Genomic DNA, 115,343 nt, shown 5'->3' on the forward strand with positions numbered 1-115,343 from the left:
CGAGTTGGTGATCGGCGGCGCCGAGGATGGGCTGGTCGGCCGCACGCCCGGCGCGTTTCATGTGTGGTCGGCGGGGCCGCAGACGTTCGGGCCGATGAGCGTGCCGCAGGCATTTCCGCAGATGCCGCAGGCGGTGTGCAAGGAGTGTCAGAAAGCCGCGAGAGCAGCGCGGGCGGCGACTGGCTCGCCCGCTCTTCGATAACTTCACTTAATGGAAAATCTCATGTCCATGTATTACGGCGTTGATCCACATCATCCTGATTTAATCGGCCTGATTGAAACCGCTGCCGGCAAGTTGAGCGATGAGCGAGTCAGACCGGATGTGATCGCCATGATCGATGGCTGCTTCGACGATGATCTGGCGCTCAGATTTTGGAAGCACAGCAGGCAATATGAACAGGTGATCGTCCCGCTGTATGCGCACAGCTGCTTGAGCGGACTGGAAGAATGCGCTCCGTTCCTGCTGTATCTGACACGCAGCAATTTGTTGGGGTTTCTCAAGCAAAGTGCAGGCAAGCCGATGCTCAGCATCCTACAAAGCCCACTGTCGCTGGCTGGCTTGCAACGGCACTTCGCGGCATTTTTACAGATCCGCACACCATCCGACGGCCTCTGCATGCCGCTGCGTTTTGCCGACACGATGTGCAGCGAGAAGGTGTTGGCCATGTTCGACGACGGCCAGCGCGCGGCGTTCTGTTCCGGCTTCTCGGCCTGGCATCTGATCAACCGTGAAGGGACGCTGACCACGATCGCCGGGACTTGCGTGGACCTTGCTTCTTATACGCCGCCGGTGGTTGCTGAGGCGAACGCGATCGACATCACGGATAAGCAATATGCACGGCTGATCGATAGCGGCGAAGCGGAGTACATCCTGTGCAATCTCGATGAAATGGCGCCGCATATCACTACCGTCCACAAGGCATCCATCTTGTACCGAGTGATTGTTGAATTGCTGGCGGGAATGGATAGGCGCGGCATCAAGAACGATTTGGAGCGACGAAATTTAATACGAGGCGCATTGCAGATGCCAGATAAGTTTGAGGTATTGGCGCTATTGGACGCGGCACAAAAACACGGTGTCGAAGCTGCACTACAACGTTTCGCATGATGACTACATTCACCATGGAGGACTCAATGATGAAAACGCATCACATCTTATTACTTGCCGCAACAGTTGCGCTCAGTGCTTGTGCCGGCAAGCCACCGACCACGACACCAGTACCGTCAACGCTGGTCAGACTTCCGATGACACCGGTGGCAATTGGGTGTGCCTACCATGAAGGCACGTCTTATATCTATTCCTTTTATGTGCAAGAGCCATACAGCCAGCTGATGCTGGGAGGTACCTCTTGCGGCGGCATTAATGCGGCTGGTTACATACTCCCAATCCAATGGCAACCCGGCATGAAGGTCAAGGTGCGCTGGAAACCAAATGCACGCGACTGGATAGAAAAAACGACGACGATCAGGCGGTACGACGAGGCTGGAGATCTATTTGTTCATTTCTTTGCAAATGATGAAGTGCGAGTGGTTTCGTCTGCTCGATATTCCCCCCAAAGCCCGATGCATCCGATTCCCAAAAGCGTCACGATAGCCCCGCCGGAGGAAGAATAAATGAGCCTACCTATCCAATCCGCACCACTGATTGTTCGTGGCCGCGCTGAAGATGTGATGGCATTAAATTTTGCAGAGACATGTGCTATCGACGGCATGAATGGTGAATCGTTCAGGACTGCGCATCTGTTGTGCCAGTGCTTTGTCAAGATAGGTTTGTTTTTCGACGGCACCAACAACAATCGCATCCGTGATGAACCATTGAAGTGCCATACGAATATCGTCAAATTATTCAACGCGCATAAGGATGTTGAAGAAAAGGGTCAGTTGCAGCGGCCACACCATTACAAAATCTACATTCCTGGCCTGGGCACGCGCTTCCCGGAAAACCGGGAATGGCGCGAAAGCCAGGAAGGCAAAGCATTTGGTAAAGGCGGGCAAGCGCGCATTTTATTTGCGCTACTTCAGGTCTATAACGCGGTGTATCAATCGTTTAATGATGGTAAGTCTATGTTCAGCCGTCAGGAAATCACCGCCAAACTTCAACAATACGCGCAAGACGTCGACACTGGCGACCCGCTGCGTGATGCGCACGATCCGCGGCCCGACCGCCGCAGCTGGTTCAAGCCGCTCAGCGACAAACTCGACGAACGCTTGCGTAAGGTACGCGGAGAGCGGCAACGGCCACACATTCCAAAAATTACGCTGAATGTGTTCGGCTTTTCGCGCGGCGCGGTCGAAGCACGCGCATTCTGCTACTGGTTTGCCGACCTCCTCAAAAAAGACGGCACCTTTGCCAGCATGCCGGCCGAGATCAGCTTCCTCGGCCTGTTCGACAGCGTGGCGACGGTCGGTCCATCCAACTCGGTGGCAGAAAGCACGCCGATCTTTTGGGCCGACGGCCACTTTGCCTGGGCCAAGGAAATCCTTCAACCGTTGCCCGATTGCGTCAAGCACACCGTGCATTACATCGCCGCCCACGAACAGCGCCGCAACTTTCCAGTCACCCGAGTCAAGCAAGGTGCTGGCGGCAAAGTGCTGGAGTATCTGTACCCCGGCGTGCATTCCGATGTCGGCGGCGGCTATGCGCCTGGCGAACAGGGAAAATCGCCAAGTATGGACACGCTGCTGTCGCAAATCCCGCTTCTGCACATGCACCATGCGGCCACTGTCGCCGGTGTACCGTTGGCCGCGTATTGCGTGATGCCGTCCGATTTGAAAGAGGATTACGAGATTTCGCCCGAACTGAGCGCGGCCTGGAACGCTTACATGAAAGCGGGGGAGTTCAAGGGCGATGATTTCCGTTCTTTGATGAAGCAACACATGCGGCTGTTTTACAGCTACCGGCACGCCTTCCTGAATGGTTTCCATTATTTGCATTTCTACGCTGAGGGCTGCAACGCCCAGGAAAAAGAAGACCTGGGCAGCTACAACGAAGCCCTGAAAAGCGACCTGGCCATCCTGCGCAGACGCGCAACCCTGATGCAGTCTCGGTCCCCTACCGTGAGCCGTATCGAGTATCCGTTGGAGCGGAAAATAGTCGAGCGCGCAAATCATTGGCAACTCCAGGGCTATCTAGGCGATGTGCGGCCCAGCACGGAAGAGCTGTGGGCGCTGGAACAGTTCAAGGAGCCGCCCGACCCGCAGAATGCGCCGTACATGGCGTTGCTGGCGGACCAGGTGCACGACTCGCTGGCGGGGTTTTACCTGGCTGGTTATAGCTCGGCCGAAGAAAAGGCCGAGGCGCTGCTGGCGATGGCGCGAGAGCATGACAAAACCCGCAAAGAACCGAGCGCACGGTACGACAAACAGGTGTGGGACAACTATCAAGAAGCGCTCAAAAACGACTCCGCACTGGCGGCGATGATGCAGAGCCGGATCGCCAAATACAAGGAGGCGGAAAACGCCCCCGGCTATCGCTTGGAGCAAATCAATGCGCTGGAAAACGCGCACCAGCAGACCCCGTTCAGCCAGCAGGAACAAGACAAGTTGACGCCGCTGTTCCCGACCCAAACCGATGCCGACGCGGCCGACCTCGGCCATTGGGCGGTCCGGACACAGAGCGACAAGCGGCGCGAGGGCAGCGGTTATTTGCGGCAGCGGGTGGTGTTTTAAACCCGGCATCAACCCCGCTGCGACAGCGCCTCGAAACCCGGCAACTGTGGAATCCGCTCCGTCATGAATTGCATGAAAAGCGTCGCCCGCAGCGATTGATAACGGCGCGACGGATACAGCAGCGATGCTTCCTGGCCGGGGCCGCTCCAGTCGGGCAGGATCCGTCGCAATTGTCCTGTTTCAATCAAGTCATGCACCAGCCAGGATGGGCATAATCCCAGGCCGGCTCCCAGTACGAAACTCTCGCGCATCGCCAGCGAACTATTCACCTGATAGCGGTGCTGGGGAGCGATACGGATGATGCCGCCGGGGCCGCTCAGTTCGGTCACTTCGCCATTGGCCGGACGCGCAAAGCCGATATAGCGATGGGCTGCCAGATTCGCCGGATGCCGAATCTCGGGGTGGCGTTGCAGGTAGCTCGGGGCGGCCACCAGGTAGCGTTGCGAACTCGCGATCTTGCGGGCGATGACGTTGGGCGGCAGCGCGCCGGCCAGGCGCAGCGCGACATCGACGCCATCCTCGACCAGATCGACAAAGCGGTCGTTCAATATCAGTTCCACTTCGATCTCCGGATACAGTTCCAGGAACTCCAGCACCAGCGCGTTCAGCCGCAACTGGCCGAGACCGAGCGGGGCATTGACGCGCAACAAGCCGGCCGGTTTTTCGGTCAGGCCGCGGGCATCGCTGACGGCTTGCTGGAACTCCTCCAGCACGCGGATGGCGCGCTCGTAGAAACGCCTGCCTTGCTCGGTGGGCGTCAGGCTGGTGGTGCTGCGCTCCAGCAAGCGCACCCCGAGTTCCTTTTCCAACGCGGCGATGGTTTTGCTGACTGTAGGCTGTGTGCTCTGCTGCTCGCGCGCCACCGCCGACAGGCTGCCAAGTTCGACCGCCCGCACGAAGCTGCTGATTGCTTTGATTTGATCCATATCATTCCTATTTGGAATAAGTTATATGCAATTATCGTCTCTACCATGCGTGTTGGGAATGGATTATCTTTCACATATCGGGCACCTCGAAAAACCTACTGCGCGGCCCAATCTCGGGGCTGTGATGCTCGCCGTACCTCCGTACGACTGCGCTTCTCGCCCCGACCTTGGGTCGCTCGCTACGGTTTTTCGAGGTGCCCTGTCAAATCCTCGATCAATTAACGGAGCTTCCTATGAAATTTCAAAAAACCGCAGCCACGCTGACTCTGCTGGCTATGTTGACGGCGCCGGCCATGGCATCGCAGGTCGCCGACGCCGCCAGCGCGCCGCATCAATGGGTAGGCAGCTGGAGCGCCAGCCCGCAGCCGGTCTGGGGTCCGGACTTTGTGCTGCCGACCAATATCCCGGCCACGCTGTCGAACCAGACCGTGCGTCAGATCGCCAAAGTCAGCCTGGGCGGCAAGCGCGCCAGGGTGGTGCTGTCCAATGAATACGGCGCAACGCCGCTGGTGATCGGCGCGGCGCATATTGCGCTGGCCGGCAGCGGTTCTGACATCGCGGCCGGCTCGGATCGGGTGCTCACCTTCAACGGCCGCAGCGCGGTAACGATTGCGCCCGGTGCGCCGGTGGTCAGCGATCCGGTCGATCTTGAGATTGCACCGCTCGCTACGGTCGCGGTCAGCATGTTTTTGCCGCAGACCACTGCATTGAGCACCTTCCACTGGGACGGCAAGCAGACCGCTTACATCACGCCGGGCAATCGGGTGGATGCGACGTCGATCAAGACCGAGCAGACGCTGGAGGCACGCCTGTTCCTGAGCACGATCCTGGTTGAGGCGGCGCCCACGTCGCGGGTGGTGGCGACCTTCGGCGATTCGATTACCGACGGCGCGGCTTCCACCTCGAACCGCAATCAGCGCTGGCCCGACCTGCTGGCGCAGCGGCTGGCCAAGCAACAGGTCGCGGTGCTCAATGCCGGCATCTCGGGCGCCAAAGTCCTGAGCGACAAGATGGGCGTCAACGCCCTGGCGCGGTTCGATCGCGACGTGCTGAATCAGCCCAATCTCGACACCGTGATCCTGATGATGGGCATCAATGACATCAGCTGGCCCGGCAGCAGCCTGGCGCCGCACGATCCGGCCTTGTCGGCGGAGCAATTGATCGCCGGTTATCGGCAGTTGATAGCGCGCGCGCATCTGCGCAAAGTGCGCATCGTCGGCGCCACGCTGACCCCGTTTGAAGGCGCGCTGCAGGGCAGCGAGATCAACGGTTACTACAGCGCCGGCAAAGAGCAGCTGCGGCAAGCGGTCAATCATTGGATACGCAGCAGCGGCGAGTTCGATGCGGTGGCCGACTTCGACGCCGCGCTGAGGGATCCCAAGCACCCGACGCGGTTCTTGCCGGCATTCGATTCAGGCGATCATCTGCATCCGGGCGATAGCGGGTACCAGGCGATGGCGGATGCGATTGATTTGAAAGTGTTAATAGGTCATGCCGATTGAAGTAGGGATTCGCCTCTAATCAGTGGTGAAACCGCCCGATTTCAGCAATCGGGCGGCGTTTTTCAGGTAAATTCGCGGCCTATAACTGACTTTCAATAACGCAACGGCCTCCGATAAAAATCCCATGTCCCATCCTGTCTACCCGCACCTGCTCGCACCGCTCGACCTCGGTTTCACCACTTTGAAAAATCGGGTGGTGATGGGTTCGATGCACACCGGTCTGGAAGACCGCTTCTACAACTATGCCAAGCTGGCCGAGTATTTCCGGGCTCGCGCCAAGGGCGGGGTGGGGCTGATAGTGACCGGCGGCATTTCGCCCAACCGCCAGGGCTGGCTGTTGCCGTTCGGCGGCACCATGAACAGCGTCGGCGACATCCGCAATCACCGGCGGCTGACCGACGCCGTGCACGAAGAAGACGGCAAGATCGTGATGCAGATCCTGCATTCGGGGCGCTACGGTTATCACCCGTTCGTGGTGTCGGCCTCGGCCATCAAATCGCCGATCTCTTTATTCAAACCGCGCGCGTTGACCGAACGTGGCATCCAGTCCAGCATCGCCGCCTATGTGCGCAGCGCCACGCTGGCCCAGCGTGCCGGTTACGACGGCGTCGAAATCATGGGCAGCGAAGGTTATCTGCTGAACCAGTTCCTGTCGCCGCGCACCAACCGCCGCCAGGACCGCTGGGGCGGCAGCCTCGAGAACCGGATGCGGCTGGCGCTGGAAGTGGTGCGGCGCACCCGGCAGGCGGTCGGCGAGCGTTTCATCATCATGTATCGGCTGTCGGTGCTGGACCTGGTGGAAGGCGGCAATACCGGCGCCGAAGTGGTGGCGGTGGCGCAGGCGCTGCAACAGGCCGGCGTGACACTGATCAATACCGGCATCGGCTGGCACGAGGCGCGGGTGCCGACCATCGTCACCTCGGTGCCGCGCGGCGCGTTCCGCGAAGCGACGGCCCGTCTCAAGGCGGCCGTCAGCGTGCCGGTGATCGCCTCCAACCGCATCAATATGCCGGACGTGGCTGAACAGATCCTGGCTGCCGGCGACGCCGACATGGTGTCGATGGCGCGGCCGTTCCTGGCCGATCCCGACTTCGTGTTGAAGGCGCAGCAGAATCGCGCCGATGAAATCAATACCTGCATCGGTTGCAACCAGGCCTGTCTCGACCACACTTTCCAGAACAAGCGCGCCAGTTGCCTGGTCAATCCGCAAGCCTGCCATGAAACCGAACTGGTCTATCGCCGCACGCCTAAGGTGCGCCGGGTGGCGGTGATCGGCGCCGGACCGGCCGGGCTGTCGGCCGCCAGCGTCGCCGCCGAGCGCGGCCATCAGGTCACGCTGTTCGAAGCGGCGGCGCAGATCGGCGGCCAGTTCAACGTCGCCAAACGGATTCCGGGCAAGGAAGAATTCAACGAAACCATTCGCTATTTCCACCACCGTCTGCAGCGCAACGGCGTCGAGCTCAAGCTCAATCAGCGCGTCACGCAAGGGCAGCTGGAAGCGCTCGGCTTCGACGATGTGATCGTGGCGACCGGGGTGCTGCCGCGCAATCCGCGCATCCCCGGCATCGAGCATCCGATGGTGCTGTCCTACCTGGATGTGTTGCAAGGCAAGGTCGCGGTCGGCAAGCGGGTGGCGGTGATCGGTGCCGGCGGCATCGGTTTCGACCTGTGCGAATTCCTGCTGCACGATCCGCAAGTGCCGTTGCCGCTGCCGATCGCGCACTGGATGGATGAGTGGGGCGTCGATCCGCTGGCGGCAGAAGCCGGCGGCTTGCGTCCTGCGGCAGCGGTCGCGCCGCTGCGCGAAATCCATCTGTTGCAGCGCAAGCAGAGCAAAGTCGGCGCCGGTCTCGGTAAAACTTCGGGCTGGGTGCATCGCAGCGTGATGCAGCGCAACGGCGTGCAGATGCTGGCCGGAGTCGACTATCAACGGATCGACGACCAAGGCTTGCACATCACCGTAGGCGGAGAAGCGCGCTTGCTGGCGGTGGATAACGTGGTGATCTGCGCCGGTCAGGAATCGCTGCATGAACTGGTCCCGGCCGCCGCCATCGCGCCCGCCAAACCCGGCCAGCCGCTCAAAACGCAAAACAACGGCGCCGGCGTTCGCTATCACCTGATAGGTGGGGCTTCGCTGGCCAGCGAACTGGACGCCAAGCGGGCGATACGCGAAGGGGCGGAGCTGGCCGCAGCCTTATAGTCGATAGTCGGCCTCAAGCGTAACGGGTCGCCAGCAGCTTTGCGACCCAATCGACAAACGCGCGCACCCGCGGCGACAAGTGCCTGTTATGGGCGTACACGATGGAAACCGGCAGCGGCGCCGGTTTGAAGTTCGGCAATACCTCCTCCAGCACGCCGCTTGCCAGCAGCGCTTCCAGCCCAAGGCGCGGCGCCTGGATCAGTCCCAGTCCGGCCTGGCAGCAGGCCAGATACGCATCCGAACTGTTGACTGAGACGATGCCGGACATCTTCAGGAAGCGCGGCTCGCCGCTGTCGACATATTCCCAGCCCAGCTCGCGTCCGGTGCGGCTGGAAAAATAATTCACCACCACGTGATTTTGCAAATCGGCCAGGCTTTGCGGGCGTCCGCAGCGATCGAGGTAGGACTTCGCCGCGCAATTGATTTGCTCCATGCTGCCGATGCGGCGGGCGATCAGGCTGGAGTCGCTGAGCGGCCCGACCCGCACCACGCAATCGACCGCCTCGCCGACCAGATCGACAAAGCGATCGGTCGCGCTCAGCTTGAGCTGGATGTTGGGATACAGCGCAAAAAAATCCGGCAAGGCTGGAATCACCACCATATGCGCCAGCCGCTCTGGCAGGTCGACCCGGATCACGCCGCGCGGGTTCAGGTGGTCGCGCTGGAACAGCGCATCGAGGTCTTCGAACTCCGCCAGCAGCCGGGTACAGCGATCGAGATAGGTGATACCCTCATCGGTCAGGGTCACCTTGCGGGTGGTCCGATGCAGCAGCCGCACCCCCATGTGTTTTTCCAGCGCCTGCACCGCGTTGGTCACGGTGGCCGGCGGCAGGCTGAGCTGCTCGGCCGCTCTGCTGAAGCTGCCCAACTCGGCCACGCGCGAAAAGATTTCCATTGTTTGAATGCGATCCATGGCCTGCTCGATTGTTAGTTGATTTCGAATAAAGAAATCATTTTAAGGCCATTTATTAAGCAGTGGCGGCGGACAATAATGCTTCCGAAGCGATTGGTTTTAATGCTGCTTTCCGCAGCTATCGAATCCCTTTCTCATAAGGATAGTCATGATGAAAACGCGAAAACTAGGCATCAACGGCCCCGACACTTTCCCGATCGGCCTCGGTTGCATGGGCATGTCCGACCTGTACGGGCCGGCCGATGAAAATGAAAGCATCGCCACCGTGCATGCGGCGTTGGACGCCGGCATCACCTTGCTCGATACCGGCGATTTCTACGGCATGGGGCACAACGAAATGCTGATTCGGAACGCATTGCACGGTCGCCATCGCGACCAGGTTTTGCTGAGCGTGAAATTCGGCGCGATGCGCGATCCGGCCGGCGGCTGGATCGGCACCGACGGCCGGCCTGAGGCGGTCAAGAATTTTCTGGCCTATACCTTGCGCCGTCTGGGTACCGATCACGTCGACATTTACCGTCCGGCGCGGGTCGACCCGGCGGTACCGATCGAAGAAACGGTGGGCGCCATCGCCGACCTGGTGAAAGCCGGTTACGTGCGTCATATCGGGCTGTCCGAAGCGGGCGCAAAAACCATACGCCGGGCCCAGGCCGTGCATCCGATTGCCGATTTGCAAATTGAATACTCGCTGATTTCGCGCGGCGTGGAAGCGGAGATCCTGCCGACCTGCCGCGAGCTGGGGATAGGCATCACGGCCTACGGCGTGTTGTCGCGCGGCCTGATCAGCGGTCACTGGGGCAAGGACCGGACGCTGTCGACCGGCGACTTCCGCAGCCTCAGCCCGCGCTTCAGCGGCGACAACCTGGAACACAATCTTTCTTTGCTGGATGCCTTGCGTCGCATCGCCGACGAGAAGCGCGCAACGGTGGCGCAGATTGCGATTGCCTGGGTGCTGTCGCGCGGCGACGACATCGTGCCGCTGGTGGGAGCGCGCCGCCGCGACCGCTTGTTCGAGTCGCTAGGCGCGACGCGGATTCATCTGACGGCTGACGAGCTGGTGCGGATTGAGCAGGCGGTGCCGATCGATGCGGTTGCGGGGGAGCGGTATGCGCCGATGATGATGGAGCATTTGGATAGCGAGCGGGCTGGTGATCATTAAGAGCATGTTGGGCACCTCGAGAAGCCTACTGCGCGGCCCAAAATCTCGTGGCTGCGATGTTCACCCGCTCCGTACGGCTGCAGGTGTTGCAACATCGTCGCCCCGACCTTGAACCGCTCGCTACGGTTTTTCGAGGTGTCCTGTTGTCTTAAGCGTGTGCCGCTTGTTTCAATACTTCAGCAGCCCATTGATTAAGGCTCTTGCCCGATGCTTGTGCTGCGATGGCGGAGGCGGCATGTACTTCCGGCGGTATGCGGAGCATGAGTTTGCCTGATGCTGGTTTTTCCGGCTGGCGGCCGGTTGCCTTGCAATCGGCCAAATAGTGATCGACGGCTTGATGAAAGTCTGTCGTTAATTCAGTTACGGTTTCTCCGTGAAAACTGATGCTGTCGGCGATACCGAGAACACGGCCTACAAAAATATTGTCACGCGGGTCGTATTCGATGCGTGCGGTATAAGCGCCATAAATCATGGTGTTGTTCATGGTGTGATTCCTTGTGATGTCAGCAACTCCCGGAGTTCCTCAACTTGGTAGCGTTTGGCCTCTTTACCGGGATGCGGATAGAGGCGCTTGCCGTTTAGCTCAAACACGATGCGCGATCCTTCTCCCTCGCGTACGTCGCCGCCTACCGAAATAACCAGCGCTTCGAGATCGGCAAAGACAATGCCAGGCAGAGTGGGCTTGGTAAATACGGCTTGCAGTGTTTTTTTGTGTTTGGCTTTCATGCTCTAAATGATAGCACATTGTGATATCTCTACGAGTTACGGGTCAAGCAAGCAGAGGCTTGTGCTGCTCCTGGCGATCAGTTGTTCGTCTTGACGGCTGCTCCTTTCTTTTGCTTCCAAACGAAGCGATAACTAAGCCATGAAGGAGAGCCGTCATGGTTAGCTGCAAACTTTTCGCTTCGATTTCCTACGTCCGACAGACTCCTAAACAAACGCCTCCACCACAATCCGCGCCGCCGACGCCAGCACTTCGCTGCGCGACTTGGCATCTTGCTGATGCTGGGTAAAGTAAATTGCGAGCACCATCGGCGCTTTCCCCGGCGGCCACAGCACGGCGATGTCGTTGGTCGTGCCGTAATCGCCGGTTCCCGTTTTGTCGCCTACCTGCCAGCTGGCGGGAACGCCCGCCCGTATCCTTGCGGCACCGGTCGTATTGCCGCGCATCCATCGTTGCAACTGCTCCCGTTGCGGCGCAGGCAGCGCGTCGCCGAGAGCGAGTCGTTGCAGGCTGCGCGCCATCGCGAGCGGCGTCGAGGTATCGCGTGGATCGCCGGGAATGGCTGTGTTGAGTTCGGTTTCCCAGCGGTCGAGACGGAACTCATTGTCGCCAATCGAGCGCGCAAACGCCGTCACGCCGGCTGGGCCGCCCAGCATCTTGATCAATAGGTTGCCGGCTGTGTTGTCGCTGTATTGAAGTGCCGCGGCGCACAGTTCGCTGACCGTCATGCCGTCCGCGACGTGCTTCTCGGTGATCGGCGAGTAAGCGACCAGGTCGCTTTGCGGGTATTTGATGCGTCGTTCTAAAAGTGTGCTGTCACGGCTGCTGCGTTCAAGAATTGCGGACGCGACGAGTGCTTTGAACGTGCTGCAGAACGGGAAGCGTTCGTCGGCGCGATAGTTCAATTGCGCGCCGTCGGCCAGGTTCAGCGCGGCGACCCCGAGCCGGCCGGCCGATGCAGTTTCGAGCGCTTTCAGGCGCGCTTGTGCCGAGGCCGAAGCGCGTGCGCCGTCCGGCGGCGATGCGCAAGCGCCTATCAGCGGGGCAGAGGCGGCGGCGAGAAGTAATTTGCGGCGAATGGGAGAGTGAGTCATATATTTGTGTGTTGTGAGTGAGGGCATAGGACAGGTGTAAGCGGCGGCAAGTTTCACTAATGATGAGATTGCGGACGGCAGGGCATTTGTTCGATAAGGTTCAGCGACCGTCACAGTTTCTGCTGCAAAAAATCCAGAAAGCAGCTGATGCGCCGCGACAGCTGGGTATTCCGGTAATACACAGCGTGGATTTGCTGCTGGTAGCCATTGTTGCAGTCGTCCAGAATCCTGACCAGCCGTCCCGCGGCGACGTCCGCCTGCGTCATGAAATCGGCCAGGCAGACGATGCCTTGTCCGTGCAGCGCCAGCTGGCGCAAGGTTTCGCCGCTGTTGGCCAATAACGTCGGCGTCACCGGCAGGCTGTCGCCGTGCTGGTGGCGCAGCGGCCAGGTGTTCAGCAATTCCGTCTGGGTGAAGCCCAGCAGTTGATGCCGCAGCAAATCCTCGGGATTGGCCGGGCTGCCGTGTAATTGCAGATAAGCGGGACTGGCCAGCAGGCGCAGCGGGCTGGCGCTCAATCTCCTGGCATGCAGGTTCGAGTCTTGCAAAGTGCCGTGGCGGATCGCGATGTCGGTGCGCCGCTCCAGCAAGTCGATGTTCTGGTCGTTGCTGGTCAGCTCCAGCGCAATGTCGGGATAGCTGCGGCGAAATTCATCGATGTTCGGCACGATGCAGTGCAGCATGAACGGCGGCGAGGCATCCACTCGCAGTCGTCCTGACGGTTTTTGATGGCGGATCCGGATGCATTCTTCCGCTTCTTCCATCGCAGAGACAATCGCCCGCGCTTTTTCTAAAAACAAACGGCCTTCTTCGGTCAGCTCCATCCGGCGCGTGGTGCGCAGCAGCAGCGAGCTGGCCAGCTTCTGTTCCAGCCGGGACAAGGCGCGGCTGACGCCGGACGTGGTTTGCTCCAGCTGTTCGGCGGCCGCGCTCAACGAACCGCAATCGACTACGGCAATGAAGATCCTGAGATCGTCGGAATGAATAGGCATGCATCATCCATTGTTGATGTGGGATCAAATATTATTTGATTCTATCGCTATTTATGTCAACAAAATATCCATGCATAGTGCGAACTGTCATTTTGATCGGGAGTCCATTATGCCGTTTGCCCTCTGGGCGCTGACCATCAGCGCCTTCGCCATTGGTACCACTGAATTTGTCATCGTCGGCTTGCTGCCCATTATCGCCGCCGACCTCAACGTCAGCCTGCCGTCCGCCGGCTTGCTGGTCAGCCTGTACGCGATCGGGGTCGCGGTCGGCGCGCCGCTGCTGACCGCGCTGACCGGACGAGTGCCGCGCAAGACCTTGCTGGTCGCGCTGATGTTGCTGTTCACCATCGGCAACCTGCTGGCCTGGCATGCGCCCGGCTACGCATCGCTGATCGTGGCCCGGGTCCTGACCGGCCTGGCGCACGGCGTGTTTTTCTCGATCGGATCGGCGATTGCGGTCAGCCTGGTCAGCAAGGAAAAAGCCGCCAGCGCCATCGCTCTGATGTTCACCGGCCTTACCGTGGCGTTGGTGACCGGCGTGCCGCTGGGGACTTTCATTGCGCAGTATTTCGGCTGGCGCGCCAGCTTCCTGGCGGTATCCGGTCTGGGCCTGATCGCCGTCGTCGGCAGCCTGCTGCTGATCCCGGCCAACATCCCGTACAGCGCCCCGGCATCGCTGCGTAAACAGCTGGAAGTGCTGACCCATCCGCGGCTGCTGATGGTGTACGCCACCACCGCGCTGGGCTACGGCGGATCGTTTATTGCCTTCACTTATCTGGCGTCCATCCTGCAACAGGTGTCCGGTTTTAGCGCCGGCAGCGTCAGCCTGGTGCTGCTGGTGTATGGGGTGTCGGTTTCGATCGGCAATATCTGGGGCGGCAAACTGGCTGACCGGCAAGGACCGATCCGCGCCTTGCAATGGATTTTCGGTTTGCTGGCTCTGGTGTTGTTGGTCTTGACCTTCACCGCCTACAACCGCTGGCTGGCGCTGGCCACCGTATTGGCCTGGGGCGCGGTTGCTTTCGGCAACGTGCCGGGCTTGCAGGTGTATGTGATGCAGCAGGCGGAGCGTTATGCGCCGCACGCCAAGGACGTCGCCTCCGGCTTGAATATCGCCGCCTTCAATATCGGCATTGCCGGCGGCGCATGGGCCGGCGGGCTGGTGGTGCAGCATGCCGGATTGATGCATACGCCGTGGATAGGCGCGCTGGTGGTGATCGGGGCGCTGGGGATGGCCACCTGGAGCGGCCGCCTGGATCGGCGCGGGGCAGTGCTTGCCGCCTATCCCGCTTGATAAAGGAGTAGGGCGGATGAGCGCAGCGTTATCCGCCGATGGATGTACCGCAAGTGTTCGACGCATCTAAAGCGGCGGAAGGCGCTGCGCTTTTCCGCCCTACCCGGCACCACCTGGTGCAAGCTGCTTTGACTTTTTATAGAGGAAGAAACAAATGAACCGCACAAAAAAATTAGGCAATACCGACACAAACATTCCGGCGCTCGGCTTGGGCACCTTTCTGATGCCTGGCGACGACGTCTTGCGCATGGTGCCGCACGCTTTGGAGATCGGTTACCGGCATATCGACACTGCGCAGATTTACGGCAATGAAGCGGAAGTCGGCGCGGCCATCGACGCATCCGGCGTCGCCCGCCCCGACATCTTCCTGACCACCAAGGTCTGGGTCGACCGCTATCGCAGCGAAGACTTGCTGCGCTCGGTGGAAGAAAGCCTGCGCAAGCTGCGCACCGATTACGTCGACCTGCTGCTGTTGCACTGGCCGAACCCGGCAGTGCCGCTTGCGGAAACCGTCGCCGCGCTCAACCAGGTGCAAAGCGCAGGCATGGCGCGCCACATTGGAGTCAGCAACTTCACCACGGCGTTGATGGCCGAGGCCGTATCGCTGAGCGAGCAGCCGCTGGTTACCAACCAGGTTGAATATCATCCGTATCTCGATCAGCGCAAGATCATCGACGCCGGCCGTCAAGCCAACATGACGCTGACCGCTTATTTCTCGCTGGCTAAAGGCAGCGTGATCGGCGACCCGGTACTGCGCCAGATCGGCCAGCGGCACGGCAAGGACGAAGCGCAGGTGGCGCTGCGCTGGCTGATCCAGCAACCGGACGTGGTGGCGTTGACCAAAACGGTGCGGGAGGCGCGCGCGCTATCCAATTTCAACATCTTCGATTTTGAACTGAGCCCGGCCGAAATGACGGCGATTCACCAGTTGGCGCGCCGCGACGGCCGTCTTGTCAGTCCGGAGGGGCTGGCGCCTGAGTGGGATGACTGATGCGTTGGGCGGCCCGCACAATCTCGCGCTGCTTCAGAAAATAAGGGCCGGTAAAACGACATTTCCAAGATTGATGAATTTTCCGTATGGAAATGATAGGCTTTGATGCCGGCAACAGCTTGAGTAAAGCCGGGGTAAGTTTTCAATAAGCTTCTACGTAAAGGAAGGGAAAGCTATGGGCGCATCGGAGAAACGGATAAACAAGGAGCTGCAGGATTTTAAAAGAGATCCTCCCGCTGGTTGCGATGCGGGGCCGATTGGAGAGGATCTGTTCGACTGGCAAGCAACAATGATGGGACCTCCGGAGAGCCCTTATCAGGGAGGCACTTTTTTTCTAAAGATCGATTTTCCAAAAGATTATCCGTCTCAACCACCGAAGATTAATTTCACCACCAAGCTCTACCATCCCGCCATAGATAGCAATGGCGTTGTGGGTTTGGACCTGCTTCAGAAGCGCTGGTCGCCTGACCTGACAATCTCCAAAATACTCACTGCATTGTGTAATCTGCTGATTAACCCTGACTTGGGCCAAGTCCTGAATACGGAAGCGGCGGCGCAATACAAAAAGGATCGCGCGAACTACGAAAAGATAGCCCGCGAGTGGACTAAAAAATATGCAATGTGAAATGCTGTTGAAATAGTATGCCGGTTGCTGCCTGCCTCTTCACCCTCGAGAGGTGCGCAGCGTTCTCCGACTATGGATGTCACAGTGGGGCGTCAAAAATCAACGCCGGATTGAGGGCGCGAATCCTGCGGTCGACAAAGTAGCCGCCGCATTCGGTGTAACGCAGGAAACAGCGTCCGCATATGCCGCATTCCCAGACATTGCAACGGTTGTAGGGAAAATAGCGAGGCGCAATCGGCGCTTCGGGAGACCAATAGCGAGTGCCGTCGGGATGGTGTTCGCTAAACGTCAATTCCTCTTCATCGGCATGGATGAGGGTGCCGATTTCGCGCAACTGTTCTTCGGGCAGCGAGAGCGGCATGCTTTCCCAGCCGGCTAAGGAATTTATTGCACATGAACAGGCTTGCTTGACAGCGTCTGAACGCTGCGCAAGTTCGGTCAGTTCCGGTAGGTCAAGGCGTCGAGGCATGCTCATGTGCTTCCTTCGTTGGTACGGTGTGCCGCGGTGGACTGGCATTTCGCGGCAACATGGTTTATCTGATTTCGGCCGCCGCAAGTTGCGCACAAAGCGCTGTCCCGTGCGACGCCTTCGCTAGCGTATCCAGATCGACGTAGCTCGGCGAGATGCGAATGTTGGCGTCGTGCGGGTCGCGGCCGCCGGGATGCGTGGCACCGGCAGGCGTGAGCGCGATGCCGGCTTGTTTCGCTAGTTCGACCGTCCGTTTGGCGCAACCGGGCGTGATGTCCAGACTGATAAAGTAACCGCCCGCGGGCCGTGTCCAACGGGCTGATCCGGTGTCGCCGAACGCCTGCGCAAAGGCGCGATCGACGCACGCGAATTTCGGCGCGAGCAGGGTGCTATGGGCGCGCATATGTTGGGTCAGGCCGTCGGCATCGCCGAAGAATAGCAAATGACGCAGTTGATTGACCTTGTCCGGGCCGATGGTGCGGTGCTTGCGTCGTTCGAGCCACCACGCGAGATTTTCTGGCGATGAGCCGAAGAATGCCAGGCCGGCGCCGGGCAGCACGATTTTAGAGGTCGATGCGAAGACAAAGGCGCGGTTGGGATGCCCGGCAGCCGCGCAACGCCCGGTGATATCCTGGTTAGGCGTGGCCTCGTCGCTCAGGTGATGCACCGCGTACGCGTTGTCCCAGAACAGCCTGAAATCGGGGGCCGCGGCCGCCATCGCGGCCAGCCGTTCGACGGTCACGTCGGTGTAAGTGGTTCCGCACGGGTTGCTGTATTTCGGCACGCACCACATGCCCTTGATGCTGGGGTCGCCGGCAACCAGTGCCTCTACGATATCCATGTCGGGGCCGCTGTCCAGCATCGGAACCGGCAGCATTTCGATCCTGAATTCGTCGCAGATCGAGAAATGCCGGTCATATCCAGGCACCGGGCAAATGAACTTGACGACAGCTTCTTCCGACCAAGGCTGGTCGCTGCCCGGAACGCCGCGTCTGAATGCGTGACTGAGCGCTTCGTACATCAACGCCAGACTTGAATTTTCACCGACCGCCACGTAGTCGGCGGGGAGGCCCAGCAGCGCTTCGGAAAACAGTTCGCGAACCTCGGGCATTCCTTGCAGGCCGCCGTAATTGCGCCAGTCGACACCATCACGCGATACGAAATCGGACTCCCCGGGAAGCGACAGAAAGCGCTTTGCCAAGGCCAATTGCTCGGGCGATGGCACGCCACGCGTCATATTGATCTTCAGGCCTTGAGAGCACAAATCGGCATAGCGGGATTCAAGTTCGGCGCGAGAAGCTGCGTCAAGCGGGCTGTCAATTTGAACGGGAGTATGCATACTCGGGCCTTCATGAAAGGTGGATACGGTAGGGTAGCTTGCTCGGGCTGAAATTACATCATCGGGCACCTCTAAAAACCTACTGCGCGACCCAATCTCGGGGCTGCGATGCTCGTCGTACAAGTCGTACGACTGCGCTTCTCGCCCCGACCTTGGGCCGCTCGCTACGGTTTTTAGAGGTACCCCATCGCCAGCACTATAGCGTAGCCGCCGACGCAGATCGCCAGTGTCTTGAAAATTCCCCGGGTTCTAGCAGCCAGTACGAAGGCGATCGGCACCAGCGCCAATTTCAGAAGCTGCGGTGTTTCGAAGTGGCCGGCCCATTGATGGTAGAAGCGGTCGCCATACAGGGCCGAATAGATAATCCCGCCCATGATGCTGAGCGCTGCATAGTTGAGAAACTTATAGGTATCGCCGTTTTCCGGTATCCGCAATTGGCGGAACACTATGGCGGGCAAGGATCGCAGGACAAACGAAATTGCCGAAGCGATCAGGATCAATTCCCATTTATTCATGATTTTTTGGCCTCAGAAAACTTATCCAGGGCGAGGAAGAACCCGCCGAAAACAAATGGCATGACAAAGACTTGATAGTCGCCCAACCACGCACCGACGATGGGGGTGGCGATAAAGCCGGCGCCGGTGACGATTGCAGGCCGGATTTTTGGCCAGGAGAGTCCTGTCAATGCCGCGAAGTGAACCGGCAGGATGATTGCTACCAGTGCATTCACAAACGGCCCTTGATGCGCGCTGACGGTGAAGCCGAGTAGCGTAGCGAGCGTGGCGACGCTCAGCGTGCTGACCCCGCAGCCGAGAAAATATTCGAACAGATTGGGGATTTTTCCCTTCTTGGCGTTGGATAAAGTAAATGTCGAGATGGATAGCAACTGCGCCGACAAAATCACTTTTCCCAATGGCACGCTACGGAATTGTTCTGTGAGAACAGAAGCCATGATCAGGAAGCGGAAGTTGACCAAGATTGTCGACATGACGAGCGGCAGTAGCGTGAGCGTGTCAGCATGCTGCGCTATCAGAGCTTGCAACGGGGAGGCATGGACTGCTGCCGTCATCACCATCGCTTGCAGCGGCGAAAAACCGGCAGTGCGGGAAATTGCCCCGATCGAGAAAAACAAAAACAGGAATGTAAGGCACACCGGAATGGAATCGACGCAGCCGTCGACGAAGGGCGTGCGTGGCGCGGGACTCGCTGAGGAGGTGGCGGGAACGGGTCCGAACAAGGTTCGAAGTATTTTCATGCTAAGGCAATCAGGTTTCAACTACGCAGGGTTGGAAAGCCTCGCACGCGAATGTGCGAGGCCTGGATGTGCCTTAAGCCGCCTGGAGCGTCTCGCTATTTTGCGCCTGGGCGTCGTCCATCGTCTTCAGGTATTGAGCGCTGTGCGAAAGCGTACTGCCTCGGGTTTCGAAGCCGATAATGCCTTGCCAACTCACCTTGCGGATTGCCTGCAGCAGTTGCGGATAGTCGAGATTGCCGCGACCGAGCGGCATGTGTGAATCGCGATCGCCAGCGTTATCGCTGAAAGACATGCCGGCGATTCGATGGTGGAAGCGCTCGAACACTTGGATCGGCGCGCCGTCATTGACGTGAGCGTGCGAAACGTCGAGGAAAAAATAAATTCCGGGAACTTGCTCCAACACTTTCGCGTATTCATCCTCGGTCGTGTAGATGTAGTAGAACGGGTGGAATTTGTTGTAGTTGCAAAGATTTTCTAGCCAGATATCGACGTTGCGCTCGCGTCCGTAAGCAACCAGTTCGTTCAAGTTGCGGATCAAATTTTCGAGGCCGATGCTGCGCGCTTCCTTGACCAGTCGCGGCTCGACAATGCCGCCCCCATGGACGATCAGCGGAATGCCGCCAAGCTGCGCGCACAGATCGATTTCGCGTTTGACATAGTTGACTGCCGCCAGCGCCATTTCGGGAACGTCGCTGCCCAGCGGCGCCTTGAAGTTGCCGTGGTAAATCGGCTTGATTCCTGCATCCTCAATCGACTTGCACATCGCCGAAATTCGCGCCTCGGTCCAGTCTGCCGGCCGTTCTCCAACGAGGCTGCCGTCAATATACCAATGGCTGTAGCCGTGTATCGCGGCTTCGGCGAGGCCCTCTTCTGCGCGCATATAGTTCTGCTGTGCCGCGCCGATCATGAATGAAGGCCAAGCTTGAGAAGCTGGCGATTGGGTGGAGGACAGCGTAGATGTAGCAGAAATTTGATTCATAGTATTTGCTCAAAAAATGGCGGTACATCAAATTAATCGGAAAAGTACTTTAATTAACGCGAGTTGCAATATCACTTCATACGACGAAAAAACGCGGCTCCTTCAAGTGCCTAATGCACCTTAAAAAAACGTCGCCACAAATAACCCAGGCGGCGGGAATGACCAAAATATTGCGAGCAAGCTGCTTGTGTGCGAAAGCGTTTGTCGTCCGAATTTCTTGAAGGAAAGCGATACTAATCTTCATAAAGTAGGCCTGTAACCTAACAATATTGACAGCTGTGTATGAAATGAAAATTCAGATATATGAGTCTTTTTGCATCGCTGAATCAAGCAGCCGTAGCGCATATCGACAGGTATGCGTCGCATGCCAAAGATGTCGTCCGGACTTCAATGTCAGCATCGCCGGTGGCGGATGATTGCTCGCGTTCCACTGGCGACTTGAATCAAGTTAGTTCTCACACCCCGGCGTCGACTTTTCGGCAATAGACCAAATTAAAACTATAATCGGTCCTATTCGTTCAGCAGGAGTGCCGCCATGAAGTTCTCAACCCAAGTCAAGCCCATCAGCTATTTGAAGAGCCATGCTGCCGAGATCGTCAAAGACATCACAGAGAGTCGAGAGCCGATGCTGATCACTCAAAACGGCGAAGCCAAGCTGGTGGTCATGGATGTGAAGAGTTATGAAGAGCAGGAGCAAACGCTGGCCCTGTTGAAAATCCTGGCGCTCGGGAACCGCGAGATTGAGCAAGGCAAGTTCCGCGATGTGGACGATGTATTTGCAGAACTGGACCAGGCCGATCAGCAATGAGCCTCCAAGTTGTCATCCTGGAGTCGGCTGAGCATGACCTGAAAGAACTCAGGGAATATATCGTCAAGAACTTTTCTGTTGAGTCCTGGCAGGACACTTACGCCAAGTTGAAACAGGCTATCCGCAATTTGCAGACCTTTCCTCAGGCAGGTTTCCTCCCTGAAGAAATCGAAAAACTCAACCTCAGCCAATACCGGCAGATTCTGTCAGGGATGAATCGCATCATCTATGAAGTGCGACAGGAGATTATCTATATCCACATCATTGTCGATGCACGACGAGACATGCCGTCTTTATTGACGAGACGGCTGCTACGAACCACCTAGCCATAAGGAGTAATGCATGAGCACATCGCTAAGATTGTCCGAAAAATGGTTCCGCCGCGCGCTGTGGCTGGTGGCGTTTGTGTTCGCCGGGTTCCTGATCGGCTTGGGCAGCACGGTCGAGCAGGATCTGCCGAAGATCGAGCACCGCTATACGATGGAAGACTTTATCGATAAACCGGCCGCGACCCAGGCCCGCAATACGCTGAAAGACGCGGAACTTGTCCGGCAAAATGCGCAGGATGCGCTGGATCAGGCGGAACTGAAGGTCAGGACAGCGCAGACCGATTCCACCTCGGCGCGCGAGACGTTCAATAATTGGCTGGCCACGCGCCATGCAACCGGGCAGAGCGATCAGGACGCCGAACTCGTCAGGCGCACCAAGGCGCTGGATGGATTGAAGGCGGCCGAACGGCGGGCCGCGTCGCAGGCCGAGGCGCAGCAGCAGATCGCACTCGATGCCCGACAAGCAGAGGCGCAAGCGCAGGCCAGATTACAGGTGCTTGAGCGGGCGGCCAATGAAGGTTTGCAAAAGGCGGAGCGCAAGCAGGAATTGCGGGTGTTTTTATACCGTCTGGCGCTGACCTTGCCGCTGCTGGTGATCGCCGGCTGGTTGTTCAAGACCAAGCGCAAAGGGACTTATTGGCCGTTCGTGTGGGGCTTTATCCTGTTTGCGTTGTTTGCCTTTTTCGTGGAACTGGTGCCGTACCTGCCGAGCTACGGCGGCTATGTGCGCTATCTGGTCGGGATTGTCATCACGGTGCTGGTCGGACGGCAAGCGATTGTGTCGCTGAACCGCTACCTGGAGCGGCAAAAGCTGGCGGAGCAGTTGCCCGATGCGCAGCGCCGCCAGGATCTCAGCTACGACCTGGCGCTGGCGCGACTGGCCAAAAGCGTCTGCCCGGGATGCGAGCGTTCGGTGGATCTCAAGAACGTCGCCAACGATTTCTGTCCGCATTGCGGCATCGGTTTGCACAATCATTGCGTCAAATGCAATTCCCGCAAGAGTTCGTTCGCCCAGTTTTGTCATGCGTGCGGGACCGCGGCCGGTGCCGGGACTGGCGCGGCCGCTTAAATTATTTCCAAATCAGTGGCAGCCGCCGCCGTGGCTGCCCAAGTTGGCCGGCGCTTCATCTTCCATATTGGCCAACCCTTGCAAGATGCCGCAATCCTTGGCGGCTTGCGCTGTCCGGCATTGCTTGCGCAGTTGCTTCAGCTGCAATTGCAATGCCTTCAATTCGGCGATGCGGTCGGCGACGTGCTCGATATGCCGATCCAGCAGGGTGTTGACCTCGGCGCAATTTTCTTCCGGCAAGTCGCGAAATTGCAGCAGGCTGCGCACCTCGTCGAGGGTCATGTCGAGCGAACGGCAGTGGCGGATGAATTGCAGTCGTTCGACGTGCTCATGTCCATACAGCCGATAGTTGCCTTGCGAGCGCGCCGCCGGCGGCAGCAGGCCTTCGCGTTCGTAATAGCGGATGGTTTCAACCGGACAGGCGGCGTGGCTGGCCAATTCCCCGATTTTCAGTGTGTTTGTGGTCATGTGCGGCTCCCGGCTTTTATTTCAATCAATGCTTGACCTTATAGTAGCTACAGGGTTTTAAATGTGCAAGGAGCGATAAAACAAGCCGAAAAACCGGATTCAAGGAGCAAACCATGGCCAATTGCAATCATGACCACCACGACCATCAGCACGACCATCAGCATCCGGCAGCCGATGTTGGTGCGCATGAAAAAGAACATGCCAAGCATCGGGCAGCCGATGCATTCAGGCATCAAGCCGGCGACCGTCCACGCTTGCTGGATACCAGCGCCGAGGCCGTATTCCTGATCCAGAAGATGGATTGCCCGACCGAAGAGAAACTGATCCGGGATCGCTTCAAGGGCATGGCGGGGATCGAGTCCATGCAGTTCAACCTGATCCAGCGCGAGCTGACGGTCCAGCATCGCCTGCCGTCGGTGGCGCCTATCGTCAGCATATTGACGGCGCTGGACCTGGAGCCTGCGCTGAAGTCGGACTCGCTGACCGGTGCGGTCGGACTGAGCGACGAGCTGGGTGACAGCGCTTTCAAAATCCCGCGCAGAAAATGGCTGCTGATGGCGCTCTCCGGCAGCGCCGCAGTCGGCGCCGAGCTGGTGGCTTGGAGCAGTGGTCAGGACACTTCGTGGCTGGTGATCGGGCTGGCGCTGCTGGCGATTTTTACCGGCGGTCTGGATACGCTGAAAAAGGGTTGGATTGCGTTACGCAATTTCTCGCTCAATATGAATTTCCTGATGTCGCTGGCGGTGATCGGCGCTGCCGTGATCGGGCAGTGGCCGGAAGCGGCGGTGGTGATTTTCTTGTTTGCGTTGGCGGAAATGATCGAGGCCTTGTCGCTGGATCGGGCGCGCAATGCGATCAAAGGTTTGATGGCGATGGCGCCGGATCTGGCGACAGTGCAGGGCGCCGATGGCGAGTGGCGTGCGGTTTCGACCCAGCAGGTGGCGCTGGCGGCGCTGGTGCGGGTCAAGCCGGGCGAGCGGGTGCCGCTGGACGGGGTGGTGGTGGATGGCCAGACCAGCATCAACCAGGCGCCGATTACCGGCGAGAGCATGCCGGTGCTGAAGCAGGCGGGCGACCCGGTGTTTGCCGGCACTATCAATGAGCGCGGGGTCATTTCTTACAAGGTCACCGCGCTGCAAGCCAATTCGACTCTGGCGCGGATCATCAAGAGCGTGCAGCAGGCACAAGGGCAACGCGCGCCGACCCAGCGTTTTGTCGATCAATTCGCGCGCTATTACATCCCGCTGGTGGTGCTGGCGGCGGTGCTGGTGGCGACCCTGCCGCCATTGCTGCTGGGAGCGGCGTTTTATCCGTGGCTGTACAAGGCGCTGGTGCTGCTGGTGATTGCCTGCCCTTGCGCGCTGGTGATTTCGACCCCGGTGACTGTGGTCAGCGGCTTGGCTGCGGCGGCCACGCATGGGGTGTTGATCAAGGGCGGGGTGCATCTCGAAATGGGGCGCAAGATCAAGGCCCTGGCGCTGGATAAGACCGGCACCCTGACGCTGGGCAAGCCGGGTGTCACGGATGTCAGTCTGGTGCAGGCAGCGGACGATGCCGGATTGCTGCTGCAATGGCAACGACTGGCGGCCAGTTTAGCTAGCCATTCGGATCATCCGGTATCGACCGCAGTGGCGGCGCACTGGCAAGCGCAGGGCAGTGCGCAAGGGTTATTGGAGGTGGTTGATTTCGAGGCGCTGACCGGGCGCGGCGTGCAGGGCAAAATCGACGGCCAGCAGTTCTATCTGGGCAATCACCGTCTGGTGCACGAGATGGATATTTGCAGTCCCGAGCTGGAGGCGCGGCTGGATGCATTGGAGCTGCAGGGGAAAACCACGGTGGTGCTGTGCTCGGCGAGCACGCCGTTGTTGATTCTGGCGGTGGCCGATACCGTGCGTCCCAGCGCGGTGGCAGCGATTGCGCGCCTGTATGCGATGGGGGTGGAAGCGGTGATGCTGACCGGCGACAATCCGCATACCGCGCAAGCGATCGCGTCCCAGGTCGGGATCGTCGATGCCCGCGGCAATCTGCTGCCGCAGGATAAATTGAGCGCGGTTAATGAACTGATTGCACGTTACGGCTATGTCGGCATGGTGGGCGACGGCATCAATGATGCGCCGGCGCTGGCGCAGGCCAATATCGGTTTTGCGATGGGGGCGGCGGGCAGCGACACGGCGCTCGAAACCGCGGATGTGGCGCTGATGGATGACGACTTGGGAAAGCTGCCGGACTTCATCCGGCTGAGTAAGAAAACGCACAGCGTGCTGTTGCAAAACATCACGCTGGCGCTGGGGATCAAGGCGATTTTCCTGGTGCTGGCGGTGACCGGCGAGGCGACGCTGTGGATGGCGGTGTTTGCCGATATGGGCGCCAGTTTGTTAGTCGTATTTAATGGGCTGCGCTTGCTGCGGGCGGTACGCTAACTACAGCATGCCGTTGAAGTAAGTTTTACCGATCAGGATCAGCGCCACGACCGTGGCGATACTGGCAAAACCGATCTGCAAAATGCGCGCCGGCAGGGTCGGCGCTGCCAGCCGGCCCAATAGCATGCCGATCAGCGCGGCGCCGATGAAGGTCCAGCCGATAAGCGGAATGCGGACCCCGTGCAGCAAGGCGCCGGCGACGGCACTCCCCGAAATCAGCGCAATCACCATCAGCGAAGTGGCGACGATGCCGTGCATGCTGACGTTGCTGAACTGGCGGCAGGCCGGCACGATCAGGAAACCGCCGCCCACCCCCAGCATGCCGGTGAACATGCCGGAGACGGTGCCGATGGTGGCCAGGGTGGTGCAGCATTTAAGGTTCCAGCGGAGTTTGCCGGTGGCCGGGTTGAGCATGCAGTTTTTTTCGAGATATTCCGGGCTGGCGTTTGGTTGCTGGTGGCTGTTGGCTTGATTGGCCATGCGCCAGGCGACGATCAGCATGACCGCGCTGAACAGGGTCATCAGCCATCGCTCCGATACCTGATGGGCGATGCGCACCCCGAGCGGCGAGAACAGCGCGCCGAGCGCCGCCATCAGCAGTGCGGCCTTGTAACGGACCAATCCTTTGCGCAAACCGTCGATGGCGCCGAGCATGGCGGCGCAACCGACCGCCATCAGTGCCACCGGGGTCGCTTCGGTCATGCTGAAACCGAGTCCCAGCACCAGCGCCGGCACCGCGAGGATGCCGCCGCCGGCGCCGGTCAGGCCCAGCACGACGCCAATCGCGGTGCCGAAGAAGATGCCTACAATCATTTGAACCGCCTCAGTTTTTGGTTGGCCGAGCCAGCCACTCGCGGCCTTTCAGCATGGCGTTCCAGTAGACCCAGGGCAGCACGCTGACTTTCAGGAACCAGTTGCTGCCGCGGGCGACGGTCGGATCGAGCGGGAAAGTGGGCAGCAGTTTGCCGCCGTAGCCGAATTCGGCCAGCAGCACTTTGCCTTTTTCGACCGTCAGCGGGCAGGCGCCGTAGCCGTCGTAGACCGTGGCCAGCGGCCGGTTTTCCCGGGCGGCGATCAGGTTCTCGGCGACCACCACGATTTGCTTGCGGGCGGCGGCGACGGTCTTGGCGTTCGGTGCCGAGCAGGCGTCGCCCAACGCGAATACGTTGGCGTAACGCGGATGTCGGAGCGTCGCCTGATCGACTTCGCACCAGCCGCCGGCATCGGCCAGCGGGCTGTTGCGGACCACCTCAGGCGCGACTTGCGGCGGCACCACGTGCAACATGTCGAACGATTTTTCCTGGCGCGTGATGTGGCCGTCCTGGTCCTTGACGTCAAACCAGGCCAGTTTGCGCTCGCCATCGACTTTGACCAGGTTCGAATTGAAGCTCAGTTTGGCATTGTATTTTTCGACGTATTTCATCAGCGGCGGAACGAACGCCGCGACCCCGAACAGCACGGCAGAAGCATTGTTGAACTCGATCTGCAGATTGTTCAGTACGCCGCTGCGCAGCCAGTGGTCGCATGACAGATACAGAGCTTTTTGCGGCGCGCCGGCGCATTTGATCGGCATGCCCGGCTGCGAGAACAGCGCGGTCCCTTGCTTCAGCGAAGACACCAGTTGCCAGGTATACGGCGCCAGGTCGTAGCGATAATTGGAGGTGACGCCGTTCTTGCCCAGCGTTTGTTCCAGTCCTTCGATTTTTTCCCAGGCCAGCCGCAGGCCCGGGCACACAATCAGTTGCTTGTAGTGGACGGTGCTGCCGTCGGCAAGCTTGATCCGGTTGTGATCCGGTTCGAACGCGGAAGCGGCGGCCTGGATCCAGTGCGCCTGTTCCGGGATCACAGAGCGCATTGGCCGCACGGTCTTCTGAATGTCGAACGCACCGCCGCCAACCAGGGTCCAGGCCGGCTGGTAATAATGGTGGTCGCTCGGTTCGATGATCGCAACCTGCAGATCGGGACGCCGTCGCAACAGACTGGCGGCAATGCCGATGCCGGCCGAACCGCCGCCGACAATCACCACCTCGAATGCGCTGGAGCGGTTGCCGATTTGCGCAGTGGCAGTTTCTGCAGCGCTGGCTTGCGCCAGCCGGTATAGATTGGTGGAGCGGTTGCCGCTGCGGCAGAAGGCCAGCACCGGCGCCGGCAGTTGATCCAGCAACTGCTGCATGGCGGCGCCATCTTGTGCCGTGATTTGATTGGCGACTACCGGCAGGTAGGCGAACTTCAGGCCGAGCGCGCCGGCGGCAGTTGCAAGCGCAGCGCTGCCGGCATGGCTGGCGCCGTCTTCAGCATCCGGGCGATTGCAGATGACCGACTGGTAGCCGGCGGCGGCAATCTCGGTTAAATCTTCAACTTTGATCTGTCCGGCAGTTGAAAATTGGTCGCTGTGTTTGCTGATCGTGATGTGCATATTGACTGTCTCCGTTGTTGTTGGTACTGGTCAAAGATACGTCTTATTACTTTTGGATATCCTTCATTACCTTACCGCAATACAAGCTGGATAGGGTTTGCATTACCTGAATCACTTCAAAACTGGCGAGACTGTAGTAAATGTATTTACCTTCACGGCGCGTATTGACCAAGCCTTCTTCGCGCAGCACGCCTAGCTGTTGCGACAGGGTCGGCTGGTGAATGCCGAGCAGTTGCTCAATATCGCCGACATTCTGTTCGCCATGCGTCAACTGGCACAGAATCAGCAAGCGATCTTCGTTTGCCAAGGTTTTCAGCAAGGCGCATGCTTTGGATGCGGAATCGCGCAACATGGAGATGCCGATCGGTGAAAGTGCTTGTTTCATAATGGCAATTATTACTTGGGTTGGCGATCATCATATTGACAGATAATTTGCCTGTCAATATTATATGTTTCGGTATATTGATAGCGGGAAGAGTGAGCCAGAATGAGCCAAATCGCGACACCTGACGTACAGGCATTTTTCGACCAGGCGACGTCGACGGTGACTTACGTCGTCTATGAAGGTATCGGCAGCGAATGCGCGATCATCGATTCGGTGCTGGATTACGATCCAAAGTCGGGCCGCACCTCGACCGCCTCGGCCGATAAGGTGGTTGCATTCGTCCGCGCCAACAATTTGACCGTGCAGTGGCTGCTGGAAACGCATGCCCATGCCGATCATCTGTCAGCCGCGCCTTATCTGCGCGCGCAGTTGGGCGGTACCATCGCGATCGGCGAGCATATCCGCAGCGTGCAGGGCGTGTTCAAGGAAGTGTTCAATCTGCAGCATGAGTTCCGCCTGGACGGCTCGCAGTTCGGTCATCTGTTCGTCGCCGATGAGATCTTTTACATCGGCCGCTTGCGGGCTCAGGCATTGCACGTGCCGGGCCATACGCCGGCCGACATGGCGTATCTGGTCGAGGACCAAATAGTATTTGTCGGCGATACGCTGTTCATGCCGGATGTCGGCACGGCCCGTTGCGATTTCCCTGGCGGCAGCGCTGCCGCCCTTTACCACTCGATGCGTCGCTTGTTGAGCCTGCCGGCTGCAACCCGGCTGTTCATGTGCCATGACTATCCACCGGCCGGGCGTGCCGCCTCTTGGGAAACCACGGTCGCCGAACAGCGTGCACACAATATCCATATCCGCGACGGCATCAGCGCCGAGGCGTTCATTGCGATGCGCAGCGAACGCGACGCCACGCTGGGCATGCCGACGCTGATTCTGCCGTCGATCCAGGTCAATATCTGTGCCGGGGAATTGCCGGAGGCGGAAGATAATGGCGTGCGCTACTTGAAGATTCCGCTGAATAAGCTCTAAAACGATGAGCCAGGCTGCTGTAAGAAAGCGAGTTCTTCAGCGCTGGAAGGACGACCCAGAATCAGGTTTCGATGCGGATAGCGGCCGAAGCGCGCAATGATGTCGTGATGCTGGATCGCAAAGTCCAGGAAGCCGGTAAAGCAGTTTTGCTGGCCAGGCGTGGTCAGTGCGCGTGCCAGTTGGACCGCCTGCTGTTGATCCGCCAGCGATTCCGAATGGACCAAGGGCATGTGCATGAACACGCGTTCGATCGGGCGCATCGCCAGGTCGAATTCGCGTTCAATGGCCAGTCGGCAGAAAGCGAGGGCCAGCGCATCGAATGCAAATGCGCGTGCGGTACCGCGATACATATTGCGCGAGAACTGATCGGTCAGCAAAATCAGCGCTGATAGTCCCTCCGGGGATTCGTCCCAGTGACTCAAGTCGCCGCGTTCGACGGCGAGTAATGTGTTTTCAAACTGTTGCCGGATCTGGCGGTCGACGCCGGCATCCTTGCTCCACCACAGGCCCGCTTGCCGTTTGTCGGTGCGCTCGTCGTCCGGGTCGTCGCCGAACCAGAACTGCCTGATCCCCAGAATTTCTTCCATCGTGGACTCCTGAGCCGGGATTGTATTTTCAGGCATCGGCATCCGCGGCCAGCACGCGGATCTGTACGCCCGCCACCGTGACCCGCTGACCAGCGCGAATTTTGCACGTCTTGCGCAACTCCACCTTGCCGTCCACCTTGACCACGCCGCTGGCGACCAAGGCCTTGCCGGCGCCGCCGCTGTCGCAGATGCCGGTCAGTTTCAGCAGTTGATTGAGTTCGACATACTCGCCGTTCAGGCGTAGTTCAAGTTGTTGCATAGTGTTCCGATGGTGTTGAATAAAAAATTAAGTTGCGCGTTCCAGCATCTGCCGCGCCTGATCGATCCAGACGCTCAGGTTGTCCAGCAAATCCTGCTGGCTGAAGGAGCAGCTTTCTTCGGTGAACAGGCTGCTGGCTTCCAGCCGGCCGAGCAAATCTTCGGCCACCGTCGCATAGCGCGCCGGCAATGCTGCCAGTAGCGCGGTTTGCGCGCGCCAGATGCGGCAGAAAGTCGTGATGTGCGAGAAGCTCCTGTCGTGACTTTTATGCAGCGAATTGAGCGCATCGCGCAGCAGCTGGAGCGTGGCCTGATGCGACATGTTTGGCGTCGGATTGAGTGACATGGCTGCGCTCCCTTAAGCGGCAGAGCCGTGGCTGATGGCTGCCAGGACGAACAGGCCAACTACGCACAGATAAGCAATGGTCCACACCGCCGAGCGCCATGTTGGCCGATTTGTCAGGTAAAGCACGGTATAGATCACGCGCGCCGCGATAAATCCCAGCGCCAGTATGTTCAGCGTGCTTTGGGTGGCATGGACCTGCTGCGCAATGATCACGCTGGCGGCAAAAAATGGGAAGGCCTCGAAGTGGTTGCGATGCGCGTAATCGGCACGGCGCCGCATCCCGGATTGTTTTTCAAGCCAAGCGCGCGGTTCGGCGTTGTCGAAATCGCGTTTTCCCCACTTGGCGAAGACCACCGTCAACACCGGCATCAGTCCTGCAATCAATACACACCAATAGGCAATGGTCATCAAGTTCTCCGGAAAATGAATCGGTTATTGTGCAGGTAAATATCGTTGCTTCATTTACTGAGCGCCTCTAAAAACCGTAGCGAGCGGCCCAAGGTCGGGTCGAGAAGCGCAGCCGTACGGAGGTACGGTGAGCATCGCAGCCCCGAGATTGGGACGCGCAGTAGGCTTTTCGAGGTGCCTATAGCGTTTTGCTTTCAAAGGTATTGCAGGTGTTGACTTTGCCGGTGCTGATGCCTTGCTTGAACCAGTGCACGCGCTGGGCCGAGGTGCCGTGGGTGAACGAGTCCGGCACCACATAACCCTGCGCCTGCTTTTGCAGCGCATCGTCGCCGATCGCGGTAGCGGCGTTCAACGCGCCTTCGACATCGCCTTGCTCCAGGATGCTGCGCGCCTGATTGGCGTGAAAGGCCCAGACGCCGGCCAGGCAATCGGCTTGCAATTCCATCTTGACCGACAGGGCATTGGCTTGCGCTTCGGACATCCGGCGTCGGGCTTGATCGACTTTGTCCGAGATACCCATCAGGTTTTGCACGTGATGGCCGACTTCATGCGCGATCACATAGGCTTGGGCAAATTCACCGGATACGTGGAAGCGCTGTTGCATCAGTTGGTAGAAGCTGAGGTCGATATAGACATTCCGATCGCCGGGGCAATAGAACGGGCCCGAAGCCGATTGGCCGGTGCCGCAGGCGGTTTGCGTCCTGCCGGAAAATATATGCAGCTTGGGCGGCACATAGGTGGCGCCGCTGGCGCGGAACACTTCAGTCCAGACATCTTCGGTATCCGCCAGCACGGTGCGGACGAATTTGGTCTTCGGATCGTTGGCACGTGCCGCATGGGTTGGCGCCGTTTGTGTCTGTGTGTGGCTGGCGGGGCCGCCGCCCAGCAAGCTCAGTACGGTGCTGGGGCTGATGCCAAAGAAATAGGATGCGGCCAACGCAATGACGATGCTGCCCAGGCCAAGCGAGCGGCCGCCGCCAAATCCGCCGCCGGAGCCGCCGTTGTCATTGCGTTCATCTACGACGTTGTCGCTCTCCCGATTGCCTTCCCATTTCATGACTGCTCCCCTGTAGATTGTGTAATCCGAACCGAATTAGAGGGCAATTCTAACGGAATACAGTGCAAATAAGGGAGCGTCAAATTGAAGGAGTGAGGGCCCCCCTAAAAACCTACTGCGCGTCCCAATCTCGGGTCTGCGATGCTCGCCGTACCACCGTACGGCTGTGCTTCTCGCCCCGACCTTGGACCGCTCGCTACGGTTTCTAGAGGTGCCCTGAAAGTACCGGAAAGCTTATTTGAAATCCCACTTCATCTGTTCCGCAATCGGGATGTGGCGAGCGGATTCCACGCACAGAGGGATGTAGTCGGTAAAGCGCGGCGGCGGCTGGATGCCTTCGGCCAGCAGGTTATCGTTGCTAAATACGTAATTCAAGCCGGCGAACGCGCCATATAACTTGAGCGCGCGCAGCAACAGGCGGTCATTGCACTCCGGTACGCACTCGCGCATGCGCGGCAGCAAGGTGGCGATCGCATCCGGGGTGATTTGGCGGTAGGTGGCGCCGATCGGCTCGATGTCGCGCGCCGCCGCCAACGCCAGGTCGATCTCGCGGAACGGTACGCTGGCGCCGACGCCGGCCGAGATATGGAAAACCTCGTGTGACAGCGTTTCTTTTTGCGCCAGCTCGATGATCGCTTGGGCGCACCAGTCGACCGGGACCACGTCGACTTTTTCATCCAGCGAGGTGGTGAGCGCGCCCAGCAATTGCCAGACCATGAAGACCCAGAAAATACTTTGCGAAGGCGCGCAGCCAAGGGTGGTGTGGCCGACAATGATGGATGGTCGAACCATGATCAGCGGCAGCTCCGGATAGACTTCGCGTAATCTTTTTTCGCCAAGTGCCTTGGAGCGGGTGTAAGGGACCAGGTGCTCGTCCCCGAGTGGCAATTCAAGGCGTTCTGCGACCACGGCGTTGACGCCGGCGCCTTCGCCGCAAGCCATCGCGGTACCGATATACATGAAGCGCTTTAGCGCAGGCCGGCGATGCATCAGCTTGCCGAGCGCCAGCGTGCCATCGACATTGATTTTTTCGAGCGAAGGATGATTCGAGAAGGTTGCCAATGCGGCCGAATGGATCACTACCGATACCTGATCCAGGCGCGGGTCGCCGGCGATGTTGTCGAGTTCGGACAGGTCGGCGCAAAGTATTTGATCGACGCTGATTTGCGCAATATCTGCCGGGCTCGCCCCCAGTAATTGCAGATTTTTGATGACCCGGGCATGGGCTGCAACCGAGCTTTCCGCGCGAGCCAGCAACAGCAGCTCTTTACCCAGTCCCCGATGAATTGCTTCCACCGCATTGGCGCCACCAAGAAAGCCGGTCGCGCCGGTCATCAAAATTAAATTATTCATGAAAGGCTAATAGCTCTTATAACTTGTTGACTAGTGGTTGACGGGCGCCTGCCAGCGCCCTCGCATGCAGGCTACAGGTCGCTCATTGACGCGTGGTTGCCGAGGATGGGATCGCGCGCTTTTGTGTGCTCTTTGGTATTTTGGGTAGAACAAACCCATGTAGTGTATCGCATGAATCTATAGTGGTGTTGACAATTAGATACATGGAGTTACAAAAGATTACTTGTTGCCGTTGTTATAGAAGGAATGCTGTTCAAGCGACAAGGTCCCGGCAAGGATTCATTAATTCATGGCAAATACACAAGTCATTAGAACAAACAAACTATGATGAATAATTTAATTTTATAATGACCGATGCCGTCGGAATTCCAGGCACGAAGAAGCGCGACGGCAGCAAATTGTCATGGTGTGCCTGAAAAGCTGTACTTTCAGTTTTTATTAAATTAAAAAAATTCGAGAAAAGATTCTTTGATTTAATAAAAACAATATCTTGCCTGTGAATGTCGCATGGTAAATTTAATATTCTTAACAGCTTCATAGAAATAGTTTCGTATGGAACAAAAAGCGCAGCACGAGCAGCCTAAAGATCATGCGGTAATTATATTGCATGGCTTATGTGGTTCAGCATTGGAAATGGGATCAATACCTAAATCCTTAAGGAAGAGCGGCTATAATGTCGTCGATTTGGTAATTCAGAATTATTCTGCGAGCGCAGTTGATCTAACCGAGTCGCCAAATTGGTTGGATTGGTGCGCCATCGTCGAGAATGAAATTCTGCATCTTAAAGAAAAATTCAAGACGGTATCAATTTGCGGCTTAAGCATGGGGGCAACATTGGCGTTGGCCGTCGCATCGCGAGGAAATGATATTGTCGGTATCGTGGCGCTTTCGCCAATATTGAGATATGACGGATGGTCGATCCCGTGGTATCAGCAGTTAATAAGAATTCCTTATTTCCTGGGTTATAGAAGCTGGTCTTATAAGGAAAGCGATCCATTTGGAATAAAGAACTTTGAAATGCGCCGACGAGTCGCCAATTCTCTTAAAAAAGAAGGCGTTGCGGAAGTCGGGGCAGCGGCAATCCCGGCAAGGCATCTTGATGCTGCTCAAAAAATGATGGCGCATGTTCGACAATCGTTGGCAGAGGTGAAGACCAATCTTTTAGTCATTCATTCCATCGATGATGAAACCGCATCTCCCAAGAATCCGGAATTAATCATCAAGGAAGTCAATTCCGAGATCCGGAAAATTATTTGGCTAGGTGATTGCTATCACATCATTACCGTAGACAATGAACGCGAAATCGTTACCAATGAAACGGTACGATTCATCAAGAAAAATATCGAATTTCATTGCGAAGACTTGTCATACAAAGACCTTGTCAATAAATCGCCTTTAAGAGATCGACGGCAATAAAGTCATACGAAGAGAATTTTCGTTCTATTAATAGATTTTTATATGTATTCATTGAATTTCCAGTCAGTAAAGTCATCATGAAATTGAGAAATGCTAGAAATTGGAAGCAAAGCGGCATACGCCCTTTTGTGATTTGCCTCTTTAATTTTGCAATCGCATTTGGATTGGGGTTTATTTTGATTCCAATGCTGGACGAGTATTTGTTCATGCTATTTTTCACAATTAATTGTATTGCCATAGCTTATTTATTTGGCTTTCAATACTCGATTGGCGTTTTTTTGCTAAGCATGCCGACAGCGTTTTATTTCTTCCGCAGACCGTTTTATTCTTTTGAATCATTGGATCATCAGGACATTTATATTATCGTTGCTTATACGACTATTATTGTGTTGGCATCATGGATAGTCGAATGGCTTCAGCGTGAACGATATACTGCGGTTTTACTGCAAAGAGTTTCTGAAAGTCGCTATCAGTTATTGATCGAGTCAGATCAGGCGAGAAGAATTGAATATGCAAAGCATGTTCAAAAGGAAACAAAAGCCGCTGATTAAACTGCTTTCGGTTTTGCTGGAAGAGGGAGTAAGCCTGTTCCAAGTAGGTCTATGTAACATTAAGTTTGCATAGACTGAAACTTTTCCTATGCGGAAAATGACCAATCACCAGGAAAGGCCGCTGTATGCGATGTGCGGTCTTCAATCACACTGGGAGATAGCATGCTCTATTGGATTACAGCGCTCGTCGTCGGCACTCTTGCCTTGATGCAGTTGCGGGTTGCTGCCTGGCTCTGGCTGTCGGCCATCCTGATCTGGATCGGCGTCGGCTTCCGATTTGCCGGGATTGGCGCGCTGGCCGCGATATTGCTGCTTCTGTTGCTGGCGATTCCGTGCCTGGCAGTAGCCATCAAGCCCTTGCGTCATGCCTTGCTGACGCGTCCGATACTGAAGATATTTCAACGCATCTTGCCGCGTATGTCGCAGACCGAGCGGGATGCGATCGAGGCCGGCACTACCTGGTGGGATGGCGAGCTGTTCTCCGGCAAACCCGATTGGGACCGCCTGCTGAAAGCGCCCGCGCCGCAATTGACCGAGGAAGAGCAAGCCTTTTTCGATAACGAAGTGGAGCATTTGTGCCAGCTGATCAGCGATTGGGACAGTACCCAAATCTGGCAGGACCTGTCGCCGCAAGCCTGGCAATTTATCAAGGAAAAAGGCTTTCTCGGCATGATCATTCCGAAGCAGTATGGCGGCAAGCAATTCTCCGCTTACATGCATTCGCAGGTGATCATGAAGCTGTCGTCGCATTGTTCGGCGGCCACGATTGCAGTGATGGTGCCTAACTCGCTGGGTCCGGCCGAACTGCTGCTGGAATACGGCACCGAAGCGCAAAAAGACTATTTCTTGCCGCGTCTTGCCGCCGGCCAGGAAATTCCTTGCTTTGCCTTGACCAGTCCCTACGCCGGCTCCGATGCGGCGGCGATCCCGGATGTCGGCGTGGTGTGCGTCGGCACCCACGACGGCGAGCAAATGCTCGGTTTGCGGCTCACTTGGGATAAGCGCTACATCACGCTGGGGCCGATTGCGACAGTGCTGGGGCTGGCGTTCCGAGTGCACGATCCCGACCATTTGCTGGGTGCCGACGGTAGCTCGGAAGTGGATCTCGGCATCACTTGCGCGCTGATTCCAACCGATCATCCGGGGGTGGTGAGCGGCCGCCGTCATTGGCCGCTGAACGCGGTGTTCCAGAACGGTCCGACCTCCGGCCAGGATGTGTTCATCCCGCTCGACTGGGTAATCGGCGGTCGGGCTCAGATCGGCAAGGGCTGGCGCATGCTGATGGAATGCCTGGCGGCCGGCCGGGCGATTTCACTACCGTCTTCCTCGGTCGGTTTTTGCAAGCTGGCGGTGCGCGGCAGCAGTGCTTACGCGGCGATGCGGACGCAGTTCAGGGTACCGATCGGCAAATTCGAAGGCATACACGAAATGCTGGCGCGCATGGGCGGCAACCTGTATCTGATGGATGCCGCGCGCCGGCTGTCGGCGTTGGCGGTCGACGCCGGCGAAAAGCCCTCGGTGATTTCGGCAATTTCCAAATACCACGTGACCGAGCGCGGCCGGGTGGTGGTCAATGCCGCGATGGATGTGCTGGGCGGTAAAGGCATTTGCATGGGTCCGAATAATTTTGTGGCGCGCACTTATCAGCAGCTGCCGATTGCGATTACGGTCGAGGGCGCCAATATCCTGACCCGCTGCCTGATCATTTTCGGCCAGGGCGCGATGCGTTGCCATCCGTATGTGCTGAAAGAGATGGCGGCGGCCGGCGAGGCCGATCAAAACAAGGCGCTGGACGATTTCGACCGCGCATTTTTCGGCCATGTCAGTTTTGTATTCGCCAATTTTTCACGGACTTTATTAAGCGCCTGGTCGGGCGGCACACTGCCGTCGGCGCCGAAAGCGGCGGCGGTCGAATTGCGCCATTTCTACCGTGCGGTAAATCGGTTGTCGGCGGCCTTTGCGTTGCTCAGCGATGTGTCGATGTTCGTGCTGGGCGGCTCGCTAAAATTCCGCGAGCGGATTTCCGGGCGCTTGGGCGATATTTTGTCGCAGCTATACCTGGTGTCCAGCGTGCTGAAGCGTTACCAGGACGAGGGCTGTCAACAGCAGGATTTGCCGTATGTGCATTGGGCGATACAGGATGCATTGCATCAGGCGCAAGAGGCTTATCTTGGCGTGCTTGCCAATTATCCGAATCGCTGGCTGGCGTTCTTGCTGCGCATCGCGATCTTTCCTTTTGGCCTGCCTTATGCCAAGCCATCGGATGCGCTCGACAGTACGGTGGCGCGCGCCATGCAAACCAACGGCGCCAGCCGTGAGCGCCTGCTGGCGGACATGTATCTGCCGACCATCGAGCATGCGCCGTATGCTTGCGGCGAACTGGCTTTCCAATTGATTCCGCAAGTTAATGCGATAGCGGCGCGCCTGAAACCGGCGATCCAGGCCGGCACGCTGGCGCCTATGCCGCAAAGCCTGATCGAGATGCAGGACTGGGTGCTGGAAGCAGCCGCCAGCGGCCTCATCACAGAGGCGGAGCAGCAATTGCTGAGCGATTTTGCGCACTACGGCGACATGAGCGTGCAGGTGGATGATTTTCCGCAGGACTTCAATCGGCTGCAGTCGTTACAGGCCGCTAGCAATGCCAGCACAGAAATTTCGTCACCAAGTTAGAGATCAATCCCATGACTACCATGACCCAACGCGGCCTCAAATTGCGTCCCCTGGAGCGCAACGATTTGCACTTTGTGCACAAGCTCGACAACAACGTCCACATCATGCGCTACTGGTTCGAGGAGCCGTATGAGGCATATGTCGAACTGGTGCAACTGTATGACCGGCACGTGCATGACCAATCGGAACGGCGTTTTATTCTGGAGACCGACCAGGAAGAGATGGTCGGTCTGGTCGAGCTGGTGGAAATCACGCACCTCCACCGCCGCGCGGAATTCCAGATCATCGTGGCGCCGATTGCGCAGGGCAAGGGCTATGCCGAAGGCGCTACGCGGCTGGCGATCGAGTACGCGTTCTGCGTGCTCAATTTGCACAAGTTGTACCTGTACGTGGACAAGGAAAACCACAAGGCGATTCACATTTACGAAAAATGCGGCTTTACGCTGGAAAGCGAACTGAAAAGCGAATTTTTCATCAACGGCGTGTATCGCGATGCGGTCCGCATGTGCATGTTCCAGCCGGAGTACTTGGCCAAGCGCCCTTGATTTTCTAGGGCACCTCGAAAAACCGTAGCGAGCGGCCCAAGGTCGGGGGGAGAAGCGGAGCCGTACGGAGGTACGGTGACGATTTTGTCACCCCTGCAGTCCCGAGATTGGCGGGTTTGCCAAACCCTGCAGTAGGTTTTTAGAGGTGCCCTCTACTCGCGCACCGGCGCCACCATTTCCGCATAGTCGTACAACGCACCCAGAATCTCTTCGCCGCGTTCGTCGACGCTTTCCGACAGCGTATCGATTTCTTCAAACAGCAAATCGACGGTGCGGGTATTGCCTTCGCCGTCGAACAAGCGGGCTGCGCGATGTTCTTCCCAGCGCTGGCTTTCATCTTCGTTCAGCGTTTCCGGGAAGTTGCGGGCGCGATAGCGGAACAGCAGTTCTTCCATCCGTTGATCGTCAAAGCTGGGGTGTGCTCCAGCCAGTTTTTGCGGCGACAACATGCGTAATTCATTCAGCTTGCGGCGGTCATTGTTGCCGACAAAACCGCCGTACAAATCTTCATCGACATCCGGCGTTGCTTCGCTCGGACGCTGGAATACCTGCCGCCAAAGCGCGCTCAGGTCGGGCGCCTGCGCGGCGATCTCCGCGTGCCGCAAGGCTTGCGGCACATCGATGCCCCAGCGTGCGGCCATATCGGCCGACAGGGTTTGCAGCTTGTTGATCACCATCGGCGATTTGTTGAGATGGACCGACTTCAGCGGCAGCCGCGTCACGCCTTCCGGCAGCGCGTCGCTCTTGCTGAACAGGCGGGTGCGGACGGTGTCGGCATCCAGCGCGAACAATTCGCTGGGATCGAAAGCCAGATCCCAGGCCAGAATTTCATTCTTGTTGGTCGGGTGAACGCCCAGCGGCCACATCACGGCGAGACAGCCGCGCTCGGCCGGGAACATGCCGGAAATATGCAGGAACGGGCGCGGCGTCGGCAGGCCGATCTCGGCGGCGACGCGGTCTTTTTTATGCAGCGCGAGGCAGAAGTCGAACAGCTTTGGCTGATGTTGCCGGATCAGTCGCGCCAGGGCGATGGTGGCGCGGACGTCGGACAGCGCATCATGCGCCGCCTCGTGGCTGAGGCCGTTGGCGGCGGTCAAATGTTCGAGCCGGAAGCTGGGCCGGCCATCCTCATTGGTCGGCCATTGCATGCCGTCCGGCCGCAGTGCATAGGCGGTGCGCACCACATCCAGCAGGTCCCAGCGGCCGCAATTGTTTTGCCATTCGCGCGCATACGGATCGATCAGATTGCGCCAGAACAGGAAGCGCGTGACCTCGTCATCGAAGCGGATCGTGTTGTAACCGACGCCGATGGTGCCCGGTTGCGAGAATGCGCGCTCGATGTCGGCGGCGAATTGGTATTCGGGGATGCCGCGCTCCAGGCAGAGCTGCGGTGTGATGCCGGTAATCAGACAGGATTGTGGATCGGGCAGGAAATCCGGCGCCGGCTGGCAGTACAGCATGATCGGTTCGCCGATTTCATTGAGTTCGGCATCGGTGCGGATCGCCGCAAATTGTGCCGGGCGGTCGCGCCGCGGTTGAACGCCAAAGGTTTCGTAGTCGTGCCAGAGGAAGGTGTGATTGGACATCAGCTCGGGGATTTGCGTATTTAGAGGGGAGTGGCAGTTTACAGCCAACTTTCGACGCTTGTATAGCGGTTTTACAACACATTCGACAGCGTTGAGTGAGGGCTGAAAAATGTCCGTGCGCCCGTTAAATTCACAAATGTGATAACTGCTATTGGCAATCGAAATTGGATAAACAACGACAGAAACCCTATTCTGCTTGTGCGGCGCAGCAATTGCTTGCGATCAACGCAAAATATCAGAGGAATTTATCGTGTCGACATTAGCCATTAGCAATAACATTTCCCGTCAAGCTGCTCAAACAGCACCAGCATCCGGCGCTTTCAGCGCTATCGCAGCTTTTTTCAAACGTGTAGGCAATGCTTACGAACGTTCCGAAGCAGAGCGTAAAGAAGCCTATCTGGCAGGTGCGGTCGATCTGTACGATCTGGAATACCGCATGCAACGCCTGGACCGCGAAAGCGCCCAGACTGCAGCATGGATCAAGGGTTTCTGAGTACCGGGTTGCACAGAATCTGCAATGAATAGTAGTAGTAAGACAGTCAAGTAAATCAAGTAATACGCTTCAACAAGCTGTAACTCCTGTATCGCTGCGTAGCAGTTGAGCATCCCAACGGCAAATGCCGTCAGAGGGGATGCTCCGCTGCTGACCACGCCTGATACAGCCAAATTCGGCCTAATGCGATTGCGCCAGCAACGAGAAATGCTCGACCGTTGGCGCCGCCGCGAAAAACGGCCCGACAATCGCACGCCACTCCGCAAATGCCGGCGACTCGCGGAAATCCACAGTATGGTTTTCCAGCGTCTGCCAGACGATCGTCAATACATATCGCTCCGGCGATTCAATCCCCTTGTGAATCTTGAAACCAACAAAGCCCTTGGCTTTGCTGATGATCTGCTCCACGCCGCGCTGAATGGCGGCATCGAATGCCAGTTGTTGTCCAGGATGAATACGTATATCGGCAAGTTCGAGAATCATGGGTTTGGATGCTTTCTAAAAGTTGGTTTCAGTTCGCACTAAAAATTAAAACGGGCTTCGGCCGGACCGCCTGCCGTCTTCGGATTATCATCGATATTCGCCAGCCGGTTTTTAGAGACAGTCATAAAAAGCGCTTGAAACGCGCTTGAAACCAAACCAGCCGGTCCTATATTTTTTTCAGATGCGTCAAATTTCTTCATCAGCACAGGAGAATTTGCTATGCAGAATCGGGAAAAGCGGCACCATCACCACCATCCCGCCGAAAAGGCCGCGCCTTCGCCAAGTGCAGCGACTGCTCCCCCGGAAGCGACACCACAGCCGGTTGAATCCAGTCTTGACGCTCGGCTGGCCGATGCGGAGAAGCGCGTAGAGGAATTGCAAGATGCATTTCTGCGTGCCAAGGCAGAAACGGAAAATATCCGTCGGCGCGCGCAAGATGACATCACGCGCGCGCATAAATTCGCCATCGCGAATTTCGCCGAAGTGCTGCTGCCGGTGAAAGACAGTCTGGAATCGGCGCTCAAGGTCGAGGCGCCATCGATCGAATCCTTGAAGGAAGGCGCCGAGATGACGCTGAAGCAGCTGGATGCGGCCTTCCAGAAAAACAAGTTAACAGAAATAAATCCCGCGCCGGGCGACAAACTCGATCCGGACCGGCATCAGGCTATTTCAATGGTGCCGGCCGAATTGAACGCCAATTCCATCGTCAGCGTGCTGCAAAAGGGGTACATGATCGCCGACCGCTTGCTGCGTCCCGCATTGGTGACCGTAGCGCAGGGGAAAACAGGCGGCACTTGAAGGAGACAATGATGAGCAAGATGATTGGTATCGATCTGGGTACCACCAATTCCTGTGTCGCCATCATGGAAGGCGGCCATCCCAAGGTCATCGAAAACTCGGAAGGGGCGCGCACCACGCCATCGGTCGTGGCTTATCAGGAGGATGGCGAAATCCTGGTCGGCGCGCCGGCCAAGCGGCAAGCGGTGACCAATCCGCAAAACACGCTGTATGCGGTCAAACGCCTGATAGGCCGCAAGTTCGAAGAAAAGGAAGTGCAAAAAGACATCCACTTGATGCCATACAAGATCATCAAGGCCGATAACGGCGATGCCTGGGTCGAAGTCCGCGGCAAAAAACTGGCGCCGCCGCAAATCTCGGCTGAGGTTCTGCGCAAGATGAAAAGAACCGCCGAAGATTACCTGGGTGCGGAAGTGACCGAGGCGGTCATCACCGTGCCGGCCTACTTCAACGATGCGCAGCGACAGGCCACCAAGGACGCCGGCCGGGTCGCCGGACTGGACGTCAAGCGCATCATCAACGAGCCGACCGCGGCGGCGCTGGCGTTCGGTCTGGACAAGGGCGGCAAGGGCGACCGCAAGATCGCGGTGTACGATCTGGGCGGCGGCACCTTCGATATCTCGATCATCGAGATTGCCGATGTCGACGGTGAAATGCAGTTTGAAGTGCATTCAACCAACGGCGACACTTTCCTCGGCGGCGAAGATTTCGATCAACGCATCATCGACTACATCATCAGTGAGTTCAAAAAGATCAACGGCGTCGATCTGAGTAAGGATGTGATCGCGCTGCAGCGGATCAAGAGCGCGGCGGAGCGCGCCAAGATCGAGCTGTCGTCGACCCAGCAAACCGAAATCAACGAGCCGTACATCGCCATGCTCGACGGCGCACCGCTGCACATGAACCTGAAAGTCACGCGCGCCAAACTGGAATCGCTGGTTGAAGACCTGATCGAAAAAACGATCGAACCTTGCCGCATCGCGTTGAAGGACGCCGGTCTGGACGTCGACAAGATCGGCGACGTGATCCTGGTCGGCGGCATGACGCGGATGCCCAAAGTGCAGGAAAAGGTGAAGGCATTCTTCGGCAAGGAGCCGCGCAAGGATGTCAATCCGGATGAGGCGGTGGCGGTCGGCGCTGCGATTCAGGGCTCGGTGTTGTCGGGCGAACGCAAGGACCTGCTGCTGATGGATGTGACGCCGCTGTCGCTCGGCATCGAAACGCTGGGCGGCGTGATGACCAAGATGATCCACAAGAACACGACGATCCCGACCAAGTTCAGCCAGGTGTTCTCGACCGCGGACGACAACCAATCCGCCGTGACCATCAAGGTCTATCAAGGCGAGCGCGAAATTGTCAGCGGCAACAAGCTGCTGGGCGAATTCAACCTGGAAGGCATTCCGCCGGCAGCGCGCGGCACGCCGCAGATCGACGTCACGTTCGACATCGACGCCAACGGCATTCTCCACGTCGGCGCCAAAGACAAGGCCACCGGCAAGGAAAACAAGATCACGATCAAGGCCAACTCCGGCCTGACCGAGGAAGAAATCCAGAAGATGGTGCGTGACGCCGAAGCCAACGCCGAAGAAGACAAGCGGATGAAAGAACTGGCGGAAAGCCGCAACCACGGCGATGCGCTGGTGCATTCGACCCGCAAATCCCTGGCCGAATACGGCGACAAGCTGGATGCCGGCGAAAAGGAAAAGATCGAAGCGGCGATCGCGAATCTCGACAGTGCGCTGAAAGCCAACGACAAGGCCGACATCGACGGCAAGATCGCGGCGCTGTCGACCGCGGCCCAGAAACTGGGCGAAAAAATGTACGCCGACATGCAAGGGCAGCAGGCCGCGGGCGCTGCGGAAGGCGCGGGCGCGTCGGAAGCCAAGCCGAAGGAGGATGATGTGGTGGATGCGGATTTCAAGGAAGTCAAAAATAAGTAGTTCAACTGTTTTTGAAAGGTAGCCGGCGTGGAATTCAAGGACTACTACCAGACTCTCGGCGTCGACAAAAGCGCGTCGCCGGATGAAGTCAAGAAGGCCTACCGCAAGCTGGCCCGCAAATACCATCCGGATGTCAGCAAGGAGGCTAATGCCGACACCCGCATGAAAGAGGTCAACGAAGCCTACGCCGTGCTGTCGGATCCGGAAAAGCGGGTTGCGTATGACCAGCTCGGCAGTGGTTATCGCGCCGGACAAGAGTTCCAGCCGCCGCCCGATTGGGATGCCGGGTTCGAATTCTCCGGCGCCGATGCCGGCGATGCCAGCGACTTCTTCGCCAACCTGTTCGGTCACGTGGGCCGCGGCAAACATGCGCGCAGCTATCAAATGCGAGGCGAAGATCATCACGCGAAAATTTTGATCGACCTGGCCGACGCCTATCACGGCATGGTGCGGCCGCTTACCCTGCAGGCGGCGCAGATCGACGCGCGCGGACAAGTCGTGACCAAGGAGCGCACGCTGAACGTGAAAATCCCCAAAGGAGTGAAGGAAGGCCAGCACATCCGCCTGTCCGGTCAAGGCGGCCCGGGCGTTGGCGGTGCCGCGCCCGGCGACTTGTACCTGGAAGTGCATTTCAAACCTAACCCGCGCTATCGGGTGGAAGGCCGGGATGTCTACGAAAAAACGCCGGTCGCTCCTTGGGAAGCCGCGATAGGCGCGACCATCGAGGTGCCGACCCCCGGCGGAAAAGTGCAAGTGACGGTGCCCGCCGGTTCCCAATCCGGCCGCAAATTGCGGCTTAAAGGACGCGGCATCCCGGGCGATCCGCCGGGCGATTTCTATCTGGTGCTGGATGTCGTGCTGCCGCCGGCGACCAGCGAACGCGGGCGGCAGATTTACGAAACCATGGCGCGCGAGATGGCCTTTGATCCGCGTAGGGAAATGGGGAGCTGAGAGGGGAGGCTGAGCCATGACACGCAGCAATATTGTGACCGGCGTTTTGCTCGACGAGGTTGCGCTGACGCTGGAGGAATTCGCCAGGGCTTGCGAAATGGCGCCGCAATGGGTGGTGGCGCACGTCGAGGCAGAACTGATAGGCGTCAATCCGCACGATTCCGCGACCTGGCGTTTCAGCAGCGCCGATTTGATCCGCGCGCGGCGCCTGGCCGCAGCGGAGCGCATGTTCGATGCCAATCAGGACGCTGCGGCCTTGATGGTCGACCTGATCGAAGAAGTCGAGCGGCTAAGGAAGTTGCTACAGCGAGCCGGCTTCACTTGATGTCTAGAAGGTAAGTCAGGCTTGCCGCATTTTTAATCTTTGTAGATTGTCCCACCGTTGACTATGCTGAATCAGTGAATTGCCCTAAAGGAGACCACCATGATAGGCAAAAAAAGACTTTATTTCATGTTGCCGGACGTCCCCAGCTCACGCAGCATGCTGGACGAATTGCTGCTGGCCCGGCTCGGGATTGGCAGCATGCACTTCTGGGCCGAAGAAGGCAAACTGCCGGCCGACATGCCGGAAGCCACCGCATTGCATAAAACCGATCTGGCCAATGGCGCCGAAGTCGGCATGCTGGCGGGCGGGATACTCGGCTTGGCGGGCGGTATCTGGCTGGTTTATTTCCCTCCCGATTGGGTGCATCTGAACGCGGTGGCGCTGGTCATCACTACGCTGGTCGGGGCTTTCCTCGGCAGCTGGATGTCAGGCATGGCCGCGGCGGCGATTCCCAATTCACGCCTGAAGGCATTTCATGCCGGCATCGCCGAGGGTAAAGTGCTGCTGATTCTGGATGTCCCGTTCAAGCGGGTCGACGAGATCGAAGCAATGATGGCGAAACGCCATCCCGAAGCCAAATTCGGCGGCGTGGAGAAACATATTCCGATCTTTCCGTGATCGGTATTTAGCAAGATTGAAATAAAAACAAGGCGCATCGGATGGAATATCCGGTGCGCTTTTTTATGCGCATCGAGGTCGCTTGCGGTCACTCCGGTCGCCTGTTTCGCTCGCATATTTCTTCTGTTTCCTGCCGGATGACGATTGTTATTTTGTTGCCGGCTTCGTACACTAGCCCCCGGTCAAAAATTAACAGATAAAACATCAGGGAGAAATTGCATGGCGGGTTCTTATTTTCCCAAGTGGCGTGTACGCGCCAGCCTGACGGACGGGCAGGCGCAGGTGATCGCAACCGACGAGCGCTTGCCGTGGCCGCAAACCTTCGCGATGGGCGTGCAGCACGTGGTTGCGATGTTCGGCTCGACGGTGCTGGCGCCGTTGTTGATGGGTTTCGATCCGAATCTGGCGATTTTCATGTCGGGTATCGGCACGTTGCTGTTCTTTGTGCTGGTGGGCGGCCGAGTGCCGAGCTATCTCGGCTCCAGTTTTTCCTTCATCGGACTGGTCATCGCGGTCAGCGGCTACGGCGGTCACGGCCTGAACGGCAACCTCGGGGTGGCGCTTGGCGGCATCATCGCCTGCGGTGCGCTGTACACGCTGATCGGCCTGGTCGTGATGGCGATCGGCACGCGCTGGATCGAGAAATTGATGCCGCCGGTGGTGACCGGTGCAGTGGTCGCGGTGATCGGTCTCAACCTGGCGCCGATTGCGGTCAAGGGTGTCACCGGCAACACTTTCGATGCCTGGATGGCCTTGGGCACGGTGTTGTGCGTCGGCTTGGTCGCGGTGTTCACGCGCGGCATGTTGCAGCGTCTGCTGATTCTGGTTGGACTATTGCTGGCTTACGTGGCGTATGCGCTGCTGACCAATGGCGCCGGTCTCGGCAAGCCGATTGATTTTGGCATCGTCGCCCACGCGGCATGGTTCGGCATTCCGCATTTCGCGACGCCGGTCTTCAAGGCCGATGCGATGGCATTGCTGGCGCCGATCGCGATCATCCTGGTGGCGGAAAACCTCGGCCACATCAAGGCCGTGAGCGCCATGACCGGTCAAAATCTCGATCAATACATGGGCCGCGCCTTCGTCGGCGACGGGCTGGCGACGATAGTCTCCGGCAGCGTCGGCGGTACCGGCGTCACCACCTATGCCGAAAACATCGGCGTGATGGCGGTCACCAAAATCTATTCGACGCTGGTGTTTGTGGTGGCTGCCTGCCTCGCCATCGTGCTCGGCTTTTCGCCGAAATTCGGCGCAGTGATCCAGACCATTCCAGGCGCGGTGCTGGGCGGCGTGTCGATCGTCGTATTTGGCCTGATCGCCGTTGCGGGGGCGCGTATCTGGGTCCAGAACAAAGTCGATTTTTCCGATAACCGCAACCTGATCGTCGCTGCGGTGACGCTGGTATTGGGTGCCGGCGACTTCACCCTGAAACTGGGAGAATTTGCGCTGGGCGGGATCGGGACCGCGACGTTTGGCGCGATCATCTTGCATGCGTTGTTGCGGCGGACCAAAGACATTGATTCAACGCGGTAGACGGAAACAAAAACAGGTGCTTATAAGGCACCTGTTTTGTCTGATGCCGTAATCAGCACCGCTGCATTTGGTCGGCATCATTGACGCTTCTTTTCCTCCTTCTTCACTTTCTTGACTTCCCTTTTTTCCTTCATTGTTTTAGCCGGTTCTTTTTTAACGGCTTTCTTCGCATCCTGGCTCTTGCCCATGGCGTACTCCATTGTTGATAAACAGGGTTTCTGCATCGCTGATCAGATAACGAGCAGCGGCTAGTATGTTCTCACTGGAGACAAAGTTCGAGCTTTAACTTTGTCAGCGGCTTGCTTCATGACCGGAACGCGGTGATCGCATGCGCTGCCAGCGCCACCGCCGCCAAGCCGATCGCAAACAGACATACCGCCGACCAGCCGCCAGCCACCCAGGCCAGCGCCGCGCCGGCCGCACCGCACGCGCCGCCAATGAAGAAAATACCGACAAACAGCCCGTTCAGGCGGCCCCGCAGTTCCGGCGGCAGCATGTTGATCGCGCGCCGCCCCAGGGTCTGATCACCGGTGATGCCGGCATCCAGCCCAACCGCGGCCAGCACCAACAAGCCTAGTGCCAGCGACGGATGTGCAGCCGCCGCAAAGCCGCCCCAGCCCGCACCAGCCACGCCTGCCAGCAGCAGCGCAACTATCATGCACAGATGCGACAGTACGGTAGCCGGCCGAGTCCAGCCGCGATCGCCGGCACGACCAGCCAATGGTGCAATCACGGCGCCGGCCGCACCAGCCAGCGCAAATACGGCGATCTGCCTTTGGCTCATGTGGAACGGCTGTTGCGCCAGACGCAAGGCAATCGCAGTCCAGAACGCGCTGAAGGTCGCCATGCACAAGGCCGCGGTGCTTGCGCGCTGGCGCAACACCGGCTGGCTGCGCACCAGGCACCACAGCGATCCGATCAAGGCTGGGTAAGACAAGCCGGCCGCCGGCCGCCGCAACGGCAGTGTGCGGTTCAGCGTCACGGCCACCAATGCCACCGATGCCGCCAGCACGCCGTACAGCACGCGCCAGCCGCCGCTATCGAGCAGCAGGTTGGACAATGGCCGCGACAGCAAAATGCCCAGCATCAGTCCGCTCATCACATTGCCGACCACTCTGCCGCGATGCGCTTCACTGGCCATCAGCGCGGCCAACGGCACCATCATCTGGATTGCGCTCGAAGCAGCGCCGGCCAGGAAGATCGCCAGCAGGAACACCCAGCCCGACGGCGCCAGCATGGCCGTCGCCAGCGCCACAGCGCAGCCTGTCAGCAAGCGCACGATCAGCAGCCGGTTTTCGATCAGGTCAGCCAGGGGCACCAGCAGGATCAGGCCGGCGGCGTAGCCGAGTTGCGGCAGCATGGCGATCAGACCAATCTGCCGCTGACTCAAGCCCAGCGCCGCGCTGATCGGACCAATCAAGGTTTGCGTGGCGAACAGGTTGATCACGATGATGCCGACCGCAGCAGCGAACAATAGTTGGCGCGGGCCGGAAATGCCGGCAGCGGGCGGCTGGGAAGCCAGCGGAGTGACGCCGCGCGGCACTGTTTGGCTTACTTCTAAGTTATGCATGGATTCTCCACATTAGGTGGGGGCATTGTGAATCCAGGATGTTTATGCTACAAGTGAATAATTATCATAGTTATTATGCGAGTTAATAATGAATACGCATGACATCGAAGCCTTCGTGGCGGTGGTCGAAACCGGTTCCATCGTGGCTGCCTCGGCGCGCCTGCATCTGACCCAGCCCGGCATCAGCCGCCGGGTCCAGAGCCTGGAAGACCGGCTCGGCGTGACCCTGCTCGAGCGCCAGTCGAAACCGTTGAAGCCGACCGCCGCCGGCAAGGAAGTTTATGAGCACGGCCGCCGCGTGCTGGGTTCGGTCGCCGACCTGCTGGCCGGCGTTGCGCCCGGCGCCGAACCCAGCGGCGAGTTCCGGCTTGGCGTGCCGCCGTTTCTGGCTGAACAGGCATTGCTTGAGCCGATCGATCAATTGCGCCGGGAGTTTCCCAAACTGACATTGCGCATCACAGCCGGCTGGTCGCCGGCGCTGGTGGCGATGGTCGAAAGCAATGCCATTGATGCCGCCGCCGTGTTGCTCGCCGACGACGTCATGCCACCCACCACGCTTGCGATGGAACTGCTCGGCCACCAAAAGCCATTGATCGTGGCGCCGCCGCAATTGCTTCTGTCCGAGGGGGAGTTGTCGCTGCGCGAGTTGGCGTCGCACCCATGGGTGTTGAATCAGGACGGTTGCGGCATGCGCCGCGCAATTCATCGCGCGCTGGATGCTGCGCGCTTGCCATTCGATGTGGCGGTGGAAGCGTTTGGCACGGAGTTGCAATTGTCGCTGGTGGCGCGCGGCATGGGGATAGGGGTGGTCACGCCCGCGGCGCTAGCGCGCAGTCCCTTGCGCAATCAGGTGCGGGTATTGACTGTGCCGGAATGTCAGGCCGGCGTGAACGCCTGGCTGATCCACGCCAGATCGCCGGGGCGGCTGGCCGAACCGATTGCGCGTTTTCGGCAGGGCTTGAGTGAGGTGCTGGAGGAGGAGGGGCGCTTGGGATTGTGATGCATGACGGGCATTTGTGGACGCCCGCCATGCGGTTGTTTATCCTCTTATTGGAATGCCATATTCAACTTTTGCCGAATGATTGCATACGTGGCCGGAGTGTAGTAACGCGTGTCGTCGGAATTCTCGGGTGCGGTATAACCTTGTGGAGTCAGACTTCCCTCATACACTTGGCCGTTATAGACACTGAAAATCAGTTTTTGCCCATACTGCGCGAAGGCATCTAGCAACATTTCCAGGCCCGGAATGCTTGGATTTGTCACTACCATGATGGTGGTGCCATTGATTGTTTTTTCTTGCCAGGCGGCGCTGCTGACCGGGGTGGCGGCCGGATCGACGGTGCACAGATTAGTCCACGCACTGGGTGAAGTAACGTAAGTCTTGGCTGGGTAAATGTCCATCGTTCCGCTGGCGCCATTGGCTTCGGCGGCACGGAAAACGAGAGCGTAATTGATAAATCCGCTGGCAGGATAGGCAGTCATGCAGCCCGCATGATTGAAATCTGTACCGGCGCGCATTGCCGGGAGGGATGCGTAAGCAATGCCATTTCCCATGCCTGGGTAAAACGTGTGCAGCCGATATTCGTCGTCCAGCACCGTATATTGCTCAAGTGTGACGCGCACTGTACCGGGGGGGAAGGTCGCGGTCCCAACCTGGGGTGCTACATCATTGCCTTTTTCGTCTTTTACCGGCAATTCCGAGGCCAGGGTCTGTCCCGACAAATCTTTGCGGACGATTACTGTTTTACTCCGTGCCTTCGAGATCGGATTGCGAAATATCAGTGTATTCGCATCGGGCTGCTGCACGTCATAGGCAAATGAGGTGTCGCTTACCGGTGTCCATCCTTGCTGCGACAGCACCAGCGTAGGTTTGCTGGAATCGCTCGATACGGACTCGTCGCGTTCTATCGTAGAAAAGAAACCGTCACCGAGTGCGACGTTTGTTTTCATATACGTCATGCTGGTCATTGCCTGCGGGCCAGACGTTGTTGCTGGGGCGGTCGGTGGTTCTGTTTCTCGCATCGAGCCATACAGCCCGCCATCCAGCACCGGCACGGACGCCGGTGGTGCTGATGTTGTGATGCTGGAGCTTGCTCCTGAATTGTCATTTCCGCCGCCACCGCCGCAAGCGCTAAGAGACGCCGCCAGAATGAAAGGTAAAGCGGAATAAATAGGTTTCATTGTAAAAAAATTAAAATATTGGAGAGGGGCAAAATTCTAATCTGCTTAAATGAAATTTCCTATAGGGAATGAATACTAACTATGCACAAAGCGCTGCTTCAAATAAAAAACGCGACCCGAAAGTCGCGTTTTCTTAATACAAGAAGCTAGTCTTAAAACGCGCCCATGAAATCGCGCTTGCCGATTTCCACGCCGTTGTGGCGCAAGATCGCATACGTGGTGGTGACATGGAAAAAGAATTGCGGCAAACCGTAGCTCAGCAGATAAGCTTGGCCGCTGAGTTTTTTCTCTTTCGGCGTGCCGGGACGCAGCACGATTTCCAGCCCTTCGCTGCCGTCGATTTGCGCGGCGCTCAGGCCGTCGATAAACGCCAGGGTTTTGGCGATGCGTGCATGCAGCTCGGCAAAAGTCTGCTCGTTATCTTCATAGGAAGGCACTTCGATGCCAGCCAGGCGCGCCGGTACGCTCTTGGCAAAATCGGCTGCGATTTGCACCTGACGGACCAGCGGCAGCATGTCAGGGAACAAGCGCGCTTGCAGCAAGGCATTCGGCTCGATCTTTTTCTCTGTGGCATGCGCTTCAGCTTTCACCAGGACGTCGTTCATGGCGTTCAGCATTTGCTTGAAAACGGGAATCGAGGCGCTGTACATGGATATGGTCATAGGAGTCTCCTTGGTTGAGTGGCGTGATTATAAGGCGTGGGAGCAGACAGCAGAGTTGTCAGCCGAATGTTGGCTGTGGCAAATAAAAAAAGGTGGAAAGCGTCGCGCTGTTCCACCCTCTGTACCGTCTGGGCGCTTATTTGGCCCAGCTATCTTTCAAGGTCACGGTCCGGTTAAACACCGGCTTGCCGACCACCGAATCGACCCGGTCGGCGACAAAATAACCATGCCGTTCAAACTGATAGCTTTCGCCCGGCTTGGCATCCTTCAAGCCCGGTTCCAGATAGGCGGTCAGCACTTCTTTCGAGTGCGGATTCAACGCCAGCTTGAAGTCCTTGCCGCCGGCATCCGGATGCGGGTCGGTGAACAGGCGGTCGTACAGGCGCACTTCGGCTTCCAGCGCGTGGGCGACGCTGATCCAGTGGATGTTGCCTTTGACTTTGTAGTTGGCGCTGCCTTCGGTGCCGCTTTTGCTGTCGGCGAAGTAGTTGCAGTGCACCGCCGTGATGTTGCCGTCGGCGTCTTTGTCGAAGCCGGTGCATTCGACCACGTAGCCGTGGCGCAGGCGGACCCGGCTGCCGGGCTTGTCGGCAGTCGGCGGGAACAGGCGGAAGTAGCCCTTGACCGGGGTTTCCATGAAATCTTCCTGTTCGATCCACAGGGTTTTGCTGATCGGGAAGTGACGCAGCGCAGTCTCGTGTTCCGGATGTGCCGGCGGGTAGACCGGTGCATGGCAGGCGACTGTTTCGTTTTCCGGGAAATTGTCGATGATCAGTTTTAGCGGGCGCAATACGGCGGTAGCGCGCGGCGCTTTGGGATCGAGGTCTTCGCGCAGCGCGCCTTCGAGCGAGCTCATGTCGATCCAGCCTTCGGATTTGGTGACGCCGGTGCGCTCGCAGAACAGTTGCAGTGATTCCGGCGTAAAGCCGCGGCGGCGGATGCCGACCAGGGTCGACATCCGCGGATCGTCCCAGCCGTCGACGATGCCTTCGTCCACCAGCTGACGCAATTTGCGCTTGCTGGTGATGACGTAAGTGACGTTGAGGCGTGAGAATTCGTATTGGTGCGGCACCGGTTTCGGCAGGAAACCGCCTTCGCTCAGGCGCTCCAGAATCCAATCGTAGAACGGCCGGTGATCCTGGAATTCCAGCGTGCAGATCGAGTGCGAGATGTTTTCCAGCGCGTCCGAGATCGGGTGCGTGTAGTCATACATCGGGTAGATGCACCAGGTGTCGCCGGTGCGGTGATGATGGGCGTGGCGAATCCGGTAGATAGCCGGGTCGCGCAGGTTCATATTGGGCGACGCCATGTCGATCCTGGCGCGCAGGATGTGTTCGCCGTCCTTGAATTCGCCGGCTTTCATGCGGCGGAACAGGTCCAGCGATTCAGCCGCCGAGCGGTTGCGGAACGGCGAATCCTTGCCCGCTTCGCCGAAGTTGCCGCGATTGGCGGCCATTTGTTCGGCGCTTTGGCTGTCGACGTAGGCGTGGCCTTCGGTGATCAGGTGCTCCGCCATTTCATACAACTGGTCGAAGTAGTCGCTGGCGAAGTACAGGTGTTCGCCAGTATCGTCTTTCCAGTCGAAACCGAGCCATTTGACGCTGTCGATGATGGTGTCGACGTATTCCTGTTCTTCCTTTTCCGGGTTGGTGTCGTCGAAGCGCAGGTGGCAGCGGCCGCCGTAATCGCGCGCCAGGCCGAAGTTGACGCAGATCGACTTGGCGTGGCCGATGTGCAGATAGCCGTTCGGCTCAGGCGGAAAGCGGGTCACGATAGTCGGCAATGGCTGACCTTGGCTGTCCTTGCGATCGGCGTAGCTGCCGGCGCTCAGATCGGCTTCGACGATGGTGCGCAGGAAATTGGACGAGGCGGGCAGAGGCGGGGTGTTGCCGTTTTTGTGGTCGGTGTTCATGGGTGGTTGGTCTGAATGCTTTACTGGCTAAGGGTAACAGCCATTTTACCGTAGCCCGGTGCTTTCCAAACCAGCTTGGATGGATTTTGTTGCAATGCGGGCTTGTCGCCATACAATTCCGGCTTGCGGATAAAAAGGACTTTGCGATGGCGGGTGAAACAGCACTACAGGCAGGCATGAAAACCATGACCGTACACGGGAAAGAACCGATGCCGGTGGCCTTGTTTTATCCGACCCGGGCGCAGGCGCGGGTGATGACGGTGGGGCCGTTTGCGCCTTTTGTCGCTTTCAATGGGGCGCCGGAGCTGCCGGTCAAGGGCTTGATTCTGCTGTCGCACGGCACCGGCGGCAGTCAGCTGGCGCACCACAACCTGGCGCGGCAGTTGGCGCAAAACGGTTATCTGGTGGCGGCGCCGCAGCATCCGGGTGACAACTGGGAAGATAGATCGCTGGCCTCATCCGCGACTTATTTCGCCGAGCGGCCGCGGCAATTGTCGCGGTTATTGGATGCGGTGTTGGCAGATTCCCAATGGCGCGGACAGATTCCGGCCGGGCGGATCGGTGCGCTGGGCTTTTCGGCCGGCGGTTTTAGCGTGCTGGCGTTGGCGGGCGGCATCGCCGATCGGCAGCGCGCGCTCCGGCATTGCGCTGAGACCGATGACGACAGCTTGTTTTGCCGGCTCGGCGGCGACTCGGCTAACGCTGCCGATGCAACGGCGGTAATTGACTTCGATCTGCTGGACCCGCGCGTGCGCGCGGTGTTTGCGATGGCGCCGATCGGCGTGGTGTTCGCGCCGGAATCGTTGGCACGCATCAAGCTTCCGCTGAAACTGGTGACCGCCGCCAAAGATGAAGTCCTGACGCCGAAATACCATGGCGACTGGCTGCGTGCGCGCTTGCCGCAAGCGGAATTCGAACAAGTGCCGAACGCCGGTCATTTCGCCTTCATGGCGCAACCGACGATGCCGCTGATGTCGGACGCCGGCGATCCGGGCGACAATCCGCCGGGTTTCGATCGGCCGGCGTATTTGTTGCGGCTGGAACGGCAGGTGGTCGAATTCTTCGATAAAAATTTTGGCGAATTGCCGGCTTGATTTATCCTGTGCGCTTCCAAATGAAACAAGCGAAAGAGACGATTCATATGTGGCCCTATCCTAAAATTGTCGCCCACCGCGGCGGCGGCACGCTGGCACCGGAAAACACCATCGCCGCAATGCGCTGCGGCCTGCAATACGGATTCCGCGCGGTCGAGTTCGATGTGATGCTGGCGCGCGACGGTGTGCCGATCTTGATGCATGACACGGTATTCGGACGCACTATCCAAGGCATCGGCAAGGTTCCCGACCTGAACGCGGCGGAATTGTTGAAGCTGGATGCCGGCAGCTGGTTAAGCCCGGAATTTGCGGGCGAGCCGGTGTGCAGCTATCGTCAGGTGCTCGACTTTTGCCGGCAACACGGGATCTGGATGAATGTCGAAATCAAGCCGGCCGAAGGCTTCGAGGTGGAAACCGGGCGCGTGGTGGCGCAGGTGACGCAAGAATGTTTTGCCGCTGAAATCGCGGCCCATGTGGCGACCGGCGCCGGCACGTTTGCCGATCCCGCTCTGCCCTTATTTTCGTCGTTCTCGTTCGACGCCCTGCGTGCGGCGCAGGTCGCGGCGCCGGATATTCCGCGCGGCTTCCTGACCGACGTGATCGAGGATGACTGGGCGCAGCGCCTGCAAGAACTGGATGCGGTGGCGCTGCACACCAATCACAAATACCTGTCGCCGATGCAGGTGCAAGCCATCAAGCAGGCTGGTTACGGACTGTTTTGCTACACGGTCAATACGCCGGAACGTGCGGCCGAAATACTGAGTTGGGGCGTCGACGGTTTTTGTACCGACCGGATTGATTTGATCGGGGCGGATTTCGCCGGCAGCTGAGGCAAATTTATCCGGGTCTGGCCGCCTTACTTTTGCTTACACGCGTTACATTTTTCCGGTCGTCGACGTTGCTCGGCGTGGCGTTGATGGTGTCATGGGCAACCCGCTCATTTGCCAAACCGAAAGGAACACCATGAAAAGCACAAAATCGATCTCTTTCCTGCTGACCGCGTTGTTGACCGCCGTGTTTGCGGTTCCCGCTTTCGCCCAATCCGCCGCCAGCGAAACGCAGCGCGACATCAATCAGCAAAAGCGGATTGAAAGCGGCCTGCAATCGGGTCAGCTGACCGCCCGCGAAGCGGGGCAGCTGGAGCGTCAGGAAGCGAAAATCGATCGCGCCGAAGCCAATGCGCTCAAGGACGGCAAGCTCAGCGGCGCCGAAAAGGCACGCATTCAAGCGATGCAAAACAAGGTCAGCAAAGAAATTTACGTCGACAAGCACAACGGCAAAGTAGGCAATCCCGATTCGGTTTCCAGCCAGCGCATGCAGGCCGACGTCCAGCGCAACGTCAACCAGGAACAACGGATTGAAAACGGTATCAAGTCCGGCAGCCTGAGCCAGCGCGAGGTCGGCAGCCTGCAACGCGGGGAAGCGAAAGTGGACAAGACCGAGGCGCAAGCCGCTCGCGACGGTCATGTCAACGCGAAAGAACAAGCGCGCGTTAATAAGGTGCAAAACAAAGTGTCTGGCCACATTCACCGCGACAAGACCAATCTTTGATTCCTGATTCAATCTTGATAGCGTTGAGTTAATTGTTTTAACAATAATTGAAAGGAAGTCAAAATGAAGATCAATAAATTGCTGGCTGCCGTCGTTGTCGCCGCATTCGCTTTGCCAGTCATGGCGCAAACTCCAGCGGCCACGCCTGCTCCAACTCCTGCTCCTGCGGCGCCAATGGCTGCTCCAGCTGCTGCGCCGGAAGCTGCTCCAGCGGCACCTGCCAAAAAAATGCACAAGAAGCATCATCATAAAAAGCATAATCCGACGCCAATCAACAAAGGCGCTTAATCGCTAGCTGAGCGACTGATACGAGGCCAATTTCGTCAGAATACGGTTTTGATATCATTAAAAGCTCGTCGGGAGTGGTCCCGACGAGCTTTTTTCATGTCGCCGGGGCAAAATCGCCTGGCGCGTATCACGTATAATCAAAGGTTTGCAAAAGGGCGTCTGTCATAAGCTTCTAGCGACAATGCCCCGAAGCCCTATTCCCTTGCACCGTTTCATTTTTTACCCAAGCACATGAACTCAGCCGATATCCGCGACAAGTTTCTTAAATTCTTTGAATCCAAAGGCCACTCCATCGTGCGCTCGTCCAGCCTGGTGCCGGGCAACGATCCGACGCTGCTGTTTACCAATTCCGGCATGGTGCAGTTCAAGGATGTGTTTTTGGGTACCGAAAAGCGCAACTATGTACGTGCCACCTCGGTCCAGCGCTGCCTGCGCGCCGGCGGCAAGCACAACGATCTGGAAAACGTCGGTTACACCGCGCGTCACCATACTTTTTTCGAGATGCTCGGCAACTGGTCGTTCGGCGATTATTTCAAACACGATTCGCTGGTCTGGGCTTGGGAGCTGCTGACCAAGGTGTATGGCCTGCCGGCCGACAAGCTGTGGGCGACCGTCTACGAAACCGACGATGAAGCCTACGATATCTGGCACAAGGTGATCGGCCTCCCGAAAGAACGCATCGTGCGCATCGGCGACAACAAGGGCGCACCGTTCGCTTCCGATAATTTCTGGCAAATGGCGGACACCGGTCCATGCGGCCCTTGTTCCGAAATTTTCTACGACCATGGTCCCGATGTCTGGGGCGGCCCTCCAGGCAGCCCGGATGCCGACGGCGACCGCTACATCGAAATCTGGAACAACGTGTTCATGCAATTCGATCGTCAGGTCAATCCAAAGACCGGCGAAGCGACCCTGACGCCGCTGCCTAAGCCTTGCGTCGATACCGGCATGGGCCTGGAACGTCTGGCCGCCGTGTTGCAGCACGTTCACAGCAACTATGAAATCGACCTGTTCCAGCACCTGATCAAGGCTGCGGCGCGTGAGACCAACGTCACCGATCTCGGCAACAACTCGCTGAAAGTAATCGCCGATCATATTCGCGCCTGCTCGTTCCTGGTGGTCGACGGCGTGATTCCGGGCAATGAGGGCCGCGGCTACGTGCTGCGCCGGATCATCCGCCGCGCACTGCGTCACGGTCACAAACTGGGTCAAACCAAACCGTTCTTCTACAAGCTGGTCAAGGACCTGGTCGAGCAGATGGGTGCTGCCTATCCTGAGCTGAGCGAAGCCGCAGCAAGAGTCGAGCAAGTGCTGAAGCAGGAAGAAGAACGTTTCGGCGAAACGCTGGAAAACGGCATGAAGATCCTGGAAGTGGCGCTGAGTAAAACTCCCGGCAAGCTGGATGGCGAAACCGCCTTCACCTTGTACGACACCTTCGGCTTCCCGCTCGATCTGACAGCCGATATCTGCCGCGAGCGCAATGTCGCGCTGGATGAGGCTGGCTTTGGCATCGCGATGGAACGCCAGAAATCGACTGCGCGCGCCGCCGGTAAATTCAAGATGGCTGCCGCTGTCGAATACAGCGGCGACAAGACCCGCTTCGTCGGTTATGAAGCATTGGCGCATGACGCCAAGGTGCTCGGCTTGTATGTGGACGGCAGCGCGGTGCAGAAAATCGAAGCCGGTCAGGACGCTATCGTGGTGCTCGACGTCACGCCGTTTTATGCGGAATCGGGCGGCCAGGTCGGCGATGCCGGTTTGCTGGAAGTGGCCGGCGGCCTGTTCGAAGTCGCTGATACGCAAAAAATCCAGGCCGACGTGTTCGGTCACCACGGCCGCCTTGACAGCGGTTCGCTGGCGGTCGGCGATCACGTCAGCGCCCGGGTCGACATCGCGGCGCGCGCCCGCATCGTGCGCAACCACTCGGCGACCCACTTGATGCACAAAGCCCTGCGCGAAGTGCTGGGCGGTCACGTATCGCAAAAAGGCTCGCTGGTCGATGCCGACAAAACCCGTTTCGACTTCAGCCACAACGCCCCGGTCAGCGCCGATGAAATCCGCCGCATCGAGGAAATCGTCAACCGTGAAATTCTCGCCAACGTCGCGACCGAAGCCAAGCTGATGTCGTTCGACGACGCGGTCGGCGCCGGCGCGATGGCATTGTTCGGCGAAAAATACGGCGACGAAGTGCGGGTGCTGGCAATCGGTTCGTCGCGCGAATTGTGCGGCGGCACCCACGTCGGCCGCACCGGCGACATCGGCCTGTTCAAGATCACTGCCGAAGGCGGCGTTGCGGCCGGCATCCGCCGGATCGAAGCGGTGACCGGCGAAGGCGCTCTGGCACTGGTGCAAAGCCTGAGCAACCGGATCAGCGAAGCGGCCGCGGCATTGAAGGCGCAACCGGAAGAACTGACCCAGCGCATCACGCAAGTGCAAGATCAGGTCAAGACGCTGGAGAAAGAACTGGCCGGCCTGAAATCGAAGCTGGCCGCCAACCAGGGCGATGAATTGCTGACCCAGGCAGTCGATGTCAACGGCATCAAAGTGCTGGCGGCAACGCTGGATGGGGCCGATAGCGCCACCCTGCGCGAAACCATGGACAAGCTGAAAGACAAGCTGAAAACTGCAGCGATCGTGCTGGCCGCGGTCAAGGACGGCAAGGTCAGCTTGATCGCTGGTGTGACTGCGGATGCAACCGCCAAGGTCAAGGCCGGCGAGCTGGTCAACTTCGTCGCGCAACAAGTCGGCGGCAAAGGCGGCGGTCGTCCCGACATGGCGCAAGCCGGCGGCACCGATCCGAGCGGCTTGGCGGCGGCGTTGCAAGGCGTTGCAGCATGGGTTGGCGAGCGCGCATAAAATTTTTCCTCGGCGCAAAACTAAAAACAGGCCATCGTTGCGATGGTCTGTTTTTTATTCAGCCGTCGCTGGCGTAATATTTGCGTTGCTTAATGTACCGACGCACTAATGGACATGATAGGAAATGGCATGGCAAAGATTGAGGATGTTGTAAAGAGACAGAAAGACGGCGCGAGTTTTGTACTTTCCGCGCCTATGCTTGGTTTGGATCTGGAGGATTTCGACACGGTGGCGAAGATCTGGGTGCGTGAAGGCGGGCCGGGGTTCAAGGTCGCCGGCGTGCCTCACCGGAAATGCGTGGACGGTGAATTTCTGATCGACCGAGTCACGGTAGTCAAAGTGGAAGCGCCGCAAGCTTAAAAGACTGCATGTCGCACGTCTTTTGCCGAGGCTTTAAAGCGGGAAAGATTGATTCGCAGTAATATCGCGGCTCCGTCTTTCCCGCTTTTTTATATTGGTAAGTCATTCATGAACGAATTCAAATTCTGCCCGGTGTGCGCTGCTGCCCTGATCCAGCGCGCCGATCAGGACGCGACAGGCAAGCTGCGGTTGGCCTGTCCCGAAGGTCACTGGACGCATTGGGATAATCCGTTGCCGGTGCTGGCGGCGGTGGTCGAGATCAATGGCCAGATTCTGCTGGCGCGCAATGCGGCCTGGGAAGAGGGCATGTTCGCGCTGATTACCGGCTTCATGGAACGCGGCGAAACGCCGGAGCAGGGCATTGCCCGTGAAGTCAAAGAAGAAACCAATCTCGATACCGAGCAGGTGATGCTGATCGGCGTCTACGAATTCATCCGCAAGAACGAATTGATCATCGCCTATCACGTCAAGGCATCCGGCACGATCCAGCTGTCGGAAGAATTGCTGGAATACCGTTTGCTGGATCCAGTGGCGTTGCGGCCGTGGCGTGCCGGTACCGGTCACGCGGTCGCCGACTGGATGCGTACGCGCGGTCTGGAGGTGGAATATGTCGACCGGCCGCTGCTGGTGAAACCCGCGCCGGAGATGGCGGTAAAGCCGTAATCGGGTTTTTGGTCGCAGGCTTGCAACAAATAGTCAAAAAATGCGCGCGCTGGCAGAGTTTTACATCTAGATACGAAAAAAATAACAGTGCTGCACGGAAATGATTGGGTAAAATCACGCTATGTTTATTCCGATTTTTACCCGTGAGCCGCCATGCTGATTATTCCGGTAGACCGCAAGCCAGACTGGAAACGTCCGCCGCTGATCACCATTCTGTTAGTCCTCATCAATTTGCTGATTTATTTCGGCATTCAGATGGGCGAGCGCGACAATCTGAGTTCGGCCGCGCAATACTATCTGGCCGAATCGCGCTTGCCCGAATTCGAGTTCCCCGCATATGCCCGTTACCTGGAAAGCGATAAGCAAGCCGGAGCCGCCAACGAGGTGCGCCGGGCGCTGAGGCAATGGCGGCAAGTGCGCGTGCGTGCTGATGCCGATGCCGACGGCGCAGAGGATGCGGCGATGGCATCGTCGCCACGCTATCGGGGGCTGGAACAGGTCTGGTACGCGTTGGACGCCGATTTGCAGTTTGGCGCGCTGATGCAGCAGCCGAAGCCCGCGGTGCTGGGCGCCATCGACGCCGACAGCCTGGCCGAGTGGCGGGAGCAGCGCCAGCACTATGCCAGCATTCGAATCAGCACCTTTACCGAACGTTATTCACTGATTCCGGCGCAGGCCTTCGAGCGTCCGATTACGCTGCTGACGCACATGTTTTTGCATGGCAGCGTCGAACATGTGCTGGGCAACATGGTATTCCTGGCGATCGTCGGCTACGCCGTCGAAATTTTGCTGGGCGGCGTTTGGTTTCTGCTGTTCTACCTGCTGTCGGGTTTGATGTCGGCCGCGTTTTACCTGGTGTTCTGCGGCGATAGCATGATTTTGTCGCTGGGCGCGTCCGGCGCGATTTCCGGCGTGATGGGGATGTACACGGTGCTGTACGGCCTGCGCCGCATCCGGTTTTTTTACTGGATTTTGTTTTATTTCGATTTCATCAAAGCACCAGCCTTGATCATGCTGCCGATCTGGGTCGGCAAAGAGGCCTTCGATTTGTGGTTTGGCGCACCGTCCAATACCAATTACTACGCACACATCGGCGGTTTGCTCGGCGGCGCCGTGCTGGCGCTCTGTTATCGCTTGCTGGCACGCGGCAAGCTGGAACATGCCCACGCCAGTTACGTCGCACCGGCCGAAGATAACAACACGCTGCAGGCAATCCAGCAAAGCGCCTACGCCGAACTCAGCAAGCTCGATTTCCTGCGGGCTCGCAAGTCATTCAAACGGCTGGTCAGTAAATCCCTGGCCTTACATCAGGCGCCTGATCCGGATTGGTTGCTGCAATTGTTTAATCTGTCCAAGAGCGCGCCGACTTCGCCGGAATTTCATCGGGCCGCGCAGATGTTATTGCGCTTGCCGAAGGGTCAGGTCGACGAAGCAAAGGTGCACCAGGTCTATCTGGATTATGTGGCCCAGGCGCAGCCGCGGCCATTGCTGAACAGCGGGCAGTCGCTGGCGATCGCCAAGCGTTTTGCGATGAGTGGATATCCGCAGACTGCAGAAGAAATCCTGAATATCCTGCTAGTGACAGACCGCCAGCATCAGCAATTGCCGCTGTTGGTATTCCTGGTCTCCAAGGGATTTTTGACGGCCGATAAACCTGAGAAGGTGCGGCACTATCAGAAGTTGTTGCACCAGCAGTTCCCGATGAGCGAAGAGGCGCGGCTGGCGCAGAAATATTAGAGGCGATCTTAAGGTGTGGCGGAATACGTCCGCCACACCTTTTTCAAGCTCACTGCGGCGTCGGCGCCAAGCGCTCGATCACATTCTTATAGCGCTGCGCTTCTTCTGCCGCCGGGTCGCCGGGCCACTGCGCAATGACGTGATTGAACAGCGACAAAGCGCGTGCATCCTGCCGCAGATGGTCTGAGATTAATTTGCCGGCCAATACCAAAACAGCAGGCACATCTTTGTGACGCGGTGCGCGCTTGTGAAAGCCGGAAGTGATTTCCAGCGCTGTTTGAAATTCGCGTACCGAGGCGGCGGCTTGCGCCATTTGCAGAACGTGGTCGGGATTGTCTATGGTGAATTCGGGGTTGAGCTGGCGCGCTTGTTTCCAAGTGTCGCCAATGTGGCCCGCTTTGCCCGACCGCGCGATAGCCAGTAGATGGCGTTGCGCATGCTCCAGTTGCTTGGCCTTGTCGCCTTTCAGCATCAGCAGCTTGGCGTAATGGCCGGACAATTGCGCGTTGTATTGGTCATAGCGCAGATCTTCCCAGATGAATTCCAGCGCCAGGTCGAGATTGCCGTCGCGGATCATCGCGGCTACCTGTTGCGCCAGAATTTCCTCATCCGTCAGCGGCCGGTTCTTACGGCTGGCGGCCAGTGCGTTGATTTCAAAATTGCGATCCGGGGCGTAGCCGATCTGCTTGTGATACTGGTACATCGCATAGCCCATCATGTTGAACCAGATCAGGTTGAAATAGGCGTAGGCAAAAATACCGACGCCGATCAGCAGCGCTATCGGCAATTTCTTGATCAGCAAAATGACGACTATCAGCGCACCCTGGCTCAGGATGAATCCGAACACCCATAACGCCAGATAGGGCCAGCCGACCGCGCGGATGATCTTGAATGCTTTGAGCGGGTTGGCTGCTTCGGTAAAGCTGTGGCTACTGCCCAACACCATGATGCTGGCCGGCAGCATCAAATAGACCAGGACGTTGCCTATCAAGACCAGGTTTGGGTGAATTGTTTTCAGGATGTAGAGGAAAATACCCTGCACCATGAATAGCGCCAGCAGTTTGTACGGCGTCAGTTTATGCGCCTCATCGGACTCATCAAAATCGGTGCAGCGCAAATTGCCGAGCGAAGTCTGCTCCAGCGCCCGAAAGCACAGGCGCACCAGATCGACCGCCAGCCCCAGGCTGATAATGACTGCCAGCTTGAAAATAAATGGCGAGAACCCGCCTTCATCGTCGCCGCCTCTTCCCAACGCCCACAGCCCGATCCCGATCAGCGCATAGACTGCCGGGTGCCAGATCATTTGGGGCTGCATCGGATACAGGAAAAATGCTGGAAGACGTTGCCAGAACGGGGTGATATTGCTGAATTGTTTGGCAGCGATGTTGTCTGACATAGGTGTTTTCCTTAAATGACTTGGCGAGAACAGCGGTTCAGCAAGAAGTCATTTCGGTTGATAAATCGCTATTGAATAATTGCTGCTGGATAGCCGGATGTTATCATATTGATGTTAAAAAATATTGCCTTTAAGACATATTGCAGTGAATCGCAACACTGTTGTGAAAATGATGGATGTTTTGTTGCGACGCATCAAAGCGGCAGATGTTTGGAGTAGAATCGCAAAATTACAGCAAGTGCTGGAAATTCCTATATGACGAAGCGGTTATGAACTTTAATAAAGAACTTGACGCTCGCGGCCTGCATTGCCCGCTGCCGATCTTGAAAACCAAGAAGGCGCTGGCGGACATGCTGAGCGGCGAAGTACTGCGTGTGATGGCGACCGACTCTGGCTCGGTACGCGATTTTCAGGCGTTCGCCAAGCAAACAGGCAATGATCTGCTGGAACAGAGTGAAGAAAACAAGGAATATGTTTTCTTCATGAGACGTAAGTAGTCACTGTCCCGTGCCCGTGCAACAAGCGGGTCATTTAGCTGGTAATGCAACAAGTTACAGCTGGCTTCCTGCTGGCTGCGATCTTCCTCTTTATGCCGCCTGATCGCAGGTCGGCAAATCATTTTTCCCAAGCGTGAAATAGTGCTGAATCGTGTTGTGTTTACGATGACGCACAGCAATTAGTCGGCTTGCTCTACTATTTAATAGTACGGTCGTGCTAAATTTCAGCATTGGATCGAATTCTCTCTTATAATTCCCAATTCAAGTTGACGTTAACGTCAATTCAGATTTTTCTTATTTTCATAAAAAGGCATAACGATGAAAGTATTAGTACCAGTGAAGCGTGTAGTCGACTACAACGTCAAAGTGCGCGTCAAATCGGACGGCACGGGCGTCGATATTGCCAACGTCAAGATGTCGATGAATCCGTTTGACGAAATCGCAGTGGAAGAGGCCACGCGCCTGAAAGAAGGCGGCAAAGTGACCGAAGTGATCGCGATTTCATGCGGCGTCGCTCAATGCCAGGAAACGCTGCGCACAGCGATGGCGATTGGCGCCGACCGCGGCATCCTGGTCGATACCGCCGACACCGAACTGCAACCGCTGGCTGTGGCTAAATTGCTGCAAGCGGTGGCTGACAAAGAGCAGCCGCAACTGATCATCCTCGGCAAGCAGGCAATCGACGATGACTGCAATCAAACCGGTCAGATGCTGGCCGCGTTGCTGGGCTGGCCGCAAGCGACATTCGCCTCCAAAGTGGTGCTGGAAGACGGCAAGGTAACGGTTACCCGTGAAGTTGACGGCGGCCTCGAAACCATCGCGTTGACGCTGCCGGCCATCATCACTACCGACCTGCGCCTGAATGAGCCGCGTTATGTGACGCTGCCTAACATCATGAAAGCCAAGAAGAAAACGCTGGACGTGTTCAAGCCGGCAGACCTCGGCGTCGATGTCGCACCGCGCCTGAAGACACTGAAAGTGGTCGAGCCGGCCAAGCGCAGCGCCGGCATCAAGGTGCCTGACGTCGCAACGCTGGTCGCCAAGCTGAAGAACGAAGCCAAAGTCCTTTAAGCGCTGCAGATTAAATCCGCATTCAATTATTCAAGAATCCAGCGTTTCGCCGCATTTCGATGATTGCACGCGAGCGCACACAATTTCTCAGGAGCCACCATGACAGCCCTTGTCATTGCTGAACACGATAACGCCTCCCTAAAAGGCAGCACTCTTAATACCGTCACCGCCGCCAGCCAATGCGGCGGCGAAGTTCATGTACTGGTTGCCGGCAACAACTGCGGCGCTGCTGCACAAGCTGCGGCGCAAATCGCAGGCGTGACCAAAGTCCTGGTTGCCGACGCTGCCTATTTTGCCGATGGCCTGGCAGAGAATGTCGCTGCCCAGGTGCTGGCATTGGCGGCCAATTACAGCCACATCCTGGCGCCGGCAACCGCCTACGGCAAAAACATCCTGCCGCGCGTCGCGGCCAAGCTGGACGTCGGCCAGATTTCCGAAATCACCAAGGTCGATAGCCCCGATACTTTCGAGCGTCCTATTTACGCGGGCAACGCCATCGCTACCGTGCAATCGGCAGATGCGATCAAGGTCATCACCGTACGTACTACCGGGTTCGACGCGGCTGCCAACGGCGGCTCGGCTGCGGTGGAAAATATTGCTGCGGCAGCTGACTTCGGCAAATCGGCTTTTGTCTCGCGCGAGCTGGCCAAATCCGATCGTCCGGAATTGACCGCTGCCAAGATCATCGTTTCTGGTGGTCGCGGCTTGGGCTCGGCAGAAAACTTCAAGATCCTGGAGCCGCTGGCCGACAAGCTCGGCGCAGCGATGGGTGCGTCGCGTGCCGCGGTTGACGCCGGCTATGTGCCGAACGATTGGCAAGTCGGACAAACCGGCAAGATCGTTGCGCCGCAACTGTATTTCGCGGTCGGTATCTCTGGCGCGATCCAACATCTGGCCGGCATGAAAGACTCCAAAGTCATCGTCGCCATCAATAAAGATGAAGAAGCACCGATTTTCTCGGTAGCCGATTACGGCATCGTTGGCGACTTGTTCGAGATCGTGCCCCAGCTGGTTGCTGCGCTGGGTTAAATCTCGCAGAAAATTTAGACACATTTGCGAAAGCGCAAGGGTGGTATTGCCGATGCAGTGCCACCCAATTTTTTTGGGAGTAGTCCATGAGTTATGTCGCCCCGCTGAAAGATATGTTGTTCGTGCTGAACGAACTGGCCGGTCTGGAGCAGGTCAGCACGCTGCCCGGTTGCGAAGATGCAACCCCGGAAACAGTGGAAGCTGTGTTGCACGAAAACGCCAAGTTCTGTAGTGAAGTTGTGGCGCCGCTGAATCGTAGCGGCGATCTGGAGCCGAGTTATTGGCACGACGGCCAGGTCACCACCAGCAAAGGTTTTAAAGAAGCCTTCAAGGCATTCGCGGAAGCCGGCTGGCAAGGCGTCCAGCACCCGGTCGATTTTGGCGGCCAAGGCTTGCCGAAACTGGTGGCGACGCCATGCATCGAGATGCTGAATGCGGCCAATCTGTCATTTGCCTTGTGCCCATTGTTGAGTGATGGCGCGATCGAAGCGCTGCTGACGGCCGGTAGCGATGAGCAAAAGCAGATTTATCTGGAAAAGCTGGTCTCCGGCAAGTGGACCGGCACCATGAACCTGACCGAGCCTCAGGCGGGTTCCGATCTGGCGCTGGTCCGGACCCGCGCAGTGCCGCAGGGAGATGGCACTTACAAGATTTCGGGCACCAAGATTTTCATCACCTACGGCGAGCACGACATGGCCGACAACATCGTCCATCTGGTGTTGGCGCGGACCCCGGACGCCCCTGAAGGCGTCAAAGGGATTTCGCTGTTCATCGTCCCCAAGTTCCTGGTCAATGCCGACGGTTCATTGGGCGCCCGTAACGACGTCCATTGCGTCTCGCTGGAGCACAAGCTTGGCATCAAGGCCAGCCCGACTGCCGTGTTGCAGTTCGGCGACCACGGCGGCGCGATCGGTACCCTGGTGGGGCAGGAGAATCGCGGTCTCGAATACATGTTCATCATGATGAACGCGGCGCGTTTTGCGGTCGGCCTGCAAGGCATCAGCGTTGCTGAGCGCGCTTACCAGAAAGCGGTTGCCTACGCCAAGGACCGCGTGCAATCGCGCGATCTGGCCGGTTCGGCTGGCGCCGTGACGATCATTCACCAGCCGGATGTGCGGCGCATGCTGATGTCGATGCGCTCCCAGATCGAAGCCGCACGCGCCATGGCCTATGTCACCGCCGCCGCCCACGATGCTGCACACCATCATGCCGATGAAGCGACGCGCAAGGCGAATCAGGCGTTTTACGAATACATGGTGCCTGTCGTCAAGGGCTGGTCGACCGAGATGTCGATCGATGTGGCGTCCACCGGCGTACAAATTCACGGCGGCATGGGCTTTATTGAAGAAACCGGCGCTGCTCAGTTCTATCGGGATGCGCGGATTCTGACGATTTACGAAGGCACGACCGCGATTCAGGCGAATGACTTGATCGGTCGCAAAACGGCGCGCGATGGCGGTGCGGTTGCCAACGGCATCATTGCCCAGGTGCGTGCTACGCAAGCTGAACTGGCGGCCAGCGGCTCGGCTGACCTGGTCGCAATCGGCAAGCAATTAGCTATCGGCAGTGCCGCGCTTGAGCAGGTGGTGGCCTATGTCGTGGCCAATCTGAAGAGCGACATCAAAGGCGTGTTTGCCGGCAGCGTGCCGTATCTGAAGTTGGCAGGGGTGGTGCTGGGCGGCTGGCAGCTTGGGCGGGCTGCATTGATTGCTGCGCAAAAGCTGCAAGCGGGTACTGGTGATGCCGGTTTTTATCAAGCCAAGATCGGCACGGCTCGCTTTTTTGCCGATCACGTGCTGTCGCAAGCGGATGCCTATCGCGTATCGATTATCGAGGGTAGCAGCGGTGTGATGGCATTGGCGGAAGAGCAGTTTTAAATTCGGCCAATTGGTGCGCCTGCGGGTCAACCGTAGGCGCCGCCGGTGAATAGCAAGTCGAAGGTGCGTGCGATTGCGCCGATCAGGCCAATCGCGCCGACTCCCAGCGTCAAGACCACCAGTAGCACGATAAACCAGCTCGAATCGGATTTTTTTCCCGAGTTTGCGTTATATTGCGGATCCCACTTTTCGTCAGGGGTCAGCCCGATTACCAGCGATTCAAGGCAGGCAATCAATCCTGAGATAACCAGCGGTGCAAACAAGAACGCTATTTGTTGATCTTGGCGCCATAGAAAGTAAGCTAGCAAAGAAAGCGGCAGTGTCGCAAAATGCAGCCAGGCCCAATAATCTTTCATTCCTCGTAGATAAAACCGATGCAAGCCGAGGCTGCCGAATACGGTGGCTAAGAAAGTGGCGAGGGTTTTGTTTTTATGTGCTGGCGTCATTGGCGGATGGATGGGCAGAATTGTCGGAAGTTTGCTGTGCAAGCCAGTAATTTCTTGCGTGAAATAAGTAAATTACTAATATACTGCGGTCGGTATATCGCTTGGTATAAATTCAGGGCCGGACTGGCCGGGCGCTAAAGGCGCCTGGTGGCGGGCGTAGTGTACAGTCTGATCTGAAATGATGTCACTGATGGCGCGCTTGATTGCAGGCGCACAAAGTGATTTAGGTAGCCTTGCAAATAGAAGCTTGACGTGGTTGCACCACACCTTTGACTGCTTTTCGGGTTGCGGGCGTGGTGTGATTTGCGTTATAATTTGCGGCTTTTTCCGTCTTCGAACACTTTTTGGAAACATTATGGTCGTTATTCGTTTATCCCGTGGTGGCGCAAAGAAGCGTCCTTTTTACAACATCGTAGCTACTGATTCGCGCAATCGTCGTGACGGTCGCTTCATCGAGCGCATCGGTTTTTACAACCCGGTAGCGTCCGGTGCTGAAGAGACTTTCCGTATTGCTCAGGATCGCCTGACGCATTGGCAAGGTGTTGGCGCGCAATTGTCGCCAACCGTTGCACGTCTGGTTGCTGAAGCCGCCAAGAAAGCTGCTTAAGCGTTTGACTCAGCTCGAAATCAAGTCTGCATCCACGTTGTCGACAGTGCCGCAAACAGGAGTCGTGATTCCAACAGACCTGGTCGTGGTCGGTTATATCACGGGTGCTTACGGCATTAATGGTTGGGTGCGGATCAAGCCGTATTCAGCCGATGCCGATGCGCTGTTGCACGCCAAAACATGGTGGTTAGGTCGGCAGAACACGCCGGAATTGCGCGATGTTGAAATGATGCAGGCGAAAAACCACAGTGGCGACATTGTGGCTCGCCTGATGGGTGTTGCAGGGCGTGATGCTGCCGAAGCGCTGAAAGGCACGGTGGTGCATGTCCGGCGTAGCCATTTCCCGGTTTTGTCTGATGATGAATTCTACTGGGTCGATTTGATCGGTCTGGCAGTTGAAAATCTGCAAGGCGAGCAACTGGGCTTGGTGTCTGACCTGATGGACAATGGCGCGCATCCGATTCTCCGAATCGCGGTGCCGGCAGTTGCCGATCAGGGCAAGGCGACAGCGGAACTGTTGATCCCGTTTGTGGAGCAATTCGTCAAGACGGTGGATCGGACAGCAAAGAAAATTACGGTCGACTGGGGATTGGATTATTAATCCGAAGTTGAACCGATTGAAGCGGCAAACAAGATCGCGCTTGCGATCTGAAGTGAAACAAAGAGGTGCGCGGGATGCAATTTGATGTCGTCACACTGTTTCCCGAGATGTTTGCCGCGCTGACGCAGTATGGCGTTACACGCCGTGCGTTTGAGCAAAAAAGATGCGAATTGGCGTTGTGGAATCCGCGTGACTTCACTACCGACAATCATCGTACTGTGGATGATCGGCCATATGGCGGTGGCCCCGGCATGGTGATGTTGGCGAAGCCGCTGGAAGCAGCGATAGTCGCAGCCAAACAGCGTCAACAGCAACAGAATCTGCCTGCGCCAAGAGTTGTATACCTGTCGCCGCAAGGCCAGCCGCTGACGCATAGCCGGGTAATGCAGTTGAGCGCAGAATCGGGGCTGGTATTGTTGTGTGGACGTTACGAAGCTATCGATCAACGTTTGCTGGATCGTTGCGTGGATGAAGAAATCAGCCTTGGCGATTTCGTTTTATCGGGCGGCGAACTACCGGCGATGGCGTTGATGGATGCGCTGATCAGGCATCTTCCAGGCGTGTTGAATGATGCTGCGTCGGCGGTCGAAGACAGTTTTGTGAACGGTTTGCTGGATTGTCCACATTACACCCGTCCGGAAGAATATGAAGGCGTGGCAGTGCCGCCGGTTTTAATGGGCGGTCACCATGCCGAGATCGAGAAATGGCGACGCCAGCAGGCGCTGCAGGCGACTGCGAAAAAACGTCCGGATCTGATCGAAAAGGTGCGCGAAGCAGGTTTGCTAAGCGCCGCCGATGAAAAAGTTTTACGGAACATCCCGGTTTAGCGCGAAAGTGCCGAGCCGGTTTTATCTGTAGGGCACCTCTAAAAACCGTAGCGAGCGGCCCAAGGTCGGAGCGGCGAAGTTGCAACACCTGCAGTCGTACGGAGCGGGTGAGCATCGCAGCCCAGAGATTGGCGAGCTTGCAAAACCCTGCAGTAGGTTTTTAGAGGTGCCCTGTAGTAAGTTGTAGTAAGTAGTATCAAGGGGTGGCCAGCCGGTCGCCCATGTTTAACCCCATCCTCTACTGAGCAAGCGGTGCAGTGCATCAACAAGCGTCAGCAAGATGGCATTCGGAGCTAAAAATGGACTTGATCCAACAACTCGAGCAAGAAGAAATTGCCCGTCTCGGCAAAAATATCCCTGAATTTGCGCCAGGCGATACCGTTATCGTCAACGTCAACGTGGTTGAAGGTACGCGCAAGCGCGCCCAGGCTTACGAAGGCGTCGTCATTTCGCGTCGCAACCGCGGTTTGAACTCCAACTTCATCGTCCGTAAGATTTCTTCCGGCGAAGGTGTTGAGCGTACATTCCAGTTGTACTCGCCACTGATCGCTTCGATCGAAGTCAAGCGTCGCGGTGATGTACGTCGCGCCAAACTGTACTACCTGCGTGATCGTTCCGGTAAATCGGCACGTATCAAGGAAAAACTGCCGCAACGTCGTAACACAGCAAAAGCTGCTCCAGCAGCAGAATAAGCTGATACGAGTCAGGCATAGGTATTGCATAGAGAAGGGGGCGCCATCAGGTGTCCCCTTTTTGCATTGGCGTCGAATCTGTTCATGCCTCGCGTGCGGAGTCGAGTCGGTGCGGTGTCACCCCTTGTTGGAAATTTAGCGTATTTTTATTTCAGGTTTGGGGCAGTATCAGATAAAAGTGCTGAACAGATTCGTATAGGAATTTTCTTGGTTAAATTAGCTTTCGATCCTTTGATGATCCCGGTCGATGCGGTCGCCGGTGAATCTGCGCTCGCGCCGGAACGGATGAATGCGGACTGGCTGCGCCAGCGTTTCGTGCAACAGCCGGCATGGCATCCAGAGGATGCGGAAGGCCAGTTGAACCAGCAGACGTCGAAGGGCAAACCGGCAACGCCCGCCTCAGTACTGATCCCGATCGTCATGCATCCGCAACAGCCGACGCTTCTGTTCACGCAGCGCGCTGCGCATCTGACCGACCATGCAGGGCAAGTCAGTTTTCCGGGCGGGCGCATGGAGCAGAGCGATGCATCAGCGATCGAGACGGCATTGCGCGAGGCCGAGGAGGAAATTGGGCTGGCGCGCGATCAGGTAGAAGTGATCGGCACCTTGCCTGAATATTTCACCGGCACCGGTTATCGGGTAACGCCTGTGGTTTGCCTGATTGTGCCGCCGGTAGCGCTACGTGCCGACCCCGGCGAAGTCGCCGAGATTTTTGAAGTTCCGCTCGCATTTCTGATGGATGGACTAAACCATCAACTGCGCACTTTTGATTTGCCGGACGGTTATCGCCGCACTTTTTATGCGATGCCGTACGAGCGATTTTTTATTTGGGGTGCGACCGCGGGCATGCTGAGAAATCTGTTCCACTTTCTTCGTGCCTGAATGCTTGGCCGCGGGCCTGCGCTGTGCATCAACAACGATTTCGTCAGCACGGCAAGAAAAGTTGGAATAAGTGTCCGGCAAGCGCAGTACGAGTTTGATTCTGCGGGTGGGCTGCGTTATCGTATGGGATATTCCGTTTCGGCACAAATCCGGCCGCTGCCATGTCAGCGCGCCACGATCTTCGAACCGAGGTTTGCTGACTTATAAGGCCGGTTGATGACATTTCTCTCTATTCTGTTTGCGTTACTGATCGAACAACTGCGGCCGCTCCGTGCGGATAACCCGGTGTATGCATGGGTTAAATATTTCGCGACCAAGATAGAGAACTCGTTCAATGCGGGCCAGCCTCGTCAGGGGCGGCTGGGCTGGATCTGCGTGATGCTGGTGCTGATGGTGCCGACCACGCTGGTGTACTGGCTCTGTGTGTACCTTGGTCCGCTGGCAGCACTGGCCTGGAATGTGCTGATTGTTTATCTGACGCTTGGTTTCCGGCACTACAGTCATTACTTCACTTCGATTCAATTGGCGCTCAATACCGGAGACGAAGTAACGGCAAGAAAGCTGCTAGCCGAATGGACCAAGCTCGATACCGCCGACATGGAAGTCGGCGAAATCTCCCGGATTGCGGTGGAGAAGGCATTGATCACCACCCATCGTCACGTGTTTGGCGTGTTTTTCTGGTTCTTGATGCCAATCGGTCCGGCCGGCGCGGTGATGTATCGCGTGGCGGAATACCTGGCGCGAGGATGGAATGAGCCGGACCATATGAAGAATGAAGCTTTTGGGCGCTTTGCGAATCAGGCCTTTTATTGGATCGACTGGATTCCGGCGCGGCTGACAGCGGCGGCATTTGCCGTAGTCGGGAATTTCGAAGACGCGATCTACGCCTGGCGCAATTTTGCCGATCGCTGGGAAAGCGAGACGGATGGCATCATCCTGTCGACCGGCGGCGGTGCTATGGGTATCCTGCTCGGCACGCCGGATGAAAATGCGATTGCCATCCTGCCGGTCGATGCCGCAACAGTAGATTCGACCGCGATGGAAGGCGACAGTCCGCCCGGCGATGCGCCGACTCCGCGGGCGCTGCAAAGCACGGTCGGGCTGGTTTGGCGTGCATTGTTGTTGTGGATGTTTTTGTTGTTGCTGTTGTCGGTTGCGGTCTGGCTGGGTTGAATTTGAGGGGCGCCATTTCCAAGCGCACGCCGTGCAACGCAAGTATGTTCGGCTCCCTCCGGGAAATTCTATTTTCTCTGGTCTTATATAAGATATAATACGTAAGAATTACTTGCGTAAAATCAATTACGCAAAAATTGTGGCTTGCTCTCAAACAGGGCCGTGCAAATGTCTGTAGCAAGCGGTATAGAAGAAACGAGCTGTACGCATGGCTGATACTACTGAATCCACTAACGCTCCCGCCCGCGAATTCTTTATCCAAGGAATAACCAGCGATGGCAGGCAATTTCGTCCCAGCGATTGGGCGGAACGCTTATGCGGCGCGATGTCCTGTTTCCGTCCCGAGGGAACGGGCGGGCGAAATGCTCATCTCCAATATTCCCCCTATGTCAGGCCGGTACTGCTGAACGGCGTGCGCTCGGTGGTCGTCAACGAAGATCTGCGCCAGATCGAACCGCTGGCTTACCATTTCGTGGTCAACTTTGCCAAGGACAACGATCTGCAAATCCTGCAAGCCTGCTTGCTGCCTGAGCCGGAACCCGCAAAACCTGTGTGATCCTGTCGGAGGCCGTCGCGCCCCAGGTTTGCCATGGGCATCAACGAGATTGATTTTTGCGTGACGCAGCAAACGGAACATACTTGCGTATCCGAACATCGCAACTATCCTATTTTGCAGCGCATGAACTCGATCAAGGGCGCACAGAAAGATCTCAGGCAGCTAGCAAATTGTAATGCTGCACCTAATTGGTGCCTGGCATTATTCCCCTCGCCAATGACCTCAAAAAGAAATCAATTCGAGGCATTGCCGAGTAAAAAGTCCGTGTAATATTTCGCCTATTGTTCGCAATGGAGTAGAGATGTTTCGTCGTGGCTCGTCAGTTTTTATACCCATTGCCGCCTTATCCAGTCTGATATTGGGACTGGCCATTACGCTCGGGCTGTTTGTCTCGGTACGCCATCTTGAGCATGAAAAAATGGAAGCCGATTTTGGACGATTGGCCAGCATTCATCTCAAGGCCGTGGTCGATGGACTGGATGCCCTGGTGCGCGAACTGCAAACCATCAATCGCTTGTTCGTCACCGTCGATGCGGTAACCCGCGAGCAATTTCATACCTTTGCCGAGCCGATGCTGCGGCATTCCCCATACATACAGTCATTAGGTTTTCAGCGCCTGGTTTCACCAGCCCAGCGGCCGGCATTTGAAGCCGAAATGCGCAAACACTATCCGGATTTTTCGATTCGAAAATTGAGCGGCGACGAGGCCGAACCCGGTTTCGGCAACGAACATTATCGCGTCGTCGATTATCTGGAGCCGATGACCGGCAACGAAGCGACTTTCGGCGTCAATGTCGCCAACAGCAAAATCCAGGAAGAAGCGATGCAGCGCGCCCGCGATAGCGGTTTGCCGGCGGCTACCGATTTGTTCATCCTGCCGCAAGACAAGAGTAATTCCAGACTGGGCCTGCTGATCCTGATGCCGGTGTATCAGCATGGTGCGGCGCTGGCGAGCGTTGAAGACCGCCGGCGGGCATTGATCGGTTATACCAGCGCAATATTGCGGGCCAATGATTTCGTCAGCAACACCCTTGCCAATGACGGCGTGCGGCCGCGCGACGATGTGTCTTTCAGGGTGTATGCCAGTGCGGCCCCGGATCAGCGCTACCTGGTCTATAGCCATGGCAGCGATCCGGCACCAAGCTCGCAGGTCAACTATTGGCTGCCGGCATGGCTGTTCCAGGACGCGCCGCGAAGCATGTCGCAAACGTTTGCGCTGGCCGGAAAATCTTGGTACATCGAGGCGTCGGCGCCGGCCCAGGCGTTTACCAAAAAGAATATGGGATCGCTCCTGGTATTGATTCTGGGGACCTTACTTAGCTTAGGTGGCGCCACCTATTTGTATTTTTTGGCGACCCGGTCCAAGCGGATCGAGCAACTGGTCGATGCCCGCACGCAGCAGGTACGCCTGGCGACCCAAATGATGAAAGAGGATATCGTCGCTCGCAAGCGTGCCGAGGATGCGCTGCAATTGCGCGAGCGCGCCATCGAATCGAGTGCGCACGCAATTATCATCAGCAGCGCGGTGCCGCCGGACTACCTGGTCGAATACGTCAATCCGGCGTTTGAACGGATCACCGGTTATACCGCCGACGAGATGATCGGACGCAATCTCGAGATGCTGCACGGCGACGATCACGAGCAGATCGGCTTGGAAGAGATTCGTACCGCACTGCGCGAAAAACGTAACGCCAATGCGGTATTCCGCAGCTATCGCAAGGATGGTACGCTGTTCTGGAACGAACTGTATGTGGCGCCGGTCAAGGATAGCTCCGGCCGCGTCAGCCATTTTGTGACGGCCTTGTACGACATCACCGAAATGAAAAGCTACGAAGCCGAGCTGGAGCACCAGGCCCGGCACGACACCCTGACCGGACTCGCCAACCGCAATGTGCTGAACGACCGTTTAAGCCAGGCCATCGTGTACGGTGAGCTATACGGCCACCGGGTGTGGGTCGTGTTCGTCGATCTGGACCGCTTTAAATTCGTCAACGATACGCTCGGCCACAATGCCGGAGACTTGCTGCTGAAAGAAGTGGCGTCGCGTCTCAAATCCTTCACCCGCGAAGGCGATACGATCGCGCGCCTGGGCAGCGATGAATTCTTGCTGATCCTGCCGGAGCGGGTCGACGAAGAATTGAGCGTCGGCTTGATTCAAAGCATATTGGATTCGATAGCGCGGCCGCTTCAAATTGAAACGCATGACTTCTTCTTGAGCTGCAGCATCGGCGTTGCGGTTTATCCGAGCGATGGCGAAGATCCGGAAAGCCTGCTCAAGCATGCAGACATCGCCATGTACCGCGCCAAGGAAATGGGCAACAACAACTACCAGTTCTATACCGCGGCAATGAACGAACGCGCGCTGGAGCGCCTGCGCATCGAAGGCGACCTGCGCAACGCGTTGGAACGCAATGAACTGGTATTGCACTATCAACCGCAGGTGGATTTGCGGAACGGGAAAATGGTCGGGATGGAGGCGCTGATTCGCTGGATGCATCCGCAACTCGGCATGATCTCGCCGACCCGTTTCATCAATCTGGCCGAAGAAACCGGCTTGATCGTTCAAATCGGCGCCTGGGTGATCCGCACCGCGTGCGAGCAAAACAAAGCATGGCAAAAGATGGGCTTGGGCTATCTGCGGATGTCGGTCAATCTCTCGACCCGCCAGTTTTACCAGCACAACCTGGTGCAATCGGTGGCCCAGGTGCTGGAAGACGTTGCGATGGCGCCGCACTATCTGGAGATCGAACTGACTGAAAGCCTGGTGATGACCGACGTCGAACTGGCAGTCGGCATTCTGAATGACCTGAAAACCTTGGGCGTGCAATTGTCGATCGACGATTTCGGCACTGGTTACTCCAGCCTGGCCTACCTGAAGAGCTTCCCGATTAACGCGCTGAAGATCGACCAGTCATTTGTGCGCGACATTACGGTCGATCCGGACGATGCCGCGATCGTCACATCGATTATTTCCCTGGCACATAACCTGCGCTTGCAAGTGATCGCCGAGGGCGTCGAAACGCAGGAGCAACTGTCTTACCTGCAGCGGCATCGCTGCGATGAAATGCAGGGCTTCTATTTCAGTGCGCCGGTGCCCGCCGACGTCATCGAAACGCTCTTGCGAGAAGGAAAAGCATTACCATAGAACGTCTTTGCCGCACCCCTCGCTTACATCATCCGCAGGGCACCTCGAAAAACCGTAGCGAGCGACTCAAGGTCGGGTCGAGAAGCGGAGCCGTACGGACGTACGGTGAGCATCACAGGCCCGAGATTGGGCCGCGCAGTAGGTTTTTCGAGGTGCCCGCTTTTCATGGAGCAGAACATGACCACCACCAGAACCGAGCACGATACTTTTGGCGCCATCGAAGTCCCGCAAGAGCGGCTGTGGGGCGCGCAAACCCAGCGCTCATTGCAGCACTTCCACATTTCCAGCGAGCGTATGCCGACCGAATTGATCACCGCGCTGGCGACAGTCAAACACGCGTGCGCACAAGTCAACCTGGATCTGGGCAAGCTGGAACAACGCCAGGCCGCTGCCATCATGCAAGCGGCACAAGAAGTGATTGCGGGACAGCATCCGGACGAATTTCCGCTAGCGGTCTGGCAGACCGGCTCCGGCACGCAGAGCAATATGAATATGAACGAAGTGCTGGCCAACCGCGCCTCCGAACTGCTGGGCGGCAAGCGCGGCGAAGGGCGTCTGGTGCATCCCAACGATGCGGTCAACCTGAGCCAATCATCGAACGATATTTTCCCGACTGCGATGCATGTCGCGGCGGCGGTCGCTCTGACCCAGGCGCTGTTGCCGGCGCTGCGCGGATTGCGCGCCACCTTGCACCAAAAATCGGTCGCCTTCAGCGACATCGTCAAGATCGGACGCACCCATTTGCAGGACGCGACGCCGCTGACGCTGGGCCAGGAATTCTCCGGCTATGTGGCGCAACTGGAGCATGCCGAGGTCATCATCGAGGCGGCACTGGGGCCGCTGTATGAACTGGCGGCCGGCGGCACCGCGGTCGGGACCGGCTTGAACGCGCCGCGCGAATTCGGCGCCCGGGTCGCTGCCCAACTGGTGCAATCCCACATGCTGCCATTCCGCACCGCCGACAACAAATTCGCCGCGCTGGCAGCGCATGACGCGCTGGTGGCGGCACACGGCGCGTTGAAGACGCTGGCGGCGGCGCTGATGAAAATTGCCAACGACGTGCGCTGGATGGCGTCCGGGCCGCGCTCGGGATTCGGTGAAATCACGATCCCGGAAAACGAACCCGGCAGCTCGATCATGCCCGGCAAGGTCAATCCGACCCAGTGCGAGGCGCTGACCATGCTGTGTTGCCAGGTATTCGGCAATGACGTCGCGATCAATTTCGGCGGCGCTTCGGGCAATTTCGAATTGAATGTTTTCAAGCCGCTGATTGCCCACAATTTCCTGCAAAGCGTGCGGTTGCTGGCCGATGGCATAGCCAGCTTCGAACAACATTGCGCGCATGGGATCGTCGCCAACCAGGACAGGATTGCCGAGCTGATGGAGCGCTCGCTGATGCTGGTGACTGCGCTGGCGCCGCATATCGGCTACGACCGCGCCGCACAAATCGCCAAGCGTGCGCACCACGACGGCAGCACCTTGAAACAGGCTGCGTTGGCGCTCGGCTATGTGACCGAACAGGAATTTACCGACTGGGTACAACCAGCGCAAATGACGCATCCTGAATAGCGACTGTTGACGACGACCGATCGCTAGTCAGCATTAATTGCAACGCGCCGGCGTTGTCTTCCACGCTTTCTTCAATATAATGGTGAAAATTTAATAACGCTATTTTCCTAAAATGAATACGATCTTCGTAAGACTACAATCGCGCGGCTTTGGGGGCTTATGCTGTTACTGAGTTCCTTATCCCACTTTCGCCAGCCTGTCGCCGACTCGCCTTTTACGTGCGGCACAACAGGCGGCAGCGCATGATGCAATGCCGTCGCGCGCCAGCCAGCCGCTTGATGCCCGTCATCCACCGCATATTCGCCGCTCTGCTCGCATTGGGCTCGGCCACGGCGTCGGCCGCATACCGGGTCGAGATCGAGGCGCCGAAAGAGCTGCGCGCCTTGTTGAGCGAACACCTGGATCTGGCGCGTTATAAGGACCGCGACGACCTGAGCGAAGACCAGCTGAAATTCCTGCTCGATACGGTGGACGAACAAGTCACGCAACTGCTGTCGACCGAAGGCTATTTCTCGCCGGTCACCAGCGTCAATCTCGAACCGGGCGAGGTCAAGACCGTCCGCCTGAAGGTTGAGCCGCACCAACGCAGCATGGTCTCCGCGGTCGCTATCGACGTCATCGGCAGCGCCGCGACCGATGCGCCGCAAACCGTGAACCAGATCAAGCGCGACTGGGGCCTGCCGGTGGACCAGCCATTTCGCCAGGCGACCTGGGCCGCAGCCAAGGACGAAGGTTTGCAGACCCTGCAAAAGAAGCGCTATCCGGCCGCCAGGCTGGCTCGTTCGGAAGCCCGCATCGACCCCGAGGACAACGACGCCGAATTGTCCGTGCAATACGATAGCGGTCCCGGATTCACCTTGGGAGCGTTGCACATCACCGGCACCAAACGCTATCCGCAAAGCATCATCGAGAACGTCAATCCGTTGATGCTCGGCGAAGAATACAGCGTCGAGCGGCTGTTGCTGCTGCAACGCCAGATCCAGAACACGCCTTATTTCGGCAATGTGGTCGTCAGCATCGACGACGATCCGGCGCACGCTGAACAGGCGCCGGTCAATGTGCGCGTGACCGAATTCCCGACGCAACGGCTGCGTGCCGGCGGCGGCTATGCGACCGATACCGGAGCCCAGCTGCAAGGCCGCTACTCTCATTACAATGTGTTCGGCAAAGCCTGGGTGTTCGATAGCCAGACCAAGATCGAGCAAAGGCGGCAGTACGGCGCTTTCGATCTGGCGATGCCGCCGGACCAGCGCAGTTTTGTCAACAGCATCAATACTTCCTACGATCGAACCACCTTGCAGGGCGTCGATCTGCGCAGTTCCCGGACCGGTTTGAAGCGTGCCCGCTCGCTGGAAAATTACGATACCGCCTTGACCCTCGATTACTACCGCGACCAGTTGCGGCAGGAAAATGGCGCAACCTTGCCGCCCAACACGGTGATTCGGCCCGGCGAGCATCGTGCCCTGGTGCCCGGATTCTCCTGGACCCGACGCGCTGTCGACGATTCTATTTTTCCTCGCAGCGGCCACCTGTTTTCGGTGCAAACCGGTTTTGCGCTGCAAGGCTTGCTGACCGATCAAACTTTTTTCCGGGCCAATGCGCGCTACAAACATTTCTTCCCGCTGGCAAAACGGGATGTAGTGATTTTGCGCACCGAACTGGGCGGGGTGTTTACCAAGGGCTCCAGCGCGTCGGTCCCGGCCTCGCTGCTGTTCCGCGCCGGCGGCAACGAATCGGTGCGCGGCTACAGTTATCAAAGTATAGGCAATACCCAAAACGGCACCATCTATCCGACCAAATACCTGCTGACCGCCAGCGCCGAATATCAGCATTGGCTGAGCCAGCAATGGGGCGGCGCAGTGTTTTACGATGCCGGTACCGCCACCAATAACTGGGTCAATAAAAGCGTCAAGACCGGCATCGGCGCCGGGGTGCGTTACCGCAGCCCGGTCGGCACCGTCAATGTCGATCTGGCCTATGGAGTGCAAGCCAAGCATATCCGGCCGCATATTTCGCTAGGCATCGCCTTCTGATGTTTGAACCAATTTCCAAGACTTAGAGCCCATGAGCCAAGGCACATCACCAACTACATCTCCCGAGCCAGCACCGCTGCCGCCGCCGCGGCGTTCGCTGCTGCGCTGGATATCCGGCGCGCTTTTGTCGCCGCTGCTGGTTTTGGTTCTGGCACTCGGCGCGCTGCTGATAGTTGCGCATACCGAAGCCGGCAGCCGGACCTTGTGGCAATTCAGCACCTGGATCATGCATGGCAAGCTGTCGGGCGAATTCGCCGGCGGCACCTTGGCAGACGGCCCGCGCTTGCGTAACGTGCTGTATCGCGATGCCAGCCAACAGTTTTCGATAGACCGGATCGACGCCAGCTGGCATCTGAGCGGGTCGCCGCTCAAACTGCGCGTCGCCTATCTCCACGTTGGCAATGTCGAAGCACGCTTGCAGCCGACGCCGTCGGAGCCGCTCGTCATGCCGGCCAATTTGAGCTTGCCGCTGCAATTGACGCTCGACGATATTTCCTTGGCCAAGCTCACTGTGCATGAAGGCTTGAGCACGACCGAATTGAGCAAGCTGCAATTGCACGGCGAGTCGGACCGGGTGCAGCACACATTGGTGCTGGAACGACTCGACACGCCGTACGGCAGGGCCAGCGCCAGGCTGCAGCTGAATGGCGCGTCGCCGTTCGCGCTCAGCGGCGGCGCGGAACTGAGCGGCGAATACCAGCAAGAAAAGTATCAGGTGGATGCCCGCTTGTCGGGTTCGCTGGCAGCCTTGGGAATCGTCCTCAATGCGCGCGGCGACAAACTCAACGGCAGCGCCATGATTGCCGCGACGCCGTTCGCCGCCATTCCGTTCCAGAGCGTCCAGCTGGACGCCAGGCACATCAATCCAAAACTGTTTAACGCCGCCGCGCCGCAAGCCGACCTGAGCCTGCAAGCCGAGCTGAAACCGGTCGTCGACAGCGCCAACGCGGCGCATGCCGATCTGGCGACCCTGGCCGTTAGCGGCCCGATCCGGATCAGCAATGCGGCAGCGGGCACATTGGATCAGGATCGTTTGCCATTGGTCTCCGCCAGCGCGCAATTGCGGCTCGACGCCCAGACCCAGCAGTTGTCGCAGCTGCAGCTCAAATTGCTGAAAGACGCCAGCGTCAATGGTCGCGGCGAATATCACAGCGACGGCAAAGACAAAGGCAGCGGCTCGTTTAACTTCGATGTGGCCGGTCTCGATTTACATGCGTTGCAAGGGCAGTTGAAAGCAACCCAATTGCGCGGCCCGGTCGGCATCAAACTGACGCCGCAGACGCAGCAAATCGCATTGAACCTGGCCGATGCAAATTACCAGGCGCAGCTGGAGGCCGTGATCGACGCCAAGCAGATTGCTTTGAAAACCGCACAATTGCGCGCCGGACCGGCACGCCTCGACGCCAGCGGCAGCTTGGCGCGCGATGCGCAAATGACTTATGCGCTGAAGGGCAATTTGCGAGATTTCGATCCGTCCCTGTGGATCGACACCGGCGGCCAGAAAACCGCCAAAGGCAGCGCCCAGGCATCCAAGCAGCCGATCGCGGCGCGCATCAATATGGATTTCGATGCCAGCGGCAGCTTGACGCCGGACCTCAAGCTGAAACTTAAATTCGGCATCCACGACAGCATTTACGACCGACTGCCGATGGCCGGCGGCGGCACGCTCAACCTGGCCGGCAAGCGCTTGCTGGCCAGCGACCTCACGCTGTCGGTGGCCGGCAACGACGCCCAACTTAAGGGCAGTTTTGGCGCCGCTGGCGATCGCCTCAATCTGAAACTGGATGCGCCGCAGTTGCAACGTCTCGGTTTCGGTTTGTCCGGTGCCTTGCATGTTGACGGACAACTGACCGGCACCATGCAGCGGCCGGATGTGCATGCCTCTTATCGCGCCGAGAAACTGATCTTCGGCGCGCACCAGGTCGACAGCCTGTCCGGTCAGGCCGACCTCCAGGCCAACCTTGGCGCCAAGCTCAATGCCGCCAGCAATCGATTGGCGCTTAGCATAGCCGCGCGCGGCTATCGCGGCGCCGACATGGCGCTGGACAAGTTGAACCTGGATTTGTCCGGCACCTACGGCAAGCACGCGCTGAAGCTGGACAGCAGCGGCACCCTGCATGGCAAACCATTGCACCTGACCATGGCGGCCCAAGGGCAGCTAACGGAAGGACAGGGTGGCTATGGCTGGCAAGGCACGCTCAGCGAGCTGCAAAATCAGGGCGTGCCGCGGCTGGCGCTGGAAGCACCTTTGACGATCAACGCCGGCGCCGACCACGTGCTGCTGGGCGCTAGCCGGGTGCGCATCGCGGATGCGCTGATCGACTTGAAAAATTTCAGCTTCGAGCATGGAAAAATCCGCTCGGCGGGAGCCATCAATGCGCTCAATGTGGCAACCGTATTCGATCTGGTGCGTCAATTCAGCGCCAAGGAATTACCGTTGAAGACCGACCTCGTGCTCGACGGCAGCTGGGATTTTGCATTGGCCGACAACGCTGCCGGATTCATACAGATTGCCCGCCGCAGCGGCGACTTGCGGGTTAATCCGGGACGCGGAGATGTCAGCCTCGGCTTGTCCGACTTAAGCCTGCGCGCGGATTTGCAAGCGAACCAGATCAAGCTCAACAGCCAGATCGCCGCAAGCCGCATCGGCACCCTGGCGGCACAAGTGCAACTCGGCCTGCAGCACACCGGCGGCATCTGGGACGCAGGCGACAGCGCACCCCTGTCCGGTCAGCTCAAATTGAACATGCCGCAACTGAAACCGATTGCCGGGTTGCTTGGACCGCAGTACGCACTAGGCGGCAGCGCCGCGATGGACCTGCACCTGGACGGCACGCTAGGCAAGCCGAAACTGTCCGGCGTCGTCACCGGCGACAAGCTGGCCTTGACCTTGTTCGATCAGGGTATTCAACTGCGGGATGGCACCGCACGCATCAACCTGACCGAAAACATCATTGATCTGCAACAGCTCGAATTCCATGGCGGCGACGGCAGCTTGCGCGCCACCGGGCGGCTGCAGCTGGGACATGACAACCCTGACCTGAGTGCCAACGTGGTGGCTGACCGGCTGCAACTGTTTGCCAGCCCGGATCGTCAATTGATGCTGTCCGGCCAAGCCAAAATTGCCAACCTCAACGAACAACTGCATGTGGACGGCAAATTCACGATCGACAAGGCGCTATTCGATTTGCCGAAGAGCAGCGCGCCGAAGTTGGGCGATGATGTGGTCATCGTGCGCAAGGACGCCAAGATTCGCGCCAAGCCGCCGACCGAGCAGGAGCAGCTGGCGAAAGCCGCTGAGAAGCCAGCCGGAAGCGCCGCGCCTATCATGCATATAGCGGTCGATTTCGGCAATAATTTCCGCTTCCGCGGCAGCGGCGCCGACCTCCTGCTGCATGGCACGATGGACGTCCGCAGCGAACCGTTCCAGCCCTTGTCCGCCACCGGCACCATACGCGTGGCTGACGGCACCTACGAAGTATTCGGCCGTAAACTGGCCATCGAGCGCGGCCTGATCAACTTCCTGGGACCGATCGACAATCCGAACATCTATATCCTCGCGATGAAACGCAACCAGGACGTGGAAGCGGGCGCCGAGATCACCGGCACCCCATCGTCGCTGAGAGTCAAACTGGTGTCCGAACCGAATGTCTCGGACGAAGAAAAGCTTTCCTGGCTGATGTTCGGCCACGGCAGCGACAGCGCCGCACTTGGCCAGCGGCAGGCGGCGAGTCAGGCGCTGGCCTTGATCGGCAATTTCGGCGGCAAGAAAATCGCGAAAGGGATCGGTTTTGACGAGTTCAATATCGGCTCCAGCGAATCCGGGCTGGTCGATGAACAAGTGGTCAACCTCGGCAAGGCTATCACCGAAAAGATCAATCTCGGCTATGAACAAAGTCTGACCAGCGCCGCCAGCATCCTGAAAGTGACCTGGCAATTCTCGCGCCGCTGGTCGATGGTGGTGCGCGGCGGCACGATTAGCGGGCTGGATGTCTTGTATAACATCCGCTTCGATTGAGCCGCGGCCACAGAAGGGCGGACGAGCGTAGCGTTATCCGCCGTTTTGCATGCATCGAACGTAGGTGGTGCATCCAACGGCGGAAGGCACTGCGCTTTTCCGCCCTACGTTTGAATCATGCAAAGAGTAGGGCGGATGAGCGAAGCGTTATCCGCCGCTTGACGTGCCACGGAGCGCCGAGCAGGCATTTTGCCAAACACCATCACGCACGTCTGACTGAATAAAGGAATCTCCATGAACAAACAATTTTCCGCCGCCTGCGAGCGCAACCGCGAACCGATCGCCGCGGTGCTGCACGACATATTCAAACCGGCCGCCAGCGATGAAACGTCAAGCCCGCTACGCGTGCTGGAAATCGGCAGCGGCACCGGCCAGCACGCGGTATTTTTCGCTGCACGATTCCCGCATGTGATCTGGCAAACCAGCGATCTGGTGCACAACCACCCCAGCATCCTGGCCTGGCAGCAGCAAGAGCAATTGCCGAATGTGCTGCCGCCATTGACGCTGGATATGTCGGAGCCGGACTGGTGGCAGACGTTGCCGGCGCAATACGACGCAGTGTTCACCGCCAATACCTGTCACATCATGGCCTGGCCCGAAGTGCAAAACTTGTTCGCCGGCGTAGGCCGCTTGCTGGCGCCGGGCGGGACGTTCTGCATCTACGGACCGTTCAATTACAACGGCCTGTTCACCAGCGCCAGCAATGCCGCCTTCGATGCCAGCTTGCGCCAGCAGGCCGGACACATGGGCATCCGCGATTTTTCCGCGCTTGCCGCGCTGGCGGCTGCACAGCAATTGGAACTGCGCGAGGATCATCCGATGCCGGCGAATAATCGGCTGCTGGAGTGGCGGCGGATTTGAGCGAGGGTGACAACAGATGCCCAACAGACACAGGACATCAAAAACGCCATATGCAAAATATTGAAAATAAAAATCCACGCAAATTACTTCGCAAAGTTGCACTTGCCGCCATCGTCGCGGCATTTTTTCTCTCCGCCGGAGCCATCGCTGTCGACGGTTTTTTTGATCGCATAAGCGCCAGCGATGTGGCGATTGTTCTCGGTTCCAAAGTCAATCCGGACGGCAGCGTTTCTCCCCGCTTGGCGGCGCGCTTGGATAAAACTGTCGAACTTTACCGTCACGGAATTTTTTCAAACGTGATCGTCAGCGGCGGGACCGGCAAGGAAGGCGTGGATGAAGCCGTCGCAATGAAAAAATATCTCCTTGCGCGACAAATCCCGGCCCCATCAATTTTGGTGGACAGCCATGGCGACACCACAATGCATACAGCAATAAACAGTGCCGCCATCATGCGCGCGCATGGATTCAAGAGCGCATTGCTGGTATCGCAGTATTTTCATATTTCACGCTCGCGCCTGGCGTTGAAACGGTGCGGAATATCGTCCGTCTACAATGCCCACCCCGATTTCTTTGAGTGGCGGGATATGTATTCACTGGCACGGGAAGTTGTTGGGTTTTATGACTATTTTTTACGGCCCGGCGACTGTGCCTCTCCGGTACTTGGCCAGCAATCGCTTTAAAACATGGGGTAGGTTTCGCCCCGATAGTGACGGCAAAAAGTAGCTCACCGGGGTCAGAGTTTTTTTACGCGGGGGTATCGCGTAAATTACTCTGCCCCCGCTGAGCGGGCTACGGAGTGCATGCGGTCGTCGGACAGCTACCACGGAGTAGCGACCGTTTTAACCACCTAACGACTGACCGAAAGTAAACGCATCAACCCCGAAAATAGTGTTTGAATTTCAAGAAAATCTGCGCTATCTTCTTCGAGTCGCGAAAAAGAGCGATCTGGTTTAAGAGCCAGTAATAGCAATCCGGGCCCGCCTCCTTCGCCAGCCGACGAAGGGCGGAAAAAATTACCATAAGAGGAGCCCGTATGACCTATGCCAAAAAGCCGGATCAAACTTTCATCTTCCCACCTGTACGCGACACACCTGAACCTGAAGCATTGCACAAGCCGTTCTCATGGCTGGTCGAAGCGCTACGGCACGATGCGGACGCGCTACGCTCATCCAAAACCAAGAACTACTGCCTTGGCATCCAAACCTGTCTGGAACTGATCCACGCCACCGATTTGGCCAGCGGCATTTATGCCGACCCGGCACACCCGCCGCTGCTGAGCATCACCGCCCGCGAGCGGTTAATGCTGTTTGCGATCGAGGCTTGCAGCGATCTGGCGGAAACGGCCGCTGCGGATATCGAGCGTCGTAATGCCAAGCACTTAAAAGAACGTCGATAAGTCAGTAGGTCGGAAAAGCGCAGCGCCTTCCGACGGCGTGAATCACGTCACCCGGTCAAGCCCTTGGCTCTTTTCGGCGATTCGCACAGAACGTCGGAAGGGTGTAGCAGGGGTTTCGGATGGCATGCCATCCGCCTGCGTAACGGTATCCGCTTGCAAGCGGATACGCGCCCTGCAAGGGCTGCGCTTTTCCGACCTACGCATCTCGGGCTGGCTCCAGCGATTTGGAAACGGCCGCCGCGGATATCGAGCGCCGCAACGAACGGTACATCAAAGCCCGGAAGTCATCACCCGCCTGAACCAACACCGTTAACTGCTGAAATCACAGCGGATTGTTGTCGTGAAGGCCGTGATTGGCGCTTCGAGCGCCAATCACTTCGGAGAACCGACGCCGATGCCAAAAGCTCCGGCGCCGGCCAACGACACAATATAGGTGTGTTGCTTATTGTAAATTTCCCTTGTTTGCCATACATTCACGAGCCTACGCACAGCTTGATGTGCAGCATCACTCAAAAAGGGAAATGTTGATGGCTGGTTTTGGAATGGCAAATATGGTCGGTCGTGAGCGCTTGGGGCATCGGGCCGTCGATCTGATTCCTCCCCGGTTCACGCGGTTGGTTTTGTAGGTTGGTGCTGAGCTTGCGAAGCCCAACATGAATTAACAGCATTCTCTTATTTTGATAAAGAAGTCACCCTCTCTAATATTTCCTGATTGGGTGATTTTTGTTTTTAGGGATAAATAGTGGAACGTCTTTTGAATGTGCTCGTGCGAGCGTCGGCGGGTGGACTAATTGCCGGCACACTTTTGTTGTACATGACCCCATCCGCTTCATCGCTAAAATCTATAGTGCGGTTGTTTTGTATATTTTGCGGCATATTGCTGTTGTTGTTTGGATTGTTCTTACGCAAACGGCGAACTATTGACGAGTCAGATAGCTTGGATTCGGAAGAGAGTCGGATGGGATCGGACGATCACTTTAGTCATGAATGAAACCACTCCCTTCAATATCCTCGAAGGAAAGCGCTTTCTTTTTAGCTGCTTAAAAGTCTTATTTTGACTGCAGCTTTTGCTTCATCTGCAATCAAGGTTCTCTTTGAGCGCTGTAAATGCCAAAAAGGAATCATGAAAACTTTTCGCACTATCCTCCTGATAGTCATCGCCGTTCTTACAGTTGGTTATCTGATTGCACGCCCATGGACACCTTTTTGGATAGATATTTGCGTCATTCTTCTCGGTTTTGGAACTGCGCTGTTTGAATGGATGAATAAACGAAACAAATAGCGCACTGAAGACTGTAGAGCTGTTGCCGCTGTCAGGATTCACACCCGTTTGTCATATTCAACGACGTGTGGATTACAAAAACTTTGAGGTTGAGTTATGGACGAAGTAGATATTTTTTTGCAAGCAGATGCAGCATATGACACAGGTGATCTTGCTAGTGCCTTCAACCTGTTTCTGCAAGCAGCAGAGAAAGGTAATTGCGATGCCATGTGCCGGATAGCACTAATGTATGAAAGCGGCGAAGGTATTGCGTGCGACATAGACAAGTCCATTTATTGGGACTTGAAAGCAATAGACGCAGGTAGTACTACTTCGTTGCTAAATCTCGGCATAACATATCGTCGCCTTGGAAATATAAGAAAAGCAAAATATTGGTTTGAGAAGTCGCTTGAAACTGGTGATGGTGAAGCCGCTTTGGAATTGGCAAGGCTTTACAGCGTTAGTGATAAAGAAATTGACACTGTAAAGCGCTATCTAAACATTGCAATCTCTAGTAATAGTTTGTCCGAAGCATCTCTTGAAGAGGCAAGAGAATTATCCAGTTTGTAAACCGATAGATGCTCAACACGATTCTCCACGCATTTTTCTAGAATGATTTCCACACAATACGTATCTCAAGTTCGTTTGAGAATCGATGACGTCCCGTCTTTCGATCGGTATCCCTTTTCGCTCGCGGCAGTGCGTAATTTGGACGTCCTTAAGTTGCATCCCAATGTCACTTTTCTTGTGGGAGAAAACGGGTCCGGGAAGTCGACGCTGTTGGAGGCAATCGCGGTTTCGTTCGGCTTTAACCCGGAAGGCGGCACGAAAAACTTCGGATTTGATACCCGCTCCTCGCATTCGGAATTACATAAATTCATTCGCTTGGCAAAAGGCATCAAATTTCCTCGGACTGGTTTCTTCCTCCGGGCGGAGAGTTTCTTTAATCTTGCGACGGAAATTGAAAGACTGGATTCCGAACCTGGAGGGCCGCCGATCATTGATTCATACGGCGGCAAGTCGTTGCATGAACAATCTCACGGCGAATCTTTTTGGGCGCTGATGATGAACCGATTCGGCGGGCAAGGTTTTTATGTGCTTGATGAACCTGAAGCGGCCTTGTCTCCGCAACGACAACTCGCCGTACTATCCCGAATTCACGATCTGGTAAATGAAGAATCGCAGTTTGTCATCGCCACGCATTCGCCGATTCTGATGGCGTATCCAAACGCATACATCTACGGATGTTCAGAGGCGGGAATTAGGCGAATTAAATATGAAGAGACCGAGCATTACCAAGTCATGCACGACTTCCTGATGAACCCGAAGCGGATGCTTGATATCCTCCTCGGCAATTCACATGATGAAAACTGAAAATGTTCAGCGCAGTAGTCCGGCCTAAAAAGCCCGGCAACCACCCGCTCAACCTCGCCGCCCCGCCAATTCCGCCCCGGCATCCGGCGCCAGTTTCAACGCAAACGGCAACGAACTCAGCACAATCAACCCAATCAACAAAAACGCCGGCCAGAAATCCGTGCTGACGATCGCTGCATGACCTTGCAGCAGATTCGATCCCTGTAGCGCCAAACCGCCGACCGTCACGCCCAAACCGATCGACAGTTGCTGCGCCACGCTGGTGAGGCTGGTGACCTGGCTCATCTGTTGCTGGTCGATTTCGGCATAGGCAATCGCGTTCAGGCTCGTGAATTGCATCGACCGGATGCAGCCGCCCAACAGCAGCAAGCACAGCGTCAGCATATGCGGGGTGTCGGCGTTGAGCGCGCCGTATGCCGCGATCGACATCGCGCCCAGCATGGTGTTGTAGACCAGGACGTTCCTGAAGCCGTAGCGTTTCAATACCACCGTGGTGATGGTTTTGACGAACATGGCGCCGGCGGCCGAGGCGCAGGTCAGCAGCCCCGACTGGAACGGCGTCAAGCCGAAGCCCAGCTGAAACAGCAGCGGCAGCAGGAACGGCAGGGCGCCGACGCCGATGCGGAACAGCGAGCCGCCGAATACATTCATGCGCAAGGTCGGAATCCGCAGCAAGCGCAAGTCGATCAGCGGCTGCGGGCAGCGGTAGGCATGCCAGACGTAAGCCAGCAATGCCAGCGCGCCGGTGACGATGCAGATCAGCGAGATGGGGCCGGCGACCAGGTGGCGGCCAGCGCTGGCGAGGCCGAACATCAGCGCCGAGCAGCCGGTTGCCGACAGCACAAAGCCGATCAGGTCGAGCGGCACGACGTCGTCACTGCGCAGGTTTTCAATAAAACGGCTGGCCAGGTAAATGCCGAGAATGCTGATCGGGATATTGATGAAAAATATCCAGCGCCAGTGGAAGTAGGTGGTGATAAAGCCGCCCAGCGGCGGTCCGATGACCGGCCCCAGCAGCGCCGGGATGGTCAGGTAGCTGAGGGCCAGCACCAGTTCGGCCTTGGAGGTGGTACGCAGGATCACCAGCCGTCCGACCGGCACCATCATGGCGCCGCCTATCCCCTGGAAGAAGCGGGCCGCCACCAGTTCCGCCAGCGTGTGCGAGACGCCGCACAGAATCGAGCCGAGCATGAACACCGCGATGGCGCTGCGGAACACGGTGCGGGCGCCGAAACGATCGGCCATCCAGCCGCTGATCGGGATAAACACCGCCAGACTGACCAGGTAGGAAGTCATGGCCAATTTCAACGCAATCGGGCTTTCGCCCAATTCCAGCGCCATCGCCGGCAGCGAGGTGGCGATCACGGTTGAGTCCATGTTTTCCATGAACAGGGCGCAGGCGACAATCAGCGGGGTGAGGAAGACGCGGGAGATGGCCATCGGCAGGAAATGGATTGCGGCGAAGTGTGCCGACAAAGAGCATGATTATAGCGTTTTGACCATTTGTTTACCGTTCAGGTAGCATGCGTGCTGGCGTCGCCGGCGCTACCAGTTTTCCTGCTTGTCGTTTTTGCAAAGTCATGATCAACACGTTTCAACCATCGTCCCCGTTGCCGTCCCAATCAGGTCACTATCATAGTCAGCCGCTGGCGGAATGTTTTGCCCTGCTGGATGACCGCAGCAGCAGCGCCGGCGCTGCATCGTCGCGTCTGTACACCGGCCATGTGCGTACTTTGCAGTGTTTTGAAGCGGCGCAATTGCCGGTGCTGCTGGAACAGATGCAGCAGGCTTTGCAGGATGGCTTGCACGCGGTGAGCTTGTTCAGCTACGAGCTGGGTGTTGCGTTGCAAGGCATTGCGCCGCGTCAGCCGGCGCCGACAACGGCGGCCGCGCCATTGGCTGAAATTTTGCTGTTCGCCGACTGCCGGCGGCTGGCCGACGCCGAGGTGGATCTCTGGCTGCAGCAACGCGAGGACAGCGATGCCGCCGAGTCCAACGCCGCCGGCATTGCCAATCTGCGGGCCAGCGTCGGCGCCGAACAATTCGATGCCGCGATTGCCAGGATCCACGCCTACATCGAAGCCGGCGATACCTATCAGGTCAATTACACCTATCGTTTGCGGTTCGACGTTTACGGCAGCCCGATTGCGCTCTATCGTCAGCTGCGGGTGCGGCAACCTGTGCCGTATGGCGCATTGATCGGCTTGGCGGATGGCCGCATTGTCTTGTCGCTGTCGCCGGAGCTGTTCGTGCGCCATGTTCAGGGGCTGCTGACCGCGCGTCCGATGAAGGGCACCGCCGCCGCCAGCGGCGATGCGGAACAGGATCGCCAGGCGGCACAGGCATTGGCAAGCGACCCTAAAAATCTTGCCGAAAACCTGATGATCGTCGATTTGTTGCGCAACGATCTGGGACGGGTTGCGGTGCCGGGTTCGGTGCAGGTGCCGAAGCTGTTTGAGGTCAGCCGTTTCAATACCGTATTGCAAATGACTTCCACCGTGCAGGCGCAGGTGCGTGACGACCTGTGTCTCAACGATGTGATCCAGGCCTTGTATCCATGCGGTTCGATTACCGGTGCGCCTAAGCATCGCACGATGCAGATCATCGACGAGTTGGAACCCGATCCGCGGCGGCTGTATACCGGTGCGATCGGCTGGTTCGATGCGCCCGAGAGCGGCCGCAAGATCGGCGATTTCTGTTTGTCGGTGCCGATCCGCACGTTGTTGCTGGAAGCGCTAGAACACGGCGCGCAGGGCGCGATACGCCGAGGCGAAATGGGCGTCGGCGCCGGCATCGTGCACGATAGCGTGGCAGCGGAGGAATATGCCGAGTGCGCATTGAAGGCAGAATTCCTGACTGGCTTGCGCGCTGATTTCGAGCTGTTTGAAACCATGTACGCGACACGCTCCGACGGTTGCCGTCACCTGGATTTGCACCTGCAGCGCCTGCGCGCATCGGCCGCTTACTTCGGCTTTGCTTACGATGAGCCCGGCTTGCGCGTCACCCTGCAACAGCACTGCGCAGCGCTGCCGCAGGACGGCGCTCATCGCATGCGGCTGGCTTTGTCTGCCAGCGGTCAATGCAGCGTGCGGACCGCGCCGCTGACCGTGCTCGATACGCCGGTCAAGGTGCTGCTTGCAAGCACTCAGACCGAGGCTGACGACGTGTTTTTAAGGCATAAATCCACGCTGCGCCAACGCTACGATCAAGCCTGGCAACTGGCGGAACAGCAGGGCGCTTTCGACATGCTGTTCTTCAATCGCGATGGTGAGCTGACCGAAGGCGCGCGCAGCAGCGTGTTCGTCAAACTGGACGGCCGCTGGTACACGCCGCCGCTGGCATCGGGCTTGTTGCCGGGCGTGATGCGCAGCGTGGTGTTGAGCGATCCTGCATGGGATGCTCGGGAGCGCAGGCTGAGCCGTCAGGATTTGCTGGCCGCCGAGCAAATCATGGTGTGCAATGCCTTGCGCGGAACCATGCCGGCGACGCTGTAAAGAATTTTCAGATCGCCGATAGCCGCTGAGGCGCCACACCGACGGTTGCAGCAAGTAGGGCGGATGAGCGCAGCGTTATCCGCCGATGGATACGCTGCATGCGGTTGACGCATCCAAAAAAACGGCGGATAACGCTGCGCTCATCCGCCCTACTTCTCTCATCCCTCCATCCGCGTTTCACCCAGCATCTCGCCGCTCCAGGCGAGGTGCCCAGGATAGGTCTTGTCTTATCCAAAAAATGAGCCTTTTCTGATCTGAAAAAGTCCGTGTGTCCAATATGACAATTGTTCCTGCCTCGGGATAATCGCATTGCAATTTCAATTAGCAACTCACACAACGGTCACTTGGTTCGACGAACCATTCGGTAACCACTTCAATAAATTTTACGTGTCCACTGGCAGATAAATTGATCTGCCGGCGGACGCATTTTTCATGAGAGTCAATGGTGAAACAGGTTCATACAAAGCGAATTCACGCTATGCGGCGAGACGATGAGAAGGTAGAGACGCCATTCATTTACAAAATCAGGACGCCTATGGCAGTGCTGCAAATTATTGCGCAAATAGGTTTGGCGATCACGCCGCTCTATTCGGCGCCGGTGCGTGCGCAAGCCAAGCCGGACGAAATCCTACGCGATCACAAAGATGATGCCGCCGACGCCACAACGGGCGCCGGCAAAGACTTCGTGAATCAGCAGGCCACGGGCGCCGGAGCCAAGTTGATTGAAGACTATTTGAAAAACTATGGCACCAGCCGGGTGCAGATCAATACCGACGACAAGTTCAATTTTGAAAGCGGTTCGCTGGACCTGTTGATCCCATTGGCGGACCGTCCCGAGCTGCTGACTTTCACACAGTTCGGCGGACGCAAGAAAGATGGCCAATACACCGTCAACCTGGGTTTTGGGCAACGTCACTTTATTGATGACTGGATGCTGGGCTATAACGCTTTTTACGACCAGAACATCAGCCGCGGGCATCAACGGCTAGGCTTGGGCGGAGAAATCTGGCGCGATTATTTGAAACTGTCGGCCAATGCCTACTTGCGTTTGTCGGACTGGAAAGACAGCCTGGATGTGCAAGATTACGAAGCACGCCCAGCCAATGGCTTCGATTTGCGCGCCGAAGGCTATTTGCCTGCCTATCCGGCGTTGGGAGCGAAGCTCGCGTATGAAAAATATTTTGGCGAGGAAGTCGCGTTATGGGGCGACCAAAATCGCAAGCGCAATCCGCAAGCGTTGACGATGGGCTTGAGCTATACCCCGATTCCTATGCTGCAGCTGGGTGTGGATCACAAGCGCGGCAATGGCGAAAGCAGTACCGGCGTCAATGTTCAGCTCAATTACCAGATCGGACAATCCTGGGCCAGCCAGACCGATCCGGCGCGGGTTGCCCAACGGCGCAGCCTGGCCGGAAGCCGTTATGACCTGATCGAACGGAATAACGATATTGTTCTGGAATATCGCGAGCAAAGATTCAGGTTGGTGCTGCCCAAGGCATTGAACGGCATCAGCGGCAAGCAGCTCGCATTGGATATCACGACCAAGGGTAAACAAGACCGGTTGGGACGGATTGATGTCGAAGCCAAGGAAATGAATGCGGCGGGCGGTACGGTCCAGCATCTGGGCGGCAATCGTTACCAGATGCAGCTGCCGCTCTATGCGTCTGCCGGTAACAACCAATATGGGGTGACCATGGTTGCGTATGACCTGCAGGGTAAGGAACTCGATCGCGCATCAACCCTGGTCACCGTGCAGCCGGCAGCAGTCAACGCCGGGGCCAGCACCGTAGCGGCAACGCCGGCAACGATCGTGGCTGATGGCCGCAGCGTGTCGACTTTGCGTATCGGCTTGCTGGATGACCAGGGGCAGCCGGTTGCCGGCATGGCGGCGGAAATCAATCTCGACAAACTGGTGGAAGTTCCCGATGTCAGCAATATGCCTAAAGCCGCGCTGGTGCCGGCACAGCTGGCCAAGATAGGCGCCGTCAGCGAAGTGGAAGCGGGTGTGTATGAAGCGTTGATTACGTCGGGCAATCGCTCGGGAACATTGACGATCACGCCAAAATATCTGGGCACCGAATTGACCCCTTTGACGATGCGGCAAGAAGCGGATGCATCGAATGCAAAAGTGGAGTCGGTGCGCGCTGCAGTCGATAACAGCCTCGCGAACGGCACAGCGGCGAACCAGGTGACGGCGATCGTCACCGATCCATCCGGCAATCGCGTGCCGAATCTCGACCTGACATTTGCCTTGAGCGGATCCGCGCAGGTTGCGCCGGATTCTTCGCTCAGCGCGAAAACCGATGCGCAGGGCGTGGCGACTGTGGCGCTGACCAATGTGGCGGCGCAAGTGACGACGGTGACGGCAACGGTAACGGCCACCGGATCGAATGCCAGTGTCGATACCCATTTTGTCGCGGACACAAGCACGGCGGCTATCCAGAGCGGTGATCTGAGCGTCGATAAAACGACTTTGACGGCTAACGGTCAGGATAAAGCCATCTATAAAGCCATCGTCAAGGATGCGCATGGCAATCCGGTGCCGGGCACGACCGTCAATTGGGCCAGCAACCATGGCAATCTGGATGCGGCCAGCGGCGTCAGCGACGAGCAGGGCATAGTGACTGTCGGCTTGCAGGGTACCCGTGCCGGTCCGGCGCAAGTGACGGCGCAAGTGGCTGGCGGCGCGGCTGTGCAGGCGCCGTTGGTGACCCTGACCGCGGACAGCAGCACTGCCGCGCTGGATACCGCGAATGGCGGTTTGGTCGTGGATAAGGATTCGGTGTTTGCCGGTTCGCCTGACAAGGCAAGCTTTACCGCGACAGTGCGGGATGCGCATGGCAACCCGGTTCCCGGTCAGCAAGTGACTTGGGCGACCAATCTGGGCACGCTCAGCAGCGCAAGCAGCACCACCGATGGCAATGGACAGGCGACGACGCAATTGGGTTCGACGGTATTGGGATCTGCTCAGACAACGGCGCAGCTCGGTAACCAGGCTGCGGTGAATGCGCCTGTGGTGAACTTCGTTGTCGATTCCGGCTCGGCCAAGATCCCGGCTGGCGGCGTCAACGTCGATAAGACCACGATTCTCGCCGACGGCAGCGACAAAGCGACTTTCAGCGCCACTGTCAAAGATGCCTATGGCAACTTGATTGCCGACGCGACGGTCAACTGGAACACCGACGCCGGTAGCTTGAGCGGGGCCAGCAGCACGACCAATGAGAAAGGCATTGCTACGATTCAGCTGAGTAGTACAGTCGTTAGCACAGCAAATGTCACCGCGCAGGCTGGTTCGGGGGCCGCAGTGGCAGCACCAGCGGTCAAGCTGGTCGAACCTGTTCAGACTTATTCGAATGCGAATAGCGTCACCATTCCTGATAATGATGCGAATGGGGTCGACAGCAAGATTACTGTCTCTGGACGTTCTGGGAAGGCGCCTAGTAAAACACCCGTTACTGTCGCCATTACGCACGGCAGACCAAAAGAAGTGATACTGGACTTGATTGCTCCGAGCGGCACAAAGTACAACCTGCAAACAAGAACTGGCGATATCGACACAACCTTTAATGTGGATTTGTCCGCAGAGGATCTCAATGGAACGTGGATATTGCGGGCGTCAGACGTGGTTGGTCAAGACATCGGCACTCTCAATAGCTGGAGCATCACTTTCTGATGCCGGGGTTGTTCCTTAAAATAAACGCTTGAGAAATTTCAACGCAAAGTAAACCGGAGGCGATTGTTTGATCGTCTCCGGTTTTTTGCTTTGCGGTGACGATGCAGCAGCTAGTCCGCATCAAAACGCGATAATCACAACCGACCCGGCGACAATCATCGAACCGCCGATGGCCACCGGCCAGCTCAGCTGTTCGCCGGCAAACAGCAAGCCCAGCACAATCGCAAAAGCCACGCTCAATTTGTCGATCGGCGCCACTTTCGACACCGGCCCGATTTGCAGCGCGTGGTAATAGCAAAGCCAGGACAGCCCGGTGGCGATCGCCGATAGCGCCAAAAATAGCCAGTTGGACGCCGCCAGCGTGGTCGGCTTTTGCCATTCGCCGCGCAGGGTGACGATGCCGGCAATCACGCACAGGATGATGACGGTGCGAATGAAGGTGGCGAAATTCGAGTTGATGCCGGCGACGCCGAATTTGCCGAAGATCGCCGTCAGGCCGGCAAAAAATGCCGAGCCCAGCGCAAACAATTCCCAACCGGGACGTAGATTCATTATTGTTTCCTCTCATTTTCTGGATGATTCAGCACAGCATTATCCGGCAACTTGGCCTGGCGCCATCTATGGATGATTTACTCGCTTAATCTCGATTTTCAACGCGAAATAAATCGGGGGGCGATTATTTGATCGTCTCCGGCTTCGCCTTGTGGAGCGGTACGGCGCAAGGGCTATCCTGCCAAGTGGCCTTTAAATTTCCATTGCAAAATAAATCACGCTTTGTAAAAATGTCAGACTGATAATTTTTTGGGGGTGGTGATGCGAAAAGATATTATGGTCGGCGATCCGCTCGATTCTGGTGTCGCGATGAACGGGGGAAGTCATACTATGCACAGCCATCACACTTGTATCAGTCCCATTTTGGGACTAGCATAACGACATGAGAGTCATTGCGAAAAGGAACCTTGTTCTCTTTTGGAGCAAACATCCGTCCGCCGAGCAGCCACTAAAGGCGTGGTACGACGAAGCCATCAATACATCGTGGAATACGCCGCAAGACATCAAGAATCAGCACAGGAGCGCCAGTTTCGTGGGAAACAACCGGGTGGTGTTCAACATCAAGGGTAACGATTACCGGTTGATCGTAAGCGTTGCCTACCAATTCGGGTTGGTGTACATCAAGTTTATTGGTACGCATGCGGAGTACGACAAGGTCGACGCAACTACGGTAGAAATGGAATAAGAAATGGACATCAAACCAATCCACACGGAAGCAGAATACGAAGACGCGCTACGCATGGCGTCCGCATTCTTCGATCATCAACCAGAACCTGGAACACCGGATGGCGATCGCTTCGAGTTGTTGGCGATGGTCATCGAAGCCTACGAGGCAAAGCGCTACCCGGTAGCGTCGCCAGATCCAATCGAAGCAATCAAATTCCGCATGGAGCAAGCAGGGCTCACACCAAAAGATTTAGAGCCGATGATCGGTCGACTCAACCGCGTCTACGAGATATTGAGCTACAAACGGCCGCTGACGCTGCCAATGATTCGCCGCCTGCACCATGGCCTTGGCATTCCGGCAGAAAGCCTGATAGCAGAACCAGCGCAAGCTTGAGGCCAGCCTGACCGAATTCAAAGATGAGAATTAGCCGCAAAAACCTCGATCAGGGAGTTTGCCGGCGCGTTACCTGGCCTCGCTCAGAGCCGCATTATCCGGCAACTCAGCCTGACTCCAGCCGCCGCCCAGCGCCTTGATCAGCAACACGCTGGCGGAAAAGCGCCGGCGTTGAATGTCGAGCGCGGTCCGCTCGGCGCTGAGCGCGGTGGCTTGCACCGTGGCGACGCTGGTGAAGCTGACCAGGCCGGCCCGGTACTGATTCAGTATCAGCGTTACTGCCAGCCGCGCCGATTGCACGGTTTCATCCTGCACCTGGGCTTCCTGTTCCAGGATCCGCAGCGCCGCCAGATTGTCCTCGACTTCCTGGAAGCCGGTCAGCACGGTTTGTTTGTAGGCGGCGACGCTGGCGTCAAAGCCGGCCAGCGCCTGCTCGCTCTGGGCGTGGCGCAAGCCGCCGTCGAACAGGGTCGCGGCCAGGGCCGGACCGAGCGACCAGAAGCGGTTCGGCAGCGTCAATAAATGGGCAAAGCTGCTGCCCTGGAAGCCGCCCGCAGCCGACAGCGTTAACGCCGGGAAGTAGGCCGCCTTGGCGACCCCGATCTGGGCATTGGCGGCGGCGGCGCGCCGTTCCGCGGCGCTGATGTCCGGCCGTCGCTCCAGCAGCGCCGACGGAATCCCGACCGGAATCGTCGGCAATACGGCGACCAGCGGCGCCGGCGTGATCGAAAAGTCGGATGCCGCTTGCCCGGTCAGCAACGCAATCGCGTGCTCCAGCTGGGACCGCAGCACGCCGTTGTCCAGCGCTTGCGCCTGGGCCGATTTCAACTGGGTTTGCGCCTGGATCACGTCGGCTTTGGATACCACGCCGACCGCATATTGGTTTTGGGTCAGCTGATACGATTTTTGATAAGCCGCGACCGTGTCTTCCAACAAGGTTTGCTGGGCGTCGATGACCCGCAGTTGCAAATAATCTTCCGCCAGACTGGACTGGGCGCTGAGCCGGGTCGCCTGCAAATCGCTGGCGCTGGCTTGCGCGCTGGCCCGGCTGGCTTCCACCGTGCGGCTGATGCGGCCCCACAGGTCCGGCTCCCAGCCGGCATTCAGGCCGACCGAGTCGGTGGTGGCAATCCTGCTGCCGACGCGGCTGCTGGCGCTGCCGGCACGGGTGCTGGAGGCGCTGGCCGAGACGGTCGGGAAGTAGGACGAGCGGGCCGACTGCACCAGCGCCCTGGCCTGGCGGAACTGGGCCTCTGCCTGCGCCAGATTCTGGTTCGAGATATTGACCTGCTCGACCAGCGCGTTCAGTTGCGGGTCCTGGTAGGCTTCCCACCATTTGCCGTGCAATTCCTGATCCTGCGGGGTGGCGGTCTTCCAGTCTTTCATTTCCTTGAAGGCGGCCGGCGCTTCGGTCGTCGGCCGTACGTAGTCAGGCCCCAGCGCGCAGGCGCTCAACAGCAGCGATGAGATGGCGAGCGCCAAGCAGGTTTTTGGCATGTGTTTCATTTGAAATCCGTTCATTTGTTTAAGCTCCCGCGCCGCTTGCTTCCGGCAAGTGACCAGCACGTCGCTGCCACTTGGCCTTGCTCCACATGCGGAACCGATCCATGTACAGATACACGACAGGCGTCGTATACAAGGTCAGCAACTGGCTCATGATCAGGCCGCCGACGATCGAAATGCCAAGCGGATGGCGCAGCTCGGCGCCGTCGCCGCGGCCGATCGCCAGCGGGATCGCGCCCAGCAGCGCGCACATGGTGGTCATCATGATCGGCCGGAAGCGCAGGCGGCAGGCTTCGAAGATCGCATCGCGCGGCGCCAGTCCGTGCTGGCGTTCGGCATCCAGCGCGAAGTCGATCATCATGATCGCGTTCTTCTTGACGATGCCGATCAGCAGGATCACGCCGATCAATGCGATCAGGCTGAAATCGGTGCCGGTCGCCAGCAGCGCCAGCAGCGCGCCGACCCCGGCCGACGGCAGGGTCGAGATGATGGTGATCGGGTGGACATAGCTTTCATACAGGATGCCGAGCACGATATACACCGCCAGCAGCGCCGTCAGGATCAGCACCGGCTGGCTGCTCAGCGAAGATTGAAAAACATTGGCGGTGCCGGCGAAGCTGCCGTGCACCGAAGTCGGCACGCCGAGCCGCGACAAGGCATCGTTGATGGCGTTGGTGGCTTCGGACAGCGAGACCCCGGGCGGCAGGTTGAACGAGATGGTGGAGGCAATGAACTGGCTCTGATGATTGACCGACAGCGCGGTGTTGGTCGGCGCAAATTTGGCAAAGGCCGCCAGCGGCACTTGCTGCTCGGACTTGGTCGACAGGGTCAGCGCCAGCGACGAATTGGCGTTCAGCTTGCCGCCCGCGGTCAAGGCCGGCGGCGTGCCCAGCGCCGAGGTGGTAGGCGACAGATTGGCATTGCTGGGGGCCAGGCTGACGTAGGTGTTGTTCAGGATTTCCGGGCTTTGCCAATATTCCGGCGCCGCTTCCATCACCACGTGGTACTGGTTCATGCCGCTGTAAATGGTCGATACCTGGCGTTGGCCGAACAGGTCGTTCAGCGTCGAGTCGATCAATTGCGGCGTGACGCCGCTGCGTATCGCCGATTCGCGGTCTATGGTCAGCGTGGTTTGCAAGCCCTTGTCCTGCTGGTCGGTATTGACGTCGGCCAGCTGCGGCAGGTTGCTGAGGGCGAGCCGGATTTTCGGTTCCCAGGTGCGCAGTTCGTTGAGGTCGTCGGACTGCAGGGTGTATTGATACTGGGCGTTGCTGGAGCGGCCGCCGACCCGGATATCCTGCACCGGTTGCAGGAACAGGCTGGCGCCGGCGACATTGCCGAGCTTGCCGCGCAGCCGTGCGATCACCTGGTCCGCAGTCAGCTTGCGTTGCGACAGCGGTTTGAGCGAGATAAACATCGAGCCGCCGTTGCGCTGGCCGCCGCCGGTGAATGCCACGACCGTATCGACGTCCGGGTCCTGGCGCACGATCTCGACAAATCTGTTCAGCTTCTGCTGCATGGACTGGAAGGAACTGGCCTGGTCGCCCTGGATGCCGCCGACGATGCGGCCGGTATCCTGTTGCGGGAAAAAGCCCTTCGGAATGATCGTGTACAGATAAATATTGAGCGCAATGGTCGCCAGCAGCACCACGATCATCAGCGGCGAGAAGCGCAAAGCCCAGGCCAGGGTCCGCTCGTAACCGTGCAGCATGGCATTGAAGGCGCGCTCGGTGGCATTGAACAGCGCTCCCTGCTTGCGCTGCGGATCGTGTTTCAGCAAGCGCGCGCACATCATCGGCGTGGTGGTCAGCGACACCACCAGCGACACCAGGATCGCGACCGACAAGGTGACGGCGAACTCGCGGAACAGGCGGCCGACGATGCCGCCCATCAGCAGGATAGGGATGAACACCGCAATCAGCGACAAGCTCATCGACAACACGGTAAAGCCGACTTCGCGCGCGCCTTGCAATGCGGCGTCGAACGGTTTCAGGCCCTTTTCAATATGACGGGACACGTTTTCCAGGACCACGATGGCGTCGTCGACCACGAAGCCGGTGGCGATCGTCAGCGCCATCAACGAAAGATTGTCGAGACTGAAGCCAAACAGGTACATCACGCCGAAGGTGCCGATCAGCGAGGTCGGCACCGCGACGCTGGGGATCAGCGCCGCGCGGCCGTTGCGCAGGAACAGAAACACCACCATGATCACCAGCCCGATCGACAGCAGCAAGGTATGTTCGGTGTCGCGCAGCGAGGCGCGGATGGTCGGCGTGCGGTCCAGCGCGACATTCAGGTTGATGGCCGCGGGGATAGATGCCCGCAACTGCGGCAGCAGCGCGCGCACTGAATCGACCGTTTCGATGATGTTGGCGCCCGGCTGCCGGTTCAGGATCACCAGCACCGACGGCTTGCCGTTGGCCGAGCCGGCATTGCGCAGATCGGCTACCGAATCGACCACCGTGGCGACGTCGCTGACTCTCACCGGCGCGCCGTTGCGATAGGAGACGATCAGCGGCAGGTATTCGGCCGCGGTCTGGGCCTGGTCGTTGGCGTAAATTTGCCAATTCTTGTCGCCGTCTTCCAGCACGCCCTTGGGCCGGTTGGCGTTGGTGGCGGCAATCGCGGTGCGCACGTCGGCGCTGCTGATACCGTATTTATTGAGCGCGGCCGGGTTCAGCTCGACCCGCACCGCCGGCTGCGAGCTGCCGCCGACATTGACCTGGCCGACGCCTTTTACCTGCGACAGTTTTTGCGCCAGGATGCTGTCGGCGGCATCGTACATCTGGCCTTGGGTCATGCTGTCCGAGGTCAGCGACAGGATCATGATGGGCGCATCGGCCGGATTCACCTTGCGGTATTTGGGATTGCTAGGCATGCCGGTTGGCAGCAGGTTGCGCGCCGCATTCAGCGCCGCCTGCACGTCGCGCGCGGCACCGTCGATATCGCGGCTCAAATCGAATTGCAAGGTGATGCGGCTTGAGTTGAGCGAGCTGGACGAGGTCATCTCGGTGATGCCGGCGATCGAACCGAGCGCCCGCTCCAGCGGTGTGGCGACCGTCGCCGCCATGGTTTCCGGGCTGGCGCCGGGCAGCGAGGCTTGCACCGAAATGGTCGGGAAATCGACCTGCGGCAGAGGCGATACCGGCAGCAGGGTGAATGCCACCATGCCGGCCAGCACCACGCCGATGGTCAGCAGGGTGGTGGCGATCGGGCGTTCGATAAAGGGGCGTGAAATATTCATCGGGCGATCACGGCTGGAGCGGCTCGGTGCCTGCGCCGTCTTCCTGCGGCGTGCCGAAGCGCGCTTTCAGGCGGCGCGCGAGGCGGTCGAAGCCGAGATAAATCACCGGCGTGGTGAACAAGGTCAGCACCTGCGACACCAGCAAGCCGCCGACCATCGTGATCCCCAGCGGCTGCCGCAGTTCGGAGCCGACGCCGCTGCCCAGCATCAAGGGCAGCGCGCCCAGCAGGGCCGCCATGGTGGTCATCAGGATAGGCCGGAAGCGCAGCAGGCAGGCTTGAAAAATCGCGTCGCGCGGGGATTTGCCTTCGTTGCGTTCGGCGTCCAGCGCAAAGTCGATCATCATGATCGCGTTTTTCTTGACGATACCGATCAGCAGGATGATGCCGATGATGCCGATAATCCCCAGGTCGCTGCCGGCGATCATCAGCGACAGCAACGCGCCGACCCCGGCCGACGGCAAGGTCGACAGGATCGTGATCGGGTGGATATAGCTTTCGTACAGCACCCCCAGCACGATGTACATGGTGACGATGGCCGCCAGGATCAGCATCAGGGTATTGCTCAGCGACGCCTGGAACGCCAGCGCCGCACCCTGGAAGCTGGTCTGGATACTGGCCGGCAGGCCGATCGCCTGTTCGGCGGCGCGGATCGCATCTACTGCATCGCCCAGCGCGACGCCGGGCGCCAGATTGAATGAAATGGTGGTGGCCGGGAACTGGCCGATATGGTTGACCACCAGCGGTGCGGTCCGTTCTTCAATGGTGGCGATGCTAGACAGCGGGATCTGGGTACCGTTGGCCGCTACCAGGAAAATACTGTCGAGTGCGGCCGGGCCTTTCTGGAACTCCGGCTTGACTTCCATCACCACCCGATACTGGTTGGACTGGGTGTAGATGGTCGAGATCAGGCGCTGGCCGAAGGCGTTGTACAAGGCATTGTCGATCGCAGCGGTGGTGATGCCGAGCCGCGAGGCGGCGTCGCGGTCGATCGCGATATAGGCTTGCAACCCCAAATCCTGCTGATTGCTGGCGACATCGGCCAGTTGCGGCAGCTGTTGCAGGCGTTCGACCAGCTTCGGCACCCACTTGCTCAATTCGCTGCCACTGGCATCCTCGACGCTGAATTGATACTGGGTACGGCTGACGCTATCCTCGATGGTCAGGTCTTGCACCGGCTGCATGTAGAGCGTGATGCCGCCGACTTCGCGGTTGAGCTCCGGCTGCAAGCGGCGGATCACCTCGCTGGCGCTGATGCGGGTGTCGTGCGGCTTCAGGTTGATCAGCATGCGGCCGCTGTTGAGGGTGGCATTGGTGCCGTCGACGCCGATGAACGAAGTCAGGCTTTCGACCGCCGGGTCCTTCAGCACCACCGCCGCCAGCTCTTGCTGGCGTTGTGCCATGGCGCCGAACGAGACCGATTGGCTGGCTTCCGAAATGCCCTGGATGACGCCGGTATCCTGCACCGGGAAAAATCCCTTCGGCACAAATATATACAGCACCACGGTCAGCACCAGGGTGCCGATGGCGACCAGCAAGGTCGCGAACTGACGCTCCAGCACCCAATCCAGCGCCACGCCGTAGCGGGCGATGATGCGCTCGAACACTTCGCCGCCCTTGCGGTAGAACCAGCCCTGCTCGTCTTCCGGGATGTGATGCAGCAGCTTGGCGCACATCATCGGCGTCAAGGTCAGCGAGATCACGGCCGAGATCAGGATCGCCACCGCCAGGGTGATCGCGAATTCGCGGAACAGGCGGCCGACCACGTCGCCCATGAACAGCAGCGGGATCAAGACCGCGATCAGAGAAAAAGTCAGCGAAATAATCGTGAAGCCGATTTGCTCCGCGCCTTTCAGCGCCGCCTGCAGCGGCTGCATGCCTTCCTCGATATAGCGCGAAATGTTTTCGATCATCACGATCGCATCGTCGACCACGAAGCCGGTGGCGATGGTGAGCGCCATCAGGGTCAGGTTATTGATCGAGAAACCGGTCAGATACATGATGCCGAAGGTGCCGACCAGCGACAGCGGCACCGCGATGCCGGGGATGATGGTGGCCGGTACATTGCGCAGGAAAATAAAGATCACCATCACCACCAGTGCCACCGCCAGCAGCAATTCAAATTCGACATCCGCCACCGACGCGCGGATGGTGGTGGTGCGGTCGGTCAGGATCTGCACGTCGATCGCGCCCGGCAAGGTCTCCTGCAGCTTGGGCAGGATTTTTTTGATGTTGTCGACCACCCCGATCACGTTGGCTCCCGGTTGCCGCTGGATGTTCAGGATCACCGCCGGCGACTGGTTGGCCCAAGCCGCCAGCCGGATGTTTTCGGCATCGTCGACCACGTCGGCGACATCGGCGATGCGGATCGGCGCGCCACTCTTGTAGGCGATGATCAGGTTGCGGTATTCGTCGGCCGATTTCAGCTGATCGTTGGCGTCGATGGTCGATGCGCGCGACGGCCCGTCGAAACTGCCCTTGGCCTGATTGACGTTGGCGTTGCCGATGGCGGTGCGGATGTCATCCAGGTTAAGTCCCAGCGATGCCACCGCGCGCGGATTGATTTGCAGCCGGACCGCAGGCCGCTGGCCGCCGGACAGGCTGACCAGACCGACGCCAGGCACCTGCGAGATTTTTTGCGCCAGCCGGGTATCGATCAGGTCCTGCACCTTCGGCAGCGGCAGCGTTTTGGAGGTGATCGCCAGCGACAGGATAGGGGTGTCGGCCGGATTGACCTTGTTGTAGATCGGCGGCGTCGGCAGGTCGGACGGCAGCAGGTTGCCGCCGGCGTTGATCGCTGCCTGCACTTCCTGCTCGGCGATATCCAGGCTCAGATCCAGGCTGAATTGCAAGGTGATGACCGAGGCGCCGCCGGAACTGGTGGACGACATCTGGTTCAGGCCCGGCATCTGGCCGAACTGGCGCTCCAGCGGCGCGGTGACCGAGGACGTCATCACGTCCGGGCTTGCGCCCGGATACAGCGTGACCACCTGGATGGTCGGATAGTCGACCTCCGGCAAGGCCGACAGCGGCAATTGTTTATAGGCGACGATGCCGGCCAGCAAAATGGCCAGCATCAGCAACGAGGTGGCGACCGGCCGGAGAATGAACTGACGTGAGGGATTCATGGGCGTGTCACTGGCCGTCGGCGTTGCGCTTGCCGTGGCGGCCGGCTTTATGTTGGGGCGCGGCGGCGGCGGCGTCAGCTGCGGCGCCGCGCTTGACCGGCTCGACCTTGGCACCGTCGCGCAGTTTGTCCAGGCCGTCGACGACGACCGTCTCGCCGGGGGCGATGCCTTGCTCGATGGCGGTGATTTCGGCTTCGACCGGGCCGGTCGTGACCGGGCGGATGGCGACGCTGCTATCTGCCTTGAGGACGTACACGAAATTGCCGCTGGAACCGCGCTGGATCGCAGCGCTAGGGATCACGGTCGCGCCTTGGCGGGTATCGAGTAGCATGCGGATATTGACGAACTGGTTCGGGAACAAGGCGTAATCGCTATTCGGGAATTCGGCCTTCAGCTTGACGGTGCCGGTGCTGCTGTCGACCTGGTTGTCGATGGTGAGCAGGGTGCCGCTGGCGAGTTTGATTTTCTGATCGCGATTCCAGGCTTCGGCAGGCAGTTTCTTGCCGGCCTGGATTTGCTGCATGACCTTAGGGATATTGTCTTCGGGAATGCTGAAAACGCTGGTGATCGGCTGTAATTGGGTGATGACGACGATGCCGTTGGCGTCGCTGGAATGGACGATATTGCCGAGGTCGACCTGGCGCAAACCGAGCCGTCCGCTGATCGGCGCGGTGACGCGCGAGTAGCTCAATTGCAGGCGCGCATTCTCCAGCGAGCCTTGATCGGATTTGACCGTGCCTTCCAATTGCTTGACCAGCGCCGCCTGGGTGTCGACCTGCTGGCTGGCGATCGAATCCTGCGCCAGCAAGGTGCGATAGCGCTGCAAGTCGATTTGCGCGGCTTTCAGCAGGGCGCTGTCGCGTCCCAGCTGGCCTTCGGCCTGCATCACCAGCACCTGGAACGGACGCGGGTCCAGTTCCGCCAGCAAGGCGCCGGCCTTGACCACTTGGCCTTCTTCGAAATGCAACTTCATCAACTGTCCGTCAACCCGGCTTTTGACGACTGCGGTAGCTTCCGGCATGACTCCGCCCAGGCCGGAAATATAGATATTTACATCGGCGGTTTTGGCCACCGCCACGCCGACCGGCACCGGCCCGCCGCCGGGGCCACCGTTGCCGCGCTTTCCTTGACCGGTTTTGCCGTTTTTACCGCCGGCGCTGGTTGCCTGGCTGGCACCGGATGCGGCTGGATCGGCGACCGGCTTGCGGCCCCACACCCAGTAAGCCGCCAGCGCCAGGACGACCACCAGCAGCAGCCAAAGCCAGCCGCGTTTGGGGCCGCCTGGGCGCTGGTTCTGTGGCTGGGAATATTGAACGGCTGGGGGAGTGGGTGTGGTGGTCATCGCAGGCGGCAGAGTCGGTCAGATGGTGATGAGATACGTGGCATTAAGGGCGCCTCTAAAAACCGTAGCGAGCGGCTCAAGGTCGGGGCGACGAGGTTGCAACACCGGCAGCCATACGACTGAACGGTGAGCATCGCAGCCCCGAGATTGACGAGCTTGCCAAATCCTGCAGTAGGTTATTAGAGGTGCCCCAAATTGACAGTCTGTAAATGCTGGAGTTTAGCGAGAAAATTTTACAGCCGTATGTATATTTTTAGAAATGTTTCAATGCAACGAAATCGCCTTGCGCGGTCAGGCGCAAGGCGTAGCTCGGGCTGTTACAGCCCACTACAAGTCAGCCGGATTAATGAGGCGCAGCCGACCCGCCCTCTTGATGATCGCGTCCGAAACCGTGATGACCGAAGCGGCCGTGGTGCATCTTCCTGAAATGTTCATCGAAGACCTTTTGCTGCTCAGGCGTCAACACTGGATAAAATTCCTTGACCGCCGCAGTGCGCGCCGCCAGTCGCGCTTGCGCCCGTTTCAGGAAGTCGGCCTCGTGCTCCAGGCGTTCCGGCGCGGTTTGCTTGGCCAATTCTTCCTTGCTCGGACGCTGCGCCGACGGAGCCGGCATGGTCGGCTTCATTTTGGCTATAAAGGTTTGCCATGCGCCTTCCTGGGCGGGGGTGATTTTCAGGTCGTCATGCAATTTGGCTTGGCGTTTTGCCATGTGTTCGGCAAATTTGGCTTGCTGTTCCGCACTTGGGGCAGCGGAGTCTGCATAAGCCGTGATGCCGACGGCGCCTATGCTCAGTGCGGTCAGACCGATCAAAAATTGTTTGCGAAACTTGAACATAATGAAATCCTTCCATGAATGGTGATACGGCAAACTGCATTGAACCGCGACCGTGTGTCGGCGGTTTGTCGCCGGCGGGCGGCTTTGTATCCCCGTGTATGGCATCGGGTTTGCTTTGTATCTCAATGTGTCGGGGCGCAAGATGGATATGCCAATATACAAATACCTGTCGTCAGCCTTGCACTGAATCGTCATAATTACGCCCATGGAAACTGCTGCTCACATACTGGTGGTCGATGACGACCGCGAAATTCGGACCTTGCTGGCTGAATATCTGGACGCCAATGGCTTTCGCACATTGATGGCGACCAATGGCAGCGACATGCGCAAGGTGTTGTCGGAGACGCGGGTCGATCTGGTGGTGCTGGATCTGACCTTGCCCGGCGAAGACGGCCTGACCCTGTGCCGCAACCTGCGCGCCGAGTCGAACAACATCCCGGTGATCATGCTGACCGCACGCGGCGAACCGCTGGACCGGATTCTCGGGCTGGAAATGGGGGCTGACGACTATTTGTCGAAACCGTTCGAGCCGCGCGAATTGTTCGCGCGCATCCGCAGCGTGCTGCGCCGGACCCAGGCCTTGCCGCCCAATATGGCATCGCCGAAAGCCCAGCAAATCCAGTTCGGCAACTGGACCCTGGACCTGATAGCGCGTCACCTGGTCAATCGCGATGGCCTGGTGGTGGCCTTGTCCGGCGCCGAATACCGCATTCTGAAAGTGTTCCTGGATCACCCTAACCGGGTGCTCAATCGCGACCAACTGCTGGAATTGACGCAGGGCCGGGAATCGGATCCGTTCGACCGTTCGGTCGACATCCAGATCAGCCGCCTGCGCCAAAAGCTGGGCGACGACGCGCGCACCCCGGTCATTATCAAAACCGTTCGCAACGAAGGCTACGTGCTGGCGACATCGGTCACAGTGGAGCCTTGAGTTGCTGAAAAATTTCTTTGGCTCGGTGGCCAACCGGGTATTTCTGATTTTGCTGGCGGGGATCCTGGTGGCGGCGGCCAGCACCACCTGGCTGACCCATAACGAGCGGCGCAAGGCGTTCAAGGAAATGCATGAGTTCCGGATTGCCGAGCGGGTCGAGCAACTGGTTTCCTCGCTCGACAACGTCAGCGAGGACATGCGATCGGTGGTGCTGCAGACCAGCGAAAATTTCGGCCTGGAGTCCAGCCTGGTCAAGGACACGGAAAATGCGGTCGGCGACAATCCGTCGCTGGCGGCGCTGCTGAAGACACGGCTCGGAAACCACCGCCATATCGTCGTTTCCAAACAAACCGACTGTAAATTGCATGCTGGAATAAAAACTGAGACGCCGCGCATGGATGAATGCGTGGTGATCTATGTCAGCCTCAAGGACGGCGCGCTGTTGAAGCTCAAATTGCGGATGATGCGCGATCCCGGCTGGCTGCGCGGAAGAGTGCCCGGGGCGCCGTACCTGTCGCCGTATTTCGGCCTGTTCCTGCTGTTGATCGGGATCCTGGCTTACGTGGTGGCGCGAATGACGGCGCGGCCGATCAAGGATCTGGCGGTCGCCGCCGGCGCGCTGGGACGCAATATCGACCGGCCGCCGCTGGACGAAACCGGACCGACCGAAATCCGCCTGGCCGCGACCGCGTTCAACGCCATGCAAGCGCGCATCAAACGGCAAATCCAACACCGCACCCACATGCTGGCCGCGATTACGCATGACTTGCAAACGCCGTTGACCCGCTTGCGCTTGCGGCTGGAAAAAGTAAGCGATGCCGAACTGCGCAGCAAGCTGGTGGAAGATCTGGCGGTGATGCAGAACATGGTGCGCGAAGGGCTGGATCTGGCGCGCAGCATGGATTCGGCTGAAGCCATGCAATTGCTGGACATCGATTCGGTACTCGACAGCGTGTGCGCCGATGCGATCGACGCCGGCCAGGACGTGACGCTGGAAGGGCGCACCCGGACCTCGATCATGGGCCAGCCGAGCGCGCTGCGGCGCTGCCTGACCAACCTGGTCGACAATGCCACCAAATACGGACGCTATGCGCGCCTGCAATTAAGCCGCGAAGGCAACGCGATCGTGATCAAGATCCGCGACGGCGGCAGCGGGATTCCGGCCGATCAGCTGGATGCGGTGTTCGAACCGTTTTTTAGACTGGAAACATCCCGCTCGCGCGATACCGGCGGCACCGGCCTGGGGCTGACCATCGCCCGCAATATCGCGGAAAATCACCGAGCAACATTGGCGCTGCGTAACCATCCCGAAGGCGGCCTCGAAGTAACTTTGCGTTTGCCGGTACAAGCCTGAACGAAAAAAAACCTGCTTCGTGATTAACGAAACAGGTTTTGACATTAGTAAGGCACGTAGTCCGGCGGCGGGCCATAACTGCGCCGTTGCGGATAATAATCCGGCGGCACGCCATATTGCGGCGGCGGTGCGTATTGCGACTGGCGGCTGGCATAGCCGGCCGGCACCGGAACCCGATTCCCTTTGGCATACATGCACTGGGTAAACACATTGTTGTACTGATGCTGCATCGAATAGCTGCTGCGTGCCGCGGAATCGCCGGCGACCGAGCTGCCGACCAGCAAACCGCCGCCGGCGCCAATCGCCGCACCGGCCCCGGCGCGGCCGGATGCGGCGCCGATCAGCGCGCCGACCGTGGCCCCGATCAAGGTGCCGGTCACCGCGGTGGCGGTGGCATTGTCAGCCGCCGCCTGCGGTGCGTAGGGTCCTATTCTTTCTTGCGCGTAGCGCTGGCAAACGGCTTCATCGTTGCGGAACTGGTCGTAACTTTTTCCGCTGCCGGGCAGCGCCATCACATTCGATCCGGTCGGCACGCTGACGCAACCGGACAATAAAGCCACCGCCGAAGCGGCAATCGCCATGGATGTTCTATTCATGATCGGCCCCTTCCTTTACTTTGGTTGAGCGTCTTCCTGTTCCACCTTCATCCAGCCCGAAGGGCAACGCGGAACTTCCGGATAATAGCCGGCCGGGTTCTTGCAGTAGTACACGTAATCGCGGGCTTTTTCGACGTAGGTTTGTTGCGGCGGCGCGTAATATACCGGCGGCTCCACGTAATACACTTGCGGCGGCGAGTAATACACCGGTGGCGGTGCGTAATACACCGGCCCGCCTATGGTCACGCCGACGCGCGGACCGTAATAGCCGCCGTGGCCGTAATAGCCGTAGCCCCAGGCAAAACTGGCGCTGCTGGTCGTCATCAGTGCGGCCGCAGCCAGTGCTAAAAGGGCAATTTTTTTCATGATAGGCCTCACGATCTATACGACATTTAAGAATAATCCTGGCTTTGACTGACACCAAAAAGAGTTACTTCTGGTTGCAAAGCTGTCAGCTTGACGGGCCATTTTAATTGATTCGGTGCATGCAATTGTGTTCAGTTTGTATCAAGCTTGATTCGAAACCGTTGCCTATCCGTTGTGCAGGTCGGCATAATCGACCATTCCGACGCGCTCAAAGCCGCTCCCATTTTCTTGCCGACAAAACACCACATGGAAAACGCCTCCACTCCATCTCAATCTTCACCTCAGCAATCGTCGCTCCAGGGCGTCAAAGTCATCGAACTGGGCACCCTGATCGCCGGGCCGTATGCCGCCAGCCTGCTGGGACAGTTCGGCGCCGAAGTCATCAAGATCGAGTCGCCCGGCGACGGCGATCCATTGCGCAAGTGGCGCAAGCTGCATAACGGCACCTCGCTGTGGTGGTACTCGCAGAGCCGCAACAAGAAATCGGTGACCGTCAATCTGAAGTCCGAACAAGGCCAGCAGATTGTGCGCGATCTGGTCAAGGATGCCGATATCGTGATTGAAAATTTCCGCCCCGGCACATTGGAAGGCTGGGGACTCGGCTGGCAGGATTTGTCCAAAATCAATCCCAAGCTGATCATGGTGCGGGTTTCCGGCTACGGCCAGGATGGCCCTTATCATGCGCGTCCGGGCTTCGCCGCGATTGCCGAGTCGATGGGCGGTTTGCGCCACCTGGCCGGTTATCCCGACCGGCCGCCGGTGCGGGTCGGCGTCAGCATTGGCGACACCCTGGCTTCGCTGTACGGCGTGATCGGGGCGCTGTTGGCGATGCACCATCTGAAGGCCAACGGCGGCACCGGGCAGTTCATCGACATCGCGCTGTATGAGGCGGTGTTCGGCGTGATGGAAAGCCTGATCCCGGAGTACGCCGAGTTCGGCTTCGTGCGCGAGCGCACCGGCGCCAGCTTTCCCGGCATCTCGCCGTCCAGCACCTATCCCTGCCGCAGTGATGCACGTGGCGAACATTTCGTCATCATCGCCGGCAACGGCGACAGCATCTTCAAGCGCCTGATGCATGCGATCGGCCGCAGCGACCTGGCAGAGGATCCGCGTCTGGCCCGCAACGACGGCCGGGTCCAGCATAACGACATGCTCGACGCCGCGATTGCCGACTGGACCTCGCAGCACGATCTGGAGCACGTGCTGCAAGTGCTGGAGCAGGCCGAGGTGCCGAGCAGCCGCGTGTACACCGCGGCCGATATTCACCAAGACCCGCACTACCGCGCCCGCGACATGATCCAGCAGCACACGCTGCCGGACGGCCAGCCGATAGATTTGCCCGGCATCGTGCCGAAACTTTCCGCAACGCCGGGACAGACCAACTGGGTCGGACCGGAGCTGGGCCAGCACACGGCGCAGGTGCTGGCGGCTATCGGCAGGAGTGTGGAGGAGATTGAGCAGTTGCGGCAGCAAGGTGTGATTTAAATTAAGAGGCGCTGCAACGTGCCGAATTACTGTGTCCCTGAGTGACGGACCACGGAGTGCCGAGGGTTTGTTTTTAGATGTTGATGTATTGGCGGACTCAGCTTTTCGCCCTGACGGCGACTCCCTTTCTTTTGCTTCGCCAAAAGAAAGGAAGCAAAGAAAAGGCGACCGCAAGCCACTGCCTTCCCTTCGGTCAGGTCCCCAAATGTGTCGCCTATCAGTCGGGTGTGAAGACAAACTCGCTGCGCTCAAACATGTCTTCCCACAATTCCCGACTGACAGCCGCCACATTTGGCAGCGTCCCAATGCGGAATTCAACGTCAAAAACAACCCCAACCCCTCGGCGCTCCGTGGTCCGTTCATCGGGTCGTAGGGCGGAAAAGCGCAGCGCCTTCCGCCGTGTTGGATGCGTCAAATGCCTGTGGCACATCCAACGGCGGATAACGCTGCGCTCATCCGCCCTACTTACTGCGCGCTTTCTCTTCTTCTTCAAATTGCGCGCGCATCACATCGAACAGATTGTGGCGATCATCGACGTGTTCGATGATGGCCTGCACCAAGTCGTGCGTCATCGCGTTGTCTTTGTTGATCTCGCGCAGCGGTCGCAGCAGACGCAGCACTTCTTCCAGGCAGATCATGCCGAGACGGGCGCATTCAGCGGCTTCATGGAGGTGGTCGGTTGGGGGAAAAATCAGTTTTTTGTCAGGCGTTATAGCGAAGGTCATACGGGCTCCTTGGTCTGGGGTTTATTGAGCCGCGCTGTGCCAAAACGGGAGGGCGGCGAATAGCAGAGTAGGAAGACCGGTCCAGACACTTTCGCACCCCCCCCGGCAGTCCCCTCAGGGACTCACCGCTATTGCCGCCCATAGAGGACGACAAACGGGGATGCTTACAGAAAAACCGCATGGTGCGGTCTGTACGCGTCTGGATCCAGGCTTCCCAACCTGATCCCTTTTTTGTTCAGGGACGGAAGCGACTATAGACCTTCTTTAACGTTGCGGCAACAGGCGTGCCGTACCCAATCTGCGTAGGGCGGAAAAGCGCAGCGCCTTCCGCCGTTGGATGCGCCACCTACGTTCGATGCATCCAAAACGGCGGATAACGCTGCGCTCATCCGCCCTACTTATTGCGCGCGCATCACATTGAACAGATTGTGGCGATCATCGACGTGTTCGATGATCGCCTGTACCAAGTCATGCGTCATCGCGTTATCTTTGGAGATCTCGCGCAGGGGCCGCAGCAGGCGCAGCACTTCTTCAAGGCAGATCATGCCGAGACGGGCGCATTCAGCGGCTTCAGTATCAACATCGACTGTCCGAGAATCGACATCGAACTTCAGAAGCAGGACATCGAACTTCGGAAGCAGGACATCGAACTTCAGAAGCAGGCCATCGAACTTCAGAAGCAGGACATCGAACTTCGGAAGCAGGACATCGAACTTCAGAAGCAGGACATCGAACTTCAGAAGCAGGACATCGAACTTCGGAAGCAGGACATCGAACTTCAGAAACAGAACATCGAACTTCAGAAGCAGGCCATCGAACTTCGGAAGCAGGACATCGAACTTCGGAAGCAGGCCATCGAGTCTACATAGCCCTGGACGATAGTCGCCATCAAGAGCCGCTCTGGTAGTTTCCGCCGAGAACTGACCCTTAGGGTAAAATCGCGAGCTTTGCCACCTGGCAATCAAGTCGATTTCGAGGACAAAAGAGTTCCTATGCGCGGTTTACCACAAGCCTTGTTGGCCTTGATACAAAACAAACAGCACGCCCGTGTGCTCCGCTTAAGTTTCCCGAATGACGACCATCCGGCGCCGGCTATGGTGGTCAATCGCCTCCAAGCCAGGGAAGAACTTTCGCGCGATTTTGAGTATGTCCTGGAAATCCTGGCCGATGACGCCCGGATCCCGCTCAAAGAATTGCAAGGCAAGATGGCCGTGGTCGAGCTGGTCAGAGCCGACGGCAGCACGCGCTACTTTAGCGGGGTGGTCGCAAGCTTCCGGCTGGTCAAGTCCAACGGCGGAATCGCGTTCTACGAGATGATTCTGAGGCCGTGGTTGTGGTACCTGACGCTCAGAAAAAATAATTTCCTGTTTCACGGCAAAACCTTGCGCGAACAAACGGAAATTATTTTCAAGAATTACGGCGCGCATGCCAATTGGGACAGCCGCGTCAAGGCAGCCGATATCCCTGTCACCGAAGCCTGCCAGTTCGATGAAAGCGATAGCAACTATCTGCACCGCAGGTGGGAAGACGCCGGCTGGCACTATTGGTATGAACACGACGACAAGGGCCACAAATTAATCCTGAGTGACGACTCCACTTATGCCGCCCCGATCGACGGCAGCAACCCCGAGATCCGCTTCCAGCGCCATGCCGGCGCCCAGGAAGAAAATGCCATCCACGCATGGAGCCCGGTGCGCGATATCGTCCCCGGCCAGGTCGCGCTGTCCAGCTTCAACTTCAAATACCCGGTACCGAGCAATGTCAACATCCCGACCTTGAACAAACAAGGCGACGTGCTCAACATCGAGTCGTACGAATACACCGGCGCATACGGCTACAAGAACGACGAAGACGGCGACAAGCAAGCCCGGTTGCGGATGGAAGAAATCGAGACCAGCGGCAAGCATATCGAAGCCGCCGGCAACAACCGCGACGTCCAGCCCGGACGC

Annotated in this window: 104 protein-coding genes (1 of these 104 running past the window's edge); 64 read left to right on the top strand and 40 right to left on the bottom strand. The window is 58.1% G+C overall.

Features of this window, described 5'->3' with window-relative positions; translation table 11 throughout:
• The 4 genes from ACFPM8_RS05340 to ACFPM8_RS05355 form a co-directional block, all read left to right on the top strand.
• On the top strand, positions 1-202 hold a 202-nt coding region (locus tag ACFPM8_RS05340), incomplete at its 5' end, for a hypothetical protein (protein ID WP_378995759.1).
• Positions 203-223: 21 nt separating this feature from the next.
• Positions 224-1,108, top strand: coding sequence for a DUF4123 domain-containing protein (locus ACFPM8_RS05345; RefSeq protein ID WP_378995762.1), 885 nt, complete (start codon positions 224-226; stop codon positions 1,106-1,108).
• Positions 1,109-1,134: 26 nt separating this feature from the next.
• Positions 1,135-1,614, top strand: a complete 480-nt coding sequence (locus ACFPM8_RS05350) for a DUF3304 domain-containing protein (protein ID WP_378995764.1) — start codon at positions 1,135-1,137, stop codon at positions 1,612-1,614.
• On the top strand, positions 1,615-3,669 hold the full coding sequence (locus tag ACFPM8_RS05355; protein WP_378995766.1) for a T6SS phospholipase effector Tle1-like catalytic domain-containing protein: 2,055 nt from the start codon (positions 1,615-1,617) through the stop codon (positions 3,667-3,669).
• Positions 3,670-3,677: 8 nt separating this feature from the next.
• On the opposite strand, the gene ACFPM8_RS05360 is transcribed toward ACFPM8_RS05355, so the two are convergent.
• Positions 3,678-4,595: a LysR family transcriptional regulator gene (locus ACFPM8_RS05360; RefSeq protein ID WP_378995768.1), complete on the bottom strand. Its 918-nt coding sequence runs from the start codon at positions 4,593-4,595 to the stop codon at positions 3,678-3,680.
• Between the two features lie 233 nt (positions 4,596-4,828).
• On the opposite strand from ACFPM8_RS05360, the gene ACFPM8_RS05365 reads away from it, so the two are divergent.
• Both ACFPM8_RS05365 and ACFPM8_RS05370 read left to right on the top strand, forming a co-directional pair.
• The gene (locus tag ACFPM8_RS05365; RefSeq protein ID WP_378995770.1) at positions 4,829-6,097 is read left to right on the top strand and encodes an SGNH/GDSL hydrolase family protein; all 1,269 of its coding nucleotides are present in this window, start codon (positions 4,829-4,831) and stop codon (positions 6,095-6,097) included.
• Between the two features lie 124 nt (positions 6,098-6,221).
• On the top strand, positions 6,222-8,297 hold the full coding sequence (locus tag ACFPM8_RS05370) for an oxidoreductase (protein WP_378995772.1): 2,076 nt from the start codon (positions 6,222-6,224) through the stop codon (positions 8,295-8,297).
• Between the two features lie 13 nt (positions 8,298-8,310).
• On the opposite strand, the gene ACFPM8_RS05375 is transcribed toward ACFPM8_RS05370, so the two are convergent.
• On the bottom strand, positions 8,311-9,210 hold the full coding sequence (locus ACFPM8_RS05375) for a LysR family transcriptional regulator (RefSeq protein ID WP_378995774.1): 900 nt from the start codon (positions 9,208-9,210) through the stop codon (positions 8,311-8,313).
• Positions 9,211-9,361: 151 nt separating this feature from the next.
• Between ACFPM8_RS05375 and ACFPM8_RS05380 the strand changes: the two genes are divergently transcribed.
• Entirely contained in the window at positions 9,362-10,369 is a 1,008-nt protein-coding gene (locus ACFPM8_RS05380; protein ID WP_378995776.1) for an aldo/keto reductase, read from the top strand.
• A gap of 148 nt (positions 10,370-10,517) precedes the next feature.
• On the opposite strand, the gene ACFPM8_RS05385 is transcribed toward ACFPM8_RS05380, so the two are convergent.
• The 4 genes from ACFPM8_RS05385 to ACFPM8_RS05400 form a co-directional block, all read right to left on the bottom strand.
• Positions 10,518-10,853, bottom strand: a complete 336-nt coding sequence (locus ACFPM8_RS05385) for a type II toxin-antitoxin system HicB family antitoxin (RefSeq protein WP_378995778.1) — start codon at positions 10,851-10,853, stop codon at positions 10,518-10,520.
• A complete protein-coding gene (locus ACFPM8_RS05390) occupies positions 10,850-11,095 on the bottom strand; it encodes a type II toxin-antitoxin system HicA family toxin (RefSeq protein WP_378995780.1) in 246 nt (81 codons plus the stop codon). The genes ACFPM8_RS05385 and ACFPM8_RS05390 overlap by 4 nt, the downstream gene beginning before the upstream one ends.
• A 204-nt stretch (positions 11,096-11,299) precedes the next feature.
• On the bottom strand, positions 11,300-12,187 hold the full coding sequence (bla, locus tag ACFPM8_RS05395; protein ID WP_378995783.1) for a class A beta-lactamase: 888 nt from the start codon (positions 12,185-12,187) through the stop codon (positions 11,300-11,302).
• Positions 12,188-12,297: 110 nt separating this feature from the next.
• Complete coding sequence (locus tag ACFPM8_RS05400) at positions 12,298-13,179, bottom strand: LysR substrate-binding domain-containing protein (protein ID WP_378995785.1); 882 nt, start codon at positions 13,177-13,179, stop codon at positions 12,298-12,300.
• 109 nt (positions 13,180-13,288) lie between these two features.
• On the opposite strand from ACFPM8_RS05400, the gene ACFPM8_RS05405 reads away from it, so the two are divergent.
• The 3 genes from ACFPM8_RS05405 (at position 13,289) to ACFPM8_RS05415 (ending at position 16,089) form a co-directional block, all read left to right on the top strand.
• A complete protein-coding gene (locus tag ACFPM8_RS05405; RefSeq protein ID WP_378995787.1) occupies positions 13,289-14,473 on the top strand; it encodes an MFS transporter in 1,185 nt (394 codons plus the stop codon).
• Positions 14,474-14,627: 154 nt separating this feature from the next.
• Positions 14,628-15,464 (top strand): aldo/keto reductase, encoded by an 837-nt coding sequence (locus tag ACFPM8_RS05410; protein WP_378995789.1) that lies wholly within the window; start codon positions 14,628-14,630, stop codon positions 15,462-15,464.
• 175 nt (positions 15,465-15,639) lie between these two features.
• A complete protein-coding gene (locus tag ACFPM8_RS05415; protein WP_378995791.1) occupies positions 15,640-16,089 on the top strand; it encodes a ubiquitin-conjugating enzyme E2 in 450 nt (149 codons plus the stop codon).
• Positions 16,090-16,168: 79 nt separating this feature from the next.
• Here the strand turns inward: ACFPM8_RS05415 and ACFPM8_RS05420 are convergent, their stop codons facing one another.
• The 5 genes from ACFPM8_RS05420 to ACFPM8_RS05440 form a co-directional block, all read right to left on the bottom strand.
• Positions 16,169-16,564: a hypothetical protein gene (locus tag ACFPM8_RS05420; RefSeq protein ID WP_378995793.1), complete on the bottom strand. Its 396-nt coding sequence runs from the start codon at positions 16,562-16,564 to the stop codon at positions 16,169-16,171.
• 58 nt (positions 16,565-16,622) lie between these two features.
• Complete coding sequence (locus tag ACFPM8_RS05425; protein WP_378995795.1) at positions 16,623-17,897, bottom strand: aspartate aminotransferase type Ic; 1,275 nt, start codon at positions 17,895-17,897, stop codon at positions 16,623-16,625.
• A gap of 173 nt (positions 17,898-18,070) precedes the next feature.
• The gene (locus ACFPM8_RS05430) at positions 18,071-18,412 is read right to left on the bottom strand and encodes an AzlD domain-containing protein (RefSeq protein ID WP_378995797.1); all 342 of its coding nucleotides are present in this window, start codon (positions 18,410-18,412) and stop codon (positions 18,071-18,073) included.
• Positions 18,409-19,152, bottom strand: coding sequence for an AzlC family ABC transporter permease (locus ACFPM8_RS05435; protein WP_378995799.1), 744 nt, complete (start codon positions 19,150-19,152; stop codon positions 18,409-18,411). The genes ACFPM8_RS05430 and ACFPM8_RS05435 overlap by 4 nt, the downstream gene beginning before the upstream one ends.
• 73 nt (positions 19,153-19,225) lie before the next feature.
• Positions 19,226-20,032, bottom strand: coding sequence for a sugar phosphate isomerase/epimerase family protein (locus tag ACFPM8_RS05440; protein WP_378995801.1), 807 nt, complete (start codon positions 20,030-20,032; stop codon positions 19,226-19,228).
• Positions 20,033-20,666: 634 nt separating this feature from the next.
• On the opposite strand from ACFPM8_RS05440, the gene ACFPM8_RS05445 reads away from it, so the two are divergent.
• The 3 genes from ACFPM8_RS05445 to ACFPM8_RS05455 are packed head-to-tail and all read left to right on the top strand — an operon-like array spanning position 20,667 to position 22,337.
• Positions 20,667-20,939 (top strand): type II toxin-antitoxin system Phd/YefM family antitoxin, encoded by a 273-nt coding sequence (locus ACFPM8_RS05445; RefSeq protein ID WP_378995803.1) that lies wholly within the window; start codon positions 20,667-20,669, stop codon positions 20,937-20,939.
• A complete protein-coding gene (locus ACFPM8_RS05450) occupies positions 20,936-21,265 on the top strand; it encodes a type II toxin-antitoxin system RelE/ParE family toxin (protein WP_378995805.1) in 330 nt (109 codons plus the stop codon). Before ACFPM8_RS05445 ends, ACFPM8_RS05450 begins: the two co-directional genes overlap by 4 nt.
• Positions 21,266-21,281: 16 nt before the next feature.
• The gene (locus tag ACFPM8_RS05455) at positions 21,282-22,337 is read left to right on the top strand and encodes a serine endopeptidase (RefSeq protein ID WP_378995806.1); all 1,056 of its coding nucleotides are present in this window, start codon (positions 21,282-21,284) and stop codon (positions 22,335-22,337) included.
• A 12-nt stretch (positions 22,338-22,349) separates the two neighbouring features.
• Here ACFPM8_RS05455 and cadR read toward each other — a convergent pair whose 3' ends face one another.
• Positions 22,350-22,805, bottom strand: a complete 456-nt coding sequence (cadR, locus tag ACFPM8_RS05460) for a Cd(II)/Pb(II)-responsive transcriptional regulator (RefSeq protein WP_378995808.1) — start codon at positions 22,803-22,805, stop codon at positions 22,350-22,352.
• A 113-nt stretch (positions 22,806-22,918) separates the two neighbouring features.
• Between cadR and ACFPM8_RS05465 the strand changes: the two genes are divergently transcribed.
• Positions 22,919-25,225, top strand: a complete 2,307-nt coding sequence (locus tag ACFPM8_RS05465) for a heavy metal translocating P-type ATPase (RefSeq protein WP_378995810.1) — start codon at positions 22,919-22,921, stop codon at positions 25,223-25,225.
• On the opposite strand, the gene ACFPM8_RS05470 is transcribed toward ACFPM8_RS05465, so the two are convergent.
• From ACFPM8_RS05470 to ACFPM8_RS05480, 3 genes are read right to left on the bottom strand one after another with little or no spacing between them, the layout of a single operon-like run.
• On the bottom strand, positions 25,226-26,038 hold the full coding sequence (locus ACFPM8_RS05470; RefSeq protein ID WP_378995812.1) for a sulfite exporter TauE/SafE family protein: 813 nt from the start codon (positions 26,036-26,038) through the stop codon (positions 25,226-25,228).
• Positions 26,039-26,048: 10 nt separating this feature from the next.
• Entirely contained in the window at positions 26,049-27,635 is a 1,587-nt protein-coding gene (locus tag ACFPM8_RS05475) for a bifunctional protein tyrosine phosphatase family protein/NAD(P)/FAD-dependent oxidoreductase (RefSeq protein WP_465263046.1), read from the bottom strand.
• A 52-nt stretch (positions 27,636-27,687) separates the two neighbouring features.
• Entirely contained in the window at positions 27,688-28,026 is a 339-nt protein-coding gene (locus ACFPM8_RS05480) for a metalloregulator ArsR/SmtB family transcription factor (protein WP_378995817.1), read from the bottom strand.
• 102 nt (positions 28,027-28,128) lie between these two features.
• Between ACFPM8_RS05480 and ACFPM8_RS05485 the strand changes: the two genes are divergently transcribed.
• Complete coding sequence (locus tag ACFPM8_RS05485; RefSeq protein WP_378995819.1) at positions 28,129-29,004, top strand: MBL fold metallo-hydrolase; 876 nt, start codon at positions 28,129-28,131, stop codon at positions 29,002-29,004.
• On the opposite strand, the gene ACFPM8_RS05490 is transcribed toward ACFPM8_RS05485, so the two are convergent.
• From ACFPM8_RS05490 to ACFPM8_RS05515, 6 genes are all read right to left on the bottom strand, one after another.
• Positions 29,001-29,591, bottom strand: coding sequence for a DUF924 family protein (locus tag ACFPM8_RS05490; protein WP_378995821.1), 591 nt, complete (start codon positions 29,589-29,591; stop codon positions 29,001-29,003). The two genes, ACFPM8_RS05485 and ACFPM8_RS05490, sit on opposite strands and share 4 nt — an antisense overlap.
• Before the next feature lie 28 nt (positions 29,592-29,619).
• A complete protein-coding gene (locus ACFPM8_RS05495) occupies positions 29,620-29,850 on the bottom strand; it encodes an RNA-binding S4 domain-containing protein (protein WP_378995823.1) in 231 nt (76 codons plus the stop codon).
• A gap of 27 nt (positions 29,851-29,877) precedes the next feature.
• Positions 29,878-30,195 carry a hypothetical protein gene (locus ACFPM8_RS05500; protein WP_378995825.1) on the bottom strand — a complete coding sequence of 106 codons (318 nt, stop codon included), beginning with the start codon at positions 30,193-30,195 and terminating at the stop codon, positions 29,878-29,880.
• Positions 30,196-30,207: 12 nt separating this feature from the next.
• Positions 30,208-30,603: an MAPEG family protein gene (locus ACFPM8_RS05505; RefSeq protein WP_378995827.1), complete on the bottom strand. Its 396-nt coding sequence runs from the start codon at positions 30,601-30,603 to the stop codon at positions 30,208-30,210.
• A 178-nt stretch (positions 30,604-30,781) separates the two neighbouring features.
• Positions 30,782-31,660, bottom strand: a complete 879-nt coding sequence (gene ypfJ / locus ACFPM8_RS05510) for a KPN_02809 family neutral zinc metallopeptidase (RefSeq protein ID WP_378995829.1) — start codon at positions 31,658-31,660, stop codon at positions 30,782-30,784.
• A gap of 234 nt (positions 31,661-31,894) precedes the next feature.
• Positions 31,895-33,013, bottom strand: a complete 1,119-nt coding sequence (locus tag ACFPM8_RS05515; protein WP_378995831.1) for an SDR family oxidoreductase — start codon at positions 33,011-33,013, stop codon at positions 31,895-31,897.
• A gap of 552 nt (positions 33,014-33,565) precedes the next feature.
• Here ACFPM8_RS05515 and ACFPM8_RS05520 point away from each other — a divergent pair.
• The 4 genes from ACFPM8_RS05520 (at position 33,566) to speG (ending at position 38,195) form a co-directional block, all read left to right on the top strand.
• On the top strand, positions 33,566-34,429 hold the full coding sequence (locus ACFPM8_RS05520; RefSeq protein ID WP_378995833.1) for an alpha/beta hydrolase: 864 nt from the start codon (positions 33,566-33,568) through the stop codon (positions 34,427-34,429).
• Positions 34,430-34,506: 77 nt separating this feature from the next.
• Positions 34,507-34,980 (top strand): DUF4118 domain-containing protein, encoded by a 474-nt coding sequence (locus tag ACFPM8_RS05525; protein WP_378995835.1) that lies wholly within the window; start codon positions 34,507-34,509, stop codon positions 34,978-34,980.
• 162 nt (positions 34,981-35,142) lie between these two features.
• The gene (locus tag ACFPM8_RS05530; RefSeq protein WP_378995837.1) at positions 35,143-37,650 is read left to right on the top strand and encodes an acyl-CoA dehydrogenase; all 2,508 of its coding nucleotides are present in this window, start codon (positions 35,143-35,145) and stop codon (positions 37,648-37,650) included.
• Positions 37,651-37,661: 11 nt separating this feature from the next.
• Entirely contained in the window at positions 37,662-38,195 is a 534-nt protein-coding gene (speG, locus tag ACFPM8_RS05535) for a spermidine N1-acetyltransferase (protein WP_378995839.1), read from the top strand.
• A 152-nt stretch (positions 38,196-38,347) separates the two neighbouring features.
• On the opposite strand, the gene sbcB is transcribed toward speG, so the two are convergent.
• Positions 38,348-39,781: an exodeoxyribonuclease I gene (gene sbcB / locus ACFPM8_RS05540; protein WP_378995841.1), complete on the bottom strand. Its 1,434-nt coding sequence runs from the start codon at positions 39,779-39,781 to the stop codon at positions 38,348-38,350.
• Between the two features lie 328 nt (positions 39,782-40,109).
• On the opposite strand from sbcB, the gene ACFPM8_RS05545 reads away from it, so the two are divergent.
• Complete coding sequence (locus ACFPM8_RS05545; RefSeq protein ID WP_378996010.1) at positions 40,110-40,274, top strand: DUF3563 family protein; 165 nt, start codon at positions 40,110-40,112, stop codon at positions 40,272-40,274.
• Positions 40,275-40,454: 180 nt separating this feature from the next.
• Here ACFPM8_RS05545 and ACFPM8_RS05550 read toward each other — a convergent pair whose 3' ends face one another.
• Positions 40,455-40,757: an antibiotic biosynthesis monooxygenase family protein gene (locus ACFPM8_RS05550; protein ID WP_378995844.1), complete on the bottom strand. Its 303-nt coding sequence runs from the start codon at positions 40,755-40,757 to the stop codon at positions 40,455-40,457.
• A 38-nt stretch (positions 40,758-40,795) separates the two neighbouring features.
• A complete protein-coding gene (locus tag ACFPM8_RS05555) occupies positions 40,796-40,963 on the bottom strand; it encodes a hypothetical protein (RefSeq protein WP_378995846.1) in 168 nt (55 codons plus the stop codon).
• Positions 40,964-40,976: 13 nt separating this feature from the next.
• Between ACFPM8_RS05555 and grpE the strand changes: the two genes are divergently transcribed.
• From grpE to ACFPM8_RS05585, 6 genes are all read left to right on the top strand, one after another.
• On the top strand, positions 40,977-41,555 hold the full coding sequence (gene grpE, locus ACFPM8_RS05560) for a nucleotide exchange factor GrpE (protein WP_378995848.1): 579 nt from the start codon (positions 40,977-40,979) through the stop codon (positions 41,553-41,555).
• 11 nt (positions 41,556-41,566) lie between these two features.
• Entirely contained in the window at positions 41,567-43,495 is a 1,929-nt protein-coding gene (gene dnaK, locus ACFPM8_RS05565) for a molecular chaperone DnaK (protein WP_378995851.1), read from the top strand.
• A gap of 27 nt (positions 43,496-43,522) precedes the next feature.
• Complete coding sequence (locus ACFPM8_RS05570; RefSeq protein ID WP_378995853.1) at positions 43,523-44,446, top strand: DnaJ C-terminal domain-containing protein; 924 nt, start codon at positions 43,523-43,525, stop codon at positions 44,444-44,446.
• A gap of 16 nt (positions 44,447-44,462) precedes the next feature.
• Positions 44,463-44,771: a chaperone modulator CbpM gene (locus ACFPM8_RS05575; RefSeq protein WP_378995855.1), complete on the top strand. Its 309-nt coding sequence runs from the start codon at positions 44,463-44,465 to the stop codon at positions 44,769-44,771.
• A 99-nt stretch (positions 44,772-44,870) separates the two neighbouring features.
• Entirely contained in the window at positions 44,871-45,389 is a 519-nt protein-coding gene (locus ACFPM8_RS05580; protein ID WP_378995857.1) for a DUF1269 domain-containing protein, read from the top strand.
• 219 nt (positions 45,390-45,608) lie between these two features.
• Positions 45,609-46,922, top strand: coding sequence for a solute carrier family 23 protein (locus tag ACFPM8_RS05585; RefSeq protein WP_378995859.1), 1,314 nt, complete (start codon positions 45,609-45,611; stop codon positions 46,920-46,922).
• 304 nt (positions 46,923-47,226) lie between these two features.
• Here ACFPM8_RS05585 and ACFPM8_RS05590 read toward each other — a convergent pair whose 3' ends face one another.
• Complete coding sequence (locus tag ACFPM8_RS05590) at positions 47,227-48,492, bottom strand: MFS transporter (RefSeq protein WP_378995861.1); 1,266 nt, start codon at positions 48,490-48,492, stop codon at positions 47,227-47,229.
• Between the two features lie 88 nt (positions 48,493-48,580).
• Here ACFPM8_RS05590 and ACFPM8_RS05595 point away from each other — a divergent pair, with 88 nt between their 5' ends.
• Entirely contained in the window at positions 48,581-49,492 is a 912-nt protein-coding gene (locus ACFPM8_RS05595) for a LysR family transcriptional regulator (protein WP_378995863.1), read from the top strand.
• Between the two features lie 47 nt (positions 49,493-49,539).
• On the opposite strand, the gene ACFPM8_RS05600 is transcribed toward ACFPM8_RS05595, so the two are convergent.
• From ACFPM8_RS05600 to ACFPM8_RS05610, 3 genes are all read right to left on the bottom strand, one after another.
• Positions 49,540-50,673 (bottom strand): hypothetical protein, encoded by a 1,134-nt coding sequence (locus tag ACFPM8_RS05600; protein WP_378995865.1) that lies wholly within the window; start codon positions 50,671-50,673, stop codon positions 49,540-49,542.
• 152 nt (positions 50,674-50,825) lie between these two features.
• Complete coding sequence (locus tag ACFPM8_RS05605; RefSeq protein WP_378995867.1) at positions 50,826-51,335, bottom strand: DUF1993 domain-containing protein; 510 nt, start codon at positions 51,333-51,335, stop codon at positions 50,826-50,828.
• A 136-nt stretch (positions 51,336-51,471) separates the two neighbouring features.
• On the bottom strand, positions 51,472-53,247 hold the full coding sequence (locus ACFPM8_RS05610; protein WP_378995869.1) for a glutamine--tRNA ligase/YqeY domain fusion protein: 1,776 nt from the start codon (positions 53,245-53,247) through the stop codon (positions 51,472-51,474).
• Positions 53,248-53,393: 146 nt separating this feature from the next.
• Between ACFPM8_RS05610 and ACFPM8_RS05615 the strand changes: the two genes are divergently transcribed.
• The 8 genes from ACFPM8_RS05615 to ACFPM8_RS05650 all read left to right on the top strand — a co-directional run bounded on the left by ACFPM8_RS05615 (position 53,394) and on the right by ACFPM8_RS05650 (position 61,796).
• The gene (locus ACFPM8_RS05615; protein ID WP_378995871.1) at positions 53,394-54,341 is read left to right on the top strand and encodes an alpha/beta hydrolase family protein; all 948 of its coding nucleotides are present in this window, start codon (positions 53,394-53,396) and stop codon (positions 54,339-54,341) included.
• A gap of 47 nt (positions 54,342-54,388) precedes the next feature.
• Positions 54,389-55,171, top strand: a complete 783-nt coding sequence (ugpQ, locus tag ACFPM8_RS05620; RefSeq protein ID WP_378996013.1) for a glycerophosphodiester phosphodiesterase — start codon at positions 54,389-54,391, stop codon at positions 55,169-55,171.
• A 133-nt stretch (positions 55,172-55,304) separates the two neighbouring features.
• Complete coding sequence (locus ACFPM8_RS05625; RefSeq protein ID WP_378995873.1) at positions 55,305-55,892, top strand: hypothetical protein; 588 nt, start codon at positions 55,305-55,307, stop codon at positions 55,890-55,892.
• Between the two features lie 63 nt (positions 55,893-55,955).
• Positions 55,956-56,180, top strand: a complete 225-nt coding sequence (locus tag ACFPM8_RS05630) for a hypothetical protein (protein WP_378995875.1) — start codon at positions 55,956-55,958, stop codon at positions 56,178-56,180.
• A gap of 231 nt (positions 56,181-56,411) precedes the next feature.
• Complete coding sequence (gene alaS, locus ACFPM8_RS05635; protein WP_378995877.1) at positions 56,412-59,036, top strand: alanine--tRNA ligase; 2,625 nt, start codon at positions 56,412-56,414, stop codon at positions 59,034-59,036.
• Between the two features lie 129 nt (positions 59,037-59,165).
• Positions 59,166-59,396: a hypothetical protein gene (locus ACFPM8_RS05640; RefSeq protein ID WP_378995879.1), complete on the top strand. Its 231-nt coding sequence runs from the start codon at positions 59,166-59,168 to the stop codon at positions 59,394-59,396.
• Positions 59,397-59,504: 108 nt separating this feature from the next.
• Complete coding sequence (locus ACFPM8_RS05645; RefSeq protein ID WP_378995881.1) at positions 59,505-60,059, top strand: NUDIX domain-containing protein; 555 nt, start codon at positions 59,505-59,507, stop codon at positions 60,057-60,059.
• Positions 60,060-60,212: 153 nt separating this feature from the next.
• A complete protein-coding gene (locus ACFPM8_RS05650) occupies positions 60,213-61,796 on the top strand; it encodes a rhomboid family intramembrane serine protease (protein ID WP_378995883.1) in 1,584 nt (527 codons plus the stop codon).
• Between the two features lie 49 nt (positions 61,797-61,845).
• Here ACFPM8_RS05650 and ACFPM8_RS05655 read toward each other — a convergent pair whose 3' ends face one another.
• The gene (locus ACFPM8_RS05655; RefSeq protein ID WP_378995885.1) at positions 61,846-63,192 is read right to left on the bottom strand and encodes a tetratricopeptide repeat protein; all 1,347 of its coding nucleotides are present in this window, start codon (positions 63,190-63,192) and stop codon (positions 61,846-61,848) included.
• A 269-nt stretch (positions 63,193-63,461) separates the two neighbouring features.
• Between ACFPM8_RS05655 and ACFPM8_RS05660 the strand changes: the two genes are divergently transcribed.
• The 4 genes from ACFPM8_RS05660 (at position 63,462) to ACFPM8_RS05675 (ending at position 67,666) form a co-directional block, all read left to right on the top strand.
• Positions 63,462-63,689 (top strand): sulfurtransferase TusA family protein, encoded by a 228-nt coding sequence (locus ACFPM8_RS05660; RefSeq protein WP_378996015.1) that lies wholly within the window; start codon positions 63,462-63,464, stop codon positions 63,687-63,689.
• A gap of 318 nt (positions 63,690-64,007) precedes the next feature.
• Positions 64,008-64,760 (top strand): electron transfer flavoprotein subunit beta/FixA family protein, encoded by a 753-nt coding sequence (locus tag ACFPM8_RS05665; RefSeq protein ID WP_378995888.1) that lies wholly within the window; start codon positions 64,008-64,010, stop codon positions 64,758-64,760.
• Between the two features lie 99 nt (positions 64,761-64,859).
• On the top strand, positions 64,860-65,789 hold the full coding sequence (locus ACFPM8_RS05670) for an electron transfer flavoprotein subunit alpha/FixB family protein (protein WP_378995890.1): 930 nt from the start codon (positions 64,860-64,862) through the stop codon (positions 65,787-65,789).
• Between the two features lie 86 nt (positions 65,790-65,875).
• Positions 65,876-67,666, top strand: a complete 1,791-nt coding sequence (locus ACFPM8_RS05675; RefSeq protein ID WP_378995892.1) for an acyl-CoA dehydrogenase — start codon at positions 65,876-65,878, stop codon at positions 67,664-67,666.
• 26 nt (positions 67,667-67,692) lie between these two features.
• On the opposite strand, the gene ACFPM8_RS05680 is transcribed toward ACFPM8_RS05675, so the two are convergent.
• Positions 67,693-68,112, bottom strand: coding sequence for an NINE protein (locus ACFPM8_RS05680; RefSeq protein ID WP_378996017.1), 420 nt, complete (start codon positions 68,110-68,112; stop codon positions 67,693-67,695).
• A 355-nt stretch (positions 68,113-68,467) separates the two neighbouring features.
• Here ACFPM8_RS05680 and rpsP point away from each other — a divergent pair, with 355 nt between their 5' ends.
• The 16 genes from rpsP to ACFPM8_RS05760 all read left to right on the top strand — a co-directional run bounded on the left by rpsP (position 68,468) and on the right by ACFPM8_RS05760 (position 89,107).
• Positions 68,468-68,719 carry a 30S ribosomal protein S16 gene (rpsP, locus tag ACFPM8_RS05685; protein WP_378996019.1) on the top strand — a complete coding sequence of 84 codons (252 nt, stop codon included), beginning with the start codon at positions 68,468-68,470 and terminating at the stop codon, positions 68,717-68,719.
• Between the two features lie 37 nt (positions 68,720-68,756).
• Positions 68,757-69,320: a ribosome maturation factor RimM gene (gene rimM / locus ACFPM8_RS05690; protein ID WP_378996021.1), complete on the top strand. Its 564-nt coding sequence runs from the start codon at positions 68,757-68,759 to the stop codon at positions 69,318-69,320.
• Between the two features lie 74 nt (positions 69,321-69,394).
• Positions 69,395-70,147, top strand: coding sequence for a tRNA (guanosine(37)-N1)-methyltransferase TrmD (trmD, locus tag ACFPM8_RS05695; protein ID WP_378995894.1), 753 nt, complete (start codon positions 69,395-69,397; stop codon positions 70,145-70,147).
• Positions 70,148-70,446: 299 nt separating this feature from the next.
• Positions 70,447-70,839 (top strand): 50S ribosomal protein L19, encoded by a 393-nt coding sequence (gene rplS, locus ACFPM8_RS05700; RefSeq protein ID WP_378995896.1) that lies wholly within the window; start codon positions 70,447-70,449, stop codon positions 70,837-70,839.
• A gap of 207 nt (positions 70,840-71,046) precedes the next feature.
• On the top strand, positions 71,047-71,721 hold the full coding sequence (locus tag ACFPM8_RS05705; protein WP_378996023.1) for a CoA pyrophosphatase: 675 nt from the start codon (positions 71,047-71,049) through the stop codon (positions 71,719-71,721).
• 216 nt (positions 71,722-71,937) lie between these two features.
• On the top strand, positions 71,938-72,894 hold the full coding sequence (locus ACFPM8_RS05710; RefSeq protein WP_378995898.1) for a CobD/CbiB family protein: 957 nt from the start codon (positions 71,938-71,940) through the stop codon (positions 72,892-72,894).
• Between the two features lie 208 nt (positions 72,895-73,102).
• A complete protein-coding gene (locus ACFPM8_RS05715; protein ID WP_378995900.1) occupies positions 73,103-73,450 on the top strand; it encodes a DUF3579 domain-containing protein in 348 nt (115 codons plus the stop codon).
• Between the two features lie 301 nt (positions 73,451-73,751).
• Positions 73,752-76,595 carry a bifunctional diguanylate cyclase/phosphodiesterase gene (locus ACFPM8_RS05720; RefSeq protein WP_378995903.1) on the top strand — a complete coding sequence of 948 codons (2,844 nt, stop codon included), beginning with the start codon at positions 73,752-73,754 and terminating at the stop codon, positions 76,593-76,595.
• Positions 76,596-76,772: 177 nt separating this feature from the next.
• Entirely contained in the window at positions 76,773-78,164 is a 1,392-nt protein-coding gene (gene fumC / locus ACFPM8_RS05725) for a class II fumarate hydratase (RefSeq protein ID WP_378995905.1), read from the top strand.
• Between the two features lie 245 nt (positions 78,165-78,409).
• On the top strand, positions 78,410-80,197 hold the full coding sequence (locus ACFPM8_RS05730) for an autotransporter assembly complex protein TamA (RefSeq protein ID WP_378996025.1): 1,788 nt from the start codon (positions 78,410-78,412) through the stop codon (positions 80,195-80,197).
• A 31-nt stretch (positions 80,198-80,228) separates the two neighbouring features.
• On the top strand, positions 80,229-84,215 hold the full coding sequence (locus tag ACFPM8_RS05735) for a translocation/assembly module TamB domain-containing protein (RefSeq protein WP_378995907.1): 3,987 nt from the start codon (positions 80,229-80,231) through the stop codon (positions 84,213-84,215).
• Between the two features lie 234 nt (positions 84,216-84,449).
• Positions 84,450-85,076: a DUF938 domain-containing protein gene (locus tag ACFPM8_RS05740; RefSeq protein WP_378995909.1), complete on the top strand. Its 627-nt coding sequence runs from the start codon at positions 84,450-84,452 to the stop codon at positions 85,074-85,076.
• A 50-nt stretch (positions 85,077-85,126) separates the two neighbouring features.
• Positions 85,127-85,756, top strand: a complete 630-nt coding sequence (locus ACFPM8_RS05745) for a YdcF family protein (protein WP_378995911.1) — start codon at positions 85,127-85,129, stop codon at positions 85,754-85,756.
• Between the two features lie 353 nt (positions 85,757-86,109).
• Positions 86,110-86,472 carry a hypothetical protein gene (locus tag ACFPM8_RS05750; protein WP_378995913.1) on the top strand — a complete coding sequence of 121 codons (363 nt, stop codon included), beginning with the start codon at positions 86,110-86,112 and terminating at the stop codon, positions 86,470-86,472.
• A gap of 1,378 nt (positions 86,473-87,850) precedes the next feature.
• Entirely contained in the window at positions 87,851-88,303 is a 453-nt protein-coding gene (locus ACFPM8_RS05755) for a tetratricopeptide repeat protein (protein WP_378995915.1), read from the top strand.
• A gap of 42 nt (positions 88,304-88,345) precedes the next feature.
• A complete protein-coding gene (locus tag ACFPM8_RS05760; RefSeq protein WP_378995917.1) occupies positions 88,346-89,107 on the top strand; it encodes an AAA family ATPase in 762 nt (253 codons plus the stop codon).
• Positions 89,108-89,155: 48 nt separating this feature from the next.
• Here ACFPM8_RS05760 and ACFPM8_RS05765 read toward each other — a convergent pair whose 3' ends face one another.
• Complete coding sequence (locus tag ACFPM8_RS05765; RefSeq protein WP_378996027.1) at positions 89,156-90,547, bottom strand: MFS transporter; 1,392 nt, start codon at positions 90,545-90,547, stop codon at positions 89,156-89,158.
• A 140-nt stretch (positions 90,548-90,687) separates the two neighbouring features.
• Between ACFPM8_RS05765 and pabB the strand changes: the two genes are divergently transcribed.
• Together pabB and ACFPM8_RS05775 are read left to right on the top strand one after the other, a co-directional pair.
• Positions 90,688-92,601 carry an aminodeoxychorismate synthase component I gene (gene pabB, locus ACFPM8_RS05770; protein WP_378995919.1) on the top strand — a complete coding sequence of 638 codons (1,914 nt, stop codon included), beginning with the start codon at positions 90,688-90,690 and terminating at the stop codon, positions 92,599-92,601.
• 535 nt (positions 92,602-93,136) lie between these two features.
• Positions 93,137-96,274, top strand: a complete 3,138-nt coding sequence (locus ACFPM8_RS05775; RefSeq protein ID WP_378995921.1) for an inverse autotransporter beta domain-containing protein — start codon at positions 93,137-93,139, stop codon at positions 96,272-96,274.
• A 120-nt stretch (positions 96,275-96,394) separates the two neighbouring features.
• On the opposite strand, the gene ACFPM8_RS05780 is transcribed toward ACFPM8_RS05775, so the two are convergent.
• Positions 96,395-96,826, bottom strand: coding sequence for an EamA family transporter (locus tag ACFPM8_RS05780; protein WP_378995922.1), 432 nt, complete (start codon positions 96,824-96,826; stop codon positions 96,395-96,397).
• Between the two features lie 382 nt (positions 96,827-97,208).
• On the opposite strand from ACFPM8_RS05780, the gene ACFPM8_RS05785 reads away from it, so the two are divergent.
• Positions 97,209-97,511 (top strand): type II toxin-antitoxin system HigB family toxin, encoded by a 303-nt coding sequence (locus ACFPM8_RS05785; protein ID WP_378995924.1) that lies wholly within the window; start codon positions 97,209-97,211, stop codon positions 97,509-97,511.
• A 3-nt stretch (positions 97,512-97,514) separates the two neighbouring features.
• A complete protein-coding gene (locus ACFPM8_RS05790; protein ID WP_378995926.1) occupies positions 97,515-97,886 on the top strand; it encodes a helix-turn-helix domain-containing protein in 372 nt (123 codons plus the stop codon).
• Positions 97,887-97,955: 69 nt separating this feature from the next.
• Here ACFPM8_RS05790 and ACFPM8_RS05795 read toward each other — a convergent pair whose 3' ends face one another.
• From ACFPM8_RS05795 to ACFPM8_RS05815, 5 genes are all read right to left on the bottom strand, one after another.
• Positions 97,956-99,392, bottom strand: a complete 1,437-nt coding sequence (locus ACFPM8_RS05795) for an efflux transporter outer membrane subunit (RefSeq protein WP_378995929.1) — start codon at positions 99,390-99,392, stop codon at positions 97,956-97,958.
• A gap of 19 nt (positions 99,393-99,411) precedes the next feature.
• A complete protein-coding gene (locus ACFPM8_RS05800) occupies positions 99,412-102,633 on the bottom strand; it encodes an efflux RND transporter permease subunit (protein ID WP_378995931.1) in 3,222 nt (1,073 codons plus the stop codon).
• A 7-nt stretch (positions 102,634-102,640) separates the two neighbouring features.
• Complete coding sequence (locus ACFPM8_RS05805; protein ID WP_378995934.1) at positions 102,641-105,760, bottom strand: MdtB/MuxB family multidrug efflux RND transporter permease subunit; 3,120 nt, start codon at positions 105,758-105,760, stop codon at positions 102,641-102,643.
• A gap of 7 nt (positions 105,761-105,767) precedes the next feature.
• Positions 105,768-107,102 (bottom strand): MdtA/MuxA family multidrug efflux RND transporter periplasmic adaptor subunit, encoded by a 1,335-nt coding sequence (locus tag ACFPM8_RS05810; protein ID WP_378995936.1) that lies wholly within the window; start codon positions 107,100-107,102, stop codon positions 105,768-105,770.
• 343 nt (positions 107,103-107,445) lie between these two features.
• Complete coding sequence (locus ACFPM8_RS05815) at positions 107,446-107,937, bottom strand: Spy/CpxP family protein refolding chaperone (protein WP_378995938.1); 492 nt, start codon at positions 107,935-107,937, stop codon at positions 107,446-107,448.
• Between the two features lie 205 nt (positions 107,938-108,142).
• Here ACFPM8_RS05815 and ACFPM8_RS05820 point away from each other — a divergent pair, with 205 nt between their 5' ends.
• The gene (locus tag ACFPM8_RS05820; protein ID WP_378995940.1) at positions 108,143-108,868 is read left to right on the top strand and encodes a response regulator; all 726 of its coding nucleotides are present in this window, start codon (positions 108,143-108,145) and stop codon (positions 108,866-108,868) included.
• 4 nt (positions 108,869-108,872) lie between these two features.
• Positions 108,873-110,222 (top strand): ATP-binding protein, encoded by a 1,350-nt coding sequence (locus ACFPM8_RS05825; protein WP_378996029.1) that lies wholly within the window; start codon positions 108,873-108,875, stop codon positions 110,220-110,222.
• A gap of 44 nt (positions 110,223-110,266) precedes the next feature.
• Here the strand turns inward: ACFPM8_RS05825 and ACFPM8_RS05830 are convergent, their stop codons facing one another.
• Positions 110,267-110,818 carry a glycine zipper family protein gene (locus ACFPM8_RS05830; RefSeq protein ID WP_378995942.1) on the bottom strand — a complete coding sequence of 184 codons (552 nt, stop codon included), beginning with the start codon at positions 110,816-110,818 and terminating at the stop codon, positions 110,267-110,269.
• 15 nt (positions 110,819-110,833) lie between these two features.
• Positions 110,834-111,184, bottom strand: coding sequence for a hypothetical protein (locus ACFPM8_RS05835; protein ID WP_378995944.1), 351 nt, complete (start codon positions 111,182-111,184; stop codon positions 110,834-110,836).
• A 246-nt stretch (positions 111,185-111,430) separates the two neighbouring features.
• Here ACFPM8_RS05835 and ACFPM8_RS05840 point away from each other — a divergent pair, with 246 nt between their 5' ends.
• Complete coding sequence (locus tag ACFPM8_RS05840; RefSeq protein WP_378995945.1) at positions 111,431-112,669, top strand: CaiB/BaiF CoA transferase family protein; 1,239 nt, start codon at positions 111,431-111,433, stop codon at positions 112,667-112,669.
• Between the two features lie 461 nt (positions 112,670-113,130).
• Here ACFPM8_RS05840 and ACFPM8_RS05845 read toward each other — a convergent pair whose 3' ends face one another.
• Positions 113,131-113,394, bottom strand: a complete 264-nt coding sequence (locus ACFPM8_RS05845) for a hypothetical protein (RefSeq protein ID WP_378995947.1) — start codon at positions 113,392-113,394, stop codon at positions 113,131-113,133.
• Between the two features lie 428 nt (positions 113,395-113,822).
• Between ACFPM8_RS05845 and ACFPM8_RS05850 the strand changes: the two genes are divergently transcribed.
• Complete coding sequence (locus ACFPM8_RS05850; protein WP_378995949.1) at positions 113,823-114,263, top strand: hypothetical protein; 441 nt, start codon at positions 113,823-113,825, stop codon at positions 114,261-114,263.
• A gap of 123 nt (positions 114,264-114,386) precedes the next feature.
• On the top strand, positions 114,387-115,343 hold part of the coding region annotated (locus ACFPM8_RS05855; RefSeq protein WP_378996031.1) for a type VI secretion system Vgr family protein (this coding region is incomplete at its 3' end). 233 nt of the annotated region lie beyond the right edge of the window; 957 of 1,190 annotated nt are visible.

Source organism: Paraherbaspirillum soli, assembly GCF_042654985.1.
Taxonomy (GTDB): domain Bacteria; phylum Pseudomonadota; class Gammaproteobacteria; order Burkholderiales; family Burkholderiaceae_D; genus Paraherbaspirillum; species Paraherbaspirillum soli.

Bases quoted from the DNA above. Each gene is read 5' to 3' on its own strand.
- ACFPM8_RS05670 (WP_378995890.1), top strand. From the start codon at position 64,860: ATGACAGCCCTTGTCATTGCTGAACACGATAACGCCTCCCTAAAAGGC.
- ACFPM8_RS05795 (WP_378995929.1), bottom strand. From the start codon at position 99,392: ATGAAACACATGCCAAAAACCTGCTTGGCGCTCGCCATCTCATCGCTG.
- ACFPM8_RS05430 (WP_378995797.1), bottom strand. From the start codon at position 18,412: ATGAATAAATGGGAATTGATCCTGATCGCTTCGGCAATTTCGTTTGTC.
- ACFPM8_RS05350 (WP_378995764.1), top strand. From the start codon at position 1,135: ATGATGAAAACGCATCACATCTTATTACTTGCCGCAACAGTTGCGCTC.
- bla (WP_378995783.1), bottom strand. From the start codon at position 12,187: ATGACTCACTCTCCCATTCGCCGCAAATTACTTCTCGCCGCCGCCTCT.
- ACFPM8_RS05385 (WP_378995778.1), bottom strand. From the start codon at position 10,853: ATGAACAACACCATGATTTATGGCGCTTATACCGCACGCATCGAATAC.
- ACFPM8_RS05630 (WP_378995875.1), top strand. From the start codon at position 55,956: ATGAAGATCAATAAATTGCTGGCTGCCGTCGTTGTCGCCGCATTCGCT.
- ACFPM8_RS05625 (WP_378995873.1), top strand. From the start codon at position 55,305: ATGAAAAGCACAAAATCGATCTCTTTCCTGCTGACCGCGTTGTTGACC.
- ACFPM8_RS05480 (WP_378995817.1), bottom strand. From the start codon at position 28,026: ATGAAACAAGCACTTTCACCGATCGGCATCTCCATGTTGCGCGATTCC.
- ACFPM8_RS05665 (WP_378995888.1), top strand. From the start codon at position 64,008: ATGAAAGTATTAGTACCAGTGAAGCGTGTAGTCGACTACAACGTCAAA.
- ACFPM8_RS05645 (WP_378995881.1), top strand. From the start codon at position 59,505: ATGAACGAATTCAAATTCTGCCCGGTGTGCGCTGCTGCCCTGATCCAG.
- ACFPM8_RS05450 (WP_378995805.1), top strand. From the start codon at position 20,936: ATGAGCCTCCAAGTTGTCATCCTGGAGTCGGCTGAGCATGACCTGAAA.
- ACFPM8_RS05375 (WP_378995774.1), bottom strand. From the start codon at position 9,210: ATGGATCGCATTCAAACAATGGAAATCTTTTCGCGCGTGGCCGAGTTG.
- ACFPM8_RS05365 (WP_378995770.1), top strand. From the start codon at position 4,829: ATGAAATTTCAAAAAACCGCAGCCACGCTGACTCTGCTGGCTATGTTG.
- ugpQ (WP_378996013.1), top strand. From the start codon at position 54,389: ATGTGGCCCTATCCTAAAATTGTCGCCCACCGCGGCGGCGGCACGCTG.
- ACFPM8_RS05785 (WP_378995924.1), top strand. From the start codon at position 97,209: ATGAGAGTCATTGCGAAAAGGAACCTTGTTCTCTTTTGGAGCAAACAT.
- ACFPM8_RS05600 (WP_378995865.1), bottom strand. From the start codon at position 50,673: ATGAAACCTATTTATTCCGCTTTACCTTTCATTCTGGCGGCGTCTCTT.
- ACFPM8_RS05605 (WP_378995867.1), bottom strand. From the start codon at position 51,335: ATGACCATATCCATGTACAGCGCCTCGATTCCCGTTTTCAAGCAAATG.
- rplS (WP_378995896.1), top strand. From the start codon at position 70,447: ATGGACTTGATCCAACAACTCGAGCAAGAAGAAATTGCCCGTCTCGGC.
- ACFPM8_RS05790 (WP_378995926.1), top strand. From the start codon at position 97,515: ATGGACATCAAACCAATCCACACGGAAGCAGAATACGAAGACGCGCTA.
- ACFPM8_RS05710 (WP_378995898.1), top strand. From the start codon at position 71,938: ATGACATTTCTCTCTATTCTGTTTGCGTTACTGATCGAACAACTGCGG.
- ACFPM8_RS05585 (WP_378995859.1), top strand. From the start codon at position 45,609: ATGGCGGGTTCTTATTTTCCCAAGTGGCGTGTACGCGCCAGCCTGACG.
- ACFPM8_RS05420 (WP_378995793.1), bottom strand. From the start codon at position 16,564: ATGAGCATGCCTCGACGCCTTGACCTACCGGAACTGACCGAACTTGCG.
- fumC (WP_378995905.1), top strand. From the start codon at position 76,773: ATGACCACCACCAGAACCGAGCACGATACTTTTGGCGCCATCGAAGTC.
- ACFPM8_RS05465 (WP_378995810.1), top strand. From the start codon at position 22,919: ATGGCCAATTGCAATCATGACCACCACGACCATCAGCACGACCATCAG.
- ACFPM8_RS05455 (WP_378995806.1), top strand. From the start codon at position 21,282: ATGAGCACATCGCTAAGATTGTCCGAAAAATGGTTCCGCCGCGCGCTG.
- ACFPM8_RS05595 (WP_378995863.1), top strand. From the start codon at position 48,581: ATGAATACGCATGACATCGAAGCCTTCGTGGCGGTGGTCGAAACCGGT.
- ACFPM8_RS05520 (WP_378995833.1), top strand. From the start codon at position 33,566: ATGGAACAAAAAGCGCAGCACGAGCAGCCTAAAGATCATGCGGTAATT.
- ACFPM8_RS05840 (WP_378995945.1), top strand. From the start codon at position 111,431: ATGGAAAACGCCTCCACTCCATCTCAATCTTCACCTCAGCAATCGTCG.
- ACFPM8_RS05810 (WP_378995936.1), bottom strand. From the start codon at position 107,102: ATGACCACCACACCCACTCCCCCAGCCGTTCAATATTCCCAGCCACAG.
- ACFPM8_RS05730 (WP_378996025.1), top strand. From the start codon at position 78,410: ATGCAATGCCGTCGCGCGCCAGCCAGCCGCTTGATGCCCGTCATCCAC.
- ACFPM8_RS05715 (WP_378995900.1), top strand. From the start codon at position 73,103: ATGGCTGATACTACTGAATCCACTAACGCTCCCGCCCGCGAATTCTTT.
- ACFPM8_RS05830 (WP_378995942.1), bottom strand. From the start codon at position 110,818: ATGAATAGAACATCCATGGCGATTGCCGCTTCGGCGGTGGCTTTATTG.
- ACFPM8_RS05680 (WP_378996017.1), bottom strand. From the start codon at position 68,112: ATGACGCCAGCACATAAAAACAAAACCCTCGCCACTTTCTTAGCCACC.
- ACFPM8_RS05815 (WP_378995938.1), bottom strand. From the start codon at position 107,937: ATGTTCAAGTTTCGCAAACAATTTTTGATCGGTCTGACCGCACTGAGC.
- ACFPM8_RS05435 (WP_378995799.1), bottom strand. From the start codon at position 19,152: ATGAAAATACTTCGAACCTTGTTCGGACCCGTTCCCGCCACCTCCTCA.
- ACFPM8_RS05735 (WP_378995907.1), top strand. From the start codon at position 80,229: ATGAGCCAAGGCACATCACCAACTACATCTCCCGAGCCAGCACCGCTG.
- ACFPM8_RS05580 (WP_378995857.1), top strand. From the start codon at position 44,871: ATGATAGGCAAAAAAAGACTTTATTTCATGTTGCCGGACGTCCCCAGC.
- ACFPM8_RS05760 (WP_378995917.1), top strand. From the start codon at position 88,346: ATGATTTCCACACAATACGTATCTCAAGTTCGTTTGAGAATCGATGAC.
- ACFPM8_RS05820 (WP_378995940.1), top strand. From the start codon at position 108,143: ATGGAAACTGCTGCTCACATACTGGTGGTCGATGACGACCGCGAAATT.
- ACFPM8_RS05370 (WP_378995772.1), top strand. From the start codon at position 6,222: ATGTCCCATCCTGTCTACCCGCACCTGCTCGCACCGCTCGACCTCGGT.
- speG (WP_378995839.1), top strand. From the start codon at position 37,662: ATGACTACCATGACCCAACGCGGCCTCAAATTGCGTCCCCTGGAGCGC.
- ACFPM8_RS05610 (WP_378995869.1), bottom strand. From the start codon at position 53,247: ATGAACACCGACCACAAAAACGGCAACACCCCGCCTCTGCCCGCCTCG.
- sbcB (WP_378995841.1), bottom strand. From the start codon at position 39,781: ATGTCCAATCACACCTTCCTCTGGCACGACTACGAAACCTTTGGCGTT.
- ACFPM8_RS05445 (WP_378995803.1), top strand. From the start codon at position 20,667: ATGAAGTTCTCAACCCAAGTCAAGCCCATCAGCTATTTGAAGAGCCAT.
- trmD (WP_378995894.1), top strand. From the start codon at position 69,395: ATGCAATTTGATGTCGTCACACTGTTTCCCGAGATGTTTGCCGCGCTG.
- ACFPM8_RS05380 (WP_378995776.1), top strand. From the start codon at position 9,362: ATGAAAACGCGAAAACTAGGCATCAACGGCCCCGACACTTTCCCGATC.
- ACFPM8_RS05495 (WP_378995823.1), bottom strand. From the start codon at position 29,850: ATGCAACAACTTGAACTACGCCTGAACGGCGAGTATGTCGAACTCAAT.
- ypfJ (WP_378995829.1), bottom strand. From the start codon at position 31,660: ATGAAATGGGAAGGCAATCGGGAGAGCGACAACGTCGTAGATGAACGC.
- ACFPM8_RS05400 (WP_378995785.1), bottom strand. From the start codon at position 13,179: ATGCCTATTCATTCCGACGATCTCAGGATCTTCATTGCCGTAGTCGAT.
- ACFPM8_RS05575 (WP_378995855.1), top strand. From the start codon at position 44,463: ATGACACGCAGCAATATTGTGACCGGCGTTTTGCTCGACGAGGTTGCG.
- ACFPM8_RS05640 (WP_378995879.1), top strand. From the start codon at position 59,166: ATGGCAAAGATTGAGGATGTTGTAAAGAGACAGAAAGACGGCGCGAGT.
- ACFPM8_RS05530 (WP_378995837.1), top strand. From the start codon at position 35,143: ATGCTCTATTGGATTACAGCGCTCGTCGTCGGCACTCTTGCCTTGATG.
- ACFPM8_RS05720 (WP_378995903.1), top strand. From the start codon at position 73,752: ATGTTTCGTCGTGGCTCGTCAGTTTTTATACCCATTGCCGCCTTATCC.
- ACFPM8_RS05650 (WP_378995883.1), top strand. From the start codon at position 60,213: ATGCTGATTATTCCGGTAGACCGCAAGCCAGACTGGAAACGTCCGCCG.
- ACFPM8_RS05425 (WP_378995795.1), bottom strand. From the start codon at position 17,897: ATGCATACTCCCGTTCAAATTGACAGCCCGCTTGACGCAGCTTCTCGC.
- ACFPM8_RS05410 (WP_378995789.1), top strand. From the start codon at position 14,628: ATGAACCGCACAAAAAAATTAGGCAATACCGACACAAACATTCCGGCG.
- ACFPM8_RS05740 (WP_378995909.1), top strand. From the start codon at position 84,450: ATGAACAAACAATTTTCCGCCGCCTGCGAGCGCAACCGCGAACCGATC.
- grpE (WP_378995848.1), top strand. From the start codon at position 40,977: ATGCAGAATCGGGAAAAGCGGCACCATCACCACCATCCCGCCGAAAAG.
- ACFPM8_RS05390 (WP_378995780.1), bottom strand. From the start codon at position 11,095: ATGAAAGCCAAACACAAAAAAACACTGCAAGCCGTATTTACCAAGCCC.
- ACFPM8_RS05500 (WP_378995825.1), bottom strand. From the start codon at position 30,195: ATGTCACTCAATCCGACGCCAAACATGTCGCATCAGGCCACGCTCCAG.
- ACFPM8_RS05415 (WP_378995791.1), top strand. From the start codon at position 15,640: ATGGGCGCATCGGAGAAACGGATAAACAAGGAGCTGCAGGATTTTAAA.
- ACFPM8_RS05655 (WP_378995885.1), bottom strand. From the start codon at position 63,192: ATGTCAGACAACATCGCTGCCAAACAATTCAGCAATATCACCCCGTTC.
- ACFPM8_RS05835 (WP_378995944.1), bottom strand. From the start codon at position 111,184: ATGAAAAAAATTGCCCTTTTAGCACTGGCTGCGGCCGCACTGATGACG.
- ACFPM8_RS05800 (WP_378995931.1), bottom strand. From the start codon at position 102,633: ATGAATATTTCACGCCCCTTTATCGAACGCCCGATCGCCACCACCCTG.
- ACFPM8_RS05845 (WP_378995947.1), bottom strand. From the start codon at position 113,394: ATGACCTTCGCTATAACGCCTGACAAAAAACTGATTTTTCCCCCAACC.
- ACFPM8_RS05780 (WP_378995922.1), bottom strand. From the start codon at position 96,826: ATGAATCTACGTCCCGGTTGGGAATTGTTTGCGCTGGGCTCGGCATTT.
- ACFPM8_RS05405 (WP_378995787.1), top strand. From the start codon at position 13,289: ATGCCGTTTGCCCTCTGGGCGCTGACCATCAGCGCCTTCGCCATTGGT.
- ACFPM8_RS05765 (WP_378996027.1), bottom strand. From the start codon at position 90,547: ATGGCCATCTCCCGCGTCTTCCTCACCCCGCTGATTGTCGCCTGCGCC.
- ACFPM8_RS05355 (WP_378995766.1), top strand. From the start codon at position 1,615: ATGAGCCTACCTATCCAATCCGCACCACTGATTGTTCGTGGCCGCGCT.
- ACFPM8_RS05440 (WP_378995801.1), bottom strand. From the start codon at position 20,032: ATGCGCGCAGAAGAGGGCCTCGCCGAAGCCGCGATACACGGCTACAGC.
- ACFPM8_RS05505 (WP_378995827.1), bottom strand. From the start codon at position 30,603: ATGACCATTGCCTATTGGTGTGTATTGATTGCAGGACTGATGCCGGTG.
- dnaK (WP_378995851.1), top strand. From the start codon at position 41,567: ATGAGCAAGATGATTGGTATCGATCTGGGTACCACCAATTCCTGTGTC.
- ACFPM8_RS05745 (WP_378995911.1), top strand. From the start codon at position 85,127: ATGCAAAATATTGAAAATAAAAATCCACGCAAATTACTTCGCAAAGTT.
- pabB (WP_378995919.1), top strand. From the start codon at position 90,688: ATGATCAACACGTTTCAACCATCGTCCCCGTTGCCGTCCCAATCAGGT.
- ACFPM8_RS05515 (WP_378995831.1), bottom strand. From the start codon at position 33,013: ATGAATAATTTAATTTTGATGACCGGCGCGACCGGCTTTCTTGGTGGC.
- ACFPM8_RS05485 (WP_378995819.1), top strand. From the start codon at position 28,129: ATGAGCCAAATCGCGACACCTGACGTACAGGCATTTTTCGACCAGGCG.
- ACFPM8_RS05805 (WP_378995934.1), bottom strand. From the start codon at position 105,760: ATGAATCCCTCACGTCAGTTCATTCTCCGGCCGGTCGCCACCTCGTTG.
- ACFPM8_RS05775 (WP_378995921.1), top strand. From the start codon at position 93,137: ATGGCAGTGCTGCAAATTATTGCGCAAATAGGTTTGGCGATCACGCCG.
- ACFPM8_RS05660 (WP_378996015.1), top strand. From the start codon at position 63,462: ATGAACTTTAATAAAGAACTTGACGCTCGCGGCCTGCATTGCCCGCTG.
- ACFPM8_RS05525 (WP_378995835.1), top strand. From the start codon at position 34,507: ATGAAATTGAGAAATGCTAGAAATTGGAAGCAAAGCGGCATACGCCCT.
- ACFPM8_RS05750 (WP_378995913.1), top strand. From the start codon at position 86,110: ATGACCTATGCCAAAAAGCCGGATCAAACTTTCATCTTCCCACCTGTA.
- alaS (WP_378995877.1), top strand. From the start codon at position 56,412: ATGAACTCAGCCGATATCCGCGACAAGTTTCTTAAATTCTTTGAATCC.
- ACFPM8_RS05675 (WP_378995892.1), top strand. From the start codon at position 65,876: ATGAGTTATGTCGCCCCGCTGAAAGATATGTTGTTCGTGCTGAACGAA.
- ACFPM8_RS05590 (WP_378995861.1), bottom strand. From the start codon at position 48,492: ATGCATAACTTAGAAGTAAGCCAAACAGTGCCGCGCGGCGTCACTCCG.
- ACFPM8_RS05470 (WP_378995812.1), bottom strand. From the start codon at position 26,038: ATGATTGTAGGCATCTTCTTCGGCACCGCGATTGGCGTCGTGCTGGGC.
- ACFPM8_RS05755 (WP_378995915.1), top strand. From the start codon at position 87,851: ATGGACGAAGTAGATATTTTTTTGCAAGCAGATGCAGCATATGACACA.
- rpsP (WP_378996019.1), top strand. From the start codon at position 68,468: ATGGTCGTTATTCGTTTATCCCGTGGTGGCGCAAAGAAGCGTCCTTTT.
- cadR (WP_378995808.1), bottom strand. From the start codon at position 22,805: ATGACCACAAACACACTGAAAATCGGGGAATTGGCCAGCCACGCCGCC.
- ACFPM8_RS05360 (WP_378995768.1), bottom strand. From the start codon at position 4,595: ATGGATCAAATCAAAGCAATCAGCAGCTTCGTGCGGGCGGTCGAACTT.
- ACFPM8_RS05490 (WP_378995821.1), bottom strand. From the start codon at position 29,591: ATGGAAGAAATTCTGGGGATCAGGCAGTTCTGGTTCGGCGACGACCCG.
- ACFPM8_RS05550 (WP_378995844.1), bottom strand. From the start codon at position 40,757: ATGATTCTCGAACTTGCCGATATACGTATTCATCCTGGACAACAACTG.
- ACFPM8_RS05345 (WP_378995762.1), top strand. From the start codon at position 224: ATGTCCATGTATTACGGCGTTGATCCACATCATCCTGATTTAATCGGC.
- ACFPM8_RS05615 (WP_378995871.1), top strand. From the start codon at position 53,394: ATGGCGGGTGAAACAGCACTACAGGCAGGCATGAAAACCATGACCGTA.